This window comes from Methylomonas sp. EFPC1 (assembly GCF_016925515.1).
Taxonomy (GTDB): Bacteria; Pseudomonadota; Gammaproteobacteria; order Methylococcales; family Methylomonadaceae; genus Methylomonas; species Methylomonas defluvii.
Window position 1 is genome coordinate 1,087,969 of the sequence record NZ_CP070494.1, and the last position, 115,343, is coordinate 1,203,311.

The following is a 115,343-nucleotide window of genomic DNA, read 5'->3' on the forward strand; positions in this document are numbered from 1 at the left end:
GACGATCCGGATGTAATGCTTTTGTTGAAACGTCAGGTGATTAAAACCAGTGCCGGAAACCAGCTGTTCGGAACGATTGCCAAGATCAATTCTGGCGCAGTAAACGTCGAAGTATTTGTGTCATTGAAGGGGGGAGAGCAAGTTGTTGCCAGTGTGCCGTTGGCAACATGTGTAAATTTGCAATTGAAGGTAGGCGGCGACGCCGTGTTATTGGTCAATGCGCCGGATATTTTGGTGTTGGGTGATGATGATCTTGGGTTTCATGGATTGTCGGCGCGGAATCGTCTGGCTGGTCGTGTGATTCGCATCCATTTTGATGGTGTGGATTCTGAAGTGATTATCCAATTACCCAGTGGCGAAACCATTGCTGCCACTATCACCCAGATTAGCGCTGAGGCTCTTACACTTAAACCTGGCGCCAATGCGACAGCCGTATTTAAGAGTAATGCCGTGATCTTGGCTGCATTGGTGCCTACCGGCGACTGTTAGCTAGGCCGATAAAGATATTCGTTATAAATCCTACAAATCTTAAATAATCATCATTCGATAATTGTCGCGTTTGCGACATTGTCGGGTCGCTTCGCCGCCAAACTGCCGGTTTCCGCGAATGATTCCCATCAGAAAACCAAGCAAAAACCGTCTCAACCATGGGTTTGGTGTGGTTTTAATCGTCCTGGCAAGTGTTTTGCTTGCATGCTGTTAACGACTTTTCATTCATTACCTTTCATTGGGGATTTAAGCAGATGCTACTTGAAAAATACGACAGCCAAGGGCTTTTATGGATCACAACCTTAGTTGGCAAAACCAGCAAAGCCGGCATTTCGGCGTTTCGCGGCGACTTGGTGTTGGTCGAAGGCGAGTTGCGTGAAGGGTCGACGAATATTCGGGACCGGAAAACCCCGGAGCTGGTGATCAATCAATCAGCGATATTAGCCGACAGCGACAAAATTCTGTTTATCAACGGCCTGTTTTTTCAATTGGAGGATCTGCCGGTATTCGTTGAAAAATATAAGGATGCCTTGACTCCTGAAACCGTCACGCTGTTTTACGTGCAAAACATCGCCAAACCAACGCAAATCGTTTTAGACGGCGTTGTCTTCAATTTATTGCCGCATCAGGAAGGCATGGTTTGGAATTTGATGCTGGAAGAGCTTTATATCGAAAAATCCGATCTGAAAGGCCAATCCGGCGAAGACAAGGTCATCACTGCATATGAGGCAGCCAAGGGCTATAAAATCAAAGCCGAGCCTATCAGTTTGGAGACAGCTTTATCGCAAACTATTGAGGTTAAGAAAGATTTAGCCGTTGGGCCGGTTTAAGTTGGGTTCAGCGGACCTTTTTTGGGGAATGCGCCATGAAAAATTTTAAAACTATTTCCGCTGTCGATTCCGAAAAGCTGATCGCTGAACAGCAACCGATGATATTGGATTGCCGTGATCTCAAGGATTATCGGGCCGGGCATATCGACAATGCCATGCATGTCCACGAGCAATTGCGCGATTCGCTGTTAAAAAAAGCCGACAAGGCCAAACCTTTGCTGATTTATTGCTATTACGGCCATGCCAGCGAGCATTTGGCGGAAATGTTCGGCGATTTTGGTTTTCAACAGGTCTACAGCATGGCCGGCGGCTATGCCGACTGGAAAGAACAGCACAAACTTTAAGGGTGACGCTATGGAACAATTATCACGAGATCTGGCTTTGCGTATTGCACTGGCTTCGCGGATTTTGCCGGGAGTAGATGTACCGAAGTTGATCGGTGTGTTGCACGAAAAAGTCGGCTCGCCGTTGGATGACGAAAAACTGAAATCGATTACCGTTACCAATCTGAAGACCGGCATCGGAAGTCTGGATGGCGAGGAAGACGGCGAAGATATTGGCATCGGTCTGGAAAACATCAAGCTGGCGGTCCGGTATTTGTGGGGCGAGGAAGACGAAGATGAGGGGCTGCCGGAAATCATGCCTTATAAAGAGGGTGATATTCCGGAGTCGATCCGGGTGGCGATTGCCTCCAATAGCGGGCAGCTATTGAACGGTCATTTTGGTTCCTGCATCCGGTTTTTGGTCTACCAATTGTCCCGATCAGATATGCGCTTGATCGATATTCGCTCGACAGTGGAAGCCGACAGCGCCGACGACAGAAATCTGTTCCGGGCCAATATGATCAAGGATTGCCACGTATTGTTTGTGCAATCCATTGGTGGGCCGGCGGCCGCCAAGGTGATCCGTGCCGATATTTATCCGATCAAGGAACCCGATGTGATCGATGCGGTGGAGAAACTCACCGAGTTTCAGAAAGTGTTTGACGCTGCGCCGCCTTGGATGGCGAAGGCTCTCGGTAAAAGTGCCGAGGAGCGGAAGCGTTTCGCTCATCAGGAATAAGGTTCTGAAATTGTGCGTCTTACCCTTTCCGTGGAGAGGGTAAGTTTTGTTCCGCTTAGCTTTGGCCGTAATAATTTAATCGCGGAGCGTTATTGCTTTTCCATCGTTTTGATAAACGCATCCGCCTCGTTAATCGACTTTTCCATTTCCACTACCAAAGCCGATACATCCGATTTAACCGAGTCCAGCTGACCTTTTAGCGAAGCAATGGCCTGGGCATTCAGATTGTGTTTCAGATACAGCACCTGATCGCGAAATACGCTGAGTACCGGCTCGATTTTGGTTTCGGCTTTGCGCATTGCCGCTAGCAATTGTTGATAGTGCGCTTTGGTGGCCGTCAACTTTTGCTGGCTGTTCCGTCTTAGTGAAACATTGCTGTATTGGGTTAGTTCGGTTTCCCATTCGCTGAATAGTGCGTTGGAGACGTCCTCTATATCAGCGATGCGCTTGTTCACTTCCGCGGCTTTCTTGACGCTGGCCTCATATTCACCGTTCAGTTTGTTGTAGGTGGCTTCCAAATCGCCGCCTTTGAAATTGGTCATCACGGTGAATTGTTCGAGCGCCGACTTAAATTGTTGCTTGGTTTCCTCTTGAGTATCCCGGGCTTTTTCCACGCGATGTACCATCACTTCGCGTTTGGGTATGCCAATTTTCTCCAGGCCGCTGTAATAGGCGCTGGAGCAGGCGGCTAAGCCAAACATCAACAAAAACAAACTAAATCGTGAACTGAATTTCATAAAAGCTCCGTGGGTTGGTGGATGCATTATAAGCCCGTGTTCGTGTACTTCAACTTCGGGTGCTTACCGGGTTCTGACGCAGCTAGACTGAGTGTGGGCGTTCGATTGTGAATATATTCACATATTTGACTTGGTGTTTTAAAACGCAATAAACATCAATAAGCAAACTCCAGATTTAATCAGGGTTACAGTAGATCTGGATATTGTTGAAAGTAAAATAATGCGATAGCTATTCAAAATTTATCGATTGCCGGTGGCGGATGATTCGATTTTAGGTTTTACTTAAGCCACGTTTTCGAACAGGGTATTGAAGATTTGGGATGATTTAAAAAACTATTAAATTGTTAATTATTTTTTATATTAGGTGGCGCAAATGAACGAATTAAAAAAAGATGTATTTATCGGTTCTGTATCATTTTTAGGTATAGTCGCTTTTGTTTCCGGGCAATTTATATTGTCAACAATGATGTTTGGGGTGGCGGCATTATGGAGTACGATTCTATTAAATAATCGTGTGCAAGCAGTTAAGAATTGAAAGTTTTTCAATATAGTCAGAGACTTGCAAGCGATATTTTTCATTATTCGCTTGTGTTCATACTCCCGTAGTCTCATGGGTCTACGGGAGTTTTTTTTGCCTAGATGATATTAGTGGTAAGAGTTAGAAAGTGCCGCTGTCGATAATATCAAAGTTGTCATCGTTTTTATGATCTATTCCGCATTGGCCAATTTTAGCTACGCCGGTAGATTACGTGCGGGTTTGAATTTTTATAACTTCCTTAAAAAGCCCAGTTTCTCTTTTATTTTTATCTCCAAACCGCGCTCCACCGGAAAATAATACTGCCTGTTTTTTAATGATTCAGGGAAGTAGTTTTCGCCGGCGGCATAAGCATTTTTCTCGTCATGGGCGTAGCGATACTCGGCGCCATGTCCCAGTTCCTTCATTAATTTGGTCGGCGCGTTGCGCAAATGGATGGGTACTTCCAGCGAACCGCTATTGCGGGCGTCCGCCATCGCGGCTTTATAGGCGACGTACACTGCGTTGCTTTTCGGCGCGCAGGCCAGGTAAACGATGGCTTGTGCCAGCGACAGTTCGCCTTCCGGGCTGCCTAGCCGCTCGTAAGCGTTTGCGGCGTTCAACGCTAATTCCAGACCGCGCGGGTCGGCATTGCCTATGTCTTCGGATGCCATCCGGATTACTCGGCGGGCGATATACAGAGGATCGCAACCGCCATCCAGCATCCTGGCAAACCAGTACAATGCAGCGTCTGGATCGGTGCCGCGTACCGATTTGTGTAAAGCCGAAATCTGGTCATAAAAAATATCGCCGCCTTTGTCGAAGCGGTTAGCATGGCCTAGCAGCACTTCGTCCAGCACTTCACGATTGACGGTTTCCCGGCCGTCGAGGTTTTCCGCCAGATCGGCAGCGATTTGCAGGATGTTCAGGCAGCGGCGTGCATCGCCGTCGGCGGCTTTAGCGATCATGGTCAATATATCGTCTTCGATTCGCAAATCCCGACTGCCCAGTCCGCGCACTTTGTCGGTCAAGGCATTTTGCAGCAAGGCTTCCAAATCTTCGGTTTCGATACTGCGCATCACGTAGACGCGTAGTCGGGACAACAAGGCATTATTCAATTCGAACGAAGGATTTTCGGTGGTGGCACCAAATAAAATAATCGCGCCGCTTTCGATGGGCGCCAACAACGAATCCTGCTGGCTTTTGGAAAAACGGTGAATCTCGTCGATAAACGCCACGGTATTCAAATTGCGGCTTTGTTTGACTTCTTCCGCCTCGGCCACTGCCGCCCGGATTTCTTTCACGCCGGCCATGACCGCCGACAATTCGATGAAATGGCAATGTGCGCTGGCGGCAATGATTTTGGCTAAAGTGGTTTTGCCGACGCCGGGCGGCCCCCAAAAGACTAGCGAGTGAGGTGCACCTTGTTCGATAGCCACACGTAGCGATTTGCCCTTGCCCAGCAGGTGTTGCTGACCTATGAAATCGTCCAGCGTAGTCGGGCGCATTCTGGCCGCAAGCGGTGCATAAGCGGTATTGTCAAAGGCGGTAGCATTCTTCATTTGCGGGGACTCGGTAAAACAAATAGGCAATGGCGGCATTTTTCATTAGAATTGCCGACCATTTTATTGATTCTAAAGCCGGATTGACATGGATTTAAAATTCTTAGATTTCGAACAGCCGATTGCCGAACTCCAGGCCAAGATAGAAGAGCTGCGTAAGGTCGAACTCGACAACAATTTCGACATTTCCGAAACCTTGAAGCAGCTTGAGCAGAAATGCGAGAGTTTGACGGAAAGCATTTTCGCGGATTTGTCGGACTGGCAAATCTCGCAATTGTCCAGACATCCGGGCCGGCCTTATACGCTGGACTATATCGACCTGATTTTCACCGAGTTTCACGAACTGCACGGCGATCGCTCCTATGCCGACGATCCGGCGATCGTCTGTGGGATGGCCCGTCTGGAAGGTCAGCCGGTAGTGGTAATCGGCCATCAAAAAGGCCGGGATACCAAGGAAAAGATTTATCGTAATTTCGGTATGCCGCGTCCGGAAGGTTACCGCAAAGCCTTGCGAGTAATGAAGTTAGCCGAACGTTTCAAACTGCCTATCATCTGTTTGATAGATACCCCGGGGGCTTATCCGGGTATCGGTGCCGAGGAACGCGGCCAAAGCGAGGCCATTGCCCGGAATCTGTTTGAAATGTCCAAATTACGCACCCCGATTATTTGTACAGTAATCGGAGAAGGCGGTTCCGGTGGCGCATTGGCTATCGGTGTGGGCGATAGATTGTTAATGCTGGAATACAGTACCTACGCGGTTATATCGCCGGAAGGTTGTGCTTCGATTTTATGGAAAAGTGCCGATAAGGCCCAATTGGCTGCGGAAGCGATGGGTATCACCTCGGACCGCGTTCGCGAACAAGGCTTTCTGGATGAAGTGATCCGCGAGCCTGTCGGTGGCGGTCATCGCAATTTCGAAAAAATTGCAGCCAATTTGCAAGAGGCCTTGACCAGACATCTTAACGAACTGAAGCAACAAGCGGACAATATGGACCTGCTGCTGGAAAGGCGCTACCAACGTATTATGCGTTTTGGTTCGTATATCGAAGAGCCGATCAAATAACACTGTCAGCTAGTTTAGTTGTTCGATAAAAGGCCGAGTCAAATCGGCCTTTTTTGTGAGTAAAGCATGCCCGATCTCAATTCTCAAGTTATTGCCGCGCTGTTGCCAGCCACGTGCCGGAAAGTTTTTGTCGCGTATAGCGGCGGCTTGGATTCGACTGTTCTTCTGGATTTGTGCGCCGAGTTGCCCGCGCTTATCGGCAAAATCGTTGCTGTTTACGTCGATCACGGTTTGCAGGCGGCGTCGGCGGAATGGGGTGAGCATTGCCGTCGGCAAGCGGAACGCCTGAGAGTCGATTTTCGGTTGCTGCGGGTCGATGCGCAAGCCGGTGGCGGCGAAAGTCCTGAGGCGGCGGCACGAGAGGCCCGTTATCGGGCGCTACGGGAATTATTGGCTGTCGACGATGTTATTTTGCTGGCCCAGCATCGCGAGGACCAGATGGAAACGTTGTTGCTGCAATTGTTCAGAGGCGCCGGAGTGTCAGGCTTGGCCGGCATGCCGTTTACCAGCGATTTTGGGAAGGGACAAATGTTGCGGCCACTATTGAATGTGGCCAAGGCCGAGATACAACGCTATGCACAAACTCAAGGTTTGCAGTGGGTGGAAGATCCCAGTAATCAAAGCAGCGATTTCGACCGCAATTACCTGCGTAACGACATTCTTCCATTATTAAAACAGCGCTGGCCGGCACTTGATAAAACGGTTGCACGTTCGGCCGGGCATTGCGGCGACGCGGCACGGATGATAGAGGCTTGGGCGAAGCAGACCTTGCCGACGGTTTTCGATCCGACCGATGGTAGTTTCACTGTCGCCGATTTATCAGCCCTCACGGCAACGCAACTGAATTGTCTTTTACGGCAATGGTTGGGGCGCGTGGGTTTGAAGCCGCCGAGCCAGGCGGTGTTGCAAACGCTGGTCGGGCAGTTAACGGCTGGGCGTGCCGATGCGTTGCCGCAAATTAATATTCAAGGCCATTCCATCCGAAAATATCGGCAAAAATTGTATTGCATCCCCGAGCAACGCTTACAAAAAGAAACTCAGGCAAAGTCGTGGAACCAAGAGCAGGGGTGGATAACCTTGAGCAATGGCTATGTATTGACCAGAAGCACTGCATCGGCCGGGCTATCCAAAAACTTGTGGAATAATGCGACAGTGACAGTGGAGCCCAGGCGGGGTGGCGAAACCCTTAAAATACCTGGTCGAGCCGGTCATCATTGTCTAAAAAAGCTTTACCAAGAGGCAGGGGTTCCGCCTTGGGAAAGAGAAATTCGGCCTTTGATTTATTTAAATGGTTGCTTGGCTGCGGTAGCAGGTTTATGGGTAGCGGAATGGGCTTGGCTCAGCGCGGCGGACGCTTGTTACCAATTGGATTGGCGCGCATCCGAAAGCGTGTAATGATAGGCAACGAAAACTGTTAGGAGGTGTCATGTTGATGTTTCCCGAGATACTTCAGGCCATGATTGTGGGCATGATGGTCGCGATTCCGGCGATCCTGATCTATAAAAAAGCCGGGCTAAACCCAGCGTGGGCGGCGCTAGTGTTTTTGCCGGTCTTTGGATTATTGATCGTGTTTTTGCAATTGGCCTTCCAAGAGTGGCCGAACACAAAACAGGAGCGCTAGCCATGGAACTATTTTTTGTGTTGTTACCGGTATTCATGCTGTTTTGCCTGTGGTTGGGCTATCGGATTTTGGAAAAAGCCGGATTCGATGGGCGCTGGGTCCTGGTTTTGTTGGTGCCGATACTCAACGTCATCATGATTTGGGTGTTTGCATTCAGTACGTGGCCCAAGTTACAAAGTGGCGTAGATCAGGGCTTATAAGCGGCCGCCTGACATGACCGAAAAGACCCGCGGCAAGCTTCCGGCGATTTTCATTCCGGTGGTGTTATTCATCGTATTTGATGCGGTGGCGCTGGGGCTTAATTTTTGGATTTCTGCAAAGCTGGAAAAGAGTGCGTTGGCTATTAATTTGTCCGGCCGCCAGCGCATGTTGTCGCAGCGCATGACCAAATCTTTGCTGATGTTGCATGTTGCGCAAACCGACGCGGAGAAGCACAACGCTTTTAGCGAATTTTCCGATGCCGTCGATTTGTTCGATAAAACCTTAAACGGATTTTTGCAGGGCAGCATGACCAGTAGCGGTGATGGCAAACCGGTTTATCTGGCTGCCACCGAAGCCCCCAATACGCAAATGATTACGGTCTCGGCGTCCCAGCTTTGGACTTTGATTCATAAACGCTTATTGCCGGTTGAACAAGGTGGTGCAGGGGTTGATGTCGAGGTTTTGCGGCCGGCATTAAATACATTGTTGATGCATAACTCGCAATTGCTGGGTTTGATGAATGAACTTACTACAGCATTGCAGCAGAACGCTACCAAGGAAGTGTTCTACTTGCGTACCTTGCAAGCTAGTCTGTTATTACTGGCGCTGTTGAATTTTGCTCTGGTCTGCAAACGTTTGCTGGCGCAAATCAAGCAATCGCAGGGCAATGTGCAGGCCTTGCGCAATATTATCGATTCCATCGAGACCGGTATCGTTTTGTATGGCCGAGACGAAAGTGTGCTTTCCGTCAATAAGGCCGCCAATCAGTTGTTCGGATATGGCGATCAGGTCTTGATCGGCAAGCCTTTAAAAGAATTGATTATTGCGGACAATGCCCGAATGCTGGGGCTGCGGCGCGACAATTCCACCTTTGTCGCCAAAATCAACACCCAAACGCTGTTTGAATTTAACGATCAGATTAGTTTGTGCACGATTACCGATGTCAGCGAGCAGGAGCGCAAGGAAAAACAATTAATGCATTTGGCGTTTCATGATCAACTCACCGGTTTGCCGAATCGTGGTTTGTTGATCGAGCGCTTGCGGCAAGACTTGCTGCGGGCCAAGCGCGATTCGACATTTTTGGCAGTACTGTTTTTGGATTTGGACGGTTTCAAGGATGTCAACGATGAAATGGGGCACGATGCCGGCGATGAGTTATTGCAAGCCGTGGCTCGGCGTTTTGAACAATGTTGCCGTGAAGTCGATACCGTCGCGCGTTTGGGCGGCGATGAGTTCGTATTCGTGCTAACGTCGCTGCACTCGGTGTTGGCGGCCAAGCAAGTGGCGCTAAATGTGTTGAAAGCGATCAATCAAGCATTTTTAATTCATGGAAAGACTGTCAAAATTGGTGCCAGTATCGGTATTGCCATGTATCCCACCGATCATTTCGAAGCCGAATTGTTGATTAAATGTGCTGACGATGCAATGTATCTGGCAAAGCAACGTGGCAAAAATCAGTTGGTGTTTACTGCCGAATGTCGTTGATGTTTTTCAATAATCGAGATCCCTGCCCAGCTTGCTTTGGCAATTAAAAAGGCAATTGCACCATAAAACTGTTAGAATTTGCCGCTTTTCGACCCCCTTGCTATTGCTTAACAGGGCGCCAAACGTTCATGACAAAATTCATATTCATCACCGGCGGAGTGGTTTCATCCTTGGGAAAAGGGATAGCCGCTTCATCGTTGGCAGCCATCTTGGAAGATCGCGGCCTGAAAGTTACTCTCACCAAACTCGATCCTTACATCAACGTCGATCCCGGCACCATGAGCCCGTTTCAACACGGCGAGGTGTTCGTTACCGAGGATGGTGCGGAAACCGATCTGGATTTAGGCCATTACGAGCGGTTTTTAAAAACCACGATGGCCAAGAAAAACAACTTCACTACCGGCCAAGTCTACGAGCAAGTGCTGCGTAACGAGCGTAAAGGCGAGTATCTTGGGGCGACCGTACAGGTCATTCCGCATATTACCGACGAAATCAAACGCCGCGTTTATGCCAGTGCGGAAGGTACAGATGTGGCGTTGATCGAGGTCGGCGGCACGGTTGGTGACATCGAATCTCTGCCGTTTTTGGAATCCATCCGGCAAATGGGCGTGGAATTGGGCCGAGACCGGGCGGTATTTATCCACCTGACTTTAGTGCCCTACATCAAGTCGGCCGGCGAGATTAAAACCAAGCCGACGCAGCATTCCGTAAAAGAGCTGCGTACTATCGGTATCCAGCCGGATATTTTGATTTGCCGTTCCGAGCAGCCGATTCCGGCCAGTGAGCGTAAAAAAATCGCCTTGTTCACCAATGTCAATGAGAAAGCGGTTATTTCCGCGATTGACGCCGATACCATCTACCGCATTCCTCTGCTGTTGCGCGAACAAGGCCTGGACGACATCGTCGTGGCTCAGTTACGCCTCGACGTGCCGCCGGCTGATTTGTCGGCTTGGGAGAAAGTGGTCGATGGCCTGACTCACCCCACCGATGAAGTCAATATTGCCATTGTCGGTAAATATGTCGATCACACCGATGCCTACAAATCCTTGAATGAGGCTTTGATTCACGCTGGGATCCACACCCGTCACAAGGTGCAAATCACTTATATCGATTCCGAAACCATCGAAGCCGAAGGCACGGCAAAGCTGAAAGATGTCGATGCGATTCTGGTGCCAGGCGGCTTTGGTGAGCGCGGCGTAGAAGGTAAGATTTCTACGGTACGCTTCGCCCGCGAGAACAAGATTCCTTACTTGGGCATTTGTTTGGGCATGCAGTCCGCGGTTATCGAGTTTGCTCGCGATGTGGTCGGTTTGGAAGGCGCGCATAGCACCGAGTTTTTGCCGAATAGCCCGCACCCCATCATCGGCTTGATTACCGAATGGATGGATGAAGCCGGACAGTTGAACGTGCGCGACGAAGACTCCGACATCGGTGGCACCATGCGCTTGGGCGCGCAGAAATGCCGCTTAAAATCCGATTCATTGGCATTCGAGTTGTACCAAAAAGATGTGATTACCGAGCGCCATCGTCACCGTTACGAATTTAACAATCAGTATTTGAAGCAATTGGAAGCCGCAGGCATGCGTTTTTCCGGTAAGTCGCTGGATGGCCGCTTGGTAGAAATTATTGAGCTGCCCGATCATCCCTGGTTTTTGGCCTGCCAATTCCATCCTGAATTCACCTCGACACCGCGTAACGGTCATCCGTTGTTCTCCGGCTTCGTCGAAGCGGCCGCCAAACACAAGAAACACCCTTTAGGGGCATAAACAAGGTTAAACATGCAATTATGTAATTTCGAAGTTGGCCTGGATAAGCCGTTTTTCCTGATCGCCGGTACTTGTGTGATCGAAAGCGAACAAATGACCATGGATACCGCCGGTAAATTGAAAGAAATAGCCGACGAGTTGGCTATTCCGTTTATCTACAAATCCTCGTTCGACAAAGCCAACCGTTCTTCATTGGGCAGTTTTCGCGGTCCGGGCCTGGAAAAAGGTTTGCAGATCCTGGAAAAAGTGAAGCAACAATTAAGCGTGCCAGTATTGACCGACGTGCATGAAGACACGCCACTGGCGGAAGTGGCGGCGGTGGTGGATGTATTGCAAACCCCGGCATTCCTGTGCCGCCAGACCAATTTCATTCAAAGCGTCGCGGCTTTGGGCAAGCCGGTGAATATCAAAAAAGGCCAGTTTTTAGCGCCTTGGGATATGGCCAATGTCGCCGCCAAAGCCAAAGCCACCGGCAATCAGCAAATCATGGTTTGCGAGCGCGGCGTGTCGTTTGGCTATAATAATTTGGTTTCGGACATGCGTTCGCTGGCCGTAATGCGCGACACCGGTTGCCCGGTGGTATTCGATGCCACCCATTCCGTGCAGTTACCGGGCGGGCAGGGCAATGTCTCCGGTGGTCAGCGAGAGCACGTGCCCGTGTTGGCGCGCGCCGCAGTCGCTGTGGGTATCGCCGGGCTGTTCATGGAATCGCATCCCAAACCCGAAGAAGCGTTGAGCGACGGTCCCAATTCCTGGCCCTTGCACCGCATGAAAGAATTATTGGAAATGTTAGTAACGATAGACCGGGCTGTTAAATCCACCAGCCTGATTGAAACCACACTATAGGGCAAAATAATGGCAAGAATAGTAGACGTAAAGGCAAGAGAAGTTCTGGATTCACGCGGTAACCCAACTGTAGAAGCGGAAGTGTATTTGGCATCCGGCATCGTCGGTACTGCGATGGTGCCATCCGGCGCCTCCACCGGCGAACGCGAAGCGATTGAGTTGCGCGACGGTGATAAAGCCCGTTATCTGGGCAAAGGTGTGTTGAAAGCGGTTAATTTCGTCAACACCGAAATCCGTGAAGCCGTTGTAGGTATGGATGCCAACAACCAAGCTGCACTGGACGAAAAAATGATTGCCTTAGACGGCACCCCAAGCAAAAGCCGTATTGGCGCCAATGCTATCCTGGGTGTTTCCATGGCGGCTGCCCGTGCTGCCGCGCAAGAAGCCGGCGTACCGTTGTACAAATTCCTCAACAAATCCGGCGAATTCATCCTGCCTGTACCAATGATGAACATCATCAACGGCGGTTCTCACGCTGACAACAGCGTGGATTTGCAAGAATTCATGATTCTGCCTGTCGGCGCGCCAACCTTCCGTGAAGCGATTCGTTACGGCGCTGAAGTATTCCATAACCTAGCTAAAGTATTAAAAAGCCGCGGTTTGGCGACTACGGTGGGTGACGAAGGTGGCTTTGCGCCTAACTTGTCTTCTAACGAAGAAGCCATCGAAGTCATCCTGGAAGCCATTGAAAAAGCTGGTTACAAAGCGGGTGAAGACATCTATTTGGGTATGGACGCGGCCGCTTCTGAATACTTCGATGACGGCAAATATGTGTTGTCCGCAGAAAACCGTAGTTTCAACTCCACAGAAATGGTCGATTTCCTGGCAGCCTGGGTGGATAAATATCCCATTATCTCCATCGAAGACGGTTTGGACGAAAACGACTGGGACGGCTGGAAATATGAAACTGAAAAATTGGGCGGCAAAATTCAATTGGTCGGCGACGATTTGTTCGTGACCAACCCTGCCATCCTGAAAGAAGGTATCGAGAAGGGCATCGCCAACTCCATTCTGATCAAAGTCAACCAAATCGGTACCTTGACCGAAACGCTGGCCGCTATCGATATGGCTGCTGCTGCGGGTTACAGCGCCGTGGTTTCTCACCGTTCCGGCGAAACCGAAGACACCACCATCGCCGACTTGGTGGTCGCCACCGGCACCGGCCAAATCAAAACCGGTTCACTGAGCCGTTCCGACCGGGTTGCCAAATACAACCGTCTGATGAAAATCGAAGACGAGTTGGGCGACAAAGCTAAATACGCCGGCCGTAGCGCGTTCAAAATGTTGTCCAAATAAATGTAGGTCGGGTTAGCGAAGCGTAACCCGACATGATTGCTTTACGATGTTGGGTTACGCTCTATCGAGCATAACCCAACCTACATTGAGATACCGCCATTAAAACCCTGATCGCCATCATCATTCTGTTGATTGTTCACTTCCAGTATCGGTTGTGGCTAGGTGATGCCAGCGTCTCGCAGATTAGCGATTATCGGGAACGCCTGGAAACCTTGACCAAGGAAGCCCAGGAAAAAAAGGAACGCAACGACTCCTTATATGCCGAGGTACTGGATTTGCGCCGTGGCTTGGAAACCATCGAAGAACGCGCCCGCTACGAGCTGGGCATGATCAAGGAAAACGAAACTTTCTTTCAAGTGCTTGAGTAGTATGAGGCGAGCCGAATTAATATGGATTGCCGTACTAACGCCATTAATAGCGATTGTTTTATTAGTTGGATATATAGTAATTGCTTTAGATAAGGCAAATCATACCGACGAAATAGCCAGTGCCATTCTGTTTGGGCATGACAACAATGAAGATGCGCAAGCTTTTCGAGCAAGAGATGAACTGAATATTGCTGTTTTAAATGCCGCTTTATCCAGGCGTTTTCAACTAGGGAGTGACCCAGCCAAGGCTCAAGTTTTTTTCGAAAAACTTGGCGCCAATTGCGAGTCTCAAACAAATAAAGCCATATTCTGCAAATTACAACAAGCAGCAAGCATCCCTTGTTCAACTTCTCTAGAAATTTCACTAGAAGTTAGCGCTGAAAGTGGGTTGAAAGCTATAGATGCCAAAGAACGATCAGTGTGTTTGTAAATACTTATTGAATTCTAAGAAGAAGATTTATAGTAATCGTGGCAAAAAATTCATCCATCAAATGCTGGGCAGTTGTCCCGGCAGCGGGCGTCGGCAAACGCATGCAAGCCGATCGCCCCAAACAATATCTGCCGCTGGCTGGCAAAACCGTCATCGAACATACCTTAGACCGCTTATTGCAATCCGGCGCTTTTCAAGCCGTTGCTGTAGCAATATCCATTGAAGATCCGTATTGGCCGGAATTGGACGTATCTAAACATCCGCAGGTCATTACCGCGCCGGGCGGCAAGGAACGAGCAGACTCTGTGTTGTCCGCGTTGAAATCCTTGCAAGGCCAGGCCGCCGAAGGCGACTGGGTGCTAGTGCATGACGCCGCCCGGCCTTGTCTGACCGCTTCTGATATTCGTCTGCAAATTGACACGCTTAAAAATGATGCGGTCGGTGGCATACTGGCGTTGTCTTCACACGACACGCTCAAGCACGTCGACGGCGACACGATTACCGCAACGATAGATCGCAAACATGTCTGGCGGGCGTTGACCCCACAAATGTTCAAATACGGCATGTTGCGCGACGCCTTGCAGCAAACCGAAGGCAATCCGGCCATTACCGACGAAGCCAGTGCGCTGGAATTGTTGGGTTTCCAGCCGAAAATCGTCGAAGGCCGTCCCGATAACATCAAAATCACCCGGCCGGAAGATCTGGCGCTGGCGCAATTTTATATGGAGCAACAAGCATGATCCGAGTCGGCCAAGGCTACGACGTCCACCGTTTCAACGACGGCGACCACATCATTTTGGGAGGCGTGAAAATTCCTTACGAAAAAGGCTTGGAAGCCCATTCCGACGGCGACGTGGTCCTGCATGCACTAGCTGACGCCATTCTCGGCGCGGCGGCTTTAGGCGACATCGGCAAGCATTTTCCAGACACCGACCCCGAGTTCAAGGGCGCCGACAGCCGCGTATTGCTACGCCACGTCTATAAAATCGTTCAGGAAAAAGGCTACAAGTTAGTCAACGCCGATGTGACCATCATTGCCCAGGCTCCGAAAATGTTGCCGCACGTGCCGGCCATGCGCGCCAACATCGCCGCCGACTTGGTTGTCGATGTCGATTTCATCAACGTCAAAGCCACTACCACCGAGAAACTGGGTTTCGAAGGGCGCAAGGAAGGTATCGCGGTGCAGGCGGTGGTGTTGATCGAGAAATAAACCGGTGACAACCGTTGCTGGGCGGTGGCAAATCCAAAGAGGCCTGGGTGTGCCTGCGGGGCTTAACAATGTTGCCGCAACATAGCCTACGTGTATTGAATATGTCCAATGACAGATTTTAGTTTACCCGAATGGCCTTACGCCTACGGTGGCCCGTCCGGTACCGGCGCCATCAAAACCGAGCCTGAAGATTTCGTCGTCGAAGAAATTCTATCGTTTGAACCGGAAGGCAGTGGCGAGCATATATTCCTGCATATCCAAAAAATCGGCGAAAACACCGAATATGTGGCACGGCAGTTGGCTCGCCATGCCGGTGTCAGACAGCACGATGTCAGCTACGCTGGTCTGAAGGATAGACACGGTCGCACCCGTCAGTGGTTCAGCGTGTGGTTGCCGGGTAAGGCTGATCCGGATTGGTCAGCTATCGAAACCGATCAGTTACAGGTTTTACAAACGGTTCGTCACGCTCGGAAACTGAAGCGCGGCGTATTGGCCGGCAATCGATTTACGCTCTTGATCCGTAATTGGACGGGCGAGCAAGAACTCGCCGAAAAACAACTGCAGCAGATTAAAGCCCAAGGCTTTCCCAATTACTTCGGGCCGCAGCGTTTCGGGCATCACGGTCAAAATATTAATCGCGCATTGGCGATGTTTGCCGGTGCCAAGGTCAAACGCGAACAACGTTCCTTGTATCTGTCGGCGGCGCGCTCCTATTTGTTCAATCTGATTTTGGCTCGGCGCGTCGAGCAAGCCAATTGGCAGCGTGCGATAAGTGGCGATGTATTCAAGCTAGACGGCAGTAATAGCTGTTTTACCGGCGATACCAACGACGTCAGTCTCTCGGCACGTGTCGAGCAGGGCGATATTCATCCCACCGGAATCATGTGGGGTCGTGACGGTAAGACGGCTACGGCTGAGGCCGGTGCGATAGAAAGTGCCGTGATTGCCGCTAACGCAGCCGTAGCCGATGGCTTGATTGCATTTGATCTGGAAGGGGATCGTCGGGCCTTGCGCGCATTGCCGCAAGATATGGCGTGGCAGTGGTTGGATAATCAACTCAAGTTGAGCTTCAATTTGCCCGCCGGTAGCTATGCCACCGCCTTGTTACGGGAAATTATCGGTGATGCACCTGGTGCCGGTGATTGAATTTGCTTTGATAAAATTGCTTTTTAAGTTGTAATGGCAGCGCTTTATAATACTTAAGTACAGTAGCGCATTTCAGCGTTATAAGAACTATAACTTCTACTCACATCCTCCATGCCTGATAGCGGCCAGATATCCGGACCAGCAGATTCCACGTTTGACGATCCTTTATTGTTGGCTTTGCTGTCGGTCTGCAAGTTGTTGCATATCCCGCAAACCGCCACGGCCTTGGTGGCCGGGCTGCCCTTAGTCGATAATAAATTAACGCCGGCCTTGTTTACGCGAGCCGCTGAACGCGCCGGTTTGACCAGCCGCTTGTTGCGCAGGCCCTTGCAGAAAATTTCCAATTTGGTGCTACCGGCAGTGTTGTTGCTTAAAGATGGCAACGCCTGCGTGTTGCTCGCCAAGAACGCAGAAAACTATACCGTGGTGTTGCCGGAAACCGAGAGCGGCAAAAAGACTGTTAGCTTTGCGGAGCTGCAAGCCAGTTACAGCGGTTCGGCTTTTTTTGTGCAATTACAGCATCGCTTTGACGGCAGAACCGCGGAATCGGCGGTGCCTAAGGTCAAACATTGGTTTTGGGACGTCCTGTATAAATCTTGGCCGATTTATGCGGAAGTGTTGGCGGCTTCGGTATTAGTCAATCTGTTTGCTTTGGCGGCGCCGTTATTTTTCATGAATGTGTATGATCGCGTGGTGCCGAATCACGCGCTGGAAACTTTGTGGGTACTGACGGTAGGCGTGCTGATCGTGTTTGGCTTTGAATTGGCGATGAAGCTGCTGCGAAGTTATTTTATCGATGCGGCCGGTAAGCGCGCCGATGTTATCTTGTCGGCGAATATTTTTGAAAAACTGATGAATATTCGCATGGAAGCCAGGCCGCCATCGGTGGGTGCATTTGCCAACAACCTGAGCGAATTCGAATCGTTTCGCGAGTTTTTGACCTCGGCGACGCTGGTGACATTGATCGACTTGCCGTTTTTGTTTTTGTTTTTAGTGATTATTTATAGCGTCGGCGGCAGTTTGGCTTTGATTCCGTTGGCGATTTTACCGTTGGCCATGTTGATTGGTATCGCCTTGCAGGCGCCGTTAAAGAACACGATCAACGCCATGTTCAAATTCGGCGGCGAGAAAAATGCCACGTTGGTGGAAGCGCTGTCCAATCTGGAAACTATCAAAACGGCCGGTGCGGAAGGGCAATTGCAGCGCCGTTGGGAACAGAATGTCGGCGAAATTGCCCGGCTGGGGTTAAAGTCGCGGTTTTATGCCGGCTTAACCGTCAATTTGACTGCTTTCCTACAGCAATTGGCATCGGTACTGGTGGTGGTGGCCGGTGTCTACCAGATTACGGATGGCGATTTGACGACCGGCGGCCTGGTGGCTTGCACGATGTTGACCTCGCGGGCCTTGGCGCCGGTCGGGCAGGTCGCTGCATTATTGACCCGTTACCATCAGGCTGTGACCGCCTTGGGGTCGTTTAACCGCATGATGGCCTTACCGGTGGAACGCGAGAGTGGCAAGGACTATTTGCATAGGCCGGGTTTCAAGGGCGAGATAGAGTTCAAGCACGTCCGTTTCAGCTATCCGCAGCAACCGGTCAAGGCCCTTGAGGGCATTACGTTCAAGATCAAGGCTGGTGAGCGCGTGGGGTTTATCGGCCGCATCGGTTCCGGGAAGAGTACGTTGGAAAAATTGATGCTGGGTTTATATCAGGCGCAAGAGGGTTCGATATTGATAGACGGCACCGATATTCGCCAAATCGATCCTTCCGATTTACGCCGCCAAATCGGCTATGTGCCGCAAGATATTGCCTTAATGTTTGGCAGCGTGAAGGACAATATTGTCTTGGGTTCACGCTACGCCGATGACGCTACGGTGTTAAAAGCCGCGGCGATTGCCGGTGTGGATCAATTCGTCAGTAAACATCCTGCGGGTTTTGATTTGCAAGTGGGCGAACGCGGTGCATCCTTGTCCGGTGGGCAGCGGCAGAGTATTGCGCTGGCTAGAGCTTTGCTGTTGTCGCCATCCATTTTTATTATGGATGAGCCGACCAATGCGATGGACAACAGTAGCGAGGAGGCGTTTAAACAGCGGTTTGCCGCGCAATTGGGCGAACAGACTCTGATACTGGTTACGCACCGCATGTCGTTGCTGAGTTTGGTGGATAGATTGATCGTAATGGACGGCGGACATATGGTCGCCGACGGTCCCAAGGATCATGTGCTGGAAGCCTTGCGCCAAGGACAGATCAAGGTGGCTATTTAATATGTTGAAAAAAATAGCCGAGTGGCGCGCTGAGCATCGCTATCGAGCCGAAGATCAGGGCTTTTTAAGCGACGTCAACGCCGCCAATCTTTACGAATTACCCTTGCAAAGCCATTTGATCCTGTGGTCATCGGTGGCATTTGTGGTGGTGGCCTTGGTTTGGGCCGGATTTGCCAGCTTGGACGAAGTCACACGTGGTGACGGCAAGACCATACCGTCCAGTCAGGTCCAGGTGGTGCAGAATCTGGAGGGTGGTATCGTTTCGGAAATATTGGTTCAAGAAGGCCAATTGGTGGACAAGGATCAAGTGTTGCTGCAACTCGATCAAGTCCGTTTTGCTTCCTCGTTTAAGGAAGCCAAGTTAAAGTATTACGAGTTACTGGCGAATACCGCGCGCTTGAATGCCGAAGTCAACGGCACGCCTTTGGCGATTCCTGAGGAGGTTTTGAAAAACGCGCCGCAAATTGCCGAGAATGCCAGGCAATTGCTGGTTTCCAAGCAGAGCGAAATCAGGTCGAATAGTGACATTTTCGCCGAGCAGGTACGGCAGAAAGAGCAGGAAATTATTGAAATTCAATCGAAAAGCGACCAGTTGGCGCGTAGCTACAAATTATTGCAAGATGAAGTGAAGATGTCTGAACCGTTGGTGGCTGACGGGGCGATGTCGCAAGTTGAATTATTGCGTTTGCAGCGTGCCGCCAACGATTTGAAGGGCGAGCTGAATTCTGCCAATCTGGCGATGCCGCGGCTACGTTCGTCATTGGACGAAGCGCGCAACAAATTGGCGGAGATCAAGATTCGCTATAAAACCGAAGCCTTGAAAGAGTTGAACGAGGTGAAGGCGGAACTGGATCGTACATCCGAATCTGCCGTTGCATTAGAAGATAGGGTTAGCCGTACTAGAGTGCTGTCGCCGGTAAAAGGCACGGTAAAACGCATCAAGGTGGCTACGGTGGGCGGCGTTATTCAACCCGGCATGGATTTGCTGGAAATCGTGCCGCTGGAAGATCAGTTGTTGATAGAAGCGAAAATTCGGCCGGCGGACATTGCTTTTCTTCGCCCTGGGCAGAAAGCTGTGGTAAAACTAAGCGCTTATGATTTTTCGATCTACGGCGGCCTGGAGGCTTCTTTGGAACATATCAGCGCCGACAGCATACCCGGCGAAAAGAAAGATGAAGACAGTTACTACTTGATTCGTTTGCGCACCGCTAAAAACTACCTGGAAAAGGGCGGCGAACGTTTGGAAATTATTGCCGGGATGACCGCGGAAGTTGATATTTTAACCGGAAAAAAAACAGTGCTTGATTACCTCTTGAAGCCGATATTGAAAGCCAGGGATAGGGCTTTAAGAGAACGATAACTCATAACAACAATTACATTTGTGGCTAACATACTGATTTATTCCAATAATCCTCAGCTGACGGCGCAGTGGACTCATGCGCTGATCGCGGAATATAACGTTAGTATGCTGCACAGTATTCGCAGTGAATATACCGCCGATGCAGTGATTTTCGATGCAAAAAAACTGGATGACGATGCCAGCTTGTTAACGGTTTTTGCTAACAAAAAGGTCCGGTTTCTGGTGATGGGTTGCGATTGGCCGGAACATAAGCAGATCGAGGTGCTGATTAATGGTGCCGCCGGCTATTGCGAACAATCCGAAGCGTCGGAGCTTTTAACTCGTGCGGTAGCTTGTATTTTGGCGGGCGATATTTGGATTCGTCGGGCTTTGGTGCCCAAGGTCATTGGTGTGCTGACCAGTGCCAGGCGTCCACAACTTGCACCTAATACTATCGATACCGAACTAAAGCTAAAGCAACTGGCTAGTTTATCCGCGCGCGAAGTGGAAGTGGCGGACATGATACGGCAGGGCGAAAGTAATAAGCGTATTGCTTTTGCGATGAATATTTCCGAGCGTACTGTAAAAGCGCATTTATCGTCGATTTTTAGGAAATTGAATGTCGACGACCGATTGAGATTAGCTCTATTGTTAAAAGAAATCGACCAATATCAGAGAGGAATGTTATGAGAGTCAGCAGGAGTTTGAGTTTAGGAATAGCCATGCATTTGGCCTGTGTATCCAGCAGCCAGGCGTTGAGTTTGCAAGAATCTATTCAGAAAGTGTTGGATGAAAATCCCCAAGTCCAAGCTGCCAAATCAGAACGCCGCGCGGTTGAAGAGGAAATCGGCCAAGCCAAGGCCGGCTATTTCCCAACGGTGGATGTCACAGCCGGCATCGGCTGGGAAGAATCGAATAACCCTACCACTCGTGGCCGCGGTGACGGATCGGTTTTTTATCATAGGGAGGAAGGGGCGATTCTAGCCAGGCAAATGTTGTTTGATGGTCTGGCCACTCCGAATGAAGTGGAGAGGCAAGAAGCTCGCACCGACTCAAGAGCTTACACCGTATTTGGCCGGTCGGAAATAACCGCGCTTGACGGTGTTGAAGCCTATATCAAGGTGTTGCGACGTCAGGAGTTGTTGAATTTGGCTAAGGAAAATCTGCAACGTCATCAAGGTACCAACGATCAAATAAAGCTGCGTAGCGAACGTGGTGTGGGTAAGCGGGCTGACGTCGATCAGTCAATGGGCCGGGTAGCTTTGGCGGAAAAGAATGTGTTGTCCGAAATCGGTAATTTGAAAGATGCCGAGACCAGTTTTTTGCGAGTCATAGGTATGCTGCCGGAAGGGATTCAGCCGATTCAGTCCCCTGAAGCCGCATTACCTCAGACGCTTGATCAAGCTATAGAGGAAGCGTTGGCCGACCATCCTATTCTGAAATCGGCCAATTCCGATATCGATTCGGCATTTGCCCAACATGCTACGGCTATGGCGCCTTATTTTCCGCGTTTTGATATTGAGACCGGCGTCAGTCATAACTACAATCTGGACGGTATTCGCGGTACCAACTCGGATATGACCGCGATGTTACGCATGCGCTATAACATTTTTAACGGCGGTAAGGACGTAGCCCGCCGTGAGCAAACCGCGCAGTTAATCAACCAGGCCAAGGATATTCGTGATAATACGCATAGGCAGGTGATTGAAAGCATGCGTTTGTCGTGGGTGGCTCACCAAACCGTGAAAAGTCAGCTGGAGTTTTTTAAACAGCACGTCGATTCCAGCGAGAAGACTATCAGCGCTTATCAGCAGCAATTCAATATCGGGCAACGGACGTTATTGGACTTGTTGGATACCTTCAACGAGGCCTATATTGCCAAAAGTTCGTATATCAATGCCAAATATGACGAGTTGTTCTCGCAATTTCGAATTTTAGCGAGCAAAGGCCAATTGAATAAGTATTTGGGTACGACCTTGCCCGCTGAGGTTCAGCCCCTTAGCGCCGCCGATTAAGGTGTTCGCGCGTTAAGCAAAGGACTTCTGACTAGACTTCCCCAAATAGGTCCTATTTGGGGAAAGCTGTGATTAGCTTGACCGTTTATTTCAAGTAATTTGCAGCTGAGTGCCAAGCCAACTAGAGATTATTTGGCAATATGCAATACGGCTTCCGACACAATATCCATTAACTCCGTACCGCCTTTTTGCACATATTCGATAATGGCCGTACGCATGCGCGGTTCCCAAAAGTTGCGGATATGTTGTTCAACGCCTTTAATGGCCAATTCCCGGTCGGGTTCGGATTTAAAAAAAGCGCCAATGTTATTGGCCATTTTAATGAGATTATGGTTATCCATGTTTGTTCTATGCGGCTGATTCTTGGTAATGTTGTAAACGATGAGGGTGAGTGTAGATCATGTGATTCTCGTGACGGGCGAAGCCGACCAGAGTCAGTCCGCACTCTTCCGCCAATTGAATCGCTAATGCGGTAGGTGCTGAGATGGCTGCCAGCAGTGTGATGCCAACGCTGGCTGCTTTTTGTACCATTTCGTAACTGGCGCGGCTGGTTACCAGCAGCCAGCCATTTTCAAAATCGCAGTTGGCCTTGGCTAATGAGCCGATCAGTTTATCCAGTGCATTGTGGCGGCCGACATCCTCCCGTACCGCAACGATGCCGCGTTCCGGATGCAGCCACGCTGCCGCATGGACCGCGCCGGTCAATAAATTAAGGGATTGTTTTTGCGCCATATCGGCGAAACCGCTGCTCAATAGATGTGCACTAAGCCCTAAACCTTGGCCGACATGATGCGGGTGGCGGATGGCTTGTTCCAACGTAGTGGCACCGCACAAACCGCAACCGGTTCTGCCCGTCATGTTTTTGCCCTTGCCGTGCAGTTTCTCGAATCGGGCTTCCGGAATCGTCATTCTGACTTCCACGCCTTTGGAGCGTTGTACGACACGTATCGATTGCAATTCGGAGGGATGACCGATGATTTCCTCGGTCAGGCTGAAACCCAGCGCAAAATCTTCCAAATTAAGGGGCGTTGCCAGCATCACCACGTGCGGGATGGTGTTGTAGACCAACACCACCGGCACTTCTTCGGCGACATAATCTTCCTTCGCGGTATGAATAGGCCCTCGCCAGCTATCGAACGTGCCGGTTCGATAGCTGGTCCAGCCCAGTTCGCTTGAGACTGCATCCATAAATCGGTTGCGGTTTACTCGTTGACCGCGATGCGGTTTTCCAGCAAAGACAACTGATTGTCGGAAAAGTCTTGGTATTCCTGTTGCCATGCCGACGGTTGCGCCACTTTGGCGACATGCACCGCTGTCACCTTGTATTCCGGACAGTTGGTTGCCCAGTCCGAGTTATCCGTGGTTATAACGTTGGCGCCGGAATGCGGGAAATGGAAAGTGGTATAAACCACGCCCGGCTGCATGCGGTCCGTGACCTTGGCGCGCAATACCGTTTCGCCGGAGCGACTTTTCACGCCGCACCAATCGCCATCGCTGATGCCTAAGACTTCGGCATCGTGCGGGTGCAATTCCAGACGGTCTTCTTCATGCCAAGCAACGTTTTCAGTGCGGCGGGTTTGCGCTCCGACGTTGTATTGCGACAAGATTCGGCCGGTTGTCAGTATCAGCGGATACTTGCTGCTGGTGCGTTCTTCGGTTGCAACGTATTCGGTCAGCATGAAACGACCTTTGCCGCGGACGAAGTGATCGGCGTGCATTATCGGTGTACCGTCCGGGGTTTCGTCGTTGCAAGGCCATTGGATGCTGCCCATTTCGTCGATTTTTTCGTAACTGACGCCGGCAAATTGTGGCGTCAGCGCCGCTATTTCATCCATGATTTCCGAAGGATGACTGTAATTCATCGGATAACCCAGCGCGTTGGACAAGTCCTGGGTCACTTCCCAGTCTTCCTTACCGCCCAGTGGGGTCATGACTTTGCGAACTGGTGAAATCCGGCGTTCGGCGTTGGTAAACGTGCCGTTCTTTTCCAGGAACGAGGAGCCCGGTAAAAATACGTGGGCGAATTTGGCCGTTTCGTTCAGGAAAATGTCTTGTACCACCAAGCATTCCAGTTCGCGTAGCGCGTGGTGGACATGCGTTATGTCCGGGTCAGACTGAGCGATGTCTTCGCCTTGTACGTACAAGCCTTTGAAACTGCCGTCGATAGCGGCGGCAAACATATTCGGGATGCGTAAGCCGGGTTCGGATGACAGCGCTACGTTCCAAGCTGTCTCGAACTGAATGCGGGTTTGCGAATCGGAAACATGGCGGTAGCCGACGAACTCGTGCGGGAACGAACCCATATCGCAAGAGCCTTGCACGTTATTTTGTCCGCGCAATGGATTGACGCCGACGCCGTCGCGGCCGATATTGCCGGTAGCCATCGCTAAATTGGCGATACCTATGACGGTCGTCGAGCCTTGGCTATGTTCGGTAACGCCCAAGCCGTAATAGATCGCACCATTACCGCCTGTTGCGTACAAGCGGGCTGCCGCGCGCATGCTCTCGGCAGGCACGCCGGTCAATTCGGCAACGGCTTCAGGTGAATGCTGAGGCAGCGCAACGAAGGTTTTCCATTTGTTAAACGACTCGACATCGCAACGTTCCAACGCAAATTTTTCGTCCGCCAGGCCTTCGGTGACGATGACGTGAGCCAATGCAGTGACAACCGCAACGTTGGTGCCGGGGCGCAGTTTCAGATGATAGTCGGCTTTTACATGCGGGCTATTGCTCACCAAATCAATGCTGCGTGGATCGACCACGATTAGTTTCGCACCTTGGCGTAAGCGGCGTTTCATCATCGAACCGAATACCGGGTGGCCGTCGGTTGGGTTGGCGCCGATTACCATAATCACATCGGACTGCATCACCGAGTCAAAGGTTTGGGTGCCGGATGACTCGCCAAATGTGCTTTTCAATCCGTAGCCGGTCGGTGAGTGGCAAACGCGGGCGCAGGTGTCGACATTGTTGTTACCGAAGCCGGCGCGGATTAATTTTTGCACCAGATAGGTTTCTTCGTTGGTGCAGCGTGACGAGGTGATGCCGCCTATCGAGTCTTTGCCGTATTTGGCTTGAATACCTTTCAATTTGTTGGCGGCAAAACCGATGGCTTCTTCCCAGCTGACTTCGCGCCAAGGATCGGAAATTTTTTCCCGGACCATGGGAGTGGTGATGCGGTCTTTGTGGGTGGCATAACCGAACGCGAAACGACCTTTTACACAAGAGTGACCATGATTGGCTTGGCCGTTTTTGTCAGGCACCATGCGCACCAGTTGTTCGCCTTTCATTTCGGCTTTGAATGAGCAGCCAACCCCGCAATAGGCGCAGGTGGTGATGGTGCTGTGCTCAGGGACGCCGTTGTCGATCACCGATTTTTCCATCAGCGTCGCGGTAGGGCAGGCTTGTACGCAAGCGCCGCAGGATACGCATTCGGATTCCATGAATGGCTGGTTTTGGCCTGGAGAGACTTTGGAGTCGAAGCCGCGACCGTCGATGGTCAACGCGAAGGTGCCTTGCACTTCCTCGCAAGCGCGCACACAACGCGAACAGACGATGCATTTCGCCGGGTCGAAACTGAAATAAGGATTGCTGGTGTCTTTTTCAGAATCCAGATGGTTTTCGCCATCGAAGCCGTAACGGACTTCACGCAAGCCAACTTGACCGACGGTGTCTTGCAGTTCGCAGTCGCCGTTGGCGGCACAGGTCAGACAGTCTAAAGGATGGTCGGAGATATACAGTTCGGCGATGCCGCGTCTGATGCTGGCCAATTTATCGTTCTGGGTACAGACCTTCATGCCTTCGGCGACCGGGGTGGTACAAGATGCTGGATAGCCGCGCGCGCCTTCGACTTGTACCAAGCACATCCGACAAGAGCCGAACGGATCGAGGCTATCGGTAGCGCATAATTTAGGAATGCTGATCCCTGCTTCGGCGGCGGCGCGCATTACGGAACTGCCGGTATTGACAGTGACCTTATGACCGTCGATTTCCAGAGTGACTTGATTTGCAGACGAACTCGCAGGAGTTCCGTAATCTATTTCGTTATTGGCAGACATATTTATCTCCTGGTAATCGATCAGGCTTTGGCGGCTTCGAGGCCAAAGTCTTCAGGGAAATGATTCAGCGCGCTCAACACCGGGAATGGTGTCATGCCGCCCATCGCACACAAAGATCCGTAAGTCATGGTGTCGCATAAATCGCGCAACAACACGGTGTTTTTATCCTTTTGCACGCCGTCGACAATGCGGTCTATTACTTCGACGCCGCGTGTCGATCCGATTCGGCAAGGTGTGCATTTGCCGCAGGATTCTTCTACACAAAATTCCATTGCATAACGGGCCATGTCGGCCATGTTGACAGTGTCGTCATGAACCACGATGCCGCCATGGCCTAATACCGCTGATATTGCCGCGAAGGCTTCGTAATCCAACGGGGTATCGAACTGGCCTTCGTGCAGATAGGCACCCAATGGACCACCCACCTGAACCGCGCGTATCGGCCTGCCGCTGGCGGAGCCGCCGCCGTAATCGTAAAGCAGCTCGCGCAAGGTCATGCCGAAAGCCACTTCAAACAACCCTGGATGTTTGATGTTGCCCGCCAGTTGTAGCGGTAGGGTACCGCGCGAACGGCCCATACCGTAGTTTTTATAATATTCGCCGCCTTTGTCTAGGATCACCGGGATCGAAGCCAGCGAAATGACGTTGTTGACGATGGTGGGTTTGCCGAATAGGCCGACGATAGCGGGAAGCGGCGGCTTAAAACGCACTAATCCGCGTTTGCCTTCCAAGCTTTCCAATAAAGATGTTTCTTCGCCGCAGATATAAGCGCCCGCGCCGCTACGCACTTCCAAGTGGAAGGTTTTGCCGCTACCTTGAATGTTTTCGCCCAGATAGCCGTTTTTGTAGGCGGCTTCGATGGCTTGATTCAGTGCGATTTTGGCGTGCGGATATTCGACGCGCAGATAAATATAACCTTGGGTAGCGCCCACCGCCAAGCCAGCGATAGTCATACCCTCGATCAATACGAAGGGGTCGCCTTCCATGATCATCCGGTCGGAGAAGGTGCCTGAGTCGCCTTCGTCGGCGTTGCAAACTATGTATTTTTGCTCTGCGGGCGCGTTTAACACCGTATTCCATTTGATCCCGGTTGGAAACGCCGCGCCGCCACGACCGCGTAAGCCTGAGTCAGTTACTTGCTTGACGATCTCGGTTGGTTGTAAGGCCAGCGCATTTTTTAAACCTCGGTATCCATGGTGAGCCAAATAGTCGTCGATATTGACTGGGTCGGTTAAGCCAACGCGAGCAAAGGTAAGACGGTTTTGATTTTTGAAATAAGCTATTTCTTCAATGTTGCCTAAATAGAGTGGGTGTTGCTTCCCTTCTAGCAAGCCGGCATCGAGTAAAGATGCCACATCTTCTACTTGCACGGGGCCATAGGCAACTCTGCCCTGGCTGGTTTCGACTTCTACGAGGGTTTCCAGCCAGAACAATCCGCGCGAGCCGTTGCGGACAATTTCTACTGATAGGTTTTTGCTGGAGGCTTGCTCTGCTAAGGCCTTGGCAACTTGCTCCGCACCTAAGGAAAGCGCGGTGGAGTCGCGGGATATGAATACGCGGGTCATTATTTGGCACCTTTATAAGTGGCTAGCAATCGGTCGAATTTTTCGGTTGTGACGCGGCCAATCACCTCGTCGTCTATCGTGATTGATGGCGAGCAAGCGCAGTTACCCAAACAATAAACAGGTTCTAATGAAAAAATTCCGTCGGCTGTTGTTTCGTGAAAGCCGATGCCAAGCTGTTGTTTGGCATGGGTTTCCAATGCTTTACCGTTCATGGCTTGGCATGATTCGGCCCGACAAATCCTTATCGTGTGCTCTCCGGGCGGAGTTTCCCGGAAGTAATGATAAAAACTAATAACCCCGTGGACTTCCGCTTGGGAAAGGTTGAGTGATTTGGCAATGTCTACTACGGCAGCCGGCGGGATGTAGCCCAGTGTGTCCTGAATACCATGCAATATGGGCAGCAGATTACCCGGCATCGCTTGATGAGTATCCAGTATTTCCAACACGGTGGGTTTTTGGGTTTGATAGTCTTGCATCATTGGCTCTGTAATAAATGACGAAAAGGTTATCGTCCTATTTAATCATGAACAAACCCGGGTTTGCAATTCGGGTTCATGCCTCAATCCCGCGTATTTCCTAAGCAAAGCAAGGTAATTGCATCTTCGGACTTTGATTGGTTCCGGAAGTTCGCGTGGAAAAAAAATGTGATGGTGGATGCTTTACTTTTAAATGATAATTGTTATCATTAATGCGCATATGATTTAAGAGAGGGTGTCATGTACGTATGTGTGTGTAAAGCGGTCACCGATAGGCAGGTTAGGCAGGCAATTAGCCAAGGTGTGTGCAATCGCAGGCAACTAATGCAGTGCACGGGGGCGGGCGGTGTATGTGGAAAATGCACAGCCAGTATTAAAGCTTTACTGGATGAAAATACGCAGAATCGGAAGATGCACGCCCGAGTTCAAGTCCAAGCGGCATAGTTATTTAGAAAGCTGAGCTTATAGCAATATAAGACTTGTACTATAAAAAGACAGGGCGGTTGGACCGCCCTGTTGGGTGTGCGTTATTTAGCTGTAGCCGCAGGTTCGGTGGGTTTTACGTCTGCTTTAGGTGCGGCGCTGGCCGGTTCGGCCGGAGTGGTCTCCGCAGTAGGAGCTGGTGCAGCCTGATCAGCTGGCGCTGCTGGTTGAGCCTCTTCTTGCTTTGGCGGTGTCGGCGGCAGCAAGACTTCAACTTTGGCGTTTTTACGCAAATTTTCGATCATGGCTTGCGCTTTTTGGCGCTGTAACATTGGGCGAATTTGTTCTTTGACGGAATCAAATGGCGGTGGTGTCAAAGCTCTGGACTCTTCGCGCAGAATCACGTGCCAGCCAAATTGAGTTTGTACCGGTGTTTTGCTGAATTTGCCGTTCTCCAGTGCAACCACTGCTTCAGAAAATGGCGGGACCATACGGTCTGCGGTAAACCAACCTAAATCGCCACCTTCGGAGCCCATTGGATCGATAGAATGCTTTTTAGCCAGCGCGGTAAAATCCCCGCCTTTTTCCAGTTCTGCAATCAGTTTTTTTGCTTCGTCTTCGGTTTTAACCAAAATATGACGAGCTTTGTATTCGCTGCCCATGTTAGCCATTTTCGAGTCATATTCCGCTTTGATTTCTTCGTCGGTGACCGGATTGGCTTTCAGATAATCTTGTAATGCTGCTTGCGACAGCAAGGAGTTTCTTACGGTTGCCATGCGTTCGATTACTTCCGGCGATTTATCCAGTTGTTTTTGCACCGCTTGTTGAATCAGCAATTCGCGTTGAATCAGTTCTTCCAGTAGCTGTTCTTTGGGGAATGTTTGGCCTTGGCTGCGTTCCGCAATTTCCTTTTCCAAAGTTTCCAAGGTTTTCTTGCTGATATAGGTGCCGTTAACCGAAGCAACCGCGTCCTCTTTGCTGACAGTCGGCGCTGCTGGTGCGGCGGCTTCCTTAGCTTTTTCTTCGAAGCAACCGGGTAACAATACGCTACTGGCTAGTATCAGGGGAATAAGTTTCAGTTTCATCTTAAGAATTTCCTTTAGCTGTTTTCAGAGGGGGTTAAAGCGTTAATGCCCAGGGCATGGATTTCATCCTTCATCATGTCGCCCAAAGCTTGATAAACCAGCTGATGTCTTTGTACCAGGGATTTACCTTCAAATTGAGTGGATATGAGGGTGACATGGAAATGACCGCCGCCTTTGTTGCCGGCGTGACCGGCGTGCGCAGCGCTATGGTCGATGATTTCGATTAATTCTGGCTTAAAAGCTTCTTCCAGCTTTTGTCTGATATGGTCGGCTGTCATTGGGGAAATACTTGTTTGAAAGGTTTAACGGTAACACGAGCATATACGCCCGCGGAGATATATGGATCGGCATCGGCCCAGTCTTGCGCATCCTGCTGACTGGCAAACTCGGCAACAATCAGGCTGCCGCTAAATCCGGCATCGCCGGGGTTATCACTATCTATCGCAGGATGCGGTCCGGCCAAAACCAAGCGGCCTTGGTTTTGTAATGCGGTTAATCGTTCCAGATGCTGTGGGCGGGCGGCCAGGCGTTTACTCAAGCTGTCCGCGACATCTTCGGCAATGACGGCATACAACATTACTCTTTAGCCTCTGGTGCGGGAATAAACTTATACAAGAACACTATTTGTACGGCAATAAAAATAAGCATCAGGCCAGGAACACCGAAAGTTTTAAAACTGACCCAGTCGTCGGTGCTGTAGTTCGCCATTACGTACAAATTTAAACAGCCGACTCCGATAAAAAACATGGACCAGCTCATGTTAAGGCGTTTCCAGATGCGATCAGGCAATTCAAGGTTTGCGCCCATCATGCGTTCTATGAAAGTCTTTTTGCCAACGAATTGGCTGACTAAAAATGCACCGCCGAATAGCCACTCAATTATGGTCAGTTTCCACTTAATGAATTGCTCGTCTTGTAAGTACAACGTTGCTCCACCCATGACCAAAATCAACCCCAGCGTAATCCACTGCATGGTTTCCACTTTACGATATAGCAGCCAATAGCTGATGACCTGCACAACCGTGGCGGCGATTACGACGGCGGTGGCAATGTAAATGTCGTACAGTTTGTAAGCGACAAAAAATAGAACGATTGGGAAAAACTCTAAAAGCGGTTTCATGATTGGTGTTGAAAGATGGGAGGGAGTTAGACGTAAAGATCGATACCGGAAATGATCTCGGCAACCCGGTTTTGAGCGGGTTGATTGCGGTTTTCTGTGTAGGCGTTCAATGCTTTCAAGGTGCGCGAATTATTTGGTTGGTCGTTATTGCTTACGGTCAATCCGTTGTCCGCCAAAGCGGCCTTGATTTGAGCGGTTGACGATGTTTTAGGTAAATCAGGATTCTGCCGAGGTATCCCGGTTTCGTCATTATTAGGCTTTTGCTTTTGTTCAAGATTATTATCCGGCCGTGCGGCTCTCGGCTGGTTATAGCCGACCGGATAAAAAGCCAAGGATGAACTATGTATTGTGTTCACAAAGCGCGATTAGAGCCCAAGTATCAATTACTTCATTGTAGAATCTTTGGCTGCAATTGTACATGAACCTAACGGCTTTGCTGCTAAAATGCCGGTTTTAAAGGAGGATTTCATGATTCAGTCCAATAACGTCGAGTTGGAAGCCGCGGCTTTCAGAAAATTGCTGGTCCATTTGCAACAGCATCCCGAAGTCCAAAATATCGAGCTGATGGTGCTCGCCGATTTCTGCCGGAATTGTCTGGCTAAATGGTATGCAGCCGCGGCGGCCGAACGCAAAATTGACATCAATTACGAACAAGCGCGGGAGATTGTCTATGGTATGCCGTACAGTGAATGGAAAGATAAACATCAACGCGAGGCCACGCCTGAACAACTGGCAGCGTATGACGCAAAGCAAAAATTGAAAGCACAATCATGACAGGCGAAAACCGCTTCGATGCGATGTTCTCCAGCGTGATGGGTCAAGAATATCAAATGTTAAATTTGATCTGCCCATTTGCGACGGAAATGAGTCGCTTGGTCGGTGAAATTGTTGGCAATTACTGTGAGGAGCAAGGCACGCCGCAGGCAGTGGTTGAGCTCGGGGGCGGCACGGGTATTACTACGCTGGCGATCCTGACCGCCGCGGACAACCTTAGTATATTGAGTGTCGATAACGAACCCACCATGCAAAACCAGGCGAAGCAGAGTTTGCGAGATTGGGTTGCCGCGGGCAGATTACGTTTTTCCGGCGAGGATGCGTTGACGGCGTTGCAGGGTTTAGCGAGCAACAGCGTCGATATTTTGGCGTCGGCATACACTTTGCATAATTTCCATAGCGATTACCGGCGGCAAGTGTTGGCAGAAATATATCGGGTATTAAAGCCGGGTGGAAAATTCGTCAACGGCGACCGGTATGCTTTGGATGATATTAGCGCGCATACCCGCAGCATACAGCGAGAGGTTGGCGGCTACTTTAAGGTTTTGACCGAAATCAACCGCTTGGATTTACTCGAACATTGGATAGTCCATCTGTTTAACGACGAGTCGGAAAATCAGGTGATGCGCGAATCCGTCGCGTTGGCGCAGATGGCTGAGGCGGGTTTTCGGGACATCGAATTGCAGCAACGCATGGAGGTCAATGCCTTGGTCACTGCGCTTAAATGATATTTTGTGCTGTTCTACAAATCAGGATTTGCTGAACTGTGTGCAGCTTAAACGAGAAAAAACATGGCTGAATCGACTGCTAGTAAAAATAAAAAAACCTTGGATGCGTTTGCCGATGATCTGGATGCCATGCTTAATATTGGCGACCCCTCCGAACAACAGGTTGGGACGATAGATGATGACGAAGCCATTGATCGTTTGCTGGTGGGCGACGAGACATTCGAGCCGGATGCGCAACAGGAAATCGACGAGTTCGCGGATATCGATGAATTACTGAGTGCGAATGAACCTAAGGCTGCATCAAGTTTGGCAGACGATATTGACGAGTTTGGCGACGATTTGGAGGTTGATTTAGGCATTAATCCCGGACGCGAGCAGCAAGTAGTTGACGATGATTTTGTCGATATCGTCGATGTCGAAAATCAGCAGGCCCCTTTAGAATTGTCGGTTGATGATGTGTTTGAAGAAGTCGCGGAGTTAGAGCGAGTCGGTCAAATCGATGATTTTGCGGAGGATGCCCCGGTGGCCGTGGTGGGTTTGCCGGAAACCGCGGTGGACGACCTGGAAAATATGGCCGAAATAGACGAGTTTTCCGATGACGCTGATCTGGCAGGCGGTAATGCTGATTTTCTAATAGCGGATTTCGACATTTCGGCTGATGACGAGTATGCACCAGCGACAACGCCAATCGTCGATGAATTTGCGGATTTGGAAGAACCCGATAACAACGTCCAACCAAGCGCGCCGGAACCGGAACCAGATTTGGATCAGATATTGGCGGCGGCTGTCAGTGAGCAAGAAAACGAGGAAGAATTAGTCGTTGTCCAGGCTAACGAGCCGGAAACAGCGCCGATTGCCGCAGCGGCCGAACAAGTTCAAGCAAGCCCGGTGCCGCAGGTACAAGTCATCGATCATAGCAGCGAAATTGCCGCTTTGAATCGGAATATCGTCGACCTCAAGAAGCATCAGCAGCAGATGCGCCACGATTTAACCGAGGCGGCGGGTAAAAATGAGCTGCTGGGTTGTCTGGATAGTCTGGAAAGCGTGCAGACCGAACAGAAGAAAACCAAACGGGCCGTGGAGGCCTTGGCGGCGAAAAAACCGGTAGCTGCCTATGTGGCGAACGGCATCGCGGTGGCGGCGCTGCTGATTGGCACTGGGTTAGGCATACAAGGCATGATTGCCAAGTCGCAAGTCGGCGAGTTGGTGACTATTATCGGGAAATTGCAGGAACAAGTGAATGCCGCGCCCACCAGCGATGCCGCGGACAAGGAAATGTTGCGCAAACAGCTGGATGAATTGACGGTCAGCAATGGTGTGATGGCCACTCAGATCGCTGAATTAAGTAAGGCTGGGCATGCTGACCCTGGTGCGGCAAAGGCCAACGGTGATCAAGCCAAGCCTTCTGCCGAAATCAGCAGCCAGATCATGCAAATAGGCGCAACCATAGAAGCCTTGCAAAACAAGGTGAGCGCCTTGGAAAAAGGTCGAGCGCAAGCTGCCGCGCCGGCCCCTAAACCGGAGAAGAAAAAGCCGGAACCGGTGGAAGAAAATTGGGCGGTCAATTTAATTGCGTTTAAACAGGATTGGTACGCCAAGAGTAAAGCCCAAGAATTCGCGGGCAAGGGCGTCCCTGCCAAGGTAGTCAAAACCGAATCCAAGGGCGAGAACTGGTATCGTCTGTTTGTGGACGGTTTCAAAACGCAATATGAAGCGGCGGCGTACGCGGCGAAAATCAAGAAAACCCTCAATCTCGATTCGGTGTGGGTTACCCGCAATAAAGATTAATCATGGATAATCAGAAACTGGTAGTTGCAGTATCGTCCAGGGCCTTATTCAATCTCGATGAATCGCATGCGATTTTCGAAACTGAGGGCAAGGAAGCCTTTTGTCGTTATCAGATTGAGCACGAAAATGAAATTCTGCCGCCGGGTTTCGGGTTTTCCTTGGTCAAGAAATTTTTAGATATCAACAAAGCTTTTCCCGGGGCGCCGCTGGTGGAGATTATCCTGCTGTCGCAAAATAGCGCGGATACCGGCCTGCGTATCTTTAATTCAATCAACCACTACGATTTGGCGATTAGTCGGGCGGCGTTTACCAGCGGCGTATCCCCTTACGAATATATCCCGGCCTTCGGTGCGCATTTGTTTCTATCCGCCAATGGTGAGGATGTCAGAAAGGCCTTGGCTGCGGGCTATGCCGCCGCAACCATTGTCTCCGGCGCGGTAGCCAATCCGTCTCCGCAATTGCGGATTGCGTTTGATGGGGACGCGGTGCTGTTTTCCGACGAATCCGAGCGTATTTATCAGCAACACGGTTTGGCGGCTTTTGCGGCCAACGAGCGCAACGAAGCGCATAAGCCTTTATCGGACGGGCCATTGAAAGAGTTTTTAAGTGCTTTGCACCGCATTCAAACCCATTTCGATCAAGATTTGTCGCCAATTCGCACGGCATTGGTCACCGCACGCGCCGCGCCCGCGCACGAGCGGGTCGTCAGAACCTTGCGTGCTTGGGGAATCAGGATAGATGAAGCCTTATTTTTAGGCGGCATGCCCAAGGGGGCGTTTTTAAAAGCGTTCGGGGCCGATATTTTCTTCGATGATCAAAAAGGCCATTGCGATTCCGCGGAGTCCCATCAAATTGCAGCAGCCCACGTCCCGCATGGCGTCACAAATCAACACCGGCCTTGAAGCGCACTAACCAGGGAGTACTTTCCACGCAAGCTTTCAAATACAAGGTGTTGCCGTATAGCAGTTTGATTTTACTGCCTACCGCGTATTTGCCGTTGGCTAACAACACTTCAGGTTGAGTGGTTTCCATCCCGATGACTATCGCTTTCTGGCTGTTACTGTCACCGGCATTTTCGATATCGTGGATGGTAATGTTGCCGATTATGGGTTCCAGCAAAATTAGTGTCACATCTTCATAGAGCGTTTGCTGGCGAACTATCACCAGTTTGGCGGGTTGCTGCTCCCGGCAAAGTAAGCCAATATCGCCGGTTGAACAATTGGGTGCGGGGCTTTCCGCTACCAGAAATTGTTTACTGACATTGCGTAACAGGCTCAGACTGGTGCCATGCTCTGGAAAACTGATCAGCGAAGAATTTAACGGTTTGTAGAAACTTTTTTCATGCTCCAACGGCACTAGAGACATATCGCGAGCCAGGGATCTTCCGCGCGATAACTGCGAGCTCAGGTTCATGATTTTCGATAATTTTTCTTCACCTTGTAGATGGGCGCTAACCGCAACGAAGCCCTCGAGTAAGTGTGCCGGCATCGGCGGGCCGATGGCCACCGATGCGAAAATATTGCTGTATCCCGTCAAATGCAAGGCCAGTTTGGTTTGCATGTTTGAATTCAGTTCGGTCTCGATTTCGCCAAGTTGCAAGGCATGGCCGAAGTTCTGGCAACTGATGTACACCGAGCCGCGTGGCAATGTGCTGTTAGTACGCGGCATAGGGCTTGGTTCACTGCCCAGATTCCAAATAAAACGGCAATCCGGATTGGGTGTTTTGCTGATCTCCAGGCGATCCTGATGCCGACTGACCAACTGAAATAATTGACTGATTTCAGTTGTTGAATATTGGTTGGGTTTACTGAGTGCAAACAATACGTTGCGCTTGATGACTGCTTCAATGGTGCTTTGTAACTTGAATTCCTGCGGTTTGGACGAGACTGGCTTTTTTAGCAGTTGCAGTTCGCCGGCTATGGTGTAAAGCAGGCCGCTCTTTTTCCACAAGGTCGTGGACGGCATTTCGTAAAACAGCGCCGTGCTGCGCAGACAATACCCCGCGAGCTGCAAGGCATAAAATATCGCTTGTTGGGTCAGCGATGTATCGAGTTGTTTGGTCTCGACCGTGCGGCAAAAAGCCAGGCTCAAATGTCTGAGTAACTGGATGGCTAGTTTCGCAATTTTCAGCGCTTTGCTGTTGGTGGCAATGTCTGTTTCGGAACGCGCCGCGTTGGTCAAGCCATTGGATAAATGCAATGTCAGCGGGGTTAAGTTTACGAGTATCGGCAATACGTTTGCGGCTGTGCCGTTAAAGCGACTCAGTTGTTTAAGGACCAGATTCAACTGGTTTGCCGCGTTCGCCGCGGGTAGCGCGCTTAGTGAATTAATCCATCCGCCGAGGGATTCCGTTGACAGCTCAAAAGGCAGTGATGCGTTATCGGTCATGTACTTGCGAGTTAAGATGTGTTGAAAACATAAACTCAGTTTAGTTCAGATTGACGGCTATAGGCAGTTGCCGATTTTACGAAACCTCGGCAGCTGCATAAAATGCCGATTCCATCGAATAAACACAGCAGAGTAATGAAGCGAATATTGAATTATAAATGGGAACTTGCCGCCCCCGTTTTTGGAGCATTGCTCACCATGGCCTTTGCGCCATACGATTATGCTTACGTCGCAATCGGCGCTTTAGCTTTTATTTACTGGATTTGGCAGCGGCAGGCGCCGAACAGGGCTGCTCTTAGTGGTTATTTGTTCGGTTTGGGCTTGTTCGGATCGGGGATTTGGTGGACGTATATCAGTATTCACGATTTCGGCGGCGGCGACCCGTATAGCTCGATAGCGTTGACGGCTCTGCTGGTAGCGGTTTGGGCCTTATTTCCGGGCTTAACCGGCTGGTTTATCGCCAAAGCCTCAATCTTTTCCGGGGTTTGGCTACGCATAATAGCTGCCGCTATTGCTTGGGTAGCCGTCGAGTATTTCCGCGGTTATTGGTTGTTGAACGGTTTTCCGTGGCTGCAAATCGCTTACAGTCAACTATCTACGCCGTTGGCCGGTTACGCTCCACTGGCCGGGGTTTATGGGGTCGGGTTTTTGTTGGCGGTATCGGCTTTTTCCTTAGTCGAATCAGTGCGTGGCAAATTGCCGGCTTTGCCGGGGCTGTTGGTTTTGGGGGTGATTTGGGCAGGCGGTGGCTATTTGCAAACGGTGTCGTGGACTCAAGCCGTCGGCGCGCCGATCAAGGTAACCTTGGTACAAGGCAATATCGGCCAGGATCAGAAGTGGCAGAAAAATCAGAAACTCAACACACTCAGGCTATATCAGGAACTTACCGAACAGCATTGGGATTCCGATGTGATTATCTGGCCGGAAACTTCGATTCCGGCCTTTCTGTCGCAAGTGAAAGAATTCTACATCGATCCGCTACAAACTGCCGCGCAAGCGCATGGGGTTGACTTGGTGGTTGGGCTACCCAGTAGCGGGCAGGGTAAGGATTATTACAACAGCGTCATGACCTTAGGCGAAAAACAAGCCCTGTATCATAAAAATCACTTACTGCCATTTGGCGAATATTTACCGCTTCAGCCTTTATCGGGTTGGGTATTGGATAAATTGCAAATACCGCTGGGCGATTTCGCGGCCGGTAGCGACCGGCAAACGTTGTTGACGGCGGGCGGTCATGCGTTTGTCACCACGATCTGTTATGAAGATGCCTTCGGCGAATTGGTTGCCAGGCAAGTGGCGGATGCAGCGTATATCGTCAATATGACTAACGATGCTTGGTTTGGCGATTCCTCACAGCCGCATCAACACATGCAAATAGCGCAAATGCGGGCGCTGGAAACCGGCCGCTATCTGGTTCGCGCGACTAATACCGGTGTGACCGGTTTTGTTGGTCCGGACGGCGTATTACTTAAGCAAGCGCCTTTGTTTACCACTACTACTCTAACCGACTATATAGTGCCGATGCGTGGTCTTACGCCTTACGTCATCTTGGGTGACAAAGGTGTCTTCGGGGTGTTGGCGGTATTGCTGCTGGTGACGTATGTCAGGCATCGCAGATTCGATGTGGGTATTGCCAAACAAGGCGTTGAAGCCGTTTAGAAATGTGGTGCTTGATTTAGAAACATCCCTCATCAAAAGCTCTTATGATCCTCAAGCACTGTAAATCCGCAATTCTGATAAGCACACTGAGCTTGGCGGCCGGGACATCCCAGGCTGAACCGGTTTTGGAAACGCCGGCATTCTGGTTGGAATCGGGGCAAAACCGTATCAAGGCGGCTGAGCAACTGGAAGCTAATCGAGCATTCGCCAAAAACGTCATTCTGTTCATTGGTGACGGTATGGGCATCTCGACTATTACCGCCGCGCGTATTCTGGAGGGTCAGCGCAAACCGGGCAATCGCGGTGGCGAGGAAAATTCGCTAAGTTTCGAAACAGCTCCCTATGTGGCGTTATCGAAAACTTATAGTGCCAATCAACAAACTCCGGATTCTGCGCCGACCATGTCAGCGATTATTACCGGTGTAAAAACCAACGATGGTGAATTGTCGGTCGGTATGCAGGCGGCTCGCCAAGAGAGAAGTGCGGAAGTGGTGAATACCTACAAGGTGAAAACCTTACTCGAACAAGCCGAGGAAAAAGGCTTATCAACTGGCGTGGTCTCTACTGCCCGAGTTACTCACGCCACGCCGGCTGCTTGTTACGCTCACACCTCCGAGCGCGATTGGGAGTCCGATGCGCAAGTTCCAGCGGGCGCCACGGTTAGCGATATTGCCAAACAATTACTGGATTTCGATTACGGCAACGGCCTGGAAGTGGCTTTGGGTGGCGGGCGTAGCATGTTTTTGCCTGAAACGACACAGGATCCGGAAGATAGTGACAAGTTTGGTAGCCGCAAAGACGGTGTTGATTTGACTCAGCGTTGGCTAGCCCAATATCCGCAATCGGCTTACGTTTATAACAAAGCCGGCTTCGACGCCATAGACTCCAAGCAAACCGAGCATTTGCTGGGGCTGTTCGAGCGTTCGCATATGGAATACGAGCATGATCGGTTTGGTGACAAAGGTGGCGAGCCGTCTTTGACCGAGATGACCGAAAAAGCCATAGAGATATTGTCGAAAAATAAAAAAGGCTATTTGCTGATGGTGGAAGCGGGCCGTATCGATCATGCCCATCATGCCGGAAATGCTTACAGAGCCTTGACGGAAACAGTGGAACTATCCAATGCGGTTCGCAAGGCGTTGGAAAAAACCAATCCTCAGGATACGTTAATCATAGTTACCGCCGATCATAGCCACACCTTTACCATCGCCGGCTATCCGCAACGCGGTAATCCTATTTTGGGCTTGGTCAAGCAAGCTGGCGAGAAGGGATTTGCCAAGGACAGTAACGGATTGCCTTACGCGACGTTGGGATACGCCAACGGTCCGGGTTATCGAGGTCAAAAAGGCCGCCCCGATCTAAGCGCCGTCGATACCACGCATCCCGATTTTTCTGCAGGAAGCCGTTGTACCGCTAGGCAGCGAAACGCACGGCGCCGAAGATGTGGCCATTTTCGCGTTCGGTCCCAAAGCGCATTTATTTCATGGCGTACAAGAGCAAAGTTACATCTATCAAGTGATGGCGCATGCCTTGAAGTTTAAAGCCGGGCGGTAAAATCTCACCAATCGTGAGCGCAGGATTTTCAGCATAAAGATAAGGCATTAGACCGTGTACTTGTATTAAGCGTACGAGCCAAACTATACCGGCAAATTTAAAAATTCATGGCAAATTAGCGCGTGGCCGGATTTGCTCGGGCCACTAATAATGCAATCTTAATTTACACATAATCTAGATTTAAGGAAGTCTGAATAAAGTACCGACATACAAATCTAGCTTAGACGGTTATAAGGAAAAATTATGGACAATTTAAAAGCGATACCAATAACCAGCAATATAGACGGCAATTATTGCGACCACTCTAACTTGACCATGGAAATCGCCTACGGGTCGCCAACCGGGAGCTTTATCTGTAAGGAATGCGGGCGACTGTTATCTAAATCGACGCCCCGACAGCCGGCATTTGTGCCAAGTAGCGTGCCAATAAAAACCATGCCGCCTTCAAGATTACCCGTATTTATAGTTTAGATATGTGCACGAGAAAACCACGAATACAAAAAAGCCGGGTATTGTTCCCGGCTCTGCTTGTCTAATTGACAATTTAATGCATTCTTGAAAACTAAAGATATCGGTCTGACTGCTATTAAATAAAATTATCTTCCTATCTCAACGTCACGCCATGCCTCAACGGCGAGTTCCGCCAATTCTTTGATTATTCCAAGTATGAATAACGCAAGACCATAAGTAAGTCCGGCGAGTATCAGTACTGCAAGTATTTTCATAAGACCTCCCAAAAGCTATCGGCTGGACCGATTCTGCCACCTTTTTGCTAAAACTCAACAGCGTGTTGCTCACTCTCGTAGATGGCGTGCTTCCGAAAAATTGGACAAAATCATCCAAAACAAACCCTTGGTTCGCTTTCTTAAAGTCAATTAAATTTTACAAAGTTATTCATTTGAACTGCCATAGCTTGGTGGTGGCGCTATGTTTGTGTAATCAAACGATCTCGTCATCAGCCTAACAGATTAGCTTTTGGCTTTGGCGCGTCGACGTATGGGGCAAAGATAAGCGATCTTTTGCGTTACTGACCAAAAATGTCAGGTAACTGTCACTTATGGCAATACTGCGCTGAAAAAAATAGTCTTATTTACGCAGATCCTTCGAGCAGGCGAAGGCCATTCCGTTGCCAGAAAATGGTGTGATATTTGCTTTGTACCTCTTGCCGAATGTTAGCAACCTACATTTTCGGTACGACTAGTTACTTTTCTGAGCAGTATTTGTAAGCTAACGAATTCAATTGCTTGTGGGGATTAGACAAGCTTCAAATAAGGGAATTACGATGAAAACTAAATTCGGTAAATCCAACTCGCTTAAAACTCGTGATGCTGGTTTTCAAGCAAATCCAATATATCTTTACGAAATTGACCTCAGAGTCCAAACGGCAAATTGGTTGAAGCAAGAGACTCAGCAATTGAAAAATAGATTGAAAAAATATCCGGCTGTATAACTTGTTAAACGCCCAATGTACGGCTCTAATCGGATCGGTTACCGTTTCCGAGGAATAGTGTTGGCGGGATAATTTAGGCCGACAGTGAGTCTACATAACCCGGCTAGAGCATAGGCACCAGATCCAACTCAAACATAATCGCGTCCTCGCGACCGTTTTTGGCTGGATAATAATTCTTACGGGTGCCGATTTCGCGAAAACCGGTTTTTCGATACAAATTGATGGCTCCAGGATTACTGGGGCGCACCTCAAGGAATATTTTCTCAGCGCGGGGCCGGGCGTATTCGATTAAGTGTTCCAACATTTTGCGGCCGGCTCCCTGGCGTTGAAAGGTGGGGTTGACGCTGATGTTCATAATATGAGCTTCGCCAGCGGCTACATTGATGATGCAATAGCCTACTATGTTGTCATCTGGCGCCTCGCACACCCAACTGGTGTAAGTCATGGTGCGGAAACAATCTTTAAATATCCCTTCCGACCACGGAAATTCGTAATTTAACTCTTCTATCTTCAAGACGCTGGTTAAATCAGCATGATCCATTTTGCGCATCCGCATTAAGTCTTTGCTATCTACCGAGTCTGGAAACACCTTGGCGTAAAACTCGCGGTCCGCGTCGTAAATCACTGCATCTTTCAGTTTATGTAACAGTTTCCACATGGTTTTATTTTTCTAGTTTTTGATAGACCGACAGCGCAAACTGCAAGTCGCTCCAGGCCTTTGCCTTTTCCAGTAGCGAGCGCAATAGGTAAGCCGGGTGATGAATGACAATCAGCGGAATATCGTGTAATTGGTGTTGAACGCCGCGTAATTTTGCCAGAGATTGTTGGGTGGTTAGCAAGCTTTGCGCAGCAATCCGGCCTACCGCCAAAATTATTTTCGGTTGTATCAATTCGATTTGCTGCTGCAGAAAGCGATTGCAGGCGGCGACTTCTTCGGCTTGCGGATCACGGTTATTCGGCGGCCGGCATTTCAATATATTGGCTATATAGACTTCTTCCCGCTTTAAACCTATCGCCCGCAACATTTCGGTTAATAATTGGCCGGCTTTGCCGACGAACGGTTCGCCTTGTAAATCTTCATTCTGCCCAGGCGCCTCACCAATCAGCATCCAGCTTGCTTGTTTGTTGCCGACACCGAATACGGTTTGGGTGCGGGTTTTACACAGCGAGCAGGCTTGGCATAAAGAAACCTCGTGCTGCAAGTCTCTCCATATTTGATCGTTGGCGTGGGATGATGGCGACGAAGCGGAATGTCGCGGAAATTCGATATTAACGGTTTCGATGACGCTTGATACCGTTTGCTCGGAAGGCTCAACTTCGTGGGCTGCAAAGGGGGTAGCCGGTACTACGTGTTCGATTGGACTTTCGCAATCAACGGCCGCTTGCGGAACTGCGATGGGTAGACGCCTAGGTGTCCAGACGTCAATGCCCATCGCCTCCAAGTACTGCAAGCGGGTCGCGTTATCCATGGCGGCTCAAAAATCAGACATCGCCTTTTTGCGGATGCTGACGTTGGTCGGGCGTTTGCAGTTTGTTAACCGCGTTAATGTAAGCCTTGGCCGAGGCGATCACGATGTCGGTGTCGGCGCCGGAGCCGTTAACGATACGGCCGGCATTTTCCAGTCGGACGGTGACTTCACCCTGAGCATCCGTGCCGGTGGTGATGTTGTTAACCGAGTACAACGCCAAAGTCGCGCCGGTTTTTACCAAACTTTCGATGGCTTTCAGGCTGGCATCCACCGCACCACCGCCTTGCCCGCTGCCGGTGACTTCCTTGCCGTCGACACGTATCGTGACGGTGGCGTTAGGGACTTCGCCGGTTTCGGAACAGACTTTTAAGGCCACCAATTTGATATGTTCGTCTTCCGCTTCGAAGCCTTGCTCGGAAATTAAGGCCTGCAAGTCTTCGTCGAAAATATCGTGCTTTTTGTCGGCCAGTTGTTTGAAGCGGAAAAAGGCATCGTTCAAATCGGCTTCGCCGGCAAAGTCCACGCCCAGCGCTGCCATTCGGGTTTTGAAGGCGTTGCGGCCGGAATGTTTGCCGAGCACCATTCGATTGGTGGTCCAGCCTACATCTTCGGCGCGCATGATTTCGTAAGTCTCGCGGTTTTTCAATACGCCGTCTTGATGAATCCCGGATTCGTGGGCAAAAGCATTGGCGCCGACGATGGCCTTGTTAGGCTGCACCGGAAAGCCGGTGATGGATGACACCAGTTTCGAGCATGTGACAATCTCGCGCGCGTCCAAGCCGGTATCGCAGCCGAAGAAATCCTGGCGGGTGCGCACCGCCATCACCACTTCCTCCAAAGAGGCATTGCCCGCGCGTTCGCCCAAACCGTTGATCGTGCATTCTACCTGCCGCGCGCCGTTCATCACCGCCGACAAGGAGTTGGCAACCGCCAAGCCCAAATCATTGTGGCAATGTACTGAGAAGATAGCCTTGTCGGAATTGGGGATGCGCTTGATCAAATTGGCGATAGTCGCACCGAATTGCTGAGGCATGCTATAGCCGACCGTGTCCGGGATATTAAGCGTCGTCGCACCGGCATCGATCACTGCTTCCAGGATTCGGCACAAGAAATCTTCTTCCGAACGACCGGCATCTTCCGGGGAGAATTCGACGTTATCGGTGTACTGGCGGGCGCGCTTTACTGCCCGAACTGCGTATTCGATGACCTGATCCGGCTGCATATTCAACTTCTTTTGCATATGGATCGGCGAAGTCGCGATAAAGGTATGGATGCGCGAGCTGTTTGCGCCTTTCAAGGCTTCGCCAGCCCGGTCGATGTCTTTGTCCAGCGCCCGCGCCAAACCGCAAACTGTGCTGTCTTTAATCGCATCGGCGACCGCTTGCACTGCTTCGAAATCGCCTTGGCTGGCTGCCGGGAAACCCGCTTCGATGACATCGACTTTCATGCGCTCCAGAGCTCGGGCAATGCGGACTTTTTCATCGCGGGTCATTGAGGCGCCTGGGCTTTGCTCACCATCGCGCAAAGTTGTGTCGAATATAATTAATTTATCTTTCATGAGAACTCCGTTCATGAAATGTTCGGCGCTGAGGCCGAGGAACAGAAAAGGGTGGTATTGTTTAAATGAGGATAGAGTGCGCCCCTCAGGGCAGCAATCTTAATGACAGGCCGAACAATTGTCTGCCAATGGCTGGCATGAAAACTAAGTGACTATGAAATTCGTTTTTCTGATTGTTCATGGTTGGAAACTATACTTGATTGCCGACTAAGGCTCAAGCTTGCGATGCTGCGGCGTTTGAGGCTGCTAAATCCAGTTTACCTTTTGTTTCGATTCGGAATCTAACTAGGCTATCGTTGTATTTTAGAAAATAAACTCAATCCGCAGCTATAAAGAGCGTGCGCTAAAAACTTGATCTGCAGAAAGTGAATGCCGTATTGGAAACTAGCCAGCATGGTTTTGACTGCTAGCAAGCCTTGGTTTTGATTGATGTATTCCCAACTCAAATCTTGGGCGGATTGGATGTAGTTGAGCCTGATCAGCTTGGCTAGATCAGGCCTGACATTTCGCTTAATCAGTTGTTTTTTTATTTCCAGATTGGATAAGGAGTGATCCATCCGGCGGCGAGGCTGAGACGAGTATCCCTGGCCCGCGCTACGTTGCAGGTACAAGCCTTCTGTTACTAATCCGCATCGTCCATTCAGCGCAGCGCGCAAAGCCCAATCGCAATCCCAAAGTAGGCAATCTTCCTGATATAAGCCGATTTGCCTAACCTGTTCCCTGGTTGCCACTGGTCGTTGAAACGCCATAGGGACCCTTTTTAGCAAAGCTTTGAATAGACGGTCTGCGTCAAATTCCAGTAGGGTTTCCGTCACTTGCGTTCCAGCCAGATCTGCCAATATTTTGTTCATGGCGTCAGTGTAGGATTCGTGCGTCCATTTTGAATTTGGACCAAACCAAGCGACGCTCATGAACAGCGTGTTAATTTCTGGATGGTTTTCTAAAGTTGAAACAGCTTTTTCTAAATAAGTCGGTGCGTAAAGGTCGTCGTCGTCCAGAAACACAATGTATTTGCCAGAAGCGGCTTTGATGCCGGTGTTTTTCGCTGCGGCTCCCCCCAAAGAGCTTGGGTGCCGCAAAACTTTAATCTTCGTTCCGAACTTTTCCTGGATCTGAGCGGGGTTTACCGGAGGGGTTGAGCAATCGTCAACGACAATGACTTCCCAATCCGCCAAGGTTTGATTGACTACGCTGCTTATGGCTTCGTCCAAAAGTTCGGGGCGGTTGTGAGTGGGTATGATGACGGTAACTAGGCAGCTCATAGCATCGATTAGGCCGATTAAATTACAAAAGGTTTAACGGAAATATTGTGATGCATAAGATGAATCAAATAAATGCTGGTAGTTGGGCTATTATATCTTTAAGTCGATGATGGTGTCGCTTATTATGTTTAAGTAGTATCGGGCAGTGCCAATAAGATAAATAAGTTGTTGGGGCTGATCGGAATTAAGCGGTGCTTTGTTCGAGAAATTAAAACAGATAGGCATTAAAATAAATTGAACGATTTTTTGAGGAAGCTTATTTTTGAGTAATTTTTAACAATAGTGCAGGCTTCTCGGAAGTTTAGGTGCTGTTTTGTTGAAAGATATTCATTCATTAGCACAGATTCTTTTGCGGTCGAATATGCCGCGCCCTGAGGTCTCAGGCTGTGCTGTACAGGAGTCGCATCAATAATCCCCATGGTTTTTTCCGATGCACTCACCTTTATTGGCCAAACGAGGTCATATCCCCATCCCATTGGACTTTCAAGATCAAACGGTAGTAATTCATTTACAATTGATTTATGCATGCTAAATAGCGGGCCAATTTCAACAAAATGTGTTTCGCGTGCGTTTAGCCAAGGCCTGGAAACAACAAATGTATTATCAGCTGTACTGGTTCTCGTGCGGGCGGGTTGAGCCAAGCAAAAGTTTAAATGCTGTTGCCATCCGATAAAAGCATCGAGAAAGTTATCGTCAACAAAAATGTCGTCATCGGTAAAGACAAGATAATCGTATTTGCTTATGTCAACCTCTTCTAGAATTTCATTTAATATCGTAAATTTTGGTTTAAGCTCAAATATCTGCTTAACCAGAATTAGGTTGGCGTGGTTTTTATATTCGGCTTGGTTGTCTTTTAGAGAGTTTTTAGGGTTCAATGATACCCAGATTTGATCAACCGCACATGCTGTTGATTGATTAAACGCACTTATCAGGTGATTAAATGTGTTTTCTCTGTATTCTAAATATATTCCTAAAATTAGTACCTTCGGTTTGTTTTTAGGCGCATGTTGTATTTTTAGTGGTTTGTGATGGGTAGGGTACCGCATCAATATCTGGGAAATTTTGATTTTTAAATAGCATTTAATTTCGTTTAAATAGTTCACGAATAATTCCTTGGGCCGTCATCTAGTTGCGAAATGCTATTCTTAAGGAGGTTGGCCGAACTCAGTTTCCAATTTGAGCAAGTAAACTTATATTCTCATTGAATAAGATCTGCTGTGTTGTTTTGGATAGTCAGCATTTCGCCATTGCTGAATGGCGAATTTTAAAATATTTTTCGCCTATGAATATCCCAATAAAAGCGTTTCAGACGCATGAAATAATGGGGGTAGAACAGAAATGTTTTGCAGCGGATTAACGGAGCGGAAATTAGCGTAAGCCAGTCTTCTAAGGCTGTAGGCGATAATAGCCCCAAACTTCTGACACCGCCTGGCGGCATCTCGATGCCGCGCTCGCGCTTAAATTCCTGCCAAATCTCTATACCTTTATTGACGGGCTCAACTTGATCTATTTTTCGAGGTTTTTGTTCAAGCCATTCGTCCGGGTTTACGCAAGGTACCGAATCAATTACCGCCACTCCGGTTTCGCGCTCTTCATTGGTCAGAAGGTGTAAATACCACCAATCAGTTCCGAAGGCAATTAAGCCCGGGTCGTAAGTTGCCATAAACCGATCCAGAATAGGCTTAGAGAACAATGGCACGCAGTTTTCCACGAAATTGGTAAGCCTCGCAAATCTGAAATGATTTGCTTTTGTGACTTCATGGCTTATTTTGCCGACGCTCAAGAAACCAGGCTGTAGCAAGACGAGTTTGTAGCGTTCTAAAATGCGGAATAACTGGCTAATTTGGCTGGCGCTCAATTCTATATCGTCGTCAAGTACGAATATTGCTCGATAGGGGGTGAGTAACTCTCCCCAGCGGTTATATATATCGTGTAGATTTGGATATTTGCCGCCTTTTCGCTCGTTGTAAAAATCAGCAACGCTCCGGTGATAATCGCTTTCGCCTTCGTATTGAGTAACCCATAAGTCGAAATTTTTTTTGCCCGTGACCCATTTTTTTATATTGGATCGGTGACCGGCTGAGGTGTAAACCAGATAGGGTGAAGACGGAACACCTATTTTAGGTGAGTTTCTATCATCTGATGCCATTGAAACCGCCTCTAATATTTCGTAATGCCACGTTATGAACTTTTTCTTGTTGATTTTGACGTTTGGGGATAGCGTTTAAGTTTGACGGCTTTAGTTTTTTCGGTAGCAGCTGATTGTCCTGAGGCAATGATAAAATATAAACTCAATTGACAGTAGAGTTAATGGTTCGTACGGTTTGCCGAGGTACATTGTTTTTCAATTGCTTAATAGAAAATTTTTTATTTCTGGTAAATCATCTCGTCGTTGGTGCCAATAAATAAGCCGACAATGAGTATAGCTAGTTTCTAAGCGGATTCAAAAACCCAGTTTCTGTCGTTTTGGGTCACATGCCGAAACACCAAAATCTCCGAGCAACAGGTCATAAATGAGTCGATCAACTCTTGTTGTTGTCGTCGATAGTACTGCTCTATTGCGCTCGGTATCTGATGTTGAAAAAATAGCTCAAGGGTTTGCAACATGATTACAGAGTTTTGAATGTCACCCATGCGAGTTAAGTGGCTTTTCAACAGGCTAGAGTCCGTTTCAGCGTGAGTGGAATCAAGGCATTGCGCTGCTAAAAGCGTATAGCGCAATTTTTTAACAGCGATGCGCAGATGATGAATGCTGGCAGGTATGGTGGGATCCAGTGCTTCATAACGATTTATCACTAGGCCATAAATATTGTTAATGGCGCTTGGTAATGCCTGTTTAAGATCGATGTCGGCTGTTTGAGTTTTGAAGTATTTACCGGCTTTTTTCAACTTGCGACGCAGTTTCGGTTGATACAGGCGGGCAATAAATGAATGGTTTTCCAGCAGTAAACGCTGTTCGCAGCGATGCATGTACGCTAAAAAAGGCTCTAGCTCGGGAAGTATAGGCAGGGTCTTGGCCGCCTCGAACAGCATGACCTGGGTATCTCGCAATTCGTCGAAACCGTCGAGTTGCTTTTTCAAAACTTTGCGAATGCTTAGTAATGTGGGTTGTGGCTCCAAGGCATGTAGCAATTCTATCAGCGCCAGCAAGCGCCGGGTGTTAATGCGTAATTCGTGGACGTTATCTTCGCTGGCGGTTTGGCGGCAGGCTTTCAAGCGTTTGCGATATTGGCGCCAGTGTCTTTCCAAGGCGTCGAGCAACGGTTTGCCGCCGGTATTTTGCATCCGCTAACTTTTACGGCTTTGCAGCTTACGTTTGCGCAAAACCAAGGTAACTATAGGGCCGGATATGGCATAGCCGACCGATAGCAGGAACAGCATTCGCTGTGGTTGCGCCATTATGAAGCTGATAACCAGCATCGCGATAATGGCAACGATGAATGGCACCTTGTTTTTAAAATCGATTTCTTTGAAGCTGGAGTAACGGAAGTTGCTGACCATTAGCAAACCGGTAGTGATGGTGGTTAGTAACACCAGATACTTGATGTTTTCCACGTCATAACCGTTTTCCACGCAGAACCATAATCCACCGGCCAAAATAGCCGCCGCTGCCGGGCTGGGTAGGCCTTGAAAATAGCGTTTGTCGGCCACTTCCACTTGCGTGTTGAAACGCGCCAAACGTAACGCTCCACCGGCCATATGCACAAATGCGGCGAACAAGCCTGCTTGGCCCATGGTGGATAGAGTCCACAAATACATGACAATAGCCGGAGCAACGCCAAACGAAACCATATCGGACAAGCTGTCGTACTGCACGCCGAATTCGCTTTGCGTGTTAGTCAGGCGGGCAACGCGGCCGTCCAAGCCATCCAGTACCATCGCAATGAACATCGCAATCGCCGCTGTTTCGAAACGGCCGTTAATTGCCGAGGTGATTGCATAAAACCCGGCAAACATGGCGCCCGTGGTGAATAGATTGGGCAGTAGGTAAATGCCACGATGACGAGTAAGCGGTTGCTTCTTGATCATAATGTGTCTACAAAGGTTGAAAAGTTGGCGGCATTGTACATGCTGAATATGACAGATGCTTAACTAAATACCGCGCGTTTGGGATCAGAATTTCCAGAGCAGCAAGGCCTGCGGCACGCTGTCCTGTATGCCTTTAATCCCGTATTTATTATGCCAATACTGATATTCGAGGCCGATATACAAATGGTTGCTATGGCCCCATAAGTCGCCGAGGTCTAATCTAAGTTGCGGTTGCGCCAGAGCTTGGCGGGCGGCGGTGTGGTTATGGCCGATGAAGTCGGCAAAGCCTTCGAAACTCCATTTGGTGCCGGCGATTTCGAACGGCAGTTTCCACGCCGGGGTGATCTGCCAGGAGGTGCCGATGTCGGCGGTTTCGGTGACGCGCTGCCGTAAAAAGTCGACGTTGAAATAGTCGAAGCCCGGCAGGTCGAAATCGACGGTAACGCCATAAAGCCAAGCTCGAAAGCCGCTGTGCGAGCTGTTCATATTTTCCCCGAGGTTGACGCCGGCGGTCACGCCGAAATCCTTGAAAATGCCGTAAGACAAGTCCAAGCCGATGACTTTACCGAGGCTGAAGGTGCTGTATGCCTCGCCGTAAAGATTGGTTTGCGCGGTTTGGCCGGATTCGGTAAACAGGGTGTCCATAAAGAAGAAGTTTCGACCGTATGACCAACCGTGGGTGTGGGTGACGGTGATGATGGACTGGCTGACGTCGTTGGCGTTGAAAGGTTCCTGGTAGTTGCCGCCATGCAGATATTGGATCTCGCTGTTGTGCCATTGCATGAAATCAGCGGGGCAGGGCTGGGCCAAGGTTGCGGTGATGATGCCGAGATAAAACGGGTTGAAGCGAGAATGATCAGGCATTTGGCAAAATCCAGCGGGCAAAAAAAAGCCCATCGAGTAGATGGGCTTTAATCCTAGCCGATAAGCTTAGTTTTTGCTTTTATCGACGATCTGGTTAGCTTTGATCCAAGGCATCATAGCGCGCAGTTTGGCGCCGACGGTTTCGATAGGATGCTCGGCATTCAAGCGGCGTCTGGCAGTCATTTCGGGATAGCCGGTTTGGCCTTCCAAAATGAATTGCTTGGCGTATTTGCCTTGTTGGATGTCTTCCAGTGCTTGTTTCATCGCCCAACGGCTTTCTTCGTTGATCACTTTCGGGCCGGTGACGTATTCGCCGTACTCGGCATTGTTGGAGATCGAGTAGTTCATGTTGGCAATGCCGCCTTCGTACATCAAATCCACGATCAATTTTAGTTCGTGCAAGCACTCGAAATAAGCCATTTCCGGTGGATAGCCCGCTTCGGTCAAAGTTTCGAAACCGGCTTTTACCAACTCCACCGCGCCGCCGCATAATACCGCTTGTTCGCCGAACAAATCGGTTTCGGTTTCGTCGCGGAATGTGGTTTCGATGATGCCGGAACGACCGCCGCCGATGGCTGATGCGTATGACAAGCAGATGGCTTTGGCCATGCCGGACGCATCCTGGTGAATCGCGATCAAATCAGGAATGCCGCCGCCTTTCACAAACTCGGAACGCACGGTGTGGCCAGGTGCTTTAGGCGCAATCATGATTACATCCAGGTCTTTACGAGGCACGACTTGGTTGTACAAAATTGCGAAACCGTGCGCGAATGCTAGAGCAGCGCCTTGCTTGATGTTTGGCTCGATTTCTTCTTTGTACAGTTTGGACTGGAATTCGTCCGGGGTCAGAATCATGACCACGTCGGCGCCGGCGATGGCTTCTGGTACGTCTTTTACAGTCAAGCCGCTGGCTTGAGCTTTGGCGACTGACGCTGAATTGGCACGCAAGCCGACGACGACGTCAACGCCTGAGTCTTTCAGGTTGTTGGCGTGCGCGTGGCCTTGTGAGCCATAGCCGATGATGGCTACTTTTTTGCTTCTGATAACAGAAAGGTCGGCGTCTTTATCGTAATAAACTTGCATAGGTTTTCTCGTTGCTGGGTAAATAATAAATGTTACAGGTGTAAGCCTTTTTCGCCGCGGGAGATGCCGGTCGGGCCGGAGCGCACCACTTCGATGATGCTGCCTTCTTCAAAGCCGTGAATAAAAGCGTCCAGTTTGCTGGATTGGCCGGTCATTTCCACCACATAGCTGTTGGCAGTGACGTCGATAATCTTACCGCGGAAAATGTCGACCATGCGTTTCACTTCCTCGCGCGTGTCATGGCTGGTTTTGATTTTCACCAGCATCAATTCCCTTTCGATATGCGCCGATTCCGCCAAATCGATCAATTTCACCACGTCGATCAACTTATTCAGCTGCTTGGTGATTTGTTCGATGATCTCGTCGCTGCCGCTGGTGACCAGGGTCATCCGCGACAGACTTGGGTCTTCCGTGGGCGCTACGGTCAAGGACTCGATGTTGTAGCCGCGCGCAGAAAACAAGCCCGCTACCCGTGACAAAGCGCCGGATTCATTCTCGATCAAGATAGAAATGATGTGCCTCATTATGACAACTCCCTGTCTACCGGGGTGCCGGGTGCGACGCGCAATTTCATGTCGTGATGGCCTTTGCCTGCTTCAATCATAGGGTAAACGTTTTCGGTACGGTCGGTGATGAAATCCAGGAATACCGTTCTGTCTTTCAAGGCGAACGCATGTTCCAGGGCGCCGCGCACGTCTTCGGGTTTTTCGATCAGCATGCCGACATGGCCGTAGGCCTCTGCCAGTTTGACGAAGTCGGGGATGGTATCCATATACGATTGCGAATAACGGCTCTCGTAGGAAAACTCCTGCCATTGCCGCACCATACCCATATAGCGGTTGTTCAGGTTAATGATCTTCACCGGCGCGTTGTATTGTAGGGCAGTAGATAGTTCCTGGATACACATCTGGATGCTGGCTTCGCCGGTGATACAAGCGACATTGGCTTCCGGAAATGCCAGTTTGACGCCAATCGCCGCCGGCAAGCCAAAGCCCATCGTGCCCAGGCCGCCGGAGTTGATCCAGCGCCGGGGTTTGTCGAAGTGGTAGTACTGCGCGGCGTACATTTGGTGCTGGCCCACGTCGGAGGTAACGAACGCTTCGCCGCCAGTCACTTGATACAACTGCTCCACGACGTATTGCGGCTTGATGACGCTACTATTGCGGTCGTAATCCAGGCAATGCACATCTCGCCAGCTATTTATCAATTGCCACCAGGACTCGAGTGCAGACTTGGACGGCTTGGTTTTGCTGTCTTTGATCAGTTCTATCATTTGCTCCAAGACCGGTTTCACTTCACCGACAATCGGCACGTCGACTTTAACGGTTTTGGAAATCGAGGCGGGATCCACGTCGATATGAATGATCTTGGCGTACGGGCAAAACTCAGTCAGTTTGCCGGTGACCCTATCGTCGAAGCGCGCGCCGACAGCGAGAATCACATCGCTTTCATGCATCGCCATATTGGCTTCGTAAGTACCGTGCATACCCAGCATGCCGACGAACTGTTTGTCGGTGGCCGGATAGCCGCCCAAACCCATCAAGGTGTTGGTGATCGGGTAACCCAGCAATTGGGTCAGTTCGGTTAGTTCTTTATGGGCTTCACCAAGAATCACGCCGCCGCCGGAATAAATCATCGGCCGCTGCGCGGTCAGCAACATATCTACCGCGCGTTTGATTTGGCCCTTGTGGCCGCTGACCACCGGGTTATAAGAACGCATGCTGATCTTTTTCGGGTACTTATAAGGCACCTTGATGTTCGGATCGGTGATGTCTTTCGGCACGTCGACCAATACCGGGCCGGGGCGGCCGGTGGTGGCGACGTAAAAGGCCTTCTTCATGGTTTCGGCCAAATCGTTGACATCCTTGACCAGGAAGTTGTGCTTAACGCAGGGCCGGGTAATGCCCACCGTATCGACTTCCTGGAACGCATCGCTGCCTATTACCGGCGACGGCACTTGGCCCGAGATGATCACCATGGGGATAGAATCCATGTAGGCTGTGGCAATGCCGGTGACAGCATTCGTCGCGCCTGGGCCCGAGGTGACCAGCACCACGCCCGGTTTGCCGGTGGCGCGCGCATAAGCGTCAGCTGCATGGGCCGCCGCTTGTTCGTGGCGGACCAGGATATGTTTCACTTCGTCTTGATGGAAAATGGCATCATAGATGTGCAAGACAGAGCCACCCGGATAGCCAAATACAAATTCGACACCTTCATCTTTAAGACATTGGACAAGAATATGTCCGCCACTGAGTTCCAATTTTACGTCCTCAAAAAACTAATCGATCGGGGGAAATGCAGATTTTACAAAAAAGGTTGGATAAGCTACTGTTTTTGACCCTTTTCGTCAAGGAAAACCAAGGATTTCACTTGGGTTTTCTTGCCTACAGATGGGTTTTTCCGTTGGAAATTCGCGCAAATTTACAATTGCCGGAGCGGGACAGCTGCGTTGTTTTAAAGTTTAAGCCACGGCAACGAGTGGCGAGCACATAAAGGATATTCAAACTGGATTACCGTACTCTCGATTTGCTCAAACAAAATCATCCGGCATGGCGGCTACTTAATTCGCCGCATGCGCCACTAGTTGCCGGCTTTTTGAACCGGGTGTTTGTCATCCCAAACCAGCGCTTGATTGCCCAGGCCGATCTTGCCGAGGCCTTGGAAGACGAATTATTCGGTTTGCGTGAACAGTTTGGTAACGACATCTTTCCGAAATCGGCGCTGGACTATCTCAATGATTGGGCCGGCAACGACAAGGGCTGGCTGCGCAAATTCTATCGCCAAGGCTCGGACGAACCCTATTTCGACCTGACTCCGCCCACCGAAAGAGCCATCGCCTGGTTGGGTAGCTTGACCGAACGCAGCTTCGTCGGCACCGAGTCGCGCTTATTAACCTTGTTCGAACTGCTCAAGCAAATCAGCGCAGGCAGCGAAACCGATCCGGAGACCCGTATCGCCGATCTGCGTAAGCGCCGCGCCGACATTGACGCTGAAATCGCCAGAGCCGAAGCCGGCGAACTGGCCGTGCTGGACGACACCGCATTGAAAGACCGCTTTCTGCAATTCACCGCGCTGGCCCGCGAACTGCTCGGCGACTTTCGCGAGGTCGAGCACAACTTTCGCGGCCTGGACCGGCGGGTGCGCGAGCGCATCGCCTTGTGGGAAGGCGGCAAGGGCGAATTGCTGCAAGACATCATGGGCGAACGCGACGCCATCGCCGATTCCGACCAAGGCCGCAGTTTCCGCGCCTTTTGGGATTTTCTGATGTCCAGCCGCCGCCAGGAAGAATTATCGGCCTTGCTGGAAAAAGTGCTGGCCTTGCAGCCGGTCGCCGAACTGCGCCCCGAAGCCCGCTTGCGCCGGGTGCATTACGACTGGCTGGAAGCCGGCGAACATACCCAGCGCACCGTCGCGGAACTCAGCCGGCAACTGCGCCGTTTCCTCGACGACCAAGCCTGGCTGGAAAACCGCCGCATCATGGAAATCCTGCACGGCATCGAGGCCAAGGCGCTAAGCCTTCGCGAAAGCCAACCGGCCGGCGAAGTGATGAGCATCGCCGAAGCCGCCGCCAACATCGAATTGCCGATGGAACGGCCATTGCACACCCCGACCGTCAAACCGCGAATCGATAGCATCGTCCCGGAAACCGGCGACGACGACATCGACGCCGCCGCGCTATTCTCCCAAATCGTCATCGACAAGGCGCAACTGGGCCGCCACATCCGCCACGCCCTGCAAGACAAACCGCAAATCACCCTGGCCGAACTCTGCCGTAGTCACCCCTTGCAACACGGTCTGGCGGAACTGGTCGCCTATCTGCAACTGGGCGGGGACAGCTTCAACACCACCGTCGACGAAACCGCCGAAGACGTCATCGTTTGGCAAACGACGGACGGTGAAGGGCGGGAAGTGAGCAAGCAGGCGCGCTTGCCGAGGGTGATTTTTGTCAGGTGACGCAAGCGGCACAGGATGTTCTTATCGAATAGGGGGGGCGGAAATCTTTCCAAAATTTAGGCATATGCTAGGATAGGTGGGTGCTACATGCTGGCAATTAGAGTGGTTGTAGACACAAATGTCCTGGTTGCCGGCTTGAGCGGCGGTAAAGGACCAAATCGAGAAGATCTTCGCCGCAGCCTCCAAGGCGGTTTGCAGTCATCTAGTCCGCGTCGAACTCTCCGCAGGCATGCTGAAATGAGTCGGCAAACGCTGTACGATGATCTGGCGGAAGCGGAACTCTGTCACTAGCTGGAAAACCATCCCGGTAGGTTCGATGTCATCGTTTCCGCCGACACCTTCCTCTATTTTGGCCAACTCGAATCCTTGCTTACCGCTGCCGCGATGAAACGGGCAGGAGTTTGGCGTTTAACTTGGAGCATGCTGTCGATGGTGCTCCGGCTTGTTTCGTGCGGCTTGACGTGCATGGGCGTTATGCTCACGGCAAGGACTATGTTGTGCACGCGCTAGCTTGGCCGGCTTGAATAGTAACAGCCGCGGTGACGATCCTTCCGCAGAGCAGCCGGCGCATGGACACCTGGATTGCGGGTTTTGGCGGTGAAACCCTGATTAAGGGCAGTGGTAGCGTGTAAATTTAAATTTAGCTGGAACGGGGGCATCAAGGCGGGCAATCTAAATACAAGATCGATAGTTCACCCATTAACTCGCAAGGAGAAATAATGAAGCGAAGAAGTACGAAAGAAAACCTTTTGAAGGCATCTGTGGGAGAAGGTGCAGCCAACGATCCCAAGGACGTCCTAATCGTCGAATATCTATTCAATATCTGCAACAGCGTCATTCGCCGGCCGTTTCCGGAAGCCGGGCGTTGTTCCACTGATTTGATCATGGAAATTCGGCGCTTTCAGCGCAACGAACTTAGATATCCTCATGCCGACGGGCGCGTCGATCCGGCGGGTAGAACTCTCCACGCCTTGGTCGAAAAGGCGCGGATGCTACGGCCTAAACGTACCGATCTGAACAAATCGTCGCGCCCCTATCTGGCCGGAGGTTCTTGGTGCGGTCCCAGTGGTGAGGTCGCCGGATTATTGGAATTCTTGGAATTTAAAAGGCCGCCTGCCAGCCAGCAAACGCAAGAGCCCGGTACAGCGCAGCGCGCGGTTGTTGATAGCTATTTGTCCTTGCGGGAGCGCGCTGCGGCCGGCAAGCTTCACCGTCTCAAAGCGGCCGTCAATAGTGGCGGTTCATTTTCCAAGTTGACCGATGCGGATTTTCAGGCCGCGTTGGTGGCTCTGGGTAACGGCATTACCCTGGCCATGGTCAAGGCCTTTGCCGAATTGGAGTCGGGCGGGAAAAGCGGATTCGGCCCCGCCGGCCTGCCGGTTATTGCCTTCGAAGGGCATTGGTTTAGGAAATTGACGAATAAGAAATACGACCAAACGCATCCCATGTTGTCTTACAAATATGTCAAGAAAGCGGGGCCGGAGTGGCAAGCCAATAATAAGGATCAAGAAACGGCCTGGAAAACCCTCAACGACGCCATCGCCTTGGATTCCGACGCCGCGTTGCAGGCTTGTTCGTGGGGTATGTTTCAAGTAATGGGCTTCAACTTCAAAGATTGCGGCTTTAGCAGCGTAGAGGACTTTGTCGCATCCATGAAAGCGGGCGAACGCGGGCAACTCGATGCTTTCGTTGGCTGGTGCAAGGCCAAACCTGCTCGCTTACAAGCCCTCAAAGACAAGAAATTCGCGACCATTGCGACCTTATATAACGGAGAGGATTATGGAAATTATGATGTTTTGCTTGAACAAGCCTACAAGCGCCACGGGGGAAGCTGATCATGTTTAATCGTTTTGGTTTCATCATGGCAATATTGATGGCGACCGAAGTCGGAGCCGTCGAAACCAACCAATTTCACTCGGGTGTTTATGAGCAACTCCGCTTGGCGGTGGCGCCGGACGGCCAAATTACCGGTTACTATCGTGAAGAGCAAGGGGAAGGCGTGAGCAAAACCTGCAGCTTTTACCTGCGTGGACAATCAAATGGAGATTCGGCCTCGCTGACGACATGGAATGTTGATCACTTTCCCGGCGAACTCCGCATCCAGGCCGCCGGAGTCAATTTGAAGGTGGAGCACGGTAACGAACATCCAGGATGCGGAATGCTGTTGCCACCAGCCATCGAACAAGGCCTGAATTACGATAAGGTGACGGAAACCCAATGGACTGAGTTGAGGGTCATATCGAGTCCCAAGACTTACTTCCATTCCGAACCTAAGGCTGGCGCCAAGCTCAAGTCTTATTTGGTGAAAGGGGATGTAGTTGGCGTGGTGGGTGCCGAGGGAGACTGGCTGCAGGTTGAGTACCCAGGGACAAAGAAAATGATCCGCGGCTGGATCAGTAACAGTGATTTAGCCGTATTTAAGTCAGGTCAATAGGCCTAGGCAAGATTACGCTCTACGAGGTGGGTTTTGCATCCAGCCATAAACATTTAAATATGGCCGAAGCAGCCATACCCGTTTATAGCCGGTTGAAAAACCCGTCTGCAGATTCATGGGGCTTTGTTTGTTAAGCGCGTAAAATTCCGTTTTTCCAGTCCAGTTGGTCATGGATAGTGGCATCAGCAGATTATCTCTGTTGGTTTTCGTTTTGCCCTAAAATACGTGCAATTCAACGCCTGCTCAATCAATACGAGATAAACATGACGGAAACCGACCTAGAGATGGCGCCGCAATACGACCTGTCGGCCTTGGTCATTCCGTTATTGAAAGGAGTGATCTACCAGGAAACCGACGGCGGCCTTTGGAATGCCCTGCTGAATCTACAAGCCAGGGTGCGGGATTACGTGGCGGTGTTGGGTTTGGAGTTGGTGTTGGATGAGGCTGAGGGTTATGCGTTTTTGCGTTCGCGGCAGGCGGATGCCGAAGACGACGAAGCGGCCGCCAGGTTGCCGCGTTTGATCGCGCGCCGGCCGCTGTCGTTTCCAGTCAGCTTGCTGTTGGCCTTGCTGCGCAAGCGTTTGGCCGAGTTCGACCGCGGCGGCGGCGAGACTCGGCTGGTTTTGTCGCGCGAGGACATCGTCGAGTTGATCCGGGTGTTTTTGCCGCCACGCAGCAACGAGGCGCGGCTGATCGACCAGATCGAAACTCATATCAACAAGGTGGTCGAACTGGGTTTCTTGCGCAAACTCAAGGCGGCTTCCGGGCAGTCGGCCAATTACGAAGTCAGGCGGATATTGAAAGCTTTCGTCGATGCTCAATGGCTGTCGGAATTCGATGCCCGGCTGGCGGAGTATCAAACGCAGTTAGTTAGCGGCGGGGAAGTCGGAGAGTGATTGTTCGTAGATTGATCCCCGCCGCTCTTTCTCGTCGGGACAATACCGTTAGGTATATCGTGGTTTATCCCCCTCTTTTTCAAAGAGGGGCTAGGGGAGATTTTCTAAATAAATCCCCCTCGATCCCCCTTTTGCAAAGGGGGAGGCAGCTAAAGCCAAGGGATATTTCCACCGTTAGACAGGGCTTCCATTCCGTTTTACAACGTCTCAAGCCAAATTCCGCTAAGCCATGACCATCAATAAGGAAATGCAACTCTCCCTGGATTTCGTCGACGATGACGCCTTGTCCGGCTTTCGCTTGCAACGCCTGGAAGTTTATAACTGGGGCACCTTCGACGGCCGGGTTTGGGTCTTGCATTTGAATGGCCGCAACGCGCTGTTGACCGGCGACATCGGTTCCGGCAAATCGACTTTGGTCGATGCGGTAACGACTTTATTGGTGCCGGCCCACCGCATCGCCTACAACAAGGCCGCCGGCGCCGATGCCAAGGAGCGCAGCCTGCGTTCCTATGTGTTGGGCCATTACAAATCCGAGCGCAATGAGGTCAGTGGCAGCGCCAAACCGGTGGCCTTGCGCGGTGACAACAGTTATTCGGTGATCTTGGGCGTGTTCCACAACGCCGGCTACGACCAGACCGTGACTATCGCGCAGGTGTTCTGGATCGCCGACCGCCAGGGTCAACCGGCGCGGCTGTATGCCGGTTGCGAACGCGACTTGAGCATCGCCGCCGACTTCGCCGATTTCGGCAGCGACATAGGCCAATTGCGTAAAAAGTTGCGCGGCCTGGGCGCCGATTTGCACGACAGCTTTCCGCCCTACGGTGCCTGGTTTCGCCGCCGCTTCGGCATCGACAACGAACAGGCGCTGGAACTGTTCCATCAAACCGTATCGATGAAATCGGTCGGCAATCTGACCGACTTCGTGCGTAGCCACATGCTGGAACCCTCGGAAGTCGCGCCGCGCATCACCGCGCTCATCAACCATTTCGACGACCTTAACCGCGCCCACGACGCGGTACTGAAGGCCAAACGCCAAGTTGGCTTGTTGACGCCCTTGGTCGGCGACTGCGACAAACACACGCAATTGACCGAACAAACCGAGGAACTGCGCGCCTGCCGCGAGGCGCTGAGGCCTTATTTCGCCGGTCTAAAGCTCGGCTTGCTGGAAAAACGTTTGGCCGGTTTGGCCGACGAGTTGAGCAAACAAGGCGCGCAAGTGGAACGCTTGAGCGAACGCAAACAGCAACAGCAAAGCGAGGAACGCGAACTGCGCCGCAACATCGCCGACAATGGCGGCGACCGAATCCAGCGCATCGCGGAAGACATTCTGCGCCTGCAAGACGAACTGAGCCGGCGCCGCGACAAGGCCAAACGTCACGAACAACTGGTGCGGACCTTGGACTTGCCGGCCCCGGAAGACGCCGACGCCTTTCTGGCCCAGCAAAGGCAATTCGCCGATTTGCAGGAAAGCGCGGCGGTGCGCGAGGCGGATTTGCAGAACCAGGACAGCGAAACCAGCGTCGCCTTCGCGCAAGGGCGGCAGGAACATCAGGCTTTGCAAGCCGAGATCGACAGCCTGAAGGCGCGGCGCAGCAATATCGACGATATTCAAATCCAACTGCGGCGGATGCTGTGTTCGGCGCTGGGCTTGGCCGAAGACGAGATGCCTTTCGCCGGCGAACTGATACAGGTGCGCGACGAGGAAAAGGACTGGGAAGGCGCGGCCGAGCGTTTGCTGCGCAGTTTCGGCTTGTCGCTGCTGGTGCCGGATCAACATTATGCGGCGGTCGCCGAATGGGTGGACCAGACTCATCTAAAGGGCCGGCTGGTGTATTTCCGGGTACGCCCTGGCCAGCGCGCCGAACTGCCCAGTCTGCATCGGGATTCCTTGGCCCACAAGTTGGCGGTCAAGCCGGATTCGGCATTTTACGACTGGCTGGAGCGGGAAATCGGCCACCGTTTCGACGTGGCCTGTTGCGCGACGCCCGAACAGTTCCGCCGCGAACAAAAAGCCATCAGCCGCGCCGGCCAGATCAAGGCGCCGGGCGAACGCCACGAAAAAGACGACCGCCACCGCCTCGACGACCGCAGCCGTTATGTGCTGGGTTGGTCGAACTCCGCCAAGATCGCCGCATTGGAAAATAAAGCCAAGGTTCTGGAAAACCAACTGGCCGAGTTGGCCGGAAAGCTGGCCGAATTCGACAAGGCACACAAGGCCGTCAAGGCGCAACTGGATACCTTGTCCAAGCTGGATGAATACCGCGATTTCCGCGAACTGGATTGGCGGCCGCTGGCCGGCGACATCGCTAGGTTGCAAGACGAGAAACGCCAGTTGGAAGCCGAGTCGGATTTGTTGAAGGCCTTGAGCGAACGCCTGGAAACCCTGCAAACGGCGCTGCAGGAAACCGAGCGCTCGCTCGGCGACAAGATCAAGGAACTGGGCGCAACCGAGCAACGCCAACAGGCCGCCGAAGCCTTGATGCGGCAAACCCAAACCCTGCTTGACGAAGCCGATGATGCTCATGCCGAGCGTTACCCCAAACTGGAGGCGATGCGGCCGGAAGCCTTGGGCGAACATCATTTGTCGGTGGAATCCTGCGACAACCGCGAACAAGACATGCGAGGCTGGCTGCAGACCCGCATCGAAAACGAGACCAAAAGGCTCAATTACTTGCGCGACAAGATCATCGACGCGATGCGCGGCTATTGCGCGGCCTTCCCGTTGGAAACCCAGGAAGTCGATGTCGGCATCGCCGCCGCTCACGAATATCAAACCATGTTGCAAAGCTTGCAGGCCGACGACCTGCCGCGCTTCGAGGCTCGCTTCAAGGAATTGCTCAACGAAAACACTATCCGCGAGGTCGCCAACTTCCAGTCGCAACTGGCCCGCGAGCGGGAAACCATCAAGGAGCGCATCTCGCTGATTAACGAATCCTTGACCCAAATCGACTACAACACCAACCGCTTCATCGTGCTGGAAGCGCAACCGACGCCGGACGCCGACGTGCGCGATTTTCAAAGCGAGTTGCGCGCCTGCACCGAGGGCGCGTTGACCGGCTCCGACGACGAGCAATATTCGGAAAACAAGTTTCTGGAAGTTAAAAAGATCATCGAGCGCTTTCGCGGCCGCGAGGGTCAGGCCGAGCAGGATAGGCGCTGGACCGCTAAGGTTACCGACGTGCGCAACTGGTTCAATTTCGGCGCGAGCGAGCGCTGGCGGGAAGACGGCAGCGAGCATGAGCACTATTCCGACTCCGGCGGCAAATCCGGCGGCCAAAAGGAAAAACTGGCCTATACGATACTGGCGGCCAGCTTGGCTTATCAGTTTGGTTTGGAATGGGGCGCGGTGCGTTCGCGCTCGTTCCGTTTCGTGGTCATCGACGAGGCCTTCGGCCGCGGCTCGGACGAATCGGCGCAATACGGCTTACGGTTGTTCGAAAAACTCAATCTGCAACTGCTGATCGTCACGCCCTTGCAGAAAATTCACATCATCGAGCCCTACGTCGCGGCGGTCGGCTTCGTGCACAACGAAGAAGGCCGTTCCTCCAAACTGCGCAATTTGAGCATCGAAGAGTACCGCGCCGAACGCGCGGCGCGCGGCGGATGAGCAAGCCGGTCTGGACCTTGCCGGCCGAGTTGCGCGCCGAACTGGACAAACGCTGGCAACGCGGGCAAATCCTGACGGAAAGTTTGGCGCCGAGCGGCTTGTTTCCGCTGCGCATTCCGTTAAAGTCACCCAGCCCGGCGCAACTGGCCGCCGACTTTTCTGCCGTGCAGGCTTGGGTGGAACATTGGCTGAACGTTGAGGCCAAGCATTTTGCCGTCGAATGGCGCGACATCAATCATCGGCTGTCGGGGCGCAACCGTTTGCCGGCGGCGGTGGTTTTCGACAAGCCGGACGACGCGGCGGCGTATTTGAAAAAAGCCAAGGAATTGGCGGTTTTCGGGCAATTGGCGGCATCGCTGGTTGACGATTTCGCCGCCCTGCGGCCTTGGTTATTGAAATATCCGTTACGTGTCTTGGAGCACGCCGACGAATGGCAAAAATTGTTGAGCGTGGCTGGCTGGGTCGTAAAACATCCTCGGCCAGGCATTTATCTACGCCAAACCAGCCTGCCCCGTATCGACAGCAAATTCATCGAAAGCCGCAAGAAGTTGCTTGGCGAATGGCTGGATTTGCTGTTGCCGGCCGCGGCGATCGATTCTACGCAAACCGGCGTCGCCGGCTTCGAGTTGCGCTACGGCTTTTTGGCGAAGCCGGCGACGATTCGTTTCCGCTTACTGGATAGCCGGCTGCGGATTGCCGGCTTGAGCGATCTGACGGTGACCGCCGGGGAATTCGCGACTTTGAATTTGCAGGTCAAGCGGGTATTCGTCACCGAAAACGACATCAACGGCCTGGCGTTTCCGCCGTTTGCCGATAGCATGGTGATCTTCGGCAGAGGCTACGGGTTCGATGCCTTGGCGCAAGCCGAATGGTTGAAGGATAAGGAAATTCACTATTGGGGTGACATCGACACCCACGGCTTCGCTATCCTCAGCCAGTTTCGCCAGCATTTTCCGCAAGCCCAATCCTTGCTGATGGACGAGGCCACTTTAATCGCGCATCGCTCGCAATGGGTCGAAGAAGCTAGCCCGATTAACGCCGAATTGGCTTATTTGACAGTGGACGAGGCGGCGCTATACGACGTGTTGCGGGATCATCGTTATGGCCGTGGGCTGCGCCTGGAACAGGAGTATGTCAGCTTTGCGCTACTGTCGGAACGGCTGGCGGCGCTGGATTTGCTAACGGCTGGCGGCGAGGGCGCGTAGCGGTGAGTGCGTATTTCGTGGATGTTTGGCAAGGCAGATTGAGCGTATCTGCCGACACATTAGCGCGATTGGCGTCGCGATTATCGGACGACGAAATGTTGAAGGCGCAAGCGATCAAGCTTCCAACCTTACGTGATCGCTACGTTGCCACGCGCGGCATGTTGAGAGAAACGCTGGCCGGCTATTTGGCGGCCGATCCGGCGACGTTAAAATTCGTGTCCGGCCCCTACGGCAAGCCGGGTTTGATTGATGAGCCTTTACAATTCAATATCTCGCATACTGCTGATTTATTGTTAATAGCCATCGCTAATTTTGCTGACATTGGAATTGATGTGGAGACGGTTAAGCTGCGGCGCAATTTTGAAAATTTGGCGCAGCGTTGCTTTTCCGTGCGGGAGTATCAAGATTGGTGCGAACTGCCGGTGGAGTGGCAGGCGGACGCATTTTATCGGTTATGGACCAAGAAAGAGGCCTTTGTCAAAGCAGTCGGTCGCGGAATTGCTTTGGGCTTGGAGCAATGCGAGTTTGCAGTGGAGGCGGGTGGGCAGTTGCGAACTATTCCCGACGAGTATGGTTCGGCCAGTGCGTGGCTGGTTCACGAATTGAGTGTTGCTGCTGTTAATTCGGCCCTTAGCGTTTCGTGTTCCGGCGGTGGCTTGAGTTTGGCTCCTGAATTAGAGTCCGGATTTGGCGGTGATGACGGCTCTGGAGTATTGCAGAACCGAGTCGGCAACAACTGCGCGGCATTGGTTACGCCGGCCCGGTGCTATGCTTTGCGGCGGTTGTTGCTGCAAGCCGATTGAGGCTTACTGAAGCCTCGCAATCGGCTTGCAGCGATCGAAAACCCTTTGTGGTTTGTCCCGTCTATGTGGTTGCATTTGCCGGCTATGTGGGTTTTGTAACAAATATCTCTTCCTGTTATTAACGCGCCCCTCTGAATAATTGCCTTTGTTGAGCCACACAGGGCGCCGGATTGCTCACTAAAAGCGGTTTGCCGGCTTTGTTGCTGTCAATTAGTAACTTGGAACGGGATTTGCTGAGTAGACTAAAAAACGGACTATTTAGTGAGGTTGATATGACTATACACATTGCATCCATGATGCCGGACCGTGCGCTTGACGAGAGTGTCATCGCCAAAGCTATTACGAAAATTGCCGTTGATTTGGCAAGATTTCGTGATGAGCCGATACAAAAACGGACGCCGATCCTGGACTTGATATTTCTATTACCCAGCCGCCAGGAGAGGGCTGATTTCGAGGGTTTGCGTTTGCATTCGTTCGATAAAACCTCGCAGACTTTGCGGATAGAATGTGCCGTACCGGAAAAAATGGTGGCATCCACTCACGCTGAGCGTTTTGTGGTCGCGGTGATAATGGACACCATTGATGCCGCTGCAGAATTTTTCACCGAGCAGCGCATATTGTTTAATGCAGCCGGGCATTTGGCATTGGCGGAGGCGCTGGTGGTGCGTGAACACTATGCGATCAATTAATCGATAACTGAGTTTATCGAAGGGCGCGCCCGTCTGGGCTTCGGCGAGCTCAGCGCGAACGGAATACCCGTGATAAATAGCGCCGGGTTAATAGTGGCCTGCTTGAGCTGGATCGGTCAAGTCCAGTAAGCTAACCACATTCAGTTTGATCGCTAACCGCGTCAACTCGATGTCGCTGTTCACTCCCAGTTTGTTTTTGATCAGGTAATGGCAGTTGCCGACGGTTTTCCGGCTGATGTTAAGCGTATTGGCAATCTCGTCTTGCGTGTTGGCTTCGACCAGTAGGCGCAGAATTTCGAATTCTCTGGCGGTTAAACTATTCAGTGCTATCGAATCATTGCCGAGTTTTTCCAACGCCAACGCTTGGGCGATGTCGGTGCTGAGAATGTGTTTGCCAAGATAGACGTGCCGGATCGCCTGCAACAGCAAATCCGGTGTGCTGCTTTTGGTGACATAACCCAAAGCGCCGGCACGGCAGGCTTGGCGGGCAAAGCTGGGGTTTTGATGCATACTGAAAACCAGTATCCTGGCTTTGTGGTCGCGTTGTTTGAGGCGGCCTATCAATTCCAGGCCGCTTGAGCCGGGCATGGTTAAATCGGTTACGACCACGTCGGGTTGGCATTCCTTGTATAGGCAATAGGCGTCTACGCCGTTCGCGGCTTCGGCAATGACCTTTAAGTCTGTTTGTTTGCTGAGCAGCGAGCGGTAGCCCTCCCGGACTATTGCGTGATCGTCTACCAGCAAAATACTGATAGTGGTTTGCTCAGTCATTGGGCGCTCTCCGACTGCGCTGTTGGCAAGCGGGCTTCGATTATCAGACCATGCGGCTTGGCTATGCTTAAATTGAATTTGCCGTTTAAGGCAAGGATGCGTTCGCGCATGCCCAGCAAGCCTATGCCGTCGCCTGGCACAAACGGCAAAGTGCTGGCGTTGCCGTTGTCTTGTATGGTGATCGATGTCTCGGTGCCGTTGATTGTTAGTGTAATATCGGCTCGGCTGGCAGAGGCATGTTTGGCGATATTGCTGACGGCCTCTTGGGTGATGCGAAACAGACTGATTGCCAGCGATTCCGTCAACGTTCTGCAATCGCCGATGATGCGCAGGCTAAAGTGCGTCTTGCCCAGACGGTTCCAGCTTGCCACCAGGGTGCACAGGCTGGCGTCCAAGCCTAATTCTTCCAGCTCCGCCGGGCGTAAGCGAGTCAATAAGTTCCGCACACTTTGTTGCATGGCTTGGGTAAAGCGGGATATTTGCTCGGCCTCTGTGACTAGCTCAGGACAATTTTGCTGCGCCGTTTGAGCGATGACCGTCGTGACGGCGTGGATTGCAGTCAAGCATTGGCCTAATTCGTCGTGAAGTTCGCGTGCCAGGCAGTGGCGTTCCTCTTCCTGCAAGTTCATCAACATCACAGCCAGTTTTTGCCGTTCCGCTAAGAGTTGTTGCTGATTGTCGGCGAGTTGGTTGATTGCCGTGGCGGTGTGCCGCCATTCCACTAAGTCGAACGCGGGTAGTCGGAACGCCAAATCGCCTGTACTGAGCCGGTTTAATCCCGCCACAATAGTCTGAGCGGGAAGTAAGGCCCGGCTGATGGCCAAGTAAACCAGCAAGCAAACCGCTGTGATCGTTACCGCCGACAACGCCAGTAAATCTCGGACGTCGTCCCAAGCGCGGGTTATTGACAACTCTGCGCTAACCGAAACAGTTAATACGCCGTAAGCCTGGCCGTTGTAAGTTATCGGCCGCTGCCAGTCGAAGTTCGGTCCAAAAATTCGTCGATATAGTTCGGAAAAATACTCAGGATAGTGATGGGTGGACAAGTCGATGCCTTTGCAGTAGTTCCGCATCGTTTCGCCGTCATTAGCCAGATAGCTGGCACAAATGCCCGGTTCGCTAGCGGTCTGTTTCCATAAGTCAAAATCCGGGAAGGGGTTGGCCGGGTTTTCGCCCGCGCTGGCTTTGAATAACTGTAACTCCAGTTGTTTGCCCAGCGCGGCTAAGGTGTTTTGTGCTTGCGCTGCCGATTGTTGAGCGCTGCGATGCAGCACATAAGTCAGCGTCGCGAGTAAACACAGTAAGGCTACCCCCGCAATGCGGGTTAACAAATACAGTTTTAGATTCATGATCGATTCGTGGCGCGCTGATAGTCGGTGGATGTTGCTGAAAAGGCATTTTAGGTAGTTGAGTGGGTGCTGAATAGCTTGATAGCGAGATGCGGGCAATTTGCCCGAGTTTGCCGGGTGAATGTCGGCTTACGGGCGGCAGTTGCTTACTTAAGCTGAGATCCTCTAAATCGGCTTAATTGGGAGGCTCAACATGCTTAAAACAGTGACTGTCAGAAATATTATGGCTATACCGCGCGAAGCGGTATGGTCTGCGATGGCCGGTATTGGGGGTTTGGAGCGATGGTTTCCGGTGAGTCGTTATCTGGGTTCGGAGGTATTATGAATATTGTCAGCTTGATTAAATGCGTGTCGTTGGTTGTGGGTATGTCAGCCGCAGAGGTCAACGCCGCGCCGCGGATAGCGGTTTTGGATTTTGAATTGAACGACATAACGTCGCTGCCGAACACGTCGACGGAAATTAGCCGCACTTCCAGTATGGCGCCTTTGTTGATGGCAGCCTTAAGCCGGTCGGGTGCTTATCAAATCGTAGCTGTCGATGCGGAAAGTCAGAAAACCGCCAACAGCGGCTTTGGCTACTTGTTTCGCTTTCACGATTTGGCAGCAGACTTGGGGCAGCAGCGGGGTGCGGATTGGGTGCTGGTTGGTCAACATAGCAAACCGAGCTTTTTGTTCTCGTATCTGTGGGTATATTTGATCGACGTTAATAAGCGAGCGGCGGTAGCGCGTTATGACATCGAGTTGAAGGGTAGTCATCAGAAAGTCACTCAGCACGCTATCGATACCTTGGCTGGAAAGATCAGAGCTACGCTTGCTGGGCACAGGGTCAATTAGTTTTACGGTTGCAATAGGTATAAAAAAAGCCGCTGAGTAGCGGCTTTTCTTTGTTCCCAATAAGAAACGTTTAACGTTTTGAGTATTGAGGACGTTTTCTGGCTTTGTGCAAGCCGACTTTTTTACGTTCAACTTCACGAGCATCGCGAGTTACGTAACCGGCTTTTCTCAATGGTGGTCTCAAGGCTTCGTCGAAAACCATCAATGCACGGGTCAGACCGTGGCGAATGGCGCCAGCTTGGCCTGAAGGGCCGCCGCCGGTAACGACGATGTTGATGTCGAAATCACCGGTTTTACCCAACAACTCCAAAGGTTGTCTGGCAATCATTTCGTCGGTTTTGCGGCCGAAATATTGTTCAACAGGGAGTTTGTTGATGGTGAATTTTCCTGAACCGACTGTGGCGTAGACGCGAGCGATTGCGCTTTTGCGACGACCTGTTCCGTAGTATTGAGCTGCCATAAACTATCTACCTGCTTAGAATTCTAAAACTTTAGGTTGCTGAGATTGATGATTATGCTCAGAACCTGCGTAAACTTTCAATTTTTTGAACATGGCGCGGCCCAATGGATTTTTGGGCAGCATGCCTTGTACGGCGGTGGTGATGATCCGGTCCGGGAAAGTTTGTCTTAACTTGCCCAAAGAAGCTGACTTCATGTTGCCGACATAACCGGTATGGCGGTAATACATTTTGTCTTTTTCTTTGTTGCCGGTCACGCCGATTTTTTCGGCGTTGATGACGATGATGTAATCGCCGGTGTCAACGTGTGGTGTGAATTCGGGTTTGTGTTTTCCGCGAAGACGTCGTGCAATTTCAGTAGCAAGGCGACCTAATGTCTTTCCTTCTGCATCAATCACGTACCAATCGCGCTTAACTTCTGCGGGCTTTGCACTAAATGTTTTCATCTTTGCTTTTTAGTCTGTTGAGGCTATAAAAACCGTGAATTGTACTTAATAGGGGCGTTAACTTCAAGTCCAATTAAAGCTTAATTTTCAGGGAGTGCAATTTTCGGTATAAGTGCGTGCGCTCCATGCCGATAGCCGATGCCAGTTTGGCGACGCTGCCGCCGGTTTTTTCGAAATGATATTCCAGGTAGGATTTTTCGAAATGGTCGCGGGCTTCCTTCAGCGGCAAATTAAAAAACTCCGGTACATTCAAGCCTAGTTTGGGTTGTTCGGCGATCGAACCCAGCGCGGTTTTGACTTCGTCAAGCTCAATGTCGTCGCCGGCACCGAGTATCATCAGCCGCTGTACCAGATTACGCAGTTCGCGTACATTACCCGGCCAGCTGTAATTACGCAAATAATTTTGCGCGGCCATCGAGAAACGCCGGAACGGCAGCTTTTCCTGGGTGACGAAATGATCGACATAAAAATTCAACAGGCTGGGTACGTCTTCACTGTGTTCGCGTAGCGGCGGAATCTCCAGTGTCACGACGTTCAGCAAATAGTAAAGATCCTGACGGAAGCGGCCGCTGTTGACTTCTTCTTCCAAAGACATGCGGGTGGAAGCGACGACTCGTACGTCAACACGCACCGCTTGGCTGCCGCCAACCCGCAGGAACGAGCTGGATTCCAGCGCACTGAGCAAGCGAGTTTGAGTTTCCGGGTCCATGCCGCCGATTTCACCCAGAAATAGCGTGCCGCGATGAGCTTGTTCCAACAGGCCGCGATATACTCGGCCGTTGTCTTCGCGGCCGAAAAACTCCACCGCCGAGTTTTCCGGGGAGATACTGCCGACCGACACATCAACAAACGAGCCGTCGCGCCGCGAACTATTGTTGTGCAAATAGCGGGCGAACATTTCCTTACCGACCCCGGCTTCGCCGACGAATAACACTCTGGCGTCGTGCTGAGCCAGGCGCTTTAACTTATCCTTGGTACGTTCCACCACCGCGCTTTTGCCGACCGGGTCCACGCCTATCATCAGCTGTTGTTTCAAGCCGGCGTTTTCGCGCTGCAAAGAGCTGGTCTCCAGTGCGCGTTCGACGATCAGCAGCAACTTAGCCAGCGATAATGGCTTTTCCAAAAAGTCGTAGGCGCCAAGCCGAGTCGCTTCCACGGCTGATTCCACTGAGGCATGTCCGGACATCATAACCACCGGACATAGTGCGTCATCTTCGCTGACCCATTCCCGCAGCAGCGTGATGCCGTCGCTGTCCGGCATCCAGATGTCGAGCAGGATCAGATTGGGCGGGCGCTGATTTTTCAGGGCTTTAGCTTCCGTGGCGTTTTCCGCCATGGCGACATCGTAACCTTCATCCTCAAGAATTTCCGACACCAACTGACGAATGTCCTGCTCGTCATCGACCACCAAAATATACGGTGCTTGCTTATTCATTTAAAGTTCCCAAATTCAAAAACCGGCAGCTGGAGTAAAAACCCCGCGCCGCCATTATAAGACGTATCCACCCAAATCACCCCGCCATGTTCTTCCACGATCTTTTTGACAATAGCCAGGCCCAGGCCGGTACCTTTGGCCTTGCTGGTTACGTAGGGGTCGAAAATGGTTTCAAGCTGTTCCGCGTTCAAGCCGTTGCCGTTGTCGTAGATGCCCAATTCGACATAGTCGGTGTTGTTCCGGCTGACTTTGGCGATTTTGATCTCGATGCGGCAGGGCGCCGTGGTGGCCTCTTGGGCGTTTTTGATCAGGTTGTGCAGTACTTGGCGCAGGCTGACCGGGTCCGCTTCGACCAGCACCCGGTCGCTTGCAAACTTGGTGCTGAAAACAATGCCGGAGGGCAGGTATAAAGCCACGACTTCCTGAATCAGATCAACCAGATTGATTTTTTCCACTTGTTTCTTGGACGGGCGGGCGTATTCGGAAAAATCGTCCACCATCCGCTTCATGGCTTCCACCTGTTGGACGATGGTGCGGGTGCCGCGTTGCAGAAATTCGGCGGAACCGTCCTGTAATTCCTTGGAGAGCTTGTGCTGTAAACGCTCGGCGGACAGTTGGATCGGCGTCAACGGATTTTTGATTTCATGCGCCAGACGCCGCGCCACTTCGCCCCAGGCTGCGTTTTTCTGTGCCTGAATCAGGTCGGTGACATCGTCGAACACTACCACCGCGCCGGTGCGGGCGCCGTGCTGCGAGAACAGTGGCGTACCTCGGCACAACAGTTCCTGACGGCCGTTGGGGCCGAGAAACACGATGCGTTGCTCCCAAATATCGTCGGCTTTTTCCAGCAGGCTTTGGATCGCATTCAGTACATCGGCCAGTTCGCTGTGCAGGGTCGCCAAAGTCGGTAAAGTCTCGCCGACGAAATGACTGACCGGGATATGTAAAATCCGGTAGGCGGCCTGGTTGGCGGTACGGATGTAAAAGGCGGCGTCAAAACTGATGACCCCGGCCGTGAGATTGGCCAGGATGGTTTCCAGATACGCGCGTTGGTTTTCCACTTCCAGACCGGCAACACGGGTTTCGTCGCGGGAGCGGGCGATGCGCCGGGTCATTTGATTGAAGGATTCCACCAAAAAGCCCAGATCATCCTGATTCATCACCGGTAGTTGTTGCTGATAATCGCCGTCGGCGACCGCTTGCGTGCCTTTTACCAGCTCTTTAACCGGCGCGACGATGTTGCGGATGCTGATAAAAGCCACCCAAATCGCAGCCAACAGGCTGAGCAGCAACACCAGCAGCAGGATTAGCGAGAAGCTGGTTTTCAGTGAGTCGCGCAGGAAATTCATTTCCTGGTAACGGATGAAGGCAAATTCAATCGAGTCGGCCAAGTCGGTTACCCGCACCGGAATCGGAAACAAGGCTTGCAAAAATCGGCTTTGATCCGCTTCGATAGCCACGATGATACGTACCAGCATTTCATCATTATCGCCGGGATCGAAAGCAAAATATTCCTTATTCTGCCGCAGCTGTAGCCAGATTTGTTCATCGGGAAGGTGCGGCAAAATATCGCTGGGGTTGACGCTGCTGGAGGCCAATACCCGGCCTTGGTTGGAAAATACCGCAATCTCCAATGCCCCGGAATCCGCCCACAGCGAGCCCACTTCCATCGCGATCAGGGCCTCCGATTTGTCGCGGAGTTGATCGGCCATTTGCTTGGTTTGCTTGATATGCCAGTTCATGCGTTGATTCAGCGAGGACTGGCTCAACTCCAGTGCATCGTCCATCGCCCGGTCTACTTCCACGTTAAACCAGCTGTCTATGCCTTGATGCAGAAATTGCACTGAGAAATAAAACACGATGGCCGCCGGCGCCAAAGCCAGCAACACGAACAAGGACACCATGCGCGTGGTCAGCCGAGAGCCGGCCTCCTTTTTCTTTAATTCCCGCACCAGCGAATAGGTGTTGAACGCCACCAAGCCCAGCAAAATCACCGATCCCAGCGTGTTGATGACCAACAGCCAGGAATACATTTCGCCGAGTTCCGATGATTCTTGGGTGGCGCTGCTCATCAATTGCAGCGACAGCAATACGAAGCCGAACAGCAGGATAATCGTGGCGCTGGCCGGTAATTTTATTTTTGAATGGGCCATGTGTGCCAGGCGCTAGAAAGAAACCACTGGTTGTCCAGATAGGCGACCGGACGCAGCGGTATTGGCAACTGCTCGCGGTTGAATTGAGTTTTTACCGCCAGCAGGTAAGGCGTGCCGGCTGTCACTTGTTCGGCGGGAATTGGCATGCTGTCATGCACGGCCGCCATGAAATTCATGGCCGCGCTCAAGGTTAAAAACATTTCGCTGCGGTCGAACGGGGTTTGCACCACATATTGATTCAGCAAGGCATGGAATTGCAGGCTGTAAGTCAGTTTGTGTTTATGGATTATCGTATCCCATAGCACGCCGGGTTGGCGCAGTTCTATTGTGACGTCCCAGGTCAAGCGCACACCTTTGTGCAGTGCTTCTTTGGCAGTCGGACTGAGCCGGTAATCGATATGAGCCTGCACGTCATAACCGTCATCGACACGATCCAAATCGGCATATTCGATTCGCGCGGCATATTCGCCGGCTTCAGCCATGCCTGGCGCAATGTGCAGGCAGAGCATCAATGCCGCGTACCTAAGGGACTTTGTAAAGCTTGGCATAATAAAAGCCGTCCATTTGCCGGTCACCGGTGATGATTTGCCGGCCGTGCGGACGGGACATGCCCCAGTGCGCCTCGATATGAATTTCGCTGGCATTGCTGTGTCGGGCAAGGAAAGCGGCGATTTGCGCCTCGTTTTCCTGTTTTAGGACCGAACAGGTGGCGTACAGCAAGATGCCGCCAGGTTTTAGTAATTGCCAGGCGTTATCAAGAATCTTGGTTTGCAGCGCTTGCAGGGCGGCAATATCGTCGGCGCGGCGCAGTATTTTGATGTCGGGATGGCGGCGGATCACGCCGAAGCCGGAGCAGGGCGCGTCCAGCAGTATCCGGTCAAATTGGCGGTCGCCGGCCCATGATCCGGATTGACTGGCATCGGCGACTAAGGTTTCGGCCTGTAAGTGTAAGCGCTGTAAATTGTCGGTCACGCGCTCCAAGCGTTGTTGATCGACATCGACCGCCAGCAGGCCGTCCAAAGCGGGTTGGCGTTCCAGAATCGCCGCCGTCTTGCCGCCAGGCGCGGCGCATAGATCCAGCACCTGTTGGCCGGATTGCGCATCGAGCAGTTCTGCGGCCAGTTGTGCGGCAGTGTCCTGCACTGAGACTCGGCCTTGATTAAAAGAAGGCAGTTGCTCGACGGCCAGGGCTTGGTCCAGCCGTATTGCGCTCTGGCAACAGTCTACTGGCTGAGCAGCTATGCCTTGCCCGGTAAGGTCGTCCAGATAGGCGGCTCGGCTGCCTTGCAGTAAGTTGACGCGCAAAGCCATGGGCGGCGCTTGGTCGTTGGCACGCAGGATTTTTTCGTAATGTTCCGGCCAGTCTTGCTTCAGCAAATTCACTATCCAGTTCGGATGGTTATAGTGGGCTTGGGTGTCCCCGGTACAGGCCTGCTGCAAGGTTTCGGCCTCGCGTAAATATTGTCGGAGTATCGCGTTAACCAAAGACTTGGCCCAAGGTTTATGGCTGGTGGCTGCCACGGTTTCCGACACGGCGGCGTGCGATTTAACCCGCATGTGTTGCAGTTGATACAGGCCGATTAGCAGCAAGGCTTTAATGTCGCCGTCTTTTTGTTTGAGCGGCTTGCTGAGCAAGCGGCCCAGCATAAAATCTAGTGCGTAGTAATGGCGGATGACGCCGTAGCACAAGGCTTGGACGAAAGCTCGGTCTTTGACATCCTTGATTTTGGGCAGGCCGTGTTCCAGGGCGGCGGTCAGTGATTGGCCGTCGCTAAGGACGCGCGCGAGTATCTGTGCCGAGCAGCCGCGCAGATTCATGAGCCAAGCATAACGCGGTCAGAGGGGTGGGCATTCATAAAGTCTTTGCCGGCTATGCGTTTGCCACTGGGGAGTTGCACTTCCAGCAGGCGCAGCACACCGTCGCCGGTGGCGACATCCAGTGCATGTTCCGCGCAACTGATGGTGCCGGGTGCTTGTTCTGCGCGTCGATTAAGCACCTGGCTGCGCCAGACCCGCAATACTTGGCCTCGATACAGGGTCTGCGCTACCGGCCAGGCATTCAGGCCGCGGACTTTACGATCCAGCTCTACAGCAGAGTATTGCCAATCCAAGTTGGATTCCTGCTTTTCCAGTTTGTGGGCGTAAGTAACCAGCGCTTCGTCTTGCGGTTCCGCTTGCAATGAGCCATTGGCTATCTGGTCGACCACTTTAACCAGCCCTTCGGCACCCATTTGTGCCAATTGAGCGTGCAGGCTGCTGGACGTGGCGTCGGCGCTGATCGGGCATTCGGCTTTGTACAGCATGTCACCGGCATCGAGTTTTTTTACGACTTTCATGATGGTGATGCCGGTTTTAGCATCGCCCGCCATGACGGCCCGGTGAATCGGTGCCGCGCCGCGCCAGCGCGGCAGCAGCGAACCGTGCACATTGATACAGCCTTGTTTAGGTATGTCCAAAACCGCTTGCGGCAGAATCAGACCGTAAGCGACGACGACCATTAAATCGGCATCCAGTGCCGCTAATTGGGCGATAGATTCGGGGCTTTTGAAGTTTTCCGGCTGATACACCGGAATGTTGGCGGCTACGGCCAGGGCTTTGACCGGGCTGGCGGTCAGCTTGCGGCCGCGTCCGGCGGGGCGGTCGGGCTGAGTATAAACCGCGCAGACTTGATGCGGCGAATCCAGTAAGGCCTGCAAGGTAGGAACCGCAAAATCCGGCGTACCGGCGAACACGATTTTCATGAAATGTCCTGATTAGCCTTGCGACTTGTGAATTTTATCCAACTTAGCTTTGATACGGTTGCGCTTGAAAGCCGAGAGATAATCAACGAATAACTTGCCTTCCAGATGATCCATTTCATGCTGAATGCAGACAGCCAACAAGTCGCGCGCTTCCAGTTCAAAGCTTTCGCCGTCGCGGTTTAACGCCTTGACTTTGATATGTTCGGCGCGACTGACTTTTTCGAAAAAGCCCGGTACGGACAGGCAGCCTTCTTCGGACTCTTCGACGCCGTCGCGCTCTATGATTTGCGGATTGATCAGGCAGATCGGTTCGTCCTTGTTCTCGCTGACATCCATCACGATCACGCGCTTATGTACGTTTACCTGGGTTGCCGCCAAGCCCACGCCCTTGGCGGCATACATGGTTTCGATCATGTTATCGACCAAGGTTTTGATGCTGTCATCGACTGTGTCTACCTCGGCCGCGACATTGCGCAACCGTTTATCGGGAAACTCCAGAATTGTAAGAATACTCACCCATCACTCCACTTGCGAACTGTAATAGTGGGATTTTATCCGAAATTGCCTTGCGTTTGAATGTGAAGACTAAATAGGGCCGGGTTTAGTCTGGAACGGCTCGTGCTGGCATAATGCCCGAATTAATCTAAACTGTGCGGCAAATCGATGGTTGATTTTTTACGCATTTGTTTCAAATTGGACTGGGCGGCATGCAAAGCAGCGGCGCTTGCCGATTTTGCCTTTGGACGCTTCGTCCGGCGGATTTTGAACGGTTTTATAAGCTCTGGCAGGATAAATTATGTTTTTTCGCGCGATACTGGGAATATTGATACCACTGGTTTTTGCCGCAGTGGCTTGGGCCGACGAGCTGAAAATAAACCCCAATCATCCCGATCAGTACACGGTTGTTAAAGGTGATACCTTGTGGGACATTTCCGGGAAGTTTTTACAGCACCCCTGGGAATGGCCGCAGCTATGGCACAACAATCCGCAAATCAAGGATCCGCATTGGATCTACCCGGGCGACACCTTGTATTTTTCCTACGTGAACGGTGTGCCGCGCTTGAGCTTCTCACCGGATGGTAATGACGAAAAACTGTTGCCGCGAGTGCGCGAGTCCGATATTGATCAAGCCATTAAAACGATTCCCAGCGATGCCATCGTGCAATTCTTGAATTCGCCGAAAGTCGTCACCGCGGAGGAGTTGCAGCAGGCGCCTTATGTCATCGGCTTTGTCGGTGAACATTTGATCGCCGGGGCAGGAGACGGCGTTTACGTTCGGGCCATCGAAAACCCGCCAGGCTTGGGGTATACCATTTATCGGGCAGGCAAGGCCTATGTCAGTCCGGTTACCAAGGAAATTTTGGGCTACGAAGCGCAATATATCGCTGATACCACGCTACAGGAACCGGGTGATCCGGCCACCTTGCTGATTAATAAATCCGATATGGAAATTCAACGCGGCGACCGCTTGATGCCTACTTCTGAGGGTGAGTTAGCCTTAAATTATTTTCCAAGACCTCCTAAACATCAGGTGGTGGGCAGCATCATTCAGGTGAAGGGTGGTGTGTCGCAGATCGGTCAGCGCGATGTGGTGGTTATCGATAAAGGTACTGCCGACGGTTTGGAAGTGGGGCATACCTTGGATGTGTATCGCAAAGGGCATGTCGTCGTGGATAGGTATCAATCCCAGGAAGCTGTAGCTGTGAAAATGCCGGATGAACTGGCCGGCGTGTTGATGGTGTTTCGGCCGTTCGAACGGGTCAGCTATGCTTTAGTGATGCAGGCAACCGCTGCGATGCACACTCTGGATAGAGTGCAGACGCCCTAATGGATGCCCGAGCTAACGATATTCAATCGGGTTGGTTTAAGCCGCTCCGGTTTGTTCTCTAACCTGTTTTGGAAGCCGCGCTCAATCCGCAAATCAAGTACTGGCTGGCGATGCTGCGTAGTCCCGGCGTCGGCAGTCAGGCCATTCAGCGCTTGCTGGCACATTTTGAGCCAGAACAGATATTCTCGGCATCGCGAACCACTTTAACTGGCTTGGGTTTCAGCGAAAAGCTCATCGATGCGCTGCAAAAACCGGATTGGCAAAAGGTCGAAGACGATATTGGTTGGCTGGAGCAAGCCGGAAATTATGCGTTGACCTTGGATGATACTGAGTATCCGGCGCAACTAAGAGAAATTGCAAATCCTCCCCCGGTTTTATTTGTCAAAGGCAATCCTGCATTGTTGCTAGAGCCGCAGTTGGCAATAGTTGGTAGCCGTAACCCTTCTCCCGTCGGCGTCAGCACGGCAATTCAATTTGCAGAGACATTGGCTGCAGCTGGGTTTGTCGTAACCAGTGGCTTGGCCTTGGGCATCGATGCCGCGAGTCACCAAGGTGCTTTAAACGTAAACGGGCAAACCATAGCCGTGGCCGGCACCGGTTTGGATCGCGTTTATCCGGCTTGCCATAAGCAATTGGCTACCCAAATAGTTGAGCATGGTGCGCTGGTCTCCGAGTTTCCACCCGGTACTGGTGCCAAAGCCAATCACTTTCCCAGGCGAAACCGCATCATCAGCGGTTTGTGCGTCGGATTATTGGTGGTCGAGGCCGCCCAGCAAAGCGGTTCGTTGATCACCGCGCGCTTGGCGCTTGAGCAGAATCGTGAGGTTTTTGCGATTCCCGGTTCCATTCACAACCCTTTGGCGCGCGGTTGCAATGCATTAATTCGCCAAGGCGCCAAATTAGTCGAAACCGCGCAAGATATTTTTGAGGAATTAGGTCATTATAATCAAAGGTATATGCGATCCGAGTCGGAATTAGCGCAGACTTCGCTTGACCTGGAGCAGCAAAATCTATTGAAATTGATTCCGTACAGTCCCACAACGGTCGATGCTCTGGTCCAAGAAAGCGCTTGGTCGGCGGAAGAAGTTTCCTCGACGCTGTTGGTGCTGGAGTTACAAGGCTACATTGCCGCACTTGCCGGTGGTGGCTACCTCAGAGTCAAATAAAGGTTCTAATGAAAGAAGATATTTTCGATGTGCTCATTTATCTGTTTGAGAATTATCTGGATGGCGACAGCGATAACTATCCGGATACTGCCGTGATTGCCAGCGAGTTGCTGGATGCGGGTTTTCAGCAGCCTGATGTCAACAAGGCGTTCGATTGGCTGGAATCTTTAGCTGAAATTGAGAGCATCACACCGGCGGTTTCCTCTTCGTTCCGCATTTTTAGCGGTCAGGAAGTCTCCGTGTTCGACATGGAATGCCGTAATTTCCTGATGTATCTTGAGCACAGCGGCATCTTGACACCGATGAACCGCGAGATAGCGATTGATCGGGCAATGGCCCTGAAAGACGAAAATATTACGCTGGATAAATTGAAATGGATTGTATTGATGGTGTTATTAAGTCAACCCGGCGATAGCGCCGCTTTCTCCCGAATGGAAGACATCGTTTACGATTTGATACCTACTTCTTTACATTGATTTTTCTACGGACAGCATGAGCAAAAGTTTAGTCATTGTAGAGTCGCCGGCGAAATGCAAAACCATCGAAAAATATCTGGGTAAGGACTTCCAGGTATTGGCCTCATACGGTCACGTCCGCGACTTGATTCCCAAAGAGGGCGCGGTCGATCCGGAAAACGGTTTTGCGATGAAATACCAGGTGATTGATCGCAACCAACGCCATCTGCAAGAGATAGGCAAAGCGATAAAAAATGCCGATACACTGTATCTAGCGACTGACCCTGATCGCGAAGGCGAGGCGATTTCCTGGCATGTGTTCGAGCATCTGAAAGAAAAAAAACTGCTAAAAGACAAGGAAGTGCGGCGGGTGGTGTTTCATGAAATCACTAAAAAGGCCGTCACCGAGGCTATCGCTCACCCCACCGAGTTATCCAATAATCTGGTCAATGCGCAACAGGCGCGGCGAGCTTTAGATTATTTAGTCGGTTTTAATTTATCGCCGTTGCTGTGGAAAAAAATCCGCCGCGGATTATCCGCTGGTCGCGTGCAAAGCCCGGCGTTGCGGATGATCGTCGAACGCGAAATGGAAATCGAGGCGTTCAAGACTCGTGAATACTGGTCGCATATCGCCGAAGCCAGCGCGCAAGGCTTGCCGTTTAAAGCCAAATTAACGCATTTCAACGGCGAAAAACTGAATCAATTCAGTTTTACCAACGAAGCGCAAGCGACTGAAGTCAGGCAAAACTTATTGGAAGCCGCCGATGGTCAGCTGATCGTCGCCAAGCTGGAAAAAAAGCAACGCAGTAAAAATCCGGCGCCGCCGTTTATCACTTCGACTTTACAACAGGAAGCAGCTCGCAAGCTGGGTTTTACCACCAAGCGGACCATGATGGTGGCGCAACAGCTTTACGAGGGTATCGATTTGGGCGGTGAAACCGTCGGTTTGATTTCCTATATGCGTACCGACTCGGTCAATTTGGCCGAAGAGGCACTTGCCGATATTCGGGCGCTGATCGCGGAAAAATATGGCGCCGATGATGTGCCGAAAGAGCCGCGCCGATTCAAAACCAAATCTAAAAATGCTCAGGAAGCTCATGAGGCGATTCGGCCAACGTCCGTGCAGCGCTTGCCTGAACTGGTGAAAGACCGGCTCAGCGCCGAGCAATTCAAACTTTACGATCTGATCTGGAAGCGTACCGTTGCTTGCCAGATGATACATGCCACTTTGAATCAGGTGGCTGTCGATCTCAATTGCGGCAGCGATAAAAACGTATTTCGCGCTACCGGTTCTACGGTGACCAATCCCGGTTTCATGAAGGTGTATCTGGAAGGCGTGGACGACAGCAAGGAGGCAGCCGACGATCAGGATAGCCTGTTGCCGCCGATGGAAGAAGGGCGGCCTGTTGTATTGAATGAAATTGCAGCTACCCAACACTTTACCGAGCCACCTCCGCGTTACAGCGAGGCGAGTCTGGTAAAAGCCTTGGAAGAGCATGGCATCGGCCGGCCGTCCACTTATGCGACGATAATCTCGACCTTGCAAAACCGAGAATATGTGACGATCGACAACAAGCGGTTTTATCCAACGGATGTGGGGCGCATTGTTAACAAGTTCTTGACCGAGCATTTCACAAAATACGTCGATTACAGTTTTACCGCTAATCTCGAAGATGATCTGGATGCCGTGTCGCGCGGCGAGAAGGATTGGATTCCATTGATGAACGACTTCTGGCGGCCGTTTACTCAGTTGATCAACGAGAAAGAAGAAAGTGTACAGCGCAAGGATGTGACTCAGGAAAGTATCGACGAAAAATGTCCGGAGTGCAGCAGTCCGCTGTCGATTCGTTTGGGGCGGAATGGCCGTTTTATTGGATGTACCAATTATCCGACGTGTTCGTATACACGAAATTTGGGGGATGACAATGCCGGCGCTACGTCTGCGGAACCGGAAGTGGTGGAAGGGCGGGTGTGTCCGAAATGCGAGTCGACGCTGGTTATAAAGACCGGCAAGTATGGCAAGTTTGTCGGTTGTAGTGGGTATCCTAAATGCAAACACATCGAGCCCTTGGAAAAGCCTTCAGATACCGGCGTTGAATGTCCGCAGTGCAAGAATGGGGCGATCCTAAAACGCAAGGCGCGCAGCGGGAAGATTTTTTATTCTTGCTCGGAATATCCAAAATGCGATTATGCCTTGTGGGACGCGCCGATCAAGGAAAGTTGCCCAGATTGTAATTGGCCGATTTTGACCTTGAAAACCACCAAGCGCCGTGGCACAGAAAAAGTCTGTCCGCAGAAAGAGTGTAAATACGCAACACCGTACGAGGGTGATCCGGACGACGCAAACGGACCGGCTTGAGCCTAGGGTAGTGCTACTGTTTGCCCGATCTGAATTGCGTGTTTGTCGATAAAGCCGGCTGGTAATTCCAGTATGTATCTGGCCGGGACTTTTGAATCATAAATTCGGCACGGGTCTTTGGCACAGGGCTGTAAATCTTTTAACAGCCCTACAATTTGGCCGTCACCCGCTAAAAACACCACGTCCAAAGCCAGTAGGGTATTTTTCATCCATACCGCGCGATGGGTCTGATCCGGATAGACAAACAGCATGCCCTGGTCCTCGGCAAGTGTCTGCCGAAACATCAATCCGTGCTCGCGTTCGCTTTCGTTAGCGGCGATAGCCGCGTAGACGATACGTTGTTGATTTACAAATCTGATGGGGTGGTTGAACTCGGTAAACCCGTTTGCTGAAGCCCGCGCGCTGCTGAGCGTCATAATAAAAGCGATGCCGAAAATGGTGCTGGAAAGATAAGAGTGCATGCGCAATGTCAGTAATATAAGGTTGTCTTTAAAGATGCGGCTGATTATAATGCCGCGTTCAATTATTTAGCGAGCGTGGCGAAATTGGTAGACGCGCTGGATTTAGGTTCCAGTGGTAACCCCGTGGGAGTTCGAGTCTCCCCGCTCGCACCATATCCTGCGTTATTCGTAACGATACGACCTTAAGTTCCCCAGATCTAAACATCGCCGGCCGGTCTCCCAAAATATAAAACCGTATTTTTAATTTTTTGAGGTAATGCAATGCAAGTTTCTGTCGAGAAGACATCAGAGTTAAGCCGAAAAATGACTGTTAGCATTCCTGATGCCGTGGTTCAGGAGAAAATGGAAACTCGCTTTAAAAAACTCGCGCGCGAAGTCAAAGTGGACGGATTCCGTCCGGGTAAGGTGCCCGCGAGCATGGTAAAAAAGTTGTACGCCGATAGAGTGAGAAACGAAGTAACCGGTGACTTGATTCAATCGACTTATTTTGAAGCGTTGCAACAACAGGATTTAAACCCCGCCGGTCATCCGCATATCCATCCTACCGAGAAAGCCGAAGGTTTTGAATATATCGCCGAGTTCGAAGTTTATCCGGAGATCGTTCTGGACGGCGTTAGCGCATTGAAAGTGGATCGCCCCTCAGCAACTGTGGAAGAGGCTGATGTCGATAACATGATCGAAAAACTGCGTCAGCAAAAGAAAACCTGGAATACGGTCGAACGCGCTTCGCAGGATGCTGACCGCGTAACCATTCATTTCTCCGGCGTGGCCGACGGCGAGAATTTTACCGATGGTAAAGTCGAAAATTACCAGGTGGAAATCGGCGGCAAACAAATGATTCCCGGTTTTGAAGACGAATTGAAAGGCTTGGTCACCGGTGCGAGCAAAACCTTTTCTGTGACCTTCCCAGAGCAATACAACAGTGAAAAATTAGCTGGCAAAGTGGCCGAATTTGAGATCGAATTGGTTAAAGTAGAAGAGCCGGTTTTACCTTTCGTCGATGCGGAATTTATCAAGGCTTATGGTGTTGAAGACGGTGATGCGGCCAGTTTCCGTAGCGATGTTCGGGCTAACATGGAAAGAGAGCTCAACCAAGGTCTGAAAAACAAGTTGAAAAATGCGGTGATGGATGCGTTATACGAGAACATTGTGATAGCGATGCCTAACGCATTGATCGATCAAGAAATTCAAGCGTTGATGAAGCCTTATGCCGAACGCGCGAAAAACATGCGTTTGAAATTGGAAGACCTGAACTTGCCTAGGGATGCATTTGAAGCTCAGGCCAAGCGTCGAGTGGCCTTGGGTTTGATTCTGGGTGAAATCATCCAAAAGAATGACATCAAGGTCGATGCCGATAAGGTTCGTGCGGTAATTGATGACATGGCGAAGAGTTATGAGCGCCCCGAAGACGTTGTGAACTGGTATTATGCCGACAAGGCTAGGCTGAATGATGTGCAGCAGATGGTTTTAGAAGATCAAGCTGTTGCATGGATTGTCAGTCAGGCTAAAATCACCGACGTAACAGTTGGTTTTGATGATGTCATGGAAAAACAGTAACGAATGAGGGCTAAACGTGTTTAACCAAAATGTGATGAGCGAAATGATGGCGCCGCAAGCGGCGGGCGGTCTAGTGCCTATAGTGGTTGAACAAACAGCCCGTGGGGAAAGATCGTTCGATATTTATTCCCGTTTGCTGAAAGAGCGGGTAATTTTTCTAGTTGGCCAAGTGGAAGATTACTCGGCGAATCTGGTGGTAGCGCAATTGCTATTCTTGGAATCTGAAAATCCGGATAAGGATATACATTTGTATATCAACTCTCCCGGCGGCTCGGTGACAGCAGGTATGTCGATCTACGATACCATGCAATTTATCAAGCCGGATGTCAGCACCATGTGCATCGGTCAGGCCGCCAGTATGGGGGCTTTATTATTGGCGGGCGGTGCGCAGGGCAAGCGCTATTGTTTGCCTCATTCCAGGGTGATGATTCATCAACCTTTGGGTGGTTTTCAAGGCCAAGCATCGGATTTTGATATTCACGCTCGGGAGATTTTGGCTATTCGTGATCGATTGAATAAAATCCTGGCTCATCATACCGGGCAACCATTGGAAAAAATTCAGCAAGATACGGATCGAGATAACTTTCTGAGTTCTCAGCAAGCGGTTGATTACGGTTTGATCGACAAAGTATTGACTAGTCGTATTGCCTGATAAGTGTCGCGTCGCTTCGTCAAGAGTGCGACGTGATTTGAATGTTGGTTTTTGATATATTTCATCGCCATGACGAGGCAATGTATCACGGTGGAGTCTGTCTATGAGTAGAGACAAGAAAGGTAAAGACGATGAAAAACTTCTTTACTGTTCTTTTTGCGGTAAAAGTCAAAATGAAGTCAGGAAACTGATTGCAGGTCCATCCGTTTATGTTTGCGACGAATGTGTGGAATTGTGCAACGACATTATCAGAGATGAGTTGCTGGAAGATGAAATGTCCGTGGCTGGCGGTGCGCTGCCTAAGCCGAAGGAAATCAAGCAAGAGTTGGATGGTTATGTTATCGGTCAGGAAAATGCCAAAAAAATTCTGGCCGTAGCTGTTTACAATCATTACAAGCGCTTGCGCAGCAACAGCAAAAAGAACGAAGTCGAGTTGGCGAAAAGTAATATCTTGCTGATTGGGCCCACGGGTTCCGGTAAAACCTTGTTAGCCGAAACCTTGGCCAGATTGCTGGATGTGCCTTTCACCATAGCAGATGCCACCACGCTGACCGAGGCTGGTTATGTCGGTGAAGATGTTGAGAACATCATTTTAAAGATTCTGCAAAAGTGCGATTACGACGTGGAAAAAGCGGAGACCGGGATTGTCTATATCGACGAAATCGATAAAATCTCTCGCAAATCCGATAATCCGTCGATTACGCGCGACGTGTCTGGGGAAGGTGTGCAGCAGGCCTTGCTGAAGCTTATCGAAGGCACTGTGGCTTCTGTGCCGCCGCAAGGCGGTCGCAAGCACCCGCAGCAGGATTTTTTGCAGGTCAACACTGCCAATATCTTGTTTATCGTGGGCGGTGCTTTTGCCGGTTTGGATAAGGTCATCAAACATCGTACCGAGAAGGGCGGCATCGGTTTTTCGGCGGAAGTTAAAACCAAGGACGATAAACGCAATGTCGGCGAGATTTTTGCCGATGTGCGTTCCGAGGATTTGATTAAGTACGGATTGATTCCGGAGTTTGTTGGTCGTCTGCCGGTTATCGCTACGCTGGACGAGTTGGATGAGGCCGCGCTGATTCAAATTCTGACACAGCCCAAAAATGCTTTGATCAAGCAGTACAAGCATTTGTTTGAAATGGAAGGTGCAGAGCTAGAGTTTAGAGATGATTCGTTAGCGGCGATTGCCCGCAAATCGATGGAACGAAAAACCGGTGCCAGAGGTTTGCGAACAATTGTCGAGAATGTGTTGTTGGATACGATGTACGAACTGCCTTCCAACGACAAAATATCGAAAGTTGTCATCGACGAAAACGTCATTTTGGGTAATTCGGAGCCAATTTTGGTTTACGAAGCAGAGCAAAAGCTGGTGGCTTCGGACGCTTCTTAGATAAGGCGCTTTGAACGTTTCTCGCGCTCTCGCGAAGAAATAACCAAAAAAGGGGGCTTTTTCAATAAAGCCCCCTTTTTTTTGCCTGAAATTAAAGATACTTGTTTTCTGGGAGTTCATCCTCATATAGGATGACATCTAATGTTTTGAGCTGCTCAAGGGAGCAAATGAAATGACCGAGTTAAAAACCAAAGATGAATTAATTCCTGTCTTGCCGTTACGGGACGTGGTGGTCTATCCGCATATGGTGATTCCATTGTTTGTCGGTAGAGGTATGTCGATTGATGCCCTTGATGCCGCCATAAAACAAGACAAACAAGTGTTGCTGATTGCCCAGAAACAGGCCGATGTCGATGAACCGGGTTTTGATGACTTATACAGGGTCGGGACCTTGGCCAACATCCTACAACTGTTGAAATTGCCGGACGGTACGGTGAAAGTATTGGTTGAAGGCAGTCAGCGCTGCTCCGTAACAAAATACCAAGAAGTTGATAATTATTGCGCGGCCAGCGTCGTCGAGTTGAGTGACGAATTAAATATTTCCGAACAGGAAGCGGAGGTTTTGCAGCGCACGGCGATTAATTCATTCGATCAGTATGTGAAATTGAACAATAAAATTCCGCCCGAAGTGCTTAATTCGCTGGCGGGTATCGACGACCCAAGCCGCCTGGCCGATACGATGGCGGCGCATATGGCTTTAAAAGTTGAAGAAAAACAGCTGATGCTGGAAATGGTCGATGTCGCCAAACGTCTGGAAAATTTGATGACCTTGATGGAAGGTGAGGTCGATATTTTGGAGATGGAGAAGAAAATTCGCGGCCGCGTTAAAAAGCAGATGGAAAAAAATCAGCGCGAATATTATTTGAATGAGCAAATGAAAGCTATTCAAAAAGAGCTGGGCGAGATGGACGAAGCCAGCAACGAGATCGAAGAACTGGAGCGAAAAATTGCCGCTGCCGGTATGTCCTCCGAAGCCAAAACCAAAGCGACGGCCGAGCTGAATAAACTGAAAATGATGTCGCCGATGTCGGCGGAAGCGACAGTGGTGCGCAATTACATCGATTGGATGGTCAATGTGCCTTGGAAAAAGAAAACCAAGGTTCGGCACGATTTAAAAGTCGCGGAAGAGGTATTGGAAGCTGAACATTACGGGCTGGATAAAGTAAAAGAGCGGATACTTGAATATCTCGCTGTGCAACAACGTGTTAAAGCGTTGAAAGGGCCTATTCTGTGTTTGGTCGGTCCGCCAGGGGTTGGTAAAACCTCTCTGGGGCAGTCGATTGCACGGGCCACCAATCGCAAATATGTGCGGATGGCGTTAGGCGGGGTAAGAGACGAAGCGGAAATTCGCGGACATAGGCGTACCTACATAGGCTCTATGCCCGGTAAAATTCTGCAAAATCTGTCGAAAGTCAAAACCCGGAATCCCATGTTCTTGCTGGACGAGATCGACAAAATGGCGGCAGATTTTCGCGGTGATCCCGCTTCTGCGTTGTTGGAAGTGTTGGATCCGGAGCAAAACCATACTTTCTCGGATCATTATCTGGAAGTCGATTTCGATCTATCCGACGTGATGTTTGTGGCTACCGCGAATACGATGAATATCCCGCCCGCCTTGATGGACAGGATGGAAATAATCCGTTTGGCTGGTTATACGGAAGATGAAAAAATCAACATCGCCATGCGCTTTTTGATTCCGAAGCAGATCAAAAACAACGGTCTGGCAGAGTCGGAAATTTCTATCTCCGAATCAGCGGTCAAGGATATTATCAGGTACTACACGCGGGAAGCGGGTGTGCGCGGACTGGAACGGGAAATTTCGAAAATTTGCCGGAAAGTCGTGAAAGACCTGTTGTTGAAATCCCGCAAAAGTCGAACCTCGGTTACCGAGAAAACACTGGACAAGTATCTCGGCGTCAGACGCTTTAGCTATGGCATGGCCGAAGACAGCGATCAAATTGGTCAAGTAACCGGTTTGGCATGGACTGAAGTTGGCGGTGAGTTGTTGACGATTGAAACTGCGGTAATGCCGGGTAAGGGCAAACAGCAAACGACCGGTAAGCTCGGCGATGTTATGAAGGAGTCGATTGAAGCGGCGGTCACGGTGGTCAGGAGTCGAGCTAATATCTTGGGAATCGACAGCGATGTGTTCCAAAAAAATGATATTCACATTCACGTTCCGGAGGGTGCGACCCCAAAAGACGGGCCTAGCGCCGGCATTGGCATGTGTACCGCCATTATCTCCGCTTTGACCAAAATCCCAGTGCGTGCTGATGTGGCGATGACCGGAGAGATTACCCTGCGCGGCGAAGTACTACCGATTGGCGGATTGAAAGAGAAATTGTTGGCTGCGCATCGCGGCGGTATTGCGACAGTGGTGATTCCGGCGGAAAACGAAAAGGACCTCGCCGAGATCCCGGAAAATATCAAACGTAATTTGGCGATTAAGTGTGTCCGTTGGATAGATGAAGTGTTGGAGTTGGCTCTACTGCATATGCCCACCCCCATTGCTGCAATCCCGGTGGCAGAAATAACTGAAACAGCTACCAGCAAAGCAGAGGTAAAAAAGCCGGGTGTTGTTGCTCATTAAAAGTCGAGTCGGGTCGGCGGAAACCATCAGCGTCGTGGCTTCCGCGGACTTCTGTGCTTGACATCGCTTGCAGGCGATTGATATAAATGTCGACCTCTCGCACCAGGAGAGGCTGTAAATCGGGTTGGTGGAAAACCGGTTAGTGGACAAATCCAAACATTTGTTTGCTGAGCATAATTAATACAACGACATCCTAAGGGGAAATAAATGAATAAATCGGAACTTATCGATGCAATCGCCAGTGCGTCCCAGTTAACTAAAGCTGATGCAGGGCGGGCTTTAGATGGTTTTATCAAAGCAGTAGAAGATGCTTTGAAACAAGGTGATTCCGTTGCCTTGGTTGGCTTCGGCACATTCGATGTTAAAGAAAGAGCTGAGCGTAAAGGCCGCAATCCGCAGACCGGTGAAGAGATCACCATTAAAGCCGCGAAAATTCCTTCATTTAAAGCTGGCAAATCTTTAAAAGATGCTGTAAACTAGCCGCTCTTTAGTCGGGTGCTTAGCTCAGCTGGGAGAGCATCGCCCTTACAAGGCGAGGGTCGGGGGTTCGAACCCCTCAGCACCCACCAGACTTTGGAGCGGTAGTTCAGTTGGTTAGAATACCGGCCTGTCACGCCGGGGGTCGCGGGTTCGAGCCCCGTCCGCTCCGCCAAAACAGAAACCTCGGGCCGTATGGTCCGAGGTTTTTTTTTGCCTGTTAATTTTATGGCCTGAAGCATTCGGGTTTAATACTGTTTAAGGACAGCGTTTATGCTTTTAGAGATTAGAGAAAAGGTGCACGGTCTGTTTGCATCAATCATATTGATTTTGATTTGTGTGCTTTTCGGATTGTGGGGCATCCAAAACTACCTTGGCGGCGGTAAAGAGGCCCCGGTGGTGTCTGTGGGAGACAAGGAGTTTTTTCAGCGGGATGTCAGTCAGGCCTATCAGCAATATGCGCAAAATCTGGCAGGCATGAAATTCGACGAAGAGACGGTAAAAAAACAGGCTTTGCAAAAGCTGGTTCGCGACGAGGTGTTGTTGCAATACGTTCAGGATCAAAACCTGTTGGTTAGCGATGAGACGGCCAGGGACTTCATTCAAACTCTCGAGTATTTTCAAAAAGACGGAAAGTTCGATAAGACGCAATACCAAACCATGCTCGGTTCGCAAGGCATGTCTTCCGCCGAGTTCGTCAATCGCATCAAAAAAGCTTTGGTGATGGAGCAATTCCAAAGAGCCGTGGTAGATAGCAGCTTTGTCACGCAGGCGGAAATCAACAACTTCTTTAAAATCCAGAACCAAACCCGCGATGTGGAATATTTGACCGTGCCGTTAACGGCTGTCAGTCAACAGCCTGGCGAAGAGGAAATTACCGCTTATTATCAGCAGCACCAGGACTCGTATCAGACTCCCGAGCAGGTGGCTATCGAATACGTTGAATTATCATTGGATAAATTGGCCGCAGATATTAGCCCCACCGAAGAGCAGTTAAAGGCTTACTACGAAGAACAAAAAGTCCAATTCACCACGAAAGAGCGCAGAAAAATCAGCCATATTTTGTTCGCGTTCAGCAAGGATAAAACGGCTGACGATTTAGCGTTGCAAAAAGCCCTGAAAGCCAAACAAGATTTGAAAAACAAGGATTTCGCTGCCTTAGCCGCCGAAGTGTCCGACGATAAATTAACCGCTAAAAATGGCGGCGACCTGGGTTTATTTAATGTCGGCGTGATGGAGAAAGCCTTTGAAGATGCCGCAAGCAGCTTAAAATTGGGCGAAGTCTCCGAGCCCGTTAAATCGGCTTTTGGTTATCATTTAATTAAAGTCACCGAATTGATACCCGGCGACGTAAAGCCTTACGAAGCGGTAAAAGCCGAAGTCAGCAAGGCTTATCAAAAAGCGCAGGCCGAAGCCAAATTTAATACCTTGGCCGAGAAAGTTGCGGAAGTCAGTTATGAAAATCCTGATAGTTTAGCGGCGGTTGCTCAACTGTTGGGTGGAGCGACCAGCAAGACCGAAGCGTTTACTCGCGCCGCGGGTGAAGGTATCGCTGTCGACGAAAAAGTTCGGGCGGCTGCGTTTTCCGAAGATGTGTTAAAAGGCAGCAACAGCGAGCCGCTGGAAATTGGCGGCGACAAAGTCGTGGTGTTGCGTATGCTATCGCATCAACCTGCCGCCAGCAGAGAGCTCAAGGAAGTTAAGGCTGAGGTCATTGCCGCGATACAGCAAGATAAAGCAAAACAGCAGGCCGTCGCTACTGCCGATAAAGTTAAGCAGGGATTGACGGGCGGCAAAACGCTCGCGCAAATCGCCGAAGCGCTGCATTTGCAGACCAAAAAAATAAATGGCTTGACACGCACTGCCAGCGAATTGCCGGCGGCTGTTACTCAAGAGATTTTTAGAACCGCCAAACCAAAGGCCGGTCAGCCTAGCGTGGCAGTAATTGACGAAGCCAAGGGCGGTAAATTGGTGGTTAGCGTCAACAATGTACACGAGGGTGTCATGTCGGATAGTGACAAGAGCAAACAAGCCTTGATTGCCAAAAACATCTCGGCCGCCTTTGGTAAGGCGCAGATGGAAGCCGTATTGAATGCGTTGCAGACTAAAGCCGAGATCGTTATCAATACGCAAAAACAGTAAACCGTTAGGTGGACCTGCAAAAAGGGAGCTTAGCGCTCCCTTTTTTTTGCTTGATTAAGCGGTTAGCTGCTTAGCAAAGAGGATGTTGTTGCGGATTCTAGGCAAAGACTTCGGGGCATCCCGCTATAACCGTTGCCCGGTGCGTGAATAGCTACCAGCGTTCAACCCGCATTGGCTTTTAGGCTGACGTTTATTAACATAGTCGCGGATAGCTGAATAGGGCGATTTTTCGCTTCGGATACCATCGATATTATTTTCCTGTTCAGCCATATCATGGGATAAACTTTAAAATTTGTAACAAACATCGCTGCGAAAGCGACACTCGTCTTAATTTTTAATAGCTTGATTTAAGGATCAACATGATTATCAAACCTCGCGTACGCGGATTTATGTGCGTTACCACCCACCCAGTCGGCTGCGAAGCCAATGTCAAACAGCAAATCGACTACGTCAAAAGTTTCGGCGCTATTCCCAACGGCCCCAAAAATGTGCTGATTCTGGGCGCTTCCACCGGTTACGGCTTGGCCTCGCGGATTGTCTCGGCGTTTGGTTCAGGCGCGAAAACCCTGGGTGTGTTTTTTGAGCGCGAAGGTACTGCCGATAAGCCCGGCACGCCCGGTTGGTACAATTCAGCTGCGTTTCATAAATTTGCCGAAGCCGAAGGCCTGTATGCCAAAAGCATCAATGGCGACGCCTTTTCCGACGAGATCAAACAAAAAACCATAGACGCTATCAAACAGGACTTGGGCAAAGTCGATCTGGTGATTTACAGCTTGGCCGCCCCGCGCCGTACGCATCCAAAAACCGGGGTCACGCATAATTCTACGTTGAAACCGATCGGCAAGGATTTGGTGCAAAACGGTATCGATACCGATAAAGAGATTATCAAAGAATTCACCCTGCCGGCAGCCACCGAGGAAGAAATAGCCAACACGGTGGCCGTGATGGGCGGTGAAGACTGGCAAATGTGGATCGATGCGTTAGCCGATGCTGGCGTCTTGGCGGAAGGCGCCAAAACCACGGCCTACACCTATCTAGGCGAAAAAATTACCTGGGATATTTATTGGGACGGCACCATCGGCGCGGCCAAAAAAGATTTGGACAAACGTGTCATCGATATCCGCAGCAAGTTAGCTGCCTTGGGTGGCGATGCCAGGGTGTCGGTGCTAAAAGCCGTAGTCACTCAAGCCAGTGCCGCGATCCCGGTCATGCCTCTGTATCTGGCCTTACTATTCAAAACCATGAAGGCCGAGGGTACACACGAAGGCTGCATCGAGCAGGTCAATGGCTTGTTCCGCGACAGTCTGTACGGCGCCACGCCTATCCTCGATGATACCGGTCGCCTGCGCGCCGATTTAAAAGAGTTGCAGCCGCAAGTGCAAGACAAAGTCAACGCTTTGTGGGAACAAATCAACAACGACAACATCAACGAGTTGAGCGATTTTGCCGGTTACAAACACGAGTTTCTGAAGTTGTTCGGTTTTGAAGTAGACGGAGTGGATTACGATGCCGACGTCAATCCCGAGGCGCCCATCGCCAATTTGCTATAAAGATTTACCCCGGTGGCTAGCGCGGCGGCGGCCCACCGGGTTAAAAAGTAAGGACACCTGACGTTTTTGCAAAGGCGGCGTTATCGATAAGCCCCAGAAGCGATTCAGATGGCTCTGGACATCAAGCAAAAGCGTCGCTCAAGTTTCTGTTTAATTTCTGCGAAACATTGGACACATGCAAACACAATCCTCAACCCGAGACTGGATTCTCTATTCGCTGCTCAGTTTAACCATTGTGCTGATCATATTGGCCATGTATCAAATCGACCGGCAATGGCTGAAATTGAGCGAGATGCAAGCTGCTCTGTCGGAGCAAGCCAAAGATATGCGCGAACTGCGCGGGGCGATTAGCTCGGGCGCGCTTCCCGCAAACGCATCAACAAATTCCACCGCGAACGGCGAAGTTGCCCAAGCGTTTCAACGTGCTTACGCCGCCAGTCGCCAGCCGGATTATGCCCAAGGCGACTGGAGCGTGGAAGCCTTTGGCACCAACCTGAAAACCATCACGCCACTGGTGTCCAGCGATGCCTACGCCTCCAACGTCCAAAGCTATGTGTTGGAAAGCCTGATCACCCGCAACCCCGATACCCTGGAATGGGAAGGCTTGGTGGCCAAAGACTGGACGATTAGCGAAGACGGGCTGGTGATTGCCTTCCGGATGCGGGAGGACGTGAATTTCTCGGACGGTCAACCGCTGACCGCCGACGACGTGGTGTTCAGTTTCAATTTCATCATGACCGACGCCATCCAGGCGCCGCGCGAACGCGCCTATCTGGAAAAGATCAAAAGCGTCACAGCCAACGGCAAGTACGAAGTGGTATTTACCTTCAAAGAGCCGTATTTCGAAGCGTTGTCCTTGGCCGGTGGCATCGGTATCCTGCCCAAACATTTTTACGAACCGTATTTAAAAGAACCGCAAAAATTCAACGAATCCAAAGGTTTGTTATTGGGCAGTGGTCCTTACCGATTAAATGATCCGAAAAACTGGACGCCTGACAAAGGCAATGTTGAGCTGATACGCAACGAGCGTTACTGGGGAGATGTGCAGCCTTCGTACCATAGGATTCTCTGGAAGATCATTCAAAACGATAGCGCGCGCTTAACCACGTTCCGCAATGGCGACATCGATTCTTATTCGGCTAGACCCGTCGAATATCAGGAATTGAAAAAAGACCCGCAAATCCAGGCCAAGAGCCAAAACTTCGAATACATGCCACCGGTCGTCGGCTATAGCTACATCGGCTGGAACCAGGAACGCGGCGGCAAGCCAACCCGTTTTGCCGACAAGCGCGTGCGCCAGGCCATGACCTATCTCACCGACGTCAGCCGGGTGATTAAAGATGTGATGTTGGATTACGCCGAGCCGGCGGTCAGTCCGTTCAGTAAAACCAGCAAACAGCATCACGCGGCCTTGCAGCCGTATCAAGCCGATTTGGATAAAGCAAAAGCCTTGCTAAAAGATGCCGGCTATCAGGATAAAAATGGCGACGGCGTATTGGAAGATAAGGCCGGTGCACCCTTTGAATTTAAACTGACCTACTTTCAAGCCAACGAAGACACTAAACGCATAGTGCTTTTATTGAAAGATCTCTACGCCCGCGCCGGCGTCAAGCTAATTCCAACCCCGCAGGAATGGCCGGTGATGTTGGAAAATCTGGATAAAAAAGATTTCGACGCGATTACTCTGGGTTGGACCAGCGGTATCGAAACCGATTTGTACCAAATCTTCCATAGCTCGCAAGCCGTCAGCAAAGGTGATAACTACGTCAGTTACAAAAATCCTGCTTTGGATAAATTAATCGACGACGCCCGCCGCACCGTTGATGAGAGCAAACGTATGCCTCTCTGGCAGCAGGCCGAACATATTCTTTACGAAGACCAACCCTATACCTTCCTGATGCGCCGCAAGAGTCTGCTGTTCGTCGACAAGCGCATCCACAACCTGCAAATGACCAAGCTGGGTTTGAACTTCGGTTCCTTGCCGCTGGAAAATTACGTGCCGCTGGCGCAGCAAAAATACACCCAATAGGCCAAGGATTCGCCGATGTTGACCTATCTGTTGCGGCGATTGCTGCTGATGATCCCCACCTTGCTGGGTATCACCGTGCTGGTGTTCAGTGTGATGGCTATGTCGCCGGGCGGCATCAGCGCCCAGACTTTGATCGGCGGCATGGACATGAAGCCGCAGGAGAAGCAGGCGCTGCTGGACTATTACAATAAGCGCTACGGTTTGGACCAGCCGGCCCCGGTGCAGTATCTGCGCTGGTTGAATAATGTCTCGCCGATTGGCTTTGTCACCGACGCCCAAGGCCAGCGCGGCGAGTTTTCCTTCAGCAAGGGTATGGATCTGGGCACCAGCTTTCAATACGGTCGGCCGGTGTCCGACATTCTGGCCGAGCGCATTCCGATCACCTTGCTGCTCAATCTGGTTACCCTGCCGTTTACCTATATCATCGCCATCATGGTCGGCATGAAGGCCGCCACCCAGCGCGGTAGCGCTTTCGACGTCGGCGCCGGCATGTCAATGTTGGCCTTGTGGTCGATTCCGACCATGTTGGCGGGCGTATTACTATTGGGTTTTTTTGCCAATGTTCAGTACTTTCAATGGTTCCCGACCGCCGGTATCAGCAGCCGCGAAGCGCAGGATATGCCGTTCCTGCCGTATTGGGACGACGACGGGTTCGTGCGCGGTTTTCTGCTGGATAGAATCTGGCATCTGATCTTGCCGGTGATTTGCCTGTCCTACGGCGGCTTTGCCGCGCTGACCAAACTCACCCGCACCTCGATTCTGGAAAACCTGCACGCCGATTACGCCCGCACCGCCCGCGCCAAGGGCCTTGCTGAGAATGATGTGCTGTGGAAGCACGTATTCCGCAATAGTTTATTGCCTTTGATAACCGTCTCTGCGGGTTTGCTGCCCAGTTTGTTGGCCGGCTCCTTGATCGTCGAAAACATATTCAGCATCAACGGCATGGGCCAATTGGCGGTGGAAGCGGTGAAAGGCCGCGACCGCGAACTGGTGTTGTCGATCACCTGGATCAGCGGCTTTCTCACGCTGATCGGCTATCTGATTGCCGACTTCTGTTACACCCTGGCCGATCCGCGGGTGAGTTATGACTAAGCCCGTGAGCAGTCGCGAATCTTTTTCTGCGCGGATCTGGCGCAAAACGCTGGCCGGCGTTGGTGTCAAATTCGGTTTGGGCTGGGTAGCACTGCTGGTGTTTTGCGCGGTGTTTGCACCGTTTCTCGCTAACTCCATGCCTTTATTGATGAGCAAGAATGGCGTGATTTCCGCGCCGGTGCTCGAATACCTCAGCGTCGAAGACGCCTGGATCTTGGCCAGCTTTTTCATTGCCCTGGCGGTATACCGGCTAAACATCGACGGCGGTAAGCAGATTCTGTTGTTTTTGCTGGGCAGCGCCCTGGCTGCCGTGCTGGTGAATAGCCTCGTCAAACCGCCGGCACTGGTAATTTACGACGATTTCCGCAGTGCCGCTTACACGCAAGTGGACTGGAAAATCATGCCGCCCGTTCCCTATGCCCCCGTCGATTACCTGCGGGATTTGGGCAGCAAAGGCCTGGAAGCGCCGTTCGCTACGGAAGGTCATACCCATTTGATGGGCACCGAAGAAAACGGTGCCGACGTGTTAAGCCGGATGATCCATGCCTGCCGCATTTCCTTGAGCATCGGCCTGATTGCCTCCGGCATCGCCTTGGCTATTGGTATCGTGGTTGGCGGCTTGATGGGCTATTTCTCCGGTATCGTCGATATGTTGGGCATGCGCCTAGTGGAGATTTTTGAAGACATTCCGACGCTGTTTTTACTGCTGACTTTCGTGGCCTTCTTCGGCCGTAGCTTATACATGATGATGGTAATCATCGGCGTCACCGGCTGGTCCGGTTATGCCCGTTATGTGCGCCAGGAATTTTTGAAACTGCGCAAACAAGATTACGTGCAAGCGGCGGTCGCCAGCGGTTTGCCCTTAAGCTCGATTTTGTTCCGCCACATGCTGCCCAACGGCGTCGCACCTTTATTGGTGGCGGTCAGCTTTGGGGTAGCCGGGGCGATACTGTCGGAAGCGACCTTAAGCTTTTTGGGCTTGGGCGTGGTCGATGCGCCATCCTGGGGGGCGATGCTGGATCAGGCCGTCAAATCCTCGACCTTTAACTGGTGGATGGCGGTGTTCCCCGGCGGCTCTATCTTCATGACGGTGTTTGCCTACAACTTGATCGGCGAAGCGTTTCGGGATGCCATCGATCCGCGCTTGTCGGATAAGGCCGGGGTCAAATCATGAGCCAGCCCTTGTTGGAAGTTCGCAACCTGCGCACTTATCTAAGGTCCGGTGGCGGCGAAGTCAAAGCTGTGGACGACATCAGTTTCAGCATCCCCAAAGGCGAAACCTTTTGCCTGGTCGGCGAATCCGGCAGCGGCAAGTCGGTCAGTGCTTTGTCGGTGATTCGCTTATTGCCGGACGGTGTGGCGTCGCACCCCAGCGGCGAGATTTTGTTGAACGGCCAGGATTTGTTAAGCCTGGATGATGTCGGTATCCGAACGGTGCGTGGTTTAAAAATCGCCATGATTTTCCAGGAGCCTATGACCTCCTTGAACCCGGTGATGAGCATCGGCGAGCAAATCACCGAGGCTCTGCAATTGCATCATCCCGATATGGACGACGCCGAAGCCACCGAGCGGACTATCAAGGCCTTGGAGCAGGTGCAAATTCCCAACGCCGCCAGTCGCTTCCGCGACTATCCGCATCAGTTATCCGGTGGCCAGCGCCAGCGAGTGATGATCGCTATGGCGCTAGCCTGCCAGCCGCAGTTATTGATCGCTGACGAGCCGACCACCGCACTGGATGTGACCGTGCAAGCGGAGATTTTGCGCCTGATGCGCAAACTCCAGGACGACACTGGCATGAGCATGCTGTTCATCACCCACGATTTTGGTGTGGTGGCGCAGATGGCGCATTGGGTGGGCGTGATGCAGCAGGGTAAACTGGTGGAAGTCGGCGCGTGTAAATCACTACTGCGCAACCCTAAGCATCCCTATACCCAACAATTGTTGGCCGCGGTGCCGGAGAATCTGGCCAAACCGGGCAGGGCGGCCCTAGGTGCCAATCCTTCTGTTCCCGAAACCGCCGAATCGCCAAGCGCGGAAAATCTAACTATTTCACAGGAGCCCGTCGTAATAGCGAGAGCAGAACCCTCTCCCCTCGGGAGAGGGCAGGGTGAGGGGATGCAAATCAATGCTTCACCTTACTCGCCCCCTCTGTCGGATGAGTTGCTGAGTAAGAGCGATAAAAAACTGCTTTCCGTACTGGAGCGCGCCGGCTTAAGGCTACAGTCAACGCAAAACGTTTCGATGAACTCCCCTCACCCTAGCCCTCTCCCGGAGGGAGAGGGGACTACCAGCTCGGCTCGGATAGATGTGGATAGTCATAAGAGTTCCGCTCAAATAGTGACGAAGCAGGGCGAGCCGCTACTGCAAATCCGTGATTTGAGAGTCTGGTTCCCCATCAAAAAAGGTTTGTTCCGGCAAACCGTCGACTATGTAAAGGCCGTGGATGAAGTATCGCTGGATATTCCGCGCGGTGAAATCGTCGCCTTGGTCGGTGAATCCGGCTGCGGCAAAACCACTTTGGGCAGGGCGGTGTTGCAACTGGAATTGCCGACGGCCGGTAGCATCCGTATCGACGGCCAGGAACTCACCGGCTTGTCCGCGCGGGAACTGCGGCCGCTGCGGCGCAAGATGCAGATTGCCTTTCAAGACCCGCAATCCTCGCTGAACCCGCGCTTGCTGGTGGAAACCACGCTGACCGAACCGATGAAGGTGCATGGCATCGGCGCCAATCAAGAACAACGCATTGAACTGGCCGGGCAACTGTTGGAAGACATGCAACTCAGCCGCGAATCGCTGTGGCGCTACCCGCACGAATTTTCCGGCGGTCAGCGGCAACGCATCGGCTTGGCGCGGGCTTTGGCGCTAAATCCGGAGTTTGTGGTGTGCGATGAAATCACCAGTGCGCTGGATGTGTCGGTGCAGGCGGAAATTCTGCAATTGCTGCTCGATATTCGTCGGCGGCGGAATCTGACCTTGTTGTTTATCACGCATAACATTGGGGTGGTGGAGTATCTCAGTGATCGGACGGTGGTGATGTATAAGGGGAAGATTGTTGAGGAAGGTTTGACTGCTAAGGTTTGTGGGGCGCCGGAGCATGCTTATACTCAGAGGTTGTTGTCGGCGGTGCCGAGGTTGGTGGTATAGGGGGATACTGGCATGGCATTCAGAAACTTTGTAATCACTTGTTAAATGTCACGCCTCACCAAACGTTACTTTGCCGGTTTCTTTTTCGTCATAAGCACGATAATGGAAGTTGTTGCGTTGGGCAGGCAGAGTGCTTGGAGCGGACCTTTGAATACATGGTCTTGCGAACCTGGCGATCGCCCACCTATTCCTAGTGTTTTAGATGTATTAGTCACGACTTGATCTGACACATCGACTTGAAAAGATGAGAGTTACCGGTTTTGATAGGGGTGTCGAATCCTTACACAAAACACAAAAGGTAACTCTCATGATCCATACAAACAATCCGATCATTAAACACAAAGCGGGGCTGTTAAATTTAGCCCAAGAACTGAATAACGTCTCCAGAGCCTGCAAGGTGATGGGTGTCTCGCGCGATACGTTTTATCGTTATCAAGAGCTGGTAGCCGAAGGTGGCATTGATGCCTTAATCGACAAAAACCGCCGGTCTCCGAATCTGAAGAATCGCGTCGATGAAAGCATTGAGCTGGCAGTGAAAGCCTATGCGGTTGAGTGGCCAGCGCATGGACAGCATCGAACCAGTAATGAACTGCGTAAACAAGGGGTATTCGTATCCGGCAGCGGCGTTCGCTCCATCTGGTTACGGCATGACCTGGAGAACTTTAAAAAGAGGCTTAAAGCACTGGAAGCCAAGGTAGCCGCCGAAGGGTTAATGCTGAGCGATGCGCAGATTGCGGCGTTGGAGAAAAAGCAGCAGGATGATCAAGCCTGCGGCGAAATCGAAACAGCCCATCCCGGTTACCTGGGTTCGCAGGATACCTTTTACGTTGGCAACCTCAAAGGGGTTGGGCGGATTTACCAGCAGACTTACGTGGACACCTACAGCAAAGTCGCTCACTGCAAACTGTACACCACCAAAACGCCGATTACTGCCGCGGACATCCTGAATGACAAAGTATTGCCGTTCTATGAAGCCAACGCATTACCCGTTCTACGCATTCTGACGGATCGCGGCACAGAATATTGTGGCAAGGTCGAACAGCATGATTATCAGCTATACCTGGCGATCAACGACATCGACCATACCAAAACCAAGGCCATGTCGCCGCAAACCAATGGGATTTGCGAACGCTTCCACAAGACCATCTTGCAGGAGTTCTATCAGGTCACGTTCCGCAAAAAGCTCTATAGCGACCTGGATGAACTCCAAAAAGATCTGGACGAATGGCTGGTTTATTACAACAATGACCGAACTCATCAGGGCAGAATGTGCAACGGCAGAACGCCGATGGATACCTTGCTGGATGGAAAACAGATTTGGGCTCAAAAAAATCTGAACCAAATCTAATCTGACAGACACCCCGCAAAAACGGTAACTGTCAGATCAGGTCTGAGCTAATACATGTTTTAATGTCGGGTCTCGGCCCGACAGCCGAGATACTTTTCTTTGCTTGTCCAAAGAAAAGTATCCAAAAGAAAAGACACCCGGATGCCGCTTATTCCCTGCGCTCCTCGCTTTTGATCGGGGTTGCCGAAAGGGGCTTCCTGCCCCTTCGGCAACGCGATGCATCCCTGCATCGCCCCTAACGGGCTGATCCGTTCAAAAGCTCCGGTGCTCGGCGCGGCATGCGGGAAGAAAACCATCCTGATTTCACGGTAAGGTCGTGAGGCGCAATTCGTAGGGCGTCAATAGGCGTAGCCGTATTGCGCCGTATGTCGGCTTTCAATTATTCGGCGCATGACGCTATCGCTAATGCGCCCTACAAAACTTCGGGTCCTACGCATGCAAGTCGGCTATCTTGCCGATTTGCTCGTTCAAAAGCTCCGATGCTTGGCACGGCATACGCGAAGAAAACCACCCCGATAAAGCCATAGGCAGGAATAATCGTAAGCGTTTCCGGCTTTAGTCTGCGACTCGGCATTGCTCCGGTTTCCCATCTTTGAAGGATGGCGAGATACTGATCGGTTCGGTCAAACCTTTCATCAGCAGCAGGTAAGCTTGCTGGTCGATACACACCTTATTGAGTTTCCAGGTTCGGACCTGGCCTTGAAGGTCGATGTGTTCGATACTGATCTGCTCCAGCGGCAGGGAGCGGGCTTCTGGAGGCTTGGCGTAGCTAAGTTGGGTGATGGCGGCCAGTAATGTACCAAAAATTAATTTTCTCATGGGTGGACTCCGGGGTAAGTTTCAGAACAAGGCCGTAAGGGGTTAATAGACGTATCCGTCATGGGCCGTCTGTTGGTGTTAAATCATTCGGCGCATGGCGCTATCGCTGATGCGCCCTAAAAGAATTCGGTAGGCCGGACTCGATTTTTGTAGCTGCGCGGGTTGAACATTCGAGCGCCAGATATCCGGCTTTGGCCGCTTGGTGGTTTGAATTCGTCGGCGGGAAACCCTGCTTGGTTATCCTGGCATTTCTTCTAAATGCGTCGAGTCTTTTTCTCCACGCTTCGCCAAAATATCTCGAGCTATCTCGCAGCGAGCTCGTTAATTGGCGTAATTTTGTGCAATCGTTGAGTTCTGAGCGAGAACGCCCCACAAATTTGTCGAATGCTGAGCTTGGTGAACGCAGCCATCGGTGTGGACACGCCAATTGAGCCATCCTGGTGCAAAACAGCCGGATTTTGGTTGTATCTGGTGCAAATCTCCCGGCGTTTTATCGGTTAAAAATCCCATAAATCCAGAAAAATCAAGGAATAGGCTATTTGGCATCAACCTTGCTCTACTTAGATTGTGTTGTTACTCCTACCTGTTCTCATGTGTGGACGTGGCGCTCTGTTTGGTCGAAGTTCTTCGGACAGGCAGGGCGCATTTTTTTGCCCGAGATAAATCTCTCCCGTATTAGCCAATCAACACCAGCTTTGCTCAAAATTTACATTTCAAATGATACTTCTGTACCCGGTAGCGTAAGGTTTCCCGGGTGGTGCCTAGCATCCGCGCCGCGCCGGTGACGTTGGCGTCATTACGGTTTAGCGCTTCCTGGATGATGAATTTTTCCATTTCGTGCAGACTGATGCTGCCGTCCAGCGGAATGAACACGCCTTCCTGATTGACTTTGGCGTTGTGTGTAGCCGTCGTCGCTTGCGGAGCTTGTAGCTGCAACCATTCCACCGGCAAATTATGATCGTTGGACAACAACACGCACCTCTCCAGCACATTGTGCAATTCGCGGATATTGCCGGGCCAATCGTAGCTTTTCAGCATCTGCCAGGCTTGCTCCGGAATGTGGCTGACCGACTTGGCCGATTTGCGATTGCATTCGGCGATAAATTGCGGCACCAATTGATCCAGATCCTGCTTATGTTCGCGCAGGGCTGGCATGCGGATGTTGATGACGTTTAAGCGATGATACAAATCGCGGCGGAACAAGCCTTCGGCCACTTTTTCCACCAGGTCCAGGTTGGTGGCGGCGATGATTTGCACGTCGATGTTAATCTCCGCTTCACCGCCTACCCGGCGGATGCGTAAATCTTCCACGGCTTTTAACAGCTTGCTTTGCAAATCCAGGTCCATTTCGCCGATTTCATCGAGAAACAGCGTGCCGGTATGCGCTTGCTCGAACAGGCCGCGATGGCGTTTTTTTGCGCCGGTAAAGGCGCCGGCTTCGTAGCCGAATAATTCGGCTTCCAACAATTCGCGCGGCAGGGCGGCGCAGTTGATCTCCACCAAGGGCGCATGGGCGCGGTTGCCGGAATAGTGCAGAATGCGGGAGATCATGCCCTTGCCGGTGCCGGTTTCGCCGCTGACGATCAGGCTGGAGAACGGGACGTTGGCAATTTGTTTCAGCATGGCCCGCAGCTGGTTCATGGCCGGGCTGGAGCCGATCAAACTGTCGATGCTGTATTGATGGTTCTGCGACGCGGTTTGTTGTTCCAGACGGCGTTGGGCGCGGGCGCTACGGGCGGCGCCTTCCACTAACAGATTCAAGCGGTCCAGCGAACAGGGCTTTTCGATAAAGTCGTACGCGCCCAGGCGCACCGCGCGCACCGAATCGGCGACGCTGCCGTAGCCGGTCAGAAACACCCATTCGCTGCTGCCGATTTCCGGTTTGAGTTTCTCCAGCAAATCCAGCGCGTTGCCGTCCGGCAGGTTCATGTCCGATAACACCACCAGCGGGTCCAGCGCTTGTCCGCTGAGAAACTGTTCGGCTTGTTGCAGGGAATGGGCAATGCTGACTTCCCAGCCACCCTTGCTAAAGTAACGCGCCAATTCGGAGGCTAACAGGGCTTCATCTTCAATAATTAACAGGGTATTGGTCATCATGGTTATGGCTGGTTTGCGAGTTACGGCATTGTATGCGATTGACGGGTATTCGCCGGCGCATTGCTGGAATTTGTGCGGGTGTGTCGTTTCAAGTCAAAGGTAAGCTCAGGCTGACCCGGCCGTGGCCGGCGGCATCGTTGTCCAGTTTGAGCTGGCCGCCCAGGTCTTTGGCGAAGCGTTGCACCATCACCAATCCCAAGCCGCTGCCTTTCTCCTTCAAGCTGACAAACGGACGAATGCCTTGCCGCAAAAAGGCCTCATCGAAGCCGTCGCCGCTATCAACCACCGTCAGCGACAGGCGCTGGGCGTCTTGGGCAATCTGCACCTCCACGCTTCCGTTGCGGGTACCGATGGCCTGCACAGCGTTTTGCAGCAAATTTAACAGTGCTTGGCGGAATTCGATTTCCGGCAGCATCAAGGAACTGTCGGCTGTTCCCTGCACCGTAAATTGGATTTTATCGGTGGCCTGGTACTTGAATAGCGTGATCAAGTCGTTGACCACTGCATTCACATCGGTAGGTTGGGCAATTTTATTGCCATGGCGCGCCGAGCTCAGCAGGTCATTCAGGTGGTTGGTCAAGCGTTGCACTTCGCTATGCAATAGACCGATACGCTGGCGCAGATCGGGGTCTACGGCTTCAGACAGCAAATTTTCCAGCGCAAATTGAATAATCGCCAGCGGATTGCGCAATTCGTGGGCGGTGCTGGCGGCCATTTCGGTCAAGGCTGCCAAGCGCTCGGCTTTAGCCAGGCGCTGGCTTTGTTCGAGTAAAGCGTGACTGGTCTGCCGCACTTGCTGCTCCAGACGATTGGTGTAATGCAGATGCTCCTGTTCCAGTTCGATCAAGTGCTCGACCAAGTGATTGTAGCGGTCGAACAAGTCCCGCAAAATCGGGTCGGCCGTTTCGCGGGTGATCGGCTGCTTCACGCCTTCCGCCAGGCCGGACAATAAATCGCGTAGCGCATCCAGCGGCTCTAACACATTGTTGCGAAAAAAATAATGGCCGATCCAAAACAGCAGCAGCGGCAAAATGACAGCCAGTTGCAGTTCCAACTGGCTGTCGTCCTCAACGCCGATCAGCATTTTCTCTTCTTCGTTGGTTTGCCGATCCAGGACTTGCCGGATCATATTCACGGAATCGATCAGCGCCTGCGGATCGCCGTTGCTGGCGGCGGCGAATTTGGCTTGCAGGGTGTTCAAATCGACCGAGACCGTGAAATCAGTGCCGTTGTTGTGGGCTTGCAGTAAATCCAGCAGTCGATCTTGTATGTCATTCAGGTGTTCGGCCGACAGGTCAGGGTTGCTGCGATGCAAGGCCAATTGGGATTGCAGCTCCAGCAATTCGAAGATCGTTTCTTCCAGGTGGTGGCCTTTGCCGATGTCGGTTTCTATGGTCTGGATGCGTTGATGATTGCGCCAGGTCAGGCGGCCAATAGCCAGCAGTTCGCCGATCACCAGTATGCTCATCACGATCGTGACGAAAATGACCGGACGTAGCAAAAGTTTTAGCATATTCGAGATCTCTGGTTGTTGAAGGCCATGCGCAGCGCCAGTTTGCGGGCAGGTCCGTTCAAATTTTACGCCGACTCAAGGGATGATTATCAAATGTCTTGCGTACCTGCCGCCAATGCGCCAAAACCTGTTCGATACGGTTGCCGTCGTTGGGCTTGACTAGGGTAAAGCACTCGCTGCTGCGTACGAAGGCCGACAAAAAATCGCCCATGATGCGTTGTTGGGTTTTGTACTCGGCCAGCGCAGCCCGCTTTAAGTTGATTTGCGCGGGCGATAGATTGACGCAAGCCCGGCTATGGCCGCGTGGCGGCAAATCAGCGGGCAATACCAGCGGTTTATCGCTCCAGTCCTGCGCAATGCCCCAATTGGAGCCGGTCGGCCAGCCGTGTTGCCAATGAATCAGATAGGCCAGTAATTTGGGCTGTGGGCGCGGTGTCGGGGTTTCCAATAGCCATTGATGGACGGCCAGCAGCGTAAACATACCCAAGCCGGCATGGTCGGAATCGTTTTCCATCACATCCGGGAAGGCGATGATCGTCGGCTTGGTGTCGCGCAGAATGGCTGCCAGCTCGTTGAGTAGATCCTGGCCGTCTTGGGCCAGGCCCCGATCTTCCGCTTCCCGGTAGGGGACGTGGTCAAAGCCGGTATATTCGGAGCGCATCGGCTGGTTGCGCCGCCAATGCGAGATTAACGCCGAGTAGATACTGCCATCCGAGAATCCGAGTAAATCCAGATGGATAAAGCCATTGCCGAGTAGCTGAGCCGCGCGCCGCGACTCCTCCAGCCGTTTTTCACCAAAGTCCAGATAATCCGCTGCCGACGGGTTGCGCTTACCGCTGTCCAGCATGACTGCACCAACGTAAGCATCGCCGGCGGTGACGACTGAGCTGCGCACTGTGCCGCCTCGGGCTAAAACCTGTTGGCTGAGTCCGGCAGCGCTTAAACTTTCATCGTCGGGATGCGGCGCCAGCACCAGTAGGCGTTCACCCTCGCCAATTGCCAAAGATTGTTCCGCGACGCTAATGTGCGGAGTAAGCAGTAACAGCAGACAAAGGCTTAGATGTTTTAAAGAGGGGGGCATGGGAACTCCTGAAGTGTTGCCTAGAACTCAAAATGCGCTCTGACGCCATAGACATCGACTGGGCCGCGGTCCGCGTTATAAGCCGGATTAGCAATGTGCTGATAGTCCAGAGTCATCCAGGCGGAAGGCAGCAGGCGCAGTTTGTAATAAATGTCCACTACTTGTTCGGGCCGGTAACGCAGGTTGCCGTCACCGATAAAACCGTCCACGCCGCCCAGACGTAAATATTCGGCATGTCCGGCGGAAATCCAGCTGCAAGCGTAAGCGACTCCGAGAGCATCGTAATGCCGGCCCCAACTGTCGCCGCCGATTAAGCCGCCGAAGGAGAGCGAGCGATCCGCCGAGGTATAGGAATACACTTCGGTTTTGCCGTCGCTGACCATTCCGCGAAGAAACACGCCGACGCCGTCGATTAACTGTTGTTCCACATTAATGCCTATGCCGGTTTTGATGTTGGCTTTACGCACCCAGCACAGATCAGGGGCGCTGCTGTTCTCAGAGTCGTAATTGAAGCTCGTGCAATTGGCGGCGTTTTGAGCCGGATTGGCTTGGTAGGCGGCGATCGCTTCGTCCCAGCGTCCCATCCGCTCACGGTTCCGGTACGCCAACAGCCTGACCGCGCCGGGTTGCTTAAATAGGCTGTGGCGATGCTCAAGTTCCATTTGGTCTCCGTAATATTTGAACAGCCGAAAATCCAGCGGCAAGTCGTTCGGATTTTGCGGTGTGGCGAAGCGACCCAATCGAAATGTCCAGTCGTCAAAATAGTATTCCGCTGCCAACCCCACGCTATAACCGCGGGCGTCGGCTGCAAAGTCGTAAGCGGCGTTGGTCAGAAACGCTATGTTCAGAAACTGCTGGCGCAAGTCGGCGGAGTAGCTGTTTTTATCGAAAATATCCAGGATGCTGAGATTGCCGCCGGTGATCACCAAACGATGGCTATTAAAATTGCCCGCCAATTGCAGCGGCCCGGAGCTCACCGCATGGCTGTCGCCACCCAGATTAAAGGTTTGTTTTAAGTAAAAGCGCGATTTATACCAAGTGGCGCTGATCGAGCCGGATTTTTGCAGTTCAAAGTTTTGGATGCTGCCGCCCAGACCTTTTAAGTCCGACAAGGGCAGTTCGGAAATCATTTCTGGGGCCAGATAGATCTCGCCGCCTTGCCAGGCTTTCAAACCAAAATAGGCGGTGACGGTACCGGTAAAGGCGCGTTCGGCATTCGGCAACAGCGAGTGCGGCGTACCGTTGAGATTGGTGTATTGAGCAGGGAAGGCCGGTTTCCAGCTGGATATGTAAGTGGCCTGGCCATAGGCATTCCAGCGTTCGTCGGCCGTATCGTGCAGGTCGTGGTCGGCTAGCAACCGCATAAACGAAAAATTTCCGTCGTCGGCAGCAGGCTGTAATTCCTCGGCATCCGCGTTGGCAAAATAAAGCGTTAGTGCTAGCAGTGCGCCGTAGAAAAATGCCGGGAGAGATCGATGGCTCATGGGGTTCAGCCCAAATCCTTATCCCGTTCGCCGCTGCTGACGCGGCCACCTTCTTGTACGTCGAGGATATACACCTTGCCGTCACCATGATGCCCGCTATGGGCCGTGCGCAGGATGGTTTCGAAAATAATCTCCACCAAGTCATCCGGGGCGAAAATCTCCAGACGCTTTTTCAACAGAAACGGCTTGTAATCTTGGCTGTGCTCAGTGCGCTCGCGGCCGAAGCCTTCGCAATCCATGATCGACATTCCCGGAAAACCCGGTATTTCCAGTAATGCCATCGTGATCTGGCTGAGCTTGTGCGGCTGCACGTAGGCGCGAATTTCTTTCATAGTAGTCCCCTAAAGCTCGTCAGGCTCGGCAAAATAACGATACAAAGCGGGTAGCAAGGTTAAGGTTAAAATCGTGGCGGTGATCAAGCCGCCGATGATGACAATAGCAAACGGTTTGGCGGTTTCCGAACCGACGCTGGTGGACAGTGCAGCCGGAAATAAACCCAGCATCGCCATTAACGCTGTCATCACTACAGGCCGTAAGCGGCTCACGGAGCCGTTGACGATGGCATCATGCAATTTCTGGCCGTCCCGGCGCAATTTGTTCAATTGCGAGACCAAAATCACGCCGTTCTGCACCGCAATCCCAAACAAGGCAATAAAGCCGACAGCGGCCGATACGCTCAAGTTAATGCCGGTTGCTAATAAAATCAGTAAGCCGCCTATCATCGCAAACGGCACGTTCATCACGATCAGCAAGGCATTTTTAACCGACATGAATGCCCAAAATAACAAGACAAAAATTAATCCCAAACTGATCGGCACGATGATGGCTAAACGTTTCATCGCCCGTTGCTGGTTTTCGAACTGGCCGCTCCAGACGATGTGATAGCCGGGTGGCAAATCGACTTGCGCAGCGACTTTTTGTTGGGCCTCGGCCACGAAGCTGCCTTGGTCGCGGTCGATTAGGTTACATTTGATGGCAATTCGCCGCATATTGTCTTCGCGGCTGATACGGGACGCACCTTGGTTGATTTTGATGGTGGCCAGCTCGGAGAGCGGAATGCGTTGGCCGGTTGGGGTTTGCACGGTCAAACTTTCCAGATTGGCCACCGAATTGCGGGCGCTGTCCTCGTAACGCAAGGTGATGTCGAACCGGCGTTCGCCTTCCAGAAACTGCGAAGCTGCCTTGCCGCCCATGCCGATTTCCATCACCCGCTCCACATCGGCGACATTGATGCCGTAGCGGGAAACCTTGGCCCGGTCGATGTCGACGATCACTTGCGCCAGGCCGGCTTGCTGCTCGGCGGCGACATCGGTGGCTCCCTGTATGCCGGCCAGGATATGCGTAACTTGATCGGCTCTGTCTTGCAAGGTCTGCAAATCGCTACCGAAGATTTTGATGGCGATTTCGCCTTTCACCCCGGAAATTGCCTCTTCGACGTTATCCTGAATCACCTGGGAAAAGTTGGTGAGTATGCCCGGAAAAATCGCCAGCGCCTTGTCCATGGCCTGCACCAGATCGTCTTTGCGCTGATAGCGCCAGGTATCCTTGGGTTTCAGGTCTATCAGTACCTCCAGATTATTGAAGCCTTTCGGATCGGTGCCGTCTTCCGGGCGGCCCAGTTGGGTGATGATGGTTTTGGCTTCCGGAAACGTTTCCAGGGTTTCGCGCACCTGCCGTTCCAGTTGTTTTGCGGTGGTGAGCGATACGGGCGTCGGCAGCGTGATGGTCAGCCAGATATTGCCCTCGTCGAGTTTGGGCATAAACTCGGTGCCGATTAGTTTTACGGACATGAAACTCAGCACCAGTGCGGCAATCGCGCTAATAAACACCGTTCGCGCATGCCGTAATACCCACTCCAGCACTTGACGGTAACGATGTTCCATCGCATGCACCAGCGGATTGTGTTGCTCGGCCAGCTTCGGGCCCAGTAAATAGGTGAGCATGGCCGGCATGAAGGTTAGGCTGAACAGCATGGATGCCACCAGTGCAAAGCTCAGGGTGTAGGCCATCGGCGAAAAAATTTTGGCTTCCACGCGCTGGAAGGTAAAAATTGGCAAGAAGGCGATGATGATAATGGCTTTGGAAAACAGGATGGGCCGGCCCATTTCAGTGGCGGTGGTGAGCAGCGATTGCCGCAAGTGGCGAATGTCGGCATTGCGTTGCAAATCCAGGGTGACTTGCACCATCACGGCTTCTACCAATACCACCGCGCCGTCAACGATGATGCCGAAGTCGATGGCGCCCAAGGAAATTAGATTGGCGGAGATGCCGCCCAGATCCACCAAAATGAACGCGAACAGCAAGGAGAGCGGGATAATCAGCGTCACCAGCAGCGCCGCGACGAAGCGCCGCAAAAATACCAGCAGGATAATCAGGATCAACACCGCGCCTTCTATCATGTTGTGTTCGACGGTATGGATGGTGTGGCCCACCAGCTCGGTCCTGTCGTAGAACGGTGTGATTTTTACGCCGGGGGGTAAACCAAACTCATTGAGTTCCTGGATTTTCTGTTTCACGCCATTCAGCACGTTGACCGCGTCGCGGCCTTTGATCAACAACACAATGCCCTCGACCACATCGTCGCGCTGGTTCATGCCCACCATACCGTTACGCGGCTGCGGTCCGACGCTGATGTCGGCCACATCCTTGATGCGCACCGGTACGCCGTCGTTGGAGGTGACGACGATTTCGCCGATTTCCTCCGCGGATTTCAATAAACCGGTGCCGCGCACCACCAAGGCTTCGTCGCCGTGTTCGATATAGCCGCCGCCGGTATTGGTATTGTTGGCGGCAATCGCCTGAAACACCTGATTGAGGTCGATGCGATAATTTTTTAAGCTGTCCGGCTTGGCGGCGACTTTGTATTCCTTTACGCCGCCGCCGAAACCGACCACATCGGCAACCCCCTGCACCGAGCGCAAGCGCGGTTCGATAATCCAATCCTGTAAAGCACGCTGCTCGACTAAGGGTAAGTTTTTGGCATCGATTACGTAGCGTAAAATTTCGCCGACACCGGTGGACAAGGGGCCTAATTGCGGCTTGGTTTCGCTGGGAATATCCGCGTATTGCAGGCGCTCCAGCACTTGCTGGCGCGAGAAATAGTCCTCGGCGGCATCGTCGAAAGTCAGCGTCACCACTGATAAGCCGAAGATGGATACCGAGCGCATATTCAACAGATGCGGCAGGCCGTTCATTTCCCGCTCGATGGGCAGCGAAATCTGTTTTTCCACTTCTTCCGGGGCCTGGCCGGGAAACTGGGTGACGACCTGCACAAAGACGTTTTGTACGTCCGGAAAGGCTTGTACCGGTAGGTTTTCGAAGGCGATGATGCCGGAGACGGCAATCGCCAGCGTGGCGCCGATGACCATCAGCCGTTGTTGCAAACAAAACGCGATAAGGCGCTCGATCATATGATTGTCCCGGTTATGGCGCTAGGGCTGGTGAGTACTTTCGGTTTCGACTTCTTCTTCGGCGCGCAGCATCAGCGCGCCTTCGGTTACCAACAGTTCATTGGCGTCCAGTCCTTGCGTAATGACCGCCTGGTCTTTCAATCGCAAGCCGATCTCGATCCGGCGCTGCCGGTAGCGGTTGTCGTCAAAAGCCGTGAATACATAATCGGCGTCACCTTCGGTAAACACGGCTGTCAACGGAATCACGAATGCTTTGTCGTCCGCAGCGCTTTCCACGCTGATAGTGGCGTACATACCCGGCAGCAGGCGGCCATCCGGATTATCCAGTTTGCATCTGACTTGCACGGTGCGGGTGGTTTCGTCCAGCACTTGGCCGATGTATTGCACCGTGGCCGGAAATGTCACGCCGGGGTAGGCTGGTACCGACACGGCGACTTGCTGCCCCAGTTTGATTTTGCCGATGTTGACTTCAAACACCTCCAGCAGCACGGTCAAATGTTTGAGATCGGAAACCACAAACAAAGGCGTATCCAAATCCGGGCGTACTTCCATGCCCGGATTGACGTTGCGTTCCACGACGATGCCTGGCAGTGTCGCCCGCAGCGCGAAGCGGCCGTCGGCTTGGCGAGCGGACAAGTGCAAGTTTTTCAAGCGGTCGGTAGCGCGTTGCAGGTCGCTGCGGGCACTGCTCAAATCGCTCTGGGCTTGTTCCAGCTCCTTGCGAGAAATGGCTTTGCCGGCGTACAGTTCCTGTTGTCGATTGAAAGCATGATTGGCGAGAGTGGCCGCTGCTTGTGCCTTGGCGAAATCGGCTTCCGCGTCGGCGACATCCGGACTGTCGAGTTCCAATAAGGTCGAACCAGTCTGCACCGGCGAGCCCAGCGCAATCGGCGCGGTGACAACCCGGCCGGAGACCGGCGAGCTGATACGCGAGGTCAGGCTTTCGTCATACACGATTTTGCCGGCCAAAGGCTCCAGCAAAGGATGTTGCGACAAGGTCAAATGCGCAGTTTTGACGTAGGCTTTTTTCGGGGAGTCGGGCGCCAGGACCACTTCGCCGACGGGTGTGGGCGGTTTGGGCGGTGCAGGTTTAGGGTCGGCCGAGTCCGAACTAGCCGACAACAGTTGCGCGGCCAGCACACAACAGCAGAACAGCGATATTTTGGTAAAAGTTGGCACGGAAGTATTCATATCGGTTATTCGTTCAAGCTTATGGTAATTGAGTAGGTGCCTGGGCCTTATTGTTTGCGGTGTTGTTACCGACGTCCTCGCCCAAGGCTTTGGCCAGATCGTAATAGGCATTGGCGCGGTTGATCATGGCCTGGCTGTAATCGCGCATCACGTTTTTATAGCTGCGTTGCGCTTCGATAAAGTCCAGTACGCCGGTAGCGCCCTTGCTGTAGGCCAGTTCCGCGCTGTTGCGCACCGCCAGAGCATCGTCAAGCAAGCCGCTTTGGAAACGCTGGACGATTTTGTCCGCGCTATTCCAGGTGGCTAGAGCATTGGCGACATCGTTACGAATGCTCAGTTCGGTTTGTTCCACCGCCAGCTGGTTCTGGTTTAAAGCCACCGCCGCCTTGTCCGATTGACCTTGATATTGATCGAATACCGGGACCGGCACACTGACGCCGACAAAAAACGAATTGAGCGCGTTGTTGCTGGGATCGCGGGCGTAGCCAGCATTGACGGTCACATCCGGATATTTCAGGCGCCTGGCCAATTCCAGTTCTCTTTCCGCCTGGGCGGCCCGTTGTTTGTCGGCCAGTAAATCCGGGCGTTGTTGTAGGGCTTTGTTCATCAACTCGTCTTTGGACAGATTTTGGCCGATGTCTTGGATCTGCGGCCATTGTTCCTTGGCTTCGAAATGCAGGCTGTCGTTCGGCCAGCGCAGGATCACCGCCAAACCGGCCTGGGCCTGCTCCACTGCGGCTTGCGCAGTATCCAGATCGGATTGCGCGCGCATCGCTTCCATTTTTACCCTTAGAAAATCGGATTCGGCTATATCGCCGCTGTTCATTCTGAGCTGGTTGGCTTTGGCAATGGTTTGGTAATGCTCGACAATTTCCTGCGCCAACCAGCGGTTCTTTTGCGCCAGCAGCAGGTCATAGTAAGCGTCTTCGACCATGTTGGAAAAGATGCGCACCGCATCGCGGAAGTCGCTTTCCGCCGCCTGAGTGGCGAAGCCGCTGCTTTGGATGCGCAGGCCGCGTTTGCCAGCTACTTCAATTAGTTGGCTGAAGGAAAAATATTCGGCAGGGCCGCAGGACACGTTGACATCGTGATTGCAGCCCGTGGCATTTGAACCCATGTTGGGCCGGTTGCTGATTTCGGAAATCTGCACGCCCAGGGTCGGATTGGGTATCGCTGCGGCAATCATCGCATCGGCGCGGGATTGGTCGATATTGTATTGCGCGGCAATCAAATCCAGGTTGCGCTGGTAAAACAACGTCAGCGCCTCATCCAGGGATATGGGCACATTTTGGGCGTGGACCTGGGAAGTCAGCATAGCACTCAGCAAGCCGAGTGCCGCACTGTAGATGAAACGTTTGGTTTGCATGGTCGATCCCGGAGTTGTGCAATTGATCGTGCTTGGTAAGCACTCAAAGCAAGTAGTCTGCCAAAGCCAATGTGAGATCGACAGGCCTGGAAATTTGGCTTATTTCAACCTTATTTGCCGGCGGGAATTAGGATGTTAGCGGTTCTATTGACTAGAAACGGTTTATATAAACCAATTAATATCGGCGCGTGGCCGAAAAAATTCTAAGCCTGATATGCCTGCGCGGTCCTGAGGCACGCTAGTTGAAGCTGCGGATTGCCGGCAAGCAGGGGATACCGAAATGTCGGAGATACCCTGGGGCAAGTTTTTTATCAGCCTTATTCAGGATTCCTGCTGTTTGGGGCGACGCCGCCGCTCAGCCCGAAAGGCCTGGGGGATAGCGTTTTCTCGAAACGGCTATCGCTAGCGATTGGTTTTGGCGATCCCCAATTTTTGCATGCGGTAACGCAGGGTGCTTGGTTTTAAATTGAGGCGTTGCGCGGCGCCATTGGGGCCTTCAATGACCCAGCGGGTTTGTTCCAGGACGCTGAGGATGTGCTCTTTAGCGATGCTATCCAGGCTGGTGTCGCCGCCTGCTGCCACGAGTTTTAGGCCGGCGTCGGCCGTCGCGGGCAACTGCTCCGGGCCGATGTCCAATATCGGCGTATCGGTGAGGATCACGGCCCGTTCGATGATATTTTCCAGCTCGCGGATATTGCCCGGCCAGCGATAGTTCTGCAAACGTTGCATAGATTGACCACTGACCCCGGTGATTTTTTTACCGATTTTCGGCGCGAATTTAGCGATCAAAAAATTCACCAACAGCGGAATATCTTCAAGCCGTTCCCGCAGCGGCGGCGTGGTCAGCGGAAACACATTCAGCCGATAAAACAGATCTTCGCGAAAATTCTTTTCAGCTACTTCCGTCAGCAGATCCCGATTCGTCGCAGTAATCACCCGCACATCCATTTTGATGGGTATTTGCCCGCCCACCCGCTCGAATTCGCGTTCTTGAATCACCCGCAATAATTTGACCTGCACATCCAGCGGAATTTCGCCCACTTCATCGAGGAACAGCGTGCCGCCCTCGGCCAATTCAAAGCGGCCGATGCGTTTGTTGATAGCGCCGGTGAATGCGCCTTTTTCGTGACCGAATAATTCGCTTTCAATCAAATTGGACGGCAATGCCGCGCAATTGACTTTAATCAACGGCCGGCTTTTCCGGGGACTGGCGGCGTGAATGGCGCGAGCGATCAGTTCTTTACCGGTACCCGATTCGCCTTGGATCAATACCGAGGCGTCGGTCTGCGCGACGCGCTGGACTTGGTTTAGTAAGGATTGCAGCGCCGGACTGCGGCCTATGATGTCGTCGAAATTATGCGTCGATTTAATTTCTTCCTGTAAATACAGGTTTTGCGCTTGCAGCCTGGCCTGTTCCCGTTCCATCAACACCCGTTCGGTAATGTCGATAAACATGGTGCGCATGTATTGCCGGCTGGGGTCGAGTTTGGACCACCACTGTATCCAAATCGGCTGGCAGTTATCCCTGCGGCGCAATTCCAGAACAACGCCATCGCTATTCGTACCGTCTTCGATGGACTTGAGCGCCAGCTGTAATCGCTGCTGTGCTTCGGGCGTGTCGGGTACGAAGGAACTGCCAATTAGACCCGGCACTTGTTCCGGAGTAATGCCCAGGATGCGCATGGCGGCCTGGTTGGCGGCCTGGAAACGGGTATCGGTGTCCTCGTGCACATAAGCAATCGGCGCTTCGTCGAACAAATCCTTATAGCGCTGTTCGCTCTGCTGCCGCAGTTCTTCTACCCGAATCCGATTCAGCTCCGCCGCCGCCCGGGCCGCGAAGATTTTGAAGGTATAGAGCAAGCGGGGTTCTTCGGGCATTGCCCGTTCGTCGAATATCGCCAGGTGGCCGAGGATTTGGCCGTCGGCGTCTTGCAAGGGCACGCCGAGATAACTTTCTATGCCTTCTTCCTTGGGGAAGATTTTCGCCAAGTCCGACGGGTAATGGCACAACTTGCCGGCCAGCACATCGACGCAGGGGGTGCCGGCCAGTTCCCATTCCTGATTGTCTATAAATTGACCGTGCTCCCAGAAGGCCAAGGACCTTATCCGGGTTTTATCGCTGGTGAATTCGGCGATAAAGCCGTTCGCTACTCCAATGGCCGTGCACAGACTACGCACCAGCGATCTTAAAAAATCCTCGCCGGTGGTTTGCACGGTGCCTTCCACCAGCGCCCGCAGTATGGCCAGTTCCGACGAGTCGACAGTTTGCATGAGTGAAATGGTCCGGTTGCTTGCATTGAATAGCATTCTAACCAGCGGCCGCCACAACACCAAGCCGCAACTATTCGCGGCAGCCACAACTATTGGTGGATTTTCGGCGATTGGGATACGGCTTGAATTTGCTTGGTAATTTATAAGCATTTGTTTTTATTTGCATATTTTATTTTAAAGCGTTTTGGCATGCCGCTTGCCATTAGTTAAGCGTCTGCCGGGAAATCGGTGGACTCCACTAAATCATTTAACGACTAGGAAAAGACTGATGAAAAACGTAAACACTGTTGTATCGACCGCCATGGCTTCTTTGATTGTATTAGGGGCGTCAGGTTTGGCATCGGTAGCCTTTGCCGCCGACAAAAAAGATATGGAGAAATGTTACGGCGTAGCCAAAGCCGGCAAAAACGACTGCAAAACGCTGTCTAATGCCTGTGCCGGACATTCCACCGCCGATAATCAAAAAGATGCCTTTATCGCCGTGCCTGCCGGCACTTGCGAGCGCATCGTCGGCGGTAGCATGGAAGCGCCCGC

105 protein-coding genes, 3 tRNA genes and 1 pseudogene (2 of these 109 only partly in view) are annotated in these 115,343 nt (G+C 51.7%); 61 read left to right on the forward strand and 48 right to left on the reverse strand.

Translation table 11 applies throughout. From position 1 onward, the window contains the following. The 4 genes from JWZ98_RS05160 to JWZ98_RS05175 all read left to right on the forward strand — a co-directional run. Nucleotides 1-489, forward strand: partial view of a TOBE domain-containing protein gene (locus tag JWZ98_RS05160; protein WP_033157022.1) — the 3' portion only. It extends 351 nt beyond the left edge of the window; the window shows 489 of its 840 coding nt (coding positions 352-840); its start codon lies off the left edge, out of view; it ends in the stop codon at nt 487-489. Between the two features lie 254 nt (nt 490-743). Further along, a complete protein-coding gene (locus JWZ98_RS05165) occupies nt 744-1,319 on the forward strand; it encodes a hypothetical protein (RefSeq protein WP_171696337.1) in 576 nt (191 codons plus the stop codon). Nucleotides 1,320-1,354: 35 nt separating this feature from the next. Beyond that, nucleotides 1,355-1,663, forward strand: a complete 309-nt coding sequence (locus JWZ98_RS05170; protein ID WP_033157021.1) for a rhodanese-like domain-containing protein — start codon at nt 1,355-1,357, stop codon at nt 1,661-1,663. Nucleotides 1,664-1,673: 10 nt separating this feature from the next. Then, nucleotides 1,674-2,381 (forward strand): dinitrogenase iron-molybdenum cofactor biosynthesis protein, encoded by a 708-nt coding sequence (locus JWZ98_RS05175; RefSeq protein ID WP_033157020.1) that lies wholly within the window; start codon nt 1,674-1,676, stop codon nt 2,379-2,381. Between the two features lie 89 nt (nt 2,382-2,470). Here JWZ98_RS05175 and JWZ98_RS05180 read toward each other — a convergent pair whose 3' ends face one another. After that, nucleotides 2,471-3,118, reverse strand: a complete 648-nt coding sequence (locus tag JWZ98_RS05180) for a DUF2959 domain-containing protein (RefSeq protein ID WP_101051837.1) — start codon at nt 3,116-3,118, stop codon at nt 2,471-2,473. 373 nt (nt 3,119-3,491) lie between these two features. On the opposite strand from JWZ98_RS05180, the gene JWZ98_RS05185 reads away from it, so the two are divergent. Next, nucleotides 3,492-3,653: a hypothetical protein gene (locus JWZ98_RS05185; protein WP_165385922.1), complete on the forward strand. Its 162-nt coding sequence runs from the start codon at nt 3,492-3,494 to the stop codon at nt 3,651-3,653. A gap of 230 nt (nt 3,654-3,883) precedes the next feature. On the opposite strand, the gene JWZ98_RS05190 is transcribed toward JWZ98_RS05185, so the two are convergent. After that, nucleotides 3,884-5,194, reverse strand: coding sequence for a replication-associated recombination protein A (locus tag JWZ98_RS05190; protein WP_205453528.1), 1,311 nt, complete (start codon nt 5,192-5,194; stop codon nt 3,884-3,886). Between the two features lie 88 nt (nt 5,195-5,282). Here JWZ98_RS05190 and accA point away from each other — a divergent pair, with 88 nt between their 5' ends. The 17 genes from accA to JWZ98_RS05275 all read left to right on the forward strand — a co-directional run bounded on the left by accA (nt 5,283) and on the right by JWZ98_RS05275 (nt 22,242). Next, complete coding sequence (accA, locus tag JWZ98_RS05195; protein WP_205453529.1) at nt 5,283-6,257, forward strand: acetyl-CoA carboxylase carboxyl transferase subunit alpha; 975 nt, start codon at nt 5,283-5,285, stop codon at nt 6,255-6,257. Between the two features lie 66 nt (nt 6,258-6,323). Further along, on the forward strand, nt 6,324-7,652 hold the full coding sequence (gene tilS, locus JWZ98_RS05200) for a tRNA lysidine(34) synthetase TilS (RefSeq protein WP_205453530.1): 1,329 nt from the start codon (nt 6,324-6,326) through the stop codon (nt 7,650-7,652). A 31-nt stretch (nt 7,653-7,683) separates the two neighbouring features. Then, nucleotides 7,684-7,878 (forward strand): hypothetical protein, encoded by a 195-nt coding sequence (locus JWZ98_RS05205; RefSeq protein WP_033158827.1) that lies wholly within the window; start codon nt 7,684-7,686, stop codon nt 7,876-7,878. Nucleotides 7,879-7,880: 2 nt separating this feature from the next. Then, on the forward strand, nt 7,881-8,078 hold the full coding sequence (locus JWZ98_RS05210) for a hypothetical protein (RefSeq protein WP_033158828.1): 198 nt from the start codon (nt 7,881-7,883) through the stop codon (nt 8,076-8,078). 13 nt (nt 8,079-8,091) lie between these two features. Next, a complete protein-coding gene (locus JWZ98_RS05215; RefSeq protein WP_205453531.1) occupies nt 8,092-9,564 on the forward strand; it encodes a diguanylate cyclase in 1,473 nt (490 codons plus the stop codon). Nucleotides 9,565-9,692: 128 nt separating this feature from the next. Then, the gene (locus JWZ98_RS05220; RefSeq protein WP_033158830.1) at nt 9,693-11,330 is read left to right on the forward strand and encodes a CTP synthase; all 1,638 of its coding nucleotides are present in this window, start codon (nt 9,693-9,695) and stop codon (nt 11,328-11,330) included. Between the two features lie 12 nt (nt 11,331-11,342). Continuing rightward, nucleotides 11,343-12,176: a 3-deoxy-8-phosphooctulonate synthase gene (gene kdsA, locus JWZ98_RS05225; protein WP_205453532.1), complete on the forward strand. Its 834-nt coding sequence runs from the start codon at nt 11,343-11,345 to the stop codon at nt 12,174-12,176. Nucleotides 12,177-12,185: 9 nt separating this feature from the next. After that, the gene (gene eno / locus JWZ98_RS05230; protein WP_171696329.1) at nt 12,186-13,472 is read left to right on the forward strand and encodes a phosphopyruvate hydratase; all 1,287 of its coding nucleotides are present in this window, start codon (nt 12,186-12,188) and stop codon (nt 13,470-13,472) included. Nucleotides 13,473-13,570: 98 nt separating this feature from the next. Then, nucleotides 13,571-13,840 (forward strand): septum formation initiator family protein, encoded by a 270-nt coding sequence (locus tag JWZ98_RS05235; RefSeq protein WP_101051831.1) that lies wholly within the window; start codon nt 13,571-13,573, stop codon nt 13,838-13,840. Nucleotide 13,841: 1 nt separating this feature from the next. Further along, nucleotides 13,842-14,270, forward strand: coding sequence for a hypothetical protein (locus JWZ98_RS05240; protein WP_205453533.1), 429 nt, complete (start codon nt 13,842-13,844; stop codon nt 14,268-14,270). 38 nt (nt 14,271-14,308) lie between these two features. Further along, nucleotides 14,309-15,010 carry a 2-C-methyl-D-erythritol 4-phosphate cytidylyltransferase gene (gene ispD / locus JWZ98_RS05245; RefSeq protein ID WP_275899178.1) on the forward strand — a complete coding sequence of 234 codons (702 nt, stop codon included), beginning with the start codon at nt 14,309-14,311 and terminating at the stop codon, nt 15,008-15,010. Beyond that, a complete protein-coding gene (gene ispF, locus JWZ98_RS05250; protein WP_205453534.1) occupies nt 15,007-15,480 on the forward strand; it encodes a 2-C-methyl-D-erythritol 2,4-cyclodiphosphate synthase in 474 nt (157 codons plus the stop codon). The genes ispD and ispF overlap by 4 nt, the downstream gene beginning before the upstream one ends. 108 nt (nt 15,481-15,588) lie before the next feature. Then, a complete protein-coding gene (truD, locus tag JWZ98_RS05255; RefSeq protein ID WP_205453535.1) occupies nt 15,589-16,626 on the forward strand; it encodes a tRNA pseudouridine(13) synthase TruD in 1,038 nt (345 codons plus the stop codon). 111 nt (nt 16,627-16,737) lie between these two features. Beyond that, nucleotides 16,738-18,888, forward strand: a complete 2,151-nt coding sequence (locus tag JWZ98_RS05260; RefSeq protein ID WP_205453536.1) for a type I secretion system permease/ATPase — start codon at nt 16,738-16,740, stop codon at nt 18,886-18,888. A gap of 1 nt (nt 18,889) precedes the next feature. Next, nucleotides 18,890-20,248, forward strand: coding sequence for an HlyD family type I secretion periplasmic adaptor subunit (locus JWZ98_RS05265; protein ID WP_033158837.1), 1,359 nt, complete (start codon nt 18,890-18,892; stop codon nt 20,246-20,248). A 21-nt stretch (nt 20,249-20,269) separates the two neighbouring features. After that, nucleotides 20,270-20,917 (forward strand): response regulator transcription factor, encoded by a 648-nt coding sequence (locus tag JWZ98_RS05270; RefSeq protein ID WP_240348219.1) that lies wholly within the window; start codon nt 20,270-20,272, stop codon nt 20,915-20,917. A 32-nt stretch (nt 20,918-20,949) separates the two neighbouring features. Further along, on the forward strand, nt 20,950-22,242 hold the full coding sequence (locus tag JWZ98_RS05275) for a TolC family outer membrane protein (protein WP_033158839.1): 1,293 nt from the start codon (nt 20,950-20,952) through the stop codon (nt 22,240-22,242). Between the two features lie 128 nt (nt 22,243-22,370). Here the strand turns inward: JWZ98_RS05275 and JWZ98_RS05280 are convergent, their stop codons facing one another. From JWZ98_RS05280 to JWZ98_RS05300, 5 genes are read right to left on the reverse strand one after another with little or no spacing between them, the layout of a single operon-like run. Next, a complete protein-coding gene (locus JWZ98_RS05280) occupies nt 22,371-22,559 on the reverse strand; it encodes a formate dehydrogenase subunit delta (protein ID WP_346015188.1) in 189 nt (62 codons plus the stop codon). 31 nt (nt 22,560-22,590) lie between these two features. Next, nucleotides 22,591-23,430, reverse strand: coding sequence for a formate dehydrogenase accessory sulfurtransferase FdhD (fdhD, locus tag JWZ98_RS05285; RefSeq protein ID WP_205453538.1), 840 nt, complete (start codon nt 23,428-23,430; stop codon nt 22,591-22,593). A gap of 14 nt (nt 23,431-23,444) precedes the next feature. Next, the gene (gene fdhF, locus JWZ98_RS05290; RefSeq protein WP_205453539.1) at nt 23,445-26,297 is read right to left on the reverse strand and encodes a formate dehydrogenase subunit alpha; all 2,853 of its coding nucleotides are present in this window, start codon (nt 26,295-26,297) and stop codon (nt 23,445-23,447) included. A gap of 20 nt (nt 26,298-26,317) precedes the next feature. After that, nucleotides 26,318-27,862 (reverse strand): NADH-quinone oxidoreductase subunit NuoF, encoded by a 1,545-nt coding sequence (locus JWZ98_RS05295; protein ID WP_205453540.1) that lies wholly within the window; start codon nt 27,860-27,862, stop codon nt 26,318-26,320. Next, on the reverse strand, nt 27,862-28,338 hold the full coding sequence (locus JWZ98_RS05300; protein WP_205454392.1) for a formate dehydrogenase subunit gamma: 477 nt from the start codon (nt 28,336-28,338) through the stop codon (nt 27,862-27,864). The genes JWZ98_RS05295 and JWZ98_RS05300 overlap by 1 nt, the downstream gene beginning before the upstream one ends. A gap of 240 nt (nt 28,339-28,578) precedes the next feature. Between JWZ98_RS05300 and JWZ98_RS05305 the strand changes: the two genes are divergently transcribed. Next, nucleotides 28,579-28,782, forward strand: coding sequence for a (2Fe-2S)-binding protein (locus JWZ98_RS05305; protein WP_084153452.1), 204 nt, complete (start codon nt 28,579-28,581; stop codon nt 28,780-28,782). An 83-nt stretch (nt 28,783-28,865) separates the two neighbouring features. Here JWZ98_RS05305 and JWZ98_RS05310 read toward each other — a convergent pair whose 3' ends face one another. Genes JWZ98_RS05310 through JWZ98_RS05330 form a run of 5 tightly spaced genes read right to left on the reverse strand, consistent with a single transcriptional unit; the run spans nt 28,866 to nt 31,321 of the window. After that, on the reverse strand, nt 28,866-29,846 hold the full coding sequence (locus JWZ98_RS05310; RefSeq protein ID WP_205453541.1) for a peptidylprolyl isomerase: 981 nt from the start codon (nt 29,844-29,846) through the stop codon (nt 28,866-28,868). A gap of 14 nt (nt 29,847-29,860) precedes the next feature. Beyond that, entirely contained in the window at nt 29,861-30,124 is a 264-nt protein-coding gene (locus JWZ98_RS05315) for a BolA family protein (RefSeq protein ID WP_020482975.1), read from the reverse strand. Continuing rightward, nucleotides 30,121-30,423: a YciI family protein gene (locus tag JWZ98_RS05320; RefSeq protein WP_033158844.1), complete on the reverse strand. Its 303-nt coding sequence runs from the start codon at nt 30,421-30,423 to the stop codon at nt 30,121-30,123. The genes JWZ98_RS05315 and JWZ98_RS05320 overlap by 4 nt, the downstream gene beginning before the upstream one ends. Then, the gene (locus tag JWZ98_RS05325; protein WP_033158845.1) at nt 30,423-30,965 is read right to left on the reverse strand and encodes a septation protein A; all 543 of its coding nucleotides are present in this window, start codon (nt 30,963-30,965) and stop codon (nt 30,423-30,425) included. The genes JWZ98_RS05320 and JWZ98_RS05325 overlap by 1 nt, the downstream gene beginning before the upstream one ends. Nucleotides 30,966-30,991: 26 nt before the next feature. After that, nucleotides 30,992-31,321, reverse strand: a complete 330-nt coding sequence (locus tag JWZ98_RS05330; protein ID WP_205453542.1) for a hypothetical protein — start codon at nt 31,319-31,321, stop codon at nt 30,992-30,994. 112 nt (nt 31,322-31,433) lie between these two features. Here JWZ98_RS05330 and JWZ98_RS05335 point away from each other — a divergent pair, with 112 nt between their 5' ends. The 4 genes from JWZ98_RS05335 to JWZ98_RS05350 all read left to right on the forward strand — a co-directional run bounded on the left by JWZ98_RS05335 (nt 31,434) and on the right by JWZ98_RS05350 (nt 35,157). Next, nucleotides 31,434-31,739, forward strand: coding sequence for a DUF1244 domain-containing protein (locus JWZ98_RS05335; protein WP_205453543.1), 306 nt, complete (start codon nt 31,434-31,436; stop codon nt 31,737-31,739). Then, entirely contained in the window at nt 31,736-32,467 is a 732-nt protein-coding gene (locus JWZ98_RS05340) for a class I SAM-dependent methyltransferase (RefSeq protein WP_205453544.1), read from the forward strand. The genes JWZ98_RS05335 and JWZ98_RS05340 overlap by 4 nt, the downstream gene beginning before the upstream one ends. A gap of 63 nt (nt 32,468-32,530) precedes the next feature. Further along, entirely contained in the window at nt 32,531-34,255 is a 1,725-nt protein-coding gene (locus tag JWZ98_RS05345; RefSeq protein WP_205453545.1) for an SPOR domain-containing protein, read from the forward strand. Nucleotides 34,256-34,257: 2 nt separating this feature from the next. Next, nucleotides 34,258-35,157, forward strand: coding sequence for a 5'-nucleotidase (locus JWZ98_RS05350; protein ID WP_205453546.1), 900 nt, complete (start codon nt 34,258-34,260; stop codon nt 35,155-35,157). Here the strand turns inward: JWZ98_RS05350 and JWZ98_RS05355 are convergent. Beyond that, nucleotides 35,135-36,643: a hypothetical protein gene (locus tag JWZ98_RS05355; protein WP_205453547.1), complete on the reverse strand. Its 1,509-nt coding sequence runs from the start codon at nt 36,641-36,643 to the stop codon at nt 35,135-35,137. The genes JWZ98_RS05350 and JWZ98_RS05355 overlap by 23 nt on opposite strands. A gap of 135 nt (nt 36,644-36,778) precedes the next feature. Between JWZ98_RS05355 and lnt the strand changes: the two genes are divergently transcribed. The 3 genes and pseudogenes from lnt to JWZ98_RS23355 all read left to right on the forward strand — a co-directional run bounded on the left by lnt (nt 36,779) and on the right by JWZ98_RS23355 (nt 39,856). Beyond that, nucleotides 36,779-38,302, forward strand: a complete 1,524-nt coding sequence (gene lnt / locus JWZ98_RS05360) for an apolipoprotein N-acyltransferase (protein WP_275899180.1) — start codon at nt 36,779-36,781, stop codon at nt 38,300-38,302. Between the two features lie 239 nt (nt 38,303-38,541). Next, nucleotides 38,542-39,630, forward strand: a pseudogene (locus JWZ98_RS05365) (alkaline phosphatase); the annotation flags it as partial. A 115-nt stretch (nt 39,631-39,745) separates the two neighbouring features. Then, nucleotides 39,746-39,856, forward strand: a complete 111-nt coding sequence (locus tag JWZ98_RS23355; protein WP_275899181.1) for an alkaline phosphatase — start codon at nt 39,746-39,748, stop codon at nt 39,854-39,856. Between the two features lie 596 nt (nt 39,857-40,452). Here JWZ98_RS23355 and JWZ98_RS23360 read toward each other — a convergent pair. Beyond that, nucleotides 40,453-40,581, reverse strand: coding sequence for a hypothetical protein (locus JWZ98_RS23360; RefSeq protein ID WP_275899182.1), 129 nt, complete (start codon nt 40,579-40,581; stop codon nt 40,453-40,455). Nucleotides 40,582-41,138: 557 nt separating this feature from the next. Here JWZ98_RS23360 and JWZ98_RS05370 point away from each other — a divergent pair. After that, complete coding sequence (locus tag JWZ98_RS05370) at nt 41,139-41,306, forward strand: hypothetical protein (protein WP_205453549.1); 168 nt, start codon at nt 41,139-41,141, stop codon at nt 41,304-41,306. Between the two features lie 103 nt (nt 41,307-41,409). Here JWZ98_RS05370 and rimI read toward each other — a convergent pair whose 3' ends face one another. The 12 genes from rimI to JWZ98_RS05430 all read right to left on the reverse strand — a co-directional run bounded on the left by rimI (nt 41,410) and on the right by JWZ98_RS05430 (nt 53,831). Then, nucleotides 41,410-41,964: a ribosomal protein S18-alanine N-acetyltransferase gene (rimI, locus tag JWZ98_RS05375; protein ID WP_205453550.1), complete on the reverse strand. Its 555-nt coding sequence runs from the start codon at nt 41,962-41,964 to the stop codon at nt 41,410-41,412. A gap of 4 nt (nt 41,965-41,968) precedes the next feature. Beyond that, a complete protein-coding gene (locus JWZ98_RS05380) occupies nt 41,969-42,775 on the reverse strand; it encodes a uracil-DNA glycosylase (protein WP_205453551.1) in 807 nt (268 codons plus the stop codon). 13 nt (nt 42,776-42,788) lie between these two features. Next, on the reverse strand, nt 42,789-44,333 hold the full coding sequence (locus JWZ98_RS05385) for a 2-isopropylmalate synthase (protein ID WP_205453552.1): 1,545 nt from the start codon (nt 44,331-44,333) through the stop codon (nt 42,789-42,791). 290 nt (nt 44,334-44,623) lie between these two features. Then, entirely contained in the window at nt 44,624-45,595 is a 972-nt protein-coding gene (locus tag JWZ98_RS05390; protein WP_205453553.1) for a glycosyltransferase family 2 protein, read from the reverse strand. 224 nt (nt 45,596-45,819) lie between these two features. After that, a complete protein-coding gene (locus tag JWZ98_RS05395) occupies nt 45,820-46,698 on the reverse strand; it encodes a hypothetical protein (protein WP_205453554.1) in 879 nt (292 codons plus the stop codon). A 161-nt stretch (nt 46,699-46,859) separates the two neighbouring features. Beyond that, a complete protein-coding gene (locus JWZ98_RS05400; protein ID WP_205453555.1) occupies nt 46,860-47,744 on the reverse strand; it encodes a hypothetical protein in 885 nt (294 codons plus the stop codon). A gap of 284 nt (nt 47,745-48,028) precedes the next feature. Then, nucleotides 48,029-48,880 carry a CHAD domain-containing protein gene (locus tag JWZ98_RS05405; RefSeq protein ID WP_205453556.1) on the reverse strand — a complete coding sequence of 284 codons (852 nt, stop codon included), beginning with the start codon at nt 48,878-48,880 and terminating at the stop codon, nt 48,029-48,031. Between the two features lie 3 nt (nt 48,881-48,883). Further along, on the reverse strand, nt 48,884-49,624 hold the full coding sequence (gene pssA, locus JWZ98_RS05410) for a CDP-diacylglycerol--serine O-phosphatidyltransferase (RefSeq protein WP_033158857.1): 741 nt from the start codon (nt 49,622-49,624) through the stop codon (nt 48,884-48,886). An 84-nt stretch (nt 49,625-49,708) separates the two neighbouring features. Next, nucleotides 49,709-50,488 (reverse strand): outer membrane protein OmpK, encoded by a 780-nt coding sequence (locus JWZ98_RS05415; protein ID WP_240348221.1) that lies wholly within the window; start codon nt 50,486-50,488, stop codon nt 49,709-49,711. 66 nt (nt 50,489-50,554) lie between these two features. Then, nucleotides 50,555-51,571, reverse strand: coding sequence for a ketol-acid reductoisomerase (ilvC, locus tag JWZ98_RS05420; protein WP_033158860.1), 1,017 nt, complete (start codon nt 51,569-51,571; stop codon nt 50,555-50,557). 32 nt (nt 51,572-51,603) lie between these two features. Then, nucleotides 51,604-52,095, reverse strand: a complete 492-nt coding sequence (gene ilvN, locus JWZ98_RS05425) for an acetolactate synthase small subunit (protein WP_020482951.1) — start codon at nt 52,093-52,095, stop codon at nt 51,604-51,606. Then, nucleotides 52,095-53,831, reverse strand: a complete 1,737-nt coding sequence (locus JWZ98_RS05430; RefSeq protein ID WP_205453558.1) for an acetolactate synthase 3 large subunit — start codon at nt 53,829-53,831, stop codon at nt 52,095-52,097. Before JWZ98_RS05430 ends, ilvN begins: the two co-directional genes overlap by 1 nt. Nucleotides 53,832-54,097: 266 nt before the next feature. Here JWZ98_RS05430 and JWZ98_RS05435 point away from each other — a divergent pair, with 266 nt between their 5' ends. The 8 genes from JWZ98_RS05435 to JWZ98_RS05470 all read left to right on the forward strand — a co-directional run bounded on the left by JWZ98_RS05435 (nt 54,098) and on the right by JWZ98_RS05470 (nt 65,159). After that, complete coding sequence (locus JWZ98_RS05435; protein WP_240348223.1) at nt 54,098-55,525, forward strand: DUF3375 domain-containing protein; 1,428 nt, start codon at nt 54,098-54,100, stop codon at nt 55,523-55,525. Between the two features lie 719 nt (nt 55,526-56,244). Then, entirely contained in the window at nt 56,245-57,360 is a 1,116-nt protein-coding gene (locus JWZ98_RS05440; protein ID WP_205453559.1) for an N-acetylmuramidase family protein, read from the forward strand. Between the two features lie 2 nt (nt 57,361-57,362). After that, on the forward strand, nt 57,363-57,959 hold the full coding sequence (locus JWZ98_RS05445) for an SH3 domain-containing protein (protein WP_205453560.1): 597 nt from the start codon (nt 57,363-57,365) through the stop codon (nt 57,957-57,959). Nucleotides 57,960-58,222: 263 nt separating this feature from the next. Then, a complete protein-coding gene (locus tag JWZ98_RS05450) occupies nt 58,223-58,855 on the forward strand; it encodes a DUF4194 domain-containing protein (protein WP_205453561.1) in 633 nt (210 codons plus the stop codon). A 229-nt stretch (nt 58,856-59,084) separates the two neighbouring features. Beyond that, nucleotides 59,085-62,462, forward strand: a complete 3,378-nt coding sequence (locus JWZ98_RS05455) for an SbcC/MukB-like Walker B domain-containing protein (RefSeq protein WP_205453562.1) — start codon at nt 59,085-59,087, stop codon at nt 62,460-62,462. Then, on the forward strand, nt 62,459-63,667 hold the full coding sequence (locus tag JWZ98_RS05460) for a Wadjet anti-phage system protein JetD domain-containing protein (protein WP_205453563.1): 1,209 nt from the start codon (nt 62,459-62,461) through the stop codon (nt 63,665-63,667). The genes JWZ98_RS05455 and JWZ98_RS05460 overlap by 4 nt, the downstream gene beginning before the upstream one ends. 2 nt (nt 63,668-63,669) lie before the next feature. Then, a complete protein-coding gene (locus JWZ98_RS05465) occupies nt 63,670-64,470 on the forward strand; it encodes a 4'-phosphopantetheinyl transferase superfamily protein (RefSeq protein ID WP_240348225.1) in 801 nt (266 codons plus the stop codon). A gap of 272 nt (nt 64,471-64,742) precedes the next feature. After that, nucleotides 64,743-65,159, forward strand: coding sequence for a hypothetical protein (locus JWZ98_RS05470; protein WP_225893035.1), 417 nt, complete (start codon nt 64,743-64,745; stop codon nt 65,157-65,159). An 87-nt stretch (nt 65,160-65,246) separates the two neighbouring features. On the opposite strand, the gene JWZ98_RS05475 is transcribed toward JWZ98_RS05470, so the two are convergent. Both JWZ98_RS05475 and JWZ98_RS05480 read right to left on the reverse strand, forming a co-directional pair. Beyond that, nucleotides 65,247-65,930, reverse strand: coding sequence for a response regulator transcription factor (locus tag JWZ98_RS05475; RefSeq protein ID WP_033158867.1), 684 nt, complete (start codon nt 65,928-65,930; stop codon nt 65,247-65,249). After that, nucleotides 65,927-67,279, reverse strand: coding sequence for a sensor histidine kinase (locus tag JWZ98_RS05480; protein ID WP_033158868.1), 1,353 nt, complete (start codon nt 67,277-67,279; stop codon nt 65,927-65,929). Before JWZ98_RS05480 ends, JWZ98_RS05475 begins: the two co-directional genes overlap by 4 nt. 193 nt (nt 67,280-67,472) lie before the next feature. Here JWZ98_RS05480 and JWZ98_RS23365 point away from each other — a divergent pair, with 193 nt between their 5' ends. Together JWZ98_RS23365 and JWZ98_RS05485 are read left to right on the forward strand one after the other, a co-directional pair. Beyond that, nucleotides 67,473-67,604, forward strand: a complete 132-nt coding sequence (locus JWZ98_RS23365) for a hypothetical protein (RefSeq protein ID WP_256438966.1) — start codon at nt 67,473-67,475, stop codon at nt 67,602-67,604. Continuing rightward, a complete protein-coding gene (locus JWZ98_RS05485) occupies nt 67,601-68,113 on the forward strand; it encodes a DUF2380 domain-containing protein (RefSeq protein ID WP_033158869.1) in 513 nt (170 codons plus the stop codon). The genes JWZ98_RS23365 and JWZ98_RS05485 overlap by 4 nt, the downstream gene beginning before the upstream one ends. Before the next feature lie 70 nt (nt 68,114-68,183). Here JWZ98_RS05485 and rpsI read toward each other — a convergent pair whose 3' ends face one another. From rpsI to def, 8 genes are all read right to left on the reverse strand, one after another. After that, nucleotides 68,184-68,573 (reverse strand): 30S ribosomal protein S9, encoded by a 390-nt coding sequence (gene rpsI, locus JWZ98_RS05490; RefSeq protein ID WP_033158870.1) that lies wholly within the window; start codon nt 68,571-68,573, stop codon nt 68,184-68,186. Nucleotides 68,574-68,588: 15 nt separating this feature from the next. Further along, complete coding sequence (gene rplM / locus JWZ98_RS05495) at nt 68,589-69,017, reverse strand: 50S ribosomal protein L13 (RefSeq protein ID WP_020482941.1); 429 nt, start codon at nt 69,015-69,017, stop codon at nt 68,589-68,591. A 73-nt stretch (nt 69,018-69,090) separates the two neighbouring features. Next, a complete protein-coding gene (locus JWZ98_RS05500) occupies nt 69,091-70,452 on the reverse strand; it encodes a sigma-54 dependent transcriptional regulator (protein ID WP_033158871.1) in 1,362 nt (453 codons plus the stop codon). After that, nucleotides 70,449-72,605 carry an ATP-binding protein gene (locus tag JWZ98_RS05505; protein ID WP_033158872.1) on the reverse strand — a complete coding sequence of 719 codons (2,157 nt, stop codon included), beginning with the start codon at nt 72,603-72,605 and terminating at the stop codon, nt 70,449-70,451. The genes JWZ98_RS05500 and JWZ98_RS05505 overlap by 4 nt, the downstream gene beginning before the upstream one ends. Continuing rightward, nucleotides 72,587-73,114, reverse strand: coding sequence for a DUF4390 domain-containing protein (locus tag JWZ98_RS05510; protein ID WP_205453564.1), 528 nt, complete (start codon nt 73,112-73,114; stop codon nt 72,587-72,589). The genes JWZ98_RS05505 and JWZ98_RS05510 overlap by 19 nt, the downstream gene beginning before the upstream one ends. Nucleotides 73,115-73,127: 13 nt before the next feature. Beyond that, the gene (gene rsmB, locus JWZ98_RS05515; protein ID WP_205453565.1) at nt 73,128-74,423 is read right to left on the reverse strand and encodes a 16S rRNA (cytosine(967)-C(5))-methyltransferase RsmB; all 1,296 of its coding nucleotides are present in this window, start codon (nt 74,421-74,423) and stop codon (nt 73,128-73,130) included. Continuing rightward, complete coding sequence (gene fmt / locus JWZ98_RS05520) at nt 74,420-75,346, reverse strand: methionyl-tRNA formyltransferase (RefSeq protein ID WP_205453566.1); 927 nt, start codon at nt 75,344-75,346, stop codon at nt 74,420-74,422. The genes rsmB and fmt overlap by 4 nt, the downstream gene beginning before the upstream one ends. A 12-nt stretch (nt 75,347-75,358) precedes the next feature. Continuing rightward, nucleotides 75,359-75,862, reverse strand: a complete 504-nt coding sequence (gene def / locus JWZ98_RS05525; RefSeq protein WP_205453567.1) for a peptide deformylase — start codon at nt 75,860-75,862, stop codon at nt 75,359-75,361. A 280-nt stretch (nt 75,863-76,142) separates the two neighbouring features. On the opposite strand from def, the gene JWZ98_RS05530 reads away from it, so the two are divergent. The 4 genes from JWZ98_RS05530 to topA all read left to right on the forward strand — a co-directional run bounded on the left by JWZ98_RS05530 (nt 76,143) and on the right by topA (nt 81,154). Continuing rightward, on the forward strand, nt 76,143-77,174 hold the full coding sequence (locus JWZ98_RS05530; RefSeq protein ID WP_205453568.1) for a LysM peptidoglycan-binding domain-containing protein: 1,032 nt from the start codon (nt 76,143-76,145) through the stop codon (nt 77,172-77,174). Nucleotides 77,175-77,242: 68 nt separating this feature from the next. Further along, nucleotides 77,243-78,340 (forward strand): DNA-processing protein DprA, encoded by a 1,098-nt coding sequence (gene dprA / locus JWZ98_RS05535; protein WP_240348226.1) that lies wholly within the window; start codon nt 77,243-77,245, stop codon nt 78,338-78,340. A gap of 8 nt (nt 78,341-78,348) precedes the next feature. Next, nucleotides 78,349-78,816 (forward strand): DUF494 domain-containing protein, encoded by a 468-nt coding sequence (locus JWZ98_RS05540; protein WP_205453569.1) that lies wholly within the window; start codon nt 78,349-78,351, stop codon nt 78,814-78,816. A gap of 16 nt (nt 78,817-78,832) precedes the next feature. Beyond that, nucleotides 78,833-81,154 carry a type I DNA topoisomerase gene (gene topA / locus JWZ98_RS05545; RefSeq protein ID WP_205453570.1) on the forward strand — a complete coding sequence of 774 codons (2,322 nt, stop codon included), beginning with the start codon at nt 78,833-78,835 and terminating at the stop codon, nt 81,152-81,154. A gap of 2 nt (nt 81,155-81,156) precedes the next feature. Here topA and JWZ98_RS05550 read toward each other — a convergent pair whose 3' ends face one another. Further along, nucleotides 81,157-81,615 (reverse strand): DUF192 domain-containing protein, encoded by a 459-nt coding sequence (locus JWZ98_RS05550; protein ID WP_033158879.1) that lies wholly within the window; start codon nt 81,613-81,615, stop codon nt 81,157-81,159. A 69-nt stretch (nt 81,616-81,684) separates the two neighbouring features. Between JWZ98_RS05550 and JWZ98_RS05555 the strand changes: the two genes are divergently transcribed. The 15 genes from JWZ98_RS05555 (at nt 81,685) to JWZ98_RS05625 (ending at nt 99,577) form a co-directional block, all read left to right on the forward strand. Beyond that, nucleotides 81,685-81,768, forward strand: a tRNA-Leu gene (locus tag JWZ98_RS05555). 108 nt (nt 81,769-81,876) lie between these two features. Continuing rightward, nucleotides 81,877-83,172, forward strand: coding sequence for a trigger factor (gene tig / locus JWZ98_RS05560; protein WP_205453571.1), 1,296 nt, complete (start codon nt 81,877-81,879; stop codon nt 83,170-83,172). A gap of 46 nt (nt 83,173-83,218) precedes the next feature. After that, on the forward strand, nt 83,219-83,824 hold the full coding sequence (gene clpP / locus JWZ98_RS05565; RefSeq protein ID WP_197027017.1) for an ATP-dependent Clp endopeptidase proteolytic subunit ClpP: 606 nt from the start codon (nt 83,219-83,221) through the stop codon (nt 83,822-83,824). 103 nt (nt 83,825-83,927) lie between these two features. After that, nucleotides 83,928-85,205, forward strand: a complete 1,278-nt coding sequence (gene clpX / locus JWZ98_RS05570; RefSeq protein ID WP_020482927.1) for an ATP-dependent Clp protease ATP-binding subunit ClpX — start codon at nt 83,928-83,930, stop codon at nt 85,203-85,205. 172 nt (nt 85,206-85,377) lie between these two features. After that, complete coding sequence (lon, locus tag JWZ98_RS05575) at nt 85,378-87,795, forward strand: endopeptidase La (RefSeq protein WP_205453572.1); 2,418 nt, start codon at nt 85,378-85,380, stop codon at nt 87,793-87,795. 207 nt (nt 87,796-88,002) lie between these two features. Continuing rightward, nucleotides 88,003-88,275 carry an HU family DNA-binding protein gene (locus JWZ98_RS05580; protein ID WP_020482925.1) on the forward strand — a complete coding sequence of 91 codons (273 nt, stop codon included), beginning with the start codon at nt 88,003-88,005 and terminating at the stop codon, nt 88,273-88,275. A 13-nt stretch (nt 88,276-88,288) separates the two neighbouring features. Then, nucleotides 88,289-88,364 (forward strand) — tRNA-Val (locus JWZ98_RS05585). A 6-nt stretch (nt 88,365-88,370) separates the two neighbouring features. Beyond that, nucleotides 88,371-88,447: transfer RNA gene (locus JWZ98_RS05590), tRNA-Asp, on the forward strand. A 98-nt stretch (nt 88,448-88,545) separates the two neighbouring features. Further along, entirely contained in the window at nt 88,546-90,414 is a 1,869-nt protein-coding gene (locus tag JWZ98_RS05595) for a SurA N-terminal domain-containing protein (protein ID WP_205453573.1), read from the forward strand. Nucleotides 90,415-90,773: 359 nt separating this feature from the next. Continuing rightward, on the forward strand, nt 90,774-91,964 hold the full coding sequence (fabV, locus tag JWZ98_RS05600; RefSeq protein WP_205453574.1) for an enoyl-ACP reductase FabV: 1,191 nt from the start codon (nt 90,774-90,776) through the stop codon (nt 91,962-91,964). Nucleotides 91,965-92,139: 175 nt separating this feature from the next. After that, nucleotides 92,140-93,993, forward strand: a complete 1,854-nt coding sequence (locus tag JWZ98_RS05605; RefSeq protein WP_205453575.1) for a peptide-binding protein — start codon at nt 92,140-92,142, stop codon at nt 93,991-93,993. A 15-nt stretch (nt 93,994-94,008) separates the two neighbouring features. Beyond that, nucleotides 94,009-95,085 carry an ABC transporter permease gene (locus JWZ98_RS05610; RefSeq protein WP_205453576.1) on the forward strand — a complete coding sequence of 359 codons (1,077 nt, stop codon included), beginning with the start codon at nt 94,009-94,011 and terminating at the stop codon, nt 95,083-95,085. Next, the gene (locus tag JWZ98_RS05615) at nt 95,078-96,259 is read left to right on the forward strand and encodes an ABC transporter permease (RefSeq protein WP_205453577.1); all 1,182 of its coding nucleotides are present in this window, start codon (nt 95,078-95,080) and stop codon (nt 96,257-96,259) included. Before JWZ98_RS05610 ends, JWZ98_RS05615 begins: the two co-directional genes overlap by 8 nt. After that, nucleotides 96,256-98,229 (forward strand): ABC transporter ATP-binding protein, encoded by a 1,974-nt coding sequence (locus JWZ98_RS05620; protein WP_205453578.1) that lies wholly within the window; start codon nt 96,256-96,258, stop codon nt 98,227-98,229. The genes JWZ98_RS05615 and JWZ98_RS05620 overlap by 4 nt, the downstream gene beginning before the upstream one ends. A gap of 307 nt (nt 98,230-98,536) precedes the next feature. Then, nucleotides 98,537-99,577 (forward strand): IS481 family transposase, encoded by a 1,041-nt coding sequence (locus JWZ98_RS05625; RefSeq protein ID WP_205450216.1) that lies wholly within the window; start codon nt 98,537-98,539, stop codon nt 99,575-99,577. A 555-nt stretch (nt 99,578-100,132) separates the two neighbouring features. Here JWZ98_RS05625 and JWZ98_RS05630 read toward each other — a convergent pair. The 11 genes from JWZ98_RS05630 to JWZ98_RS05680 form a co-directional block, all read right to left on the reverse strand. Further along, nucleotides 100,133-100,396 (reverse strand): hypothetical protein, encoded by a 264-nt coding sequence (locus JWZ98_RS05630; RefSeq protein ID WP_205453579.1) that lies wholly within the window; start codon nt 100,394-100,396, stop codon nt 100,133-100,135. Between the two features lie 321 nt (nt 100,397-100,717). Next, complete coding sequence (locus tag JWZ98_RS05635; protein WP_205453580.1) at nt 100,718-100,942, reverse strand: hypothetical protein; 225 nt, start codon at nt 100,940-100,942, stop codon at nt 100,718-100,720. Nucleotides 100,943-101,095: 153 nt separating this feature from the next. Next, the gene (locus JWZ98_RS05640) at nt 101,096-102,490 is read right to left on the reverse strand and encodes a sigma-54 dependent transcriptional regulator (RefSeq protein ID WP_205454395.1); all 1,395 of its coding nucleotides are present in this window, start codon (nt 102,488-102,490) and stop codon (nt 101,096-101,098) included. 91 nt (nt 102,491-102,581) lie between these two features. Continuing rightward, entirely contained in the window at nt 102,582-104,006 is a 1,425-nt protein-coding gene (locus JWZ98_RS05645; protein ID WP_205453581.1) for a HAMP domain-containing sensor histidine kinase, read from the reverse strand. Between the two features lie 58 nt (nt 104,007-104,064). Beyond that, nucleotides 104,065-105,087 carry a PIG-L family deacetylase gene (locus tag JWZ98_RS05650; RefSeq protein ID WP_205453582.1) on the reverse strand — a complete coding sequence of 341 codons (1,023 nt, stop codon included), beginning with the start codon at nt 105,085-105,087 and terminating at the stop codon, nt 104,065-104,067. Between the two features lie 20 nt (nt 105,088-105,107). Then, on the reverse strand, nt 105,108-106,571 hold the full coding sequence (locus tag JWZ98_RS05655; RefSeq protein ID WP_240348230.1) for a carbohydrate porin: 1,464 nt from the start codon (nt 106,569-106,571) through the stop codon (nt 105,108-105,110). A gap of 5 nt (nt 106,572-106,576) precedes the next feature. Continuing rightward, a complete protein-coding gene (locus tag JWZ98_RS05660; RefSeq protein WP_205453583.1) occupies nt 106,577-106,903 on the reverse strand; it encodes a P-II family nitrogen regulator in 327 nt (108 codons plus the stop codon). A gap of 9 nt (nt 106,904-106,912) precedes the next feature. Beyond that, the gene (locus tag JWZ98_RS05665; protein ID WP_205453584.1) at nt 106,913-109,981 is read right to left on the reverse strand and encodes a CusA/CzcA family heavy metal efflux RND transporter; all 3,069 of its coding nucleotides are present in this window, start codon (nt 109,979-109,981) and stop codon (nt 106,913-106,915) included. 21 nt (nt 109,982-110,002) lie between these two features. Further along, the gene (locus JWZ98_RS05670; RefSeq protein WP_205453585.1) at nt 110,003-111,172 is read right to left on the reverse strand and encodes an efflux RND transporter periplasmic adaptor subunit; all 1,170 of its coding nucleotides are present in this window, start codon (nt 111,170-111,172) and stop codon (nt 110,003-110,005) included. A 19-nt stretch (nt 111,173-111,191) separates the two neighbouring features. Next, nucleotides 111,192-112,538 carry a TolC family protein gene (locus JWZ98_RS05675; protein WP_205453586.1) on the reverse strand — a complete coding sequence of 449 codons (1,347 nt, stop codon included), beginning with the start codon at nt 112,536-112,538 and terminating at the stop codon, nt 111,192-111,194. A 402-nt stretch (nt 112,539-112,940) separates the two neighbouring features. After that, a complete protein-coding gene (locus JWZ98_RS05680; protein WP_205453587.1) occupies nt 112,941-114,809 on the reverse strand; it encodes a sigma 54-interacting transcriptional regulator in 1,869 nt (622 codons plus the stop codon). A 268-nt stretch (nt 114,810-115,077) separates the two neighbouring features. On the opposite strand from JWZ98_RS05680, the gene JWZ98_RS05685 reads away from it, so the two are divergent. Then, on the forward strand, nt 115,078-115,343 hold the 5' portion of the coding sequence (locus tag JWZ98_RS05685) for a DUF2282 domain-containing protein (RefSeq protein ID WP_205453588.1). 13 nt of this gene lie beyond the right edge of the window; 266 of the gene's 279 nt are visible here — the first part of the coding sequence; the start codon lies at nt 115,078-115,080; its stop codon lies beyond the right edge, outside the window.

Coding starts and splice junctions, on each gene's coding strand:
- JWZ98_RS05165 (WP_171696337.1), top strand. CDS start 744: ATGCTACTTGAAAAATACGACAGCCAAGGGCTTTTATGGATCACAACC.
- JWZ98_RS05170 (WP_033157021.1), top strand. CDS start 1,355: ATGAAAAATTTTAAAACTATTTCCGCTGTCGATTCCGAAAAGCTGATC.
- JWZ98_RS05175 (WP_033157020.1), top strand. CDS start 1,674: ATGGAACAATTATCACGAGATCTGGCTTTGCGTATTGCACTGGCTTCG.
- JWZ98_RS05180 (WP_101051837.1), bottom strand. CDS start 3,118: ATGAAATTCAGTTCACGATTTAGTTTGTTTTTGTTGATGTTTGGCTTA.
- JWZ98_RS05185 (WP_165385922.1), top strand. CDS start 3,492: ATGAACGAATTAAAAAAAGATGTATTTATCGGTTCTGTATCATTTTTA.
- JWZ98_RS05190 (WP_205453528.1), bottom strand. CDS start 5,194: ATGAAGAATGCTACCGCCTTTGACAATACCGCTTATGCACCGCTTGCG.
- accA (WP_205453529.1), top strand. CDS start 5,283: ATGGATTTAAAATTCTTAGATTTCGAACAGCCGATTGCCGAACTCCAG.
- tilS (WP_205453530.1), top strand. CDS start 6,324: ATGCCCGATCTCAATTCTCAAGTTATTGCCGCGCTGTTGCCAGCCACG.
- JWZ98_RS05205 (WP_033158827.1), top strand. CDS start 7,684: ATGTTGATGTTTCCCGAGATACTTCAGGCCATGATTGTGGGCATGATG.
- JWZ98_RS05210 (WP_033158828.1), top strand. CDS start 7,881: ATGGAACTATTTTTTGTGTTGTTACCGGTATTCATGCTGTTTTGCCTG.
- JWZ98_RS05215 (WP_205453531.1), top strand. CDS start 8,092: ATGACCGAAAAGACCCGCGGCAAGCTTCCGGCGATTTTCATTCCGGTG.
- JWZ98_RS05220 (WP_033158830.1), top strand. CDS start 9,693: ATGACAAAATTCATATTCATCACCGGCGGAGTGGTTTCATCCTTGGGA.
- kdsA (WP_205453532.1), top strand. CDS start 11,343: ATGCAATTATGTAATTTCGAAGTTGGCCTGGATAAGCCGTTTTTCCTG.
- eno (WP_171696329.1), top strand. CDS start 12,186: ATGGCAAGAATAGTAGACGTAAAGGCAAGAGAAGTTCTGGATTCACGC.
- JWZ98_RS05240 (WP_205453533.1), top strand. CDS start 13,842: ATGAGGCGAGCCGAATTAATATGGATTGCCGTACTAACGCCATTAATA.
- ispF (WP_205453534.1), top strand. CDS start 15,007: ATGATCCGAGTCGGCCAAGGCTACGACGTCCACCGTTTCAACGACGGC.
- truD (WP_205453535.1), top strand. CDS start 15,589: ATGACAGATTTTAGTTTACCCGAATGGCCTTACGCCTACGGTGGCCCG.
- JWZ98_RS05260 (WP_205453536.1), top strand. CDS start 16,738: ATGCCTGATAGCGGCCAGATATCCGGACCAGCAGATTCCACGTTTGAC.
- JWZ98_RS05265 (WP_033158837.1), top strand. CDS start 18,890: ATGTTGAAAAAAATAGCCGAGTGGCGCGCTGAGCATCGCTATCGAGCC.
- JWZ98_RS05275 (WP_033158839.1), top strand. CDS start 20,950: ATGCATTTGGCCTGTGTATCCAGCAGCCAGGCGTTGAGTTTGCAAGAA.
- JWZ98_RS05280 (WP_346015188.1), bottom strand. CDS start 22,559: ATGGCCAATAACATTGGCGCTTTTTTTAAATCCGAACCCGACCGGGAA.
- fdhD (WP_205453538.1), bottom strand. CDS start 23,430: ATGGATGCAGTCTCAAGCGAACTGGGCTGGACCAGCTATCGAACCGGC.
- fdhF (WP_205453539.1), bottom strand. CDS start 26,297: ATGTCTGCCAATAACGAAATAGATTACGGAACTCCTGCGAGTTCGTCT.
- JWZ98_RS05295 (WP_205453540.1), bottom strand. CDS start 27,862: ATGACCCGCGTATTCATATCCCGCGACTCCACCGCGCTTTCCTTAGGT.
- JWZ98_RS05300 (WP_205454392.1), bottom strand. CDS start 28,338: ATGCAAGACTATCAAACCCAAAAACCCACCGTGTTGGAAATACTGGAT.
- JWZ98_RS05305 (WP_084153452.1), top strand. CDS start 28,579: ATGTACGTATGTGTGTGTAAAGCGGTCACCGATAGGCAGGTTAGGCAG.
- JWZ98_RS05310 (WP_205453541.1), bottom strand. CDS start 29,846: ATGAAACTGAAACTTATTCCCCTGATACTAGCCAGTAGCGTATTGTTA.
- JWZ98_RS05315 (WP_020482975.1), bottom strand. CDS start 30,124: ATGACAGCCGACCATATCAGACAAAAGCTGGAAGAAGCTTTTAAGCCA.
- JWZ98_RS05320 (WP_033158844.1), bottom strand. CDS start 30,423: ATGTTGTATGCCGTCATTGCCGAAGATGTCGCGGACAGCTTGAGTAAA.
- JWZ98_RS05325 (WP_033158845.1), bottom strand. CDS start 30,965: ATGAAACCGCTTTTAGAGTTTTTCCCAATCGTTCTATTTTTTGTCGCT.
- JWZ98_RS05335 (WP_205453543.1), top strand. CDS start 31,434: ATGATTCAGTCCAATAACGTCGAGTTGGAAGCCGCGGCTTTCAGAAAA.
- JWZ98_RS05340 (WP_205453544.1), top strand. CDS start 31,736: ATGACAGGCGAAAACCGCTTCGATGCGATGTTCTCCAGCGTGATGGGT.
- JWZ98_RS05345 (WP_205453545.1), top strand. CDS start 32,531: ATGGCTGAATCGACTGCTAGTAAAAATAAAAAAACCTTGGATGCGTTT.
- JWZ98_RS05350 (WP_205453546.1), top strand. CDS start 34,258: ATGGATAATCAGAAACTGGTAGTTGCAGTATCGTCCAGGGCCTTATTC.
- JWZ98_RS05355 (WP_205453547.1), bottom strand. CDS start 36,643: ATGACCGATAACGCATCACTGCCTTTTGAGCTGTCAACGGAATCCCTC.
- lnt (WP_275899180.1), top strand. CDS start 36,779: ATGAAGCGAATATTGAATTATAAATGGGAACTTGCCGCCCCCGTTTTT.
- JWZ98_RS23360 (WP_275899182.1), bottom strand. CDS start 40,581: ATGAAAATACTTGCAGTACTGATACTCGCCGGACTTACTTATGGTCTT.
- JWZ98_RS05370 (WP_205453549.1), top strand. CDS start 41,139: ATGAAAACTAAATTCGGTAAATCCAACTCGCTTAAAACTCGTGATGCT.
- rimI (WP_205453550.1), bottom strand. CDS start 41,964: ATGTGGAAACTGTTACATAAACTGAAAGATGCAGTGATTTACGACGCG.
- JWZ98_RS05380 (WP_205453551.1), bottom strand. CDS start 42,775: ATGGATAACGCGACCCGCTTGCAGTACTTGGAGGCGATGGGCATTGAC.
- JWZ98_RS05385 (WP_205453552.1), bottom strand. CDS start 44,333: ATGAAAGATAAATTAATTATATTCGACACAACTTTGCGCGATGGTGAG.
- JWZ98_RS05390 (WP_205453553.1), bottom strand. CDS start 45,595: ATGAGCTGCCTAGTTACCGTCATCATACCCACTCACAACCGCCCCGAA.
- JWZ98_RS05400 (WP_205453555.1), bottom strand. CDS start 47,744: ATGGCATCAGATGATAGAAACTCACCTAAAATAGGTGTTCCGTCTTCA.
- JWZ98_RS05405 (WP_205453556.1), bottom strand. CDS start 48,880: ATGCAAAATACCGGCGGCAAACCGTTGCTCGACGCCTTGGAAAGACAC.
- pssA (WP_033158857.1), bottom strand. CDS start 49,624: ATGATCAAGAAGCAACCGCTTACTCGTCATCGTGGCATTTACCTACTG.
- JWZ98_RS05415 (WP_240348221.1), bottom strand. CDS start 50,488: ATGCCTGATCATTCTCGCTTCAACCCGTTTTATCTCGGCATCATCACC.
- ilvC (WP_033158860.1), bottom strand. CDS start 51,571: ATGCAAGTTTATTACGATAAAGACGCCGACCTTTCTGTTATCAGAAGC.
- ilvN (WP_020482951.1), bottom strand. CDS start 52,095: ATGAGGCACATCATTTCTATCTTGATCGAGAATGAATCCGGCGCTTTG.
- JWZ98_RS05440 (WP_205453559.1), top strand. CDS start 56,245: ATGAAGCGAAGAAGTACGAAAGAAAACCTTTTGAAGGCATCTGTGGGA.
- JWZ98_RS05445 (WP_205453560.1), top strand. CDS start 57,363: ATGTTTAATCGTTTTGGTTTCATCATGGCAATATTGATGGCGACCGAA.
- JWZ98_RS05450 (WP_205453561.1), top strand. CDS start 58,223: ATGACGGAAACCGACCTAGAGATGGCGCCGCAATACGACCTGTCGGCC.
- JWZ98_RS05455 (WP_205453562.1), top strand. CDS start 59,085: ATGACCATCAATAAGGAAATGCAACTCTCCCTGGATTTCGTCGACGAT.
- JWZ98_RS05460 (WP_205453563.1), top strand. CDS start 62,459: ATGAGCAAGCCGGTCTGGACCTTGCCGGCCGAGTTGCGCGCCGAACTG.
- JWZ98_RS05470 (WP_225893035.1), top strand. CDS start 64,743: ATGACTATACACATTGCATCCATGATGCCGGACCGTGCGCTTGACGAG.
- JWZ98_RS05475 (WP_033158867.1), bottom strand. CDS start 65,930: ATGACTGAGCAAACCACTATCAGTATTTTGCTGGTAGACGATCACGCA.
- JWZ98_RS05480 (WP_033158868.1), bottom strand. CDS start 67,279: ATGAATCTAAAACTGTATTTGTTAACCCGCATTGCGGGGGTAGCCTTA.
- JWZ98_RS23365 (WP_256438966.1), top strand. CDS start 67,473: ATGCTTAAAACAGTGACTGTCAGAAATATTATGGCTATACCGCGCGAA.
- JWZ98_RS05485 (WP_033158869.1), top strand. CDS start 67,601: ATGAATATTGTCAGCTTGATTAAATGCGTGTCGTTGGTTGTGGGTATG.
- rpsI (WP_033158870.1), bottom strand. CDS start 68,573: ATGGCAGCTCAATACTACGGAACAGGTCGTCGCAAAAGCGCAATCGCT.
- rplM (WP_020482941.1), bottom strand. CDS start 69,017: ATGAAAACATTTAGTGCAAAGCCCGCAGAAGTTAAGCGCGATTGGTAC.
- JWZ98_RS05500 (WP_033158871.1), bottom strand. CDS start 70,452: ATGAATAAGCAAGCACCGTATATTTTGGTGGTCGATGACGAGCAGGAC.
- JWZ98_RS05505 (WP_033158872.1), bottom strand. CDS start 72,605: ATGGCCCATTCAAAAATAAAATTACCGGCCAGCGCCACGATTATCCTG.
- JWZ98_RS05510 (WP_205453564.1), bottom strand. CDS start 73,114: ATGCTCTGCCTGCACATTGCGCCAGGCATGGCTGAAGCCGGCGAATAT.
- rsmB (WP_205453565.1), bottom strand. CDS start 74,423: ATGAATCTGCGCGGCTGCTCGGCACAGATACTCGCGCGCGTCCTTAGC.
- fmt (WP_205453566.1), bottom strand. CDS start 75,346: ATGAAAATCGTGTTCGCCGGTACGCCGGATTTTGCGGTTCCTACCTTG.
- JWZ98_RS05530 (WP_205453568.1), top strand. CDS start 76,143: ATGTTTTTTCGCGCGATACTGGGAATATTGATACCACTGGTTTTTGCC.
- JWZ98_RS05540 (WP_205453569.1), top strand. CDS start 78,349: ATGAAAGAAGATATTTTCGATGTGCTCATTTATCTGTTTGAGAATTAT.
- topA (WP_205453570.1), top strand. CDS start 78,833: ATGAGCAAAAGTTTAGTCATTGTAGAGTCGCCGGCGAAATGCAAAACC.
- JWZ98_RS05550 (WP_033158879.1), bottom strand. CDS start 81,615: ATGCACTCTTATCTTTCCAGCACCATTTTCGGCATCGCTTTTATTATG.
- tig (WP_205453571.1), top strand. CDS start 81,877: ATGCAAGTTTCTGTCGAGAAGACATCAGAGTTAAGCCGAAAAATGACT.
- clpP (WP_197027017.1), top strand. CDS start 83,219: ATGGCGCCGCAAGCGGCGGGCGGTCTAGTGCCTATAGTGGTTGAACAA.
- clpX (WP_020482927.1), top strand. CDS start 83,928: ATGAGTAGAGACAAGAAAGGTAAAGACGATGAAAAACTTCTTTACTGT.
- lon (WP_205453572.1), top strand. CDS start 85,378: ATGACCGAGTTAAAAACCAAAGATGAATTAATTCCTGTCTTGCCGTTA.
- JWZ98_RS05580 (WP_020482925.1), top strand. CDS start 88,003: ATGAATAAATCGGAACTTATCGATGCAATCGCCAGTGCGTCCCAGTTA.
- JWZ98_RS05595 (WP_205453573.1), top strand. CDS start 88,546: ATGCTTTTAGAGATTAGAGAAAAGGTGCACGGTCTGTTTGCATCAATC.
- fabV (WP_205453574.1), top strand. CDS start 90,774: ATGATTATCAAACCTCGCGTACGCGGATTTATGTGCGTTACCACCCAC.
- JWZ98_RS05605 (WP_205453575.1), top strand. CDS start 92,140: ATGCAAACACAATCCTCAACCCGAGACTGGATTCTCTATTCGCTGCTC.
- JWZ98_RS05610 (WP_205453576.1), top strand. CDS start 94,009: ATGTTGACCTATCTGTTGCGGCGATTGCTGCTGATGATCCCCACCTTG.
- JWZ98_RS05615 (WP_205453577.1), top strand. CDS start 95,078: ATGACTAAGCCCGTGAGCAGTCGCGAATCTTTTTCTGCGCGGATCTGG.
- JWZ98_RS05620 (WP_205453578.1), top strand. CDS start 96,256: ATGAGCCAGCCCTTGTTGGAAGTTCGCAACCTGCGCACTTATCTAAGG.
- JWZ98_RS05625 (WP_205450216.1), top strand. CDS start 98,537: ATGATCCATACAAACAATCCGATCATTAAACACAAAGCGGGGCTGTTA.
- JWZ98_RS05630 (WP_205453579.1), bottom strand. CDS start 100,396: ATGAGAAAATTAATTTTTGGTACATTACTGGCCGCCATCACCCAACTT.
- JWZ98_RS05635 (WP_205453580.1), bottom strand. CDS start 100,942: ATGCCAAATAGCCTATTCCTTGATTTTTCTGGATTTATGGGATTTTTA.
- JWZ98_RS05640 (WP_205454395.1), bottom strand. CDS start 102,490: ATGACCAATACCCTGTTAATTATTGAAGATGAAGCCCTGTTAGCCTCC.
- JWZ98_RS05645 (WP_205453581.1), bottom strand. CDS start 104,006: ATGCTAAAACTTTTGCTACGTCCGGTCATTTTCGTCACGATCGTGATG.
- JWZ98_RS05650 (WP_205453582.1), bottom strand. CDS start 105,087: ATGCCCCCCTCTTTAAAACATCTAAGCCTTTGTCTGCTGTTACTGCTT.
- JWZ98_RS05655 (WP_240348230.1), bottom strand. CDS start 106,571: ATGAGCCATCGATCTCTCCCGGCATTTTTCTACGGCGCACTGCTAGCA.
- JWZ98_RS05660 (WP_205453583.1), bottom strand. CDS start 106,903: ATGAAAGAAATTCGCGCCTACGTGCAGCCGCACAAGCTCAGCCAGATC.
- JWZ98_RS05665 (WP_205453584.1), bottom strand. CDS start 109,981: ATGATCGAGCGCCTTATCGCGTTTTGTTTGCAACAACGGCTGATGGTC.
- JWZ98_RS05670 (WP_205453585.1), bottom strand. CDS start 111,172: ATGAATACTTCCGTGCCAACTTTTACCAAAATATCGCTGTTCTGCTGT.
- JWZ98_RS05675 (WP_205453586.1), bottom strand. CDS start 112,538: ATGCAAACCAAACGTTTCATCTACAGTGCGGCACTCGGCTTGCTGAGT.
- JWZ98_RS05680 (WP_205453587.1), bottom strand. CDS start 114,809: ATGCAAACTGTCGACTCGTCGGAACTGGCCATACTGCGGGCGCTGGTG.